At 62.1% G+C, this 114,585-nt stretch carries 105 protein-coding genes, 1 tRNA gene, 1 other RNA gene and 1 pseudogene (2 of these 108 only partly in view); 55 read left to right on the top strand and 53 right to left on the bottom strand.

The window, feature by feature from the left end; all coding sequences use genetic code 11:
* The 8 genes from WYH_RS05630 to WYH_RS05600 all read right to left on the bottom strand — a co-directional run.
* A protein-coding gene (locus WYH_RS05630; protein ID WP_046903063.1) for a 2-hydroxyacid dehydrogenase crosses the window boundary here: on the bottom strand, positions 1–346 show its beginning. Its footprint begins 623 nt before the window's first position; 346 of the gene's 969 nt are visible here — the first part of the coding sequence; the start codon lies at positions 344–346; its stop codon lies off the left edge, out of view.
* A gap of 4 nt (positions 347–350) precedes the next feature.
* Complete coding sequence (locus WYH_RS05625) at positions 351–1,193, bottom strand: beta-etherase (protein WP_046903062.1); 843 nt, start codon at positions 1,191–1,193, stop codon at positions 351–353.
* Positions 1,194–1,354: 161 nt separating this feature from the next.
* Positions 1,355–2,278 (bottom strand): ketopantoate reductase family protein, encoded by a 924-nt coding sequence (locus WYH_RS05620; protein WP_046903061.1) that lies wholly within the window; start codon positions 2,276–2,278, stop codon positions 1,355–1,357.
* Positions 2,275–2,757: an NUDIX hydrolase gene (locus tag WYH_RS05615; RefSeq protein WP_082348070.1), complete on the bottom strand. Its 483-nt coding sequence runs from the start codon at positions 2,755–2,757 to the stop codon at positions 2,275–2,277. The genes WYH_RS05620 and WYH_RS05615 overlap by 4 nt, the downstream gene beginning before the upstream one ends.
* A 108-nt stretch (positions 2,758–2,865) precedes the next feature.
* Positions 2,866–3,093: a TPM domain-containing protein gene (locus WYH_RS17330; RefSeq protein WP_342341749.1), complete on the bottom strand. Its 228-nt coding sequence runs from the start codon at positions 3,091–3,093 to the stop codon at positions 2,866–2,868.
* A gap of 11 nt (positions 3,094–3,104) precedes the next feature.
* Positions 3,105–3,539, bottom strand: coding sequence for a hypothetical protein (locus WYH_RS17325; RefSeq protein ID WP_342341748.1), 435 nt, complete (start codon positions 3,537–3,539; stop codon positions 3,105–3,107).
* Entirely contained in the window at positions 3,539–4,396 is an 858-nt protein-coding gene (locus WYH_RS05605; protein ID WP_244877970.1) for a TPM domain-containing protein, read from the bottom strand. Before WYH_RS05605 ends, WYH_RS17325 begins: the two co-directional genes overlap by 1 nt.
* A complete protein-coding gene (locus WYH_RS05600; protein ID WP_046903059.1) occupies positions 4,393–5,064 on the bottom strand; it encodes a LemA family protein in 672 nt (223 codons plus the stop codon). Before WYH_RS05600 ends, WYH_RS05605 begins: the two co-directional genes overlap by 4 nt.
* A gap of 137 nt (positions 5,065–5,201) precedes the next feature.
* Here WYH_RS05600 and mscL point away from each other — a divergent pair, with 137 nt between their 5' ends.
* Both mscL and ssrA read left to right on the top strand, forming a co-directional pair.
* On the top strand, positions 5,202–5,639 hold the full coding sequence (mscL, locus tag WYH_RS05595; protein ID WP_046903058.1) for a large conductance mechanosensitive channel protein MscL: 438 nt from the start codon (positions 5,202–5,204) through the stop codon (positions 5,637–5,639).
* A gap of 99 nt (positions 5,640–5,738) precedes the next feature.
* Positions 5,739–6,080: a transfer-messenger RNA gene (gene ssrA, locus WYH_RS16465) on the top strand.
* A 96-nt stretch (positions 6,081–6,176) separates the two neighbouring features.
* Here ssrA and WYH_RS05590 read toward each other — a convergent pair.
* The 4 genes from WYH_RS05590 to WYH_RS05575 form a co-directional block, all read right to left on the bottom strand.
* Positions 6,177–6,446, bottom strand: coding sequence for a hypothetical protein (locus WYH_RS05590; RefSeq protein ID WP_046903057.1), 270 nt, complete (start codon positions 6,444–6,446; stop codon positions 6,177–6,179).
* A 110-nt stretch (positions 6,447–6,556) separates the two neighbouring features.
* Positions 6,557–7,807, bottom strand: coding sequence for an N-succinylarginine dihydrolase (locus WYH_RS05585; protein WP_046903056.1), 1,251 nt, complete (start codon positions 7,805–7,807; stop codon positions 6,557–6,559).
* Positions 7,804–8,817 (bottom strand): arginine N-succinyltransferase, encoded by a 1,014-nt coding sequence (locus WYH_RS05580; protein WP_046903055.1) that lies wholly within the window; start codon positions 8,815–8,817, stop codon positions 7,804–7,806. The genes WYH_RS05585 and WYH_RS05580 overlap by 4 nt, the downstream gene beginning before the upstream one ends.
* On the bottom strand, positions 8,814–10,025 hold the full coding sequence (locus WYH_RS05575) for a hydrolase (protein ID WP_046903054.1): 1,212 nt from the start codon (positions 10,023–10,025) through the stop codon (positions 8,814–8,816). The genes WYH_RS05580 and WYH_RS05575 overlap by 4 nt, the downstream gene beginning before the upstream one ends.
* Before the next feature lie 82 nt (positions 10,026–10,107).
* On the opposite strand from WYH_RS05575, the gene WYH_RS05570 reads away from it, so the two are divergent.
* Entirely contained in the window at positions 10,108–12,210 is a 2,103-nt protein-coding gene (locus tag WYH_RS05570) for a malate synthase G (protein ID WP_046903053.1), read from the top strand.
* Positions 12,211–12,225: 15 nt separating this feature from the next.
* On the opposite strand, the gene WYH_RS05565 is transcribed toward WYH_RS05570, so the two are convergent.
* The 5 genes from WYH_RS05565 to WYH_RS05545 all read right to left on the bottom strand — a co-directional run bounded on the left by WYH_RS05565 (position 12,226) and on the right by WYH_RS05545 (position 18,989).
* Positions 12,226–13,014 carry a universal stress protein gene (locus WYH_RS05565; RefSeq protein WP_046903052.1) on the bottom strand — a complete coding sequence of 263 codons (789 nt, stop codon included), beginning with the start codon at positions 13,012–13,014 and terminating at the stop codon, positions 12,226–12,228.
* Positions 13,015–13,258: 244 nt separating this feature from the next.
* Positions 13,259–14,083 carry a 16S rRNA (adenine(1518)-N(6)/adenine(1519)-N(6))-dimethyltransferase RsmA gene (gene rsmA, locus WYH_RS05560; RefSeq protein WP_046903051.1) on the bottom strand — a complete coding sequence of 275 codons (825 nt, stop codon included), beginning with the start codon at positions 14,081–14,083 and terminating at the stop codon, positions 13,259–13,261.
* Positions 14,084–14,153: 70 nt separating this feature from the next.
* On the bottom strand, positions 14,154–15,170 hold the full coding sequence (gene pdxA / locus WYH_RS05555) for a 4-hydroxythreonine-4-phosphate dehydrogenase PdxA (RefSeq protein WP_046903050.1): 1,017 nt from the start codon (positions 15,168–15,170) through the stop codon (positions 14,154–14,156).
* 35 nt (positions 15,171–15,205) lie between these two features.
* Positions 15,206–16,564: a peptidylprolyl isomerase gene (locus tag WYH_RS05550; RefSeq protein WP_244877969.1), complete on the bottom strand. Its 1,359-nt coding sequence runs from the start codon at positions 16,562–16,564 to the stop codon at positions 15,206–15,208.
* Positions 16,565–16,697: 133 nt separating this feature from the next.
* On the bottom strand, positions 16,698–18,989 hold the full coding sequence (locus tag WYH_RS05545) for an LPS-assembly protein LptD (RefSeq protein ID WP_046903048.1): 2,292 nt from the start codon (positions 18,987–18,989) through the stop codon (positions 16,698–16,700).
* A gap of 97 nt (positions 18,990–19,086) precedes the next feature.
* Here WYH_RS05545 and WYH_RS05540 point away from each other — a divergent pair, with 97 nt between their 5' ends.
* The 5 genes from WYH_RS05540 (at position 19,087) to WYH_RS05520 (ending at position 22,491) form a co-directional block, all read left to right on the top strand.
* A complete protein-coding gene (locus tag WYH_RS05540; protein ID WP_046903047.1) occupies positions 19,087–20,550 on the top strand; it encodes a leucyl aminopeptidase in 1,464 nt (487 codons plus the stop codon).
* Positions 20,551–21,015, top strand: coding sequence for a DNA polymerase III subunit chi (locus WYH_RS05535; RefSeq protein WP_235980209.1), 465 nt, complete (start codon positions 20,551–20,553; stop codon positions 21,013–21,015).
* Positions 21,016–21,069: 54 nt separating this feature from the next.
* Positions 21,070–21,570, top strand: a complete 501-nt coding sequence (locus tag WYH_RS05530) for a hypothetical protein (protein ID WP_046903045.1) — start codon at positions 21,070–21,072, stop codon at positions 21,568–21,570.
* A gap of 114 nt (positions 21,571–21,684) precedes the next feature.
* Positions 21,685–22,107, top strand: coding sequence for a nucleoside-diphosphate kinase (gene ndk / locus WYH_RS05525; protein WP_046903044.1), 423 nt, complete (start codon positions 21,685–21,687; stop codon positions 22,105–22,107).
* Between the two features lie 132 nt (positions 22,108–22,239).
* A complete protein-coding gene (locus WYH_RS05520) occupies positions 22,240–22,491 on the top strand; it encodes an HP1242/YdcH family protein (protein WP_046903043.1) in 252 nt (83 codons plus the stop codon).
* A 36-nt stretch (positions 22,492–22,527) separates the two neighbouring features.
* Here WYH_RS05520 and purN read toward each other — a convergent pair whose 3' ends face one another.
* Complete coding sequence (purN, locus tag WYH_RS05515) at positions 22,528–23,490, bottom strand: phosphoribosylglycinamide formyltransferase (RefSeq protein ID WP_046903042.1); 963 nt, start codon at positions 23,488–23,490, stop codon at positions 22,528–22,530.
* Entirely contained in the window at positions 23,483–24,580 is a 1,098-nt protein-coding gene (gene purM, locus WYH_RS05510) for a phosphoribosylformylglycinamidine cyclo-ligase (protein ID WP_046903041.1), read from the bottom strand. The genes purN and purM overlap by 8 nt, the downstream gene beginning before the upstream one ends.
* A 70-nt stretch (positions 24,581–24,650) precedes the next feature.
* Here purM and WYH_RS05505 point away from each other — a divergent pair, with 70 nt between their 5' ends.
* The 4 genes from WYH_RS05505 to WYH_RS05490 are packed head-to-tail and all read left to right on the top strand — an operon-like array spanning position 24,651 to position 27,651.
* On the top strand, positions 24,651–25,937 hold the full coding sequence (locus WYH_RS05505) for a hypothetical protein (RefSeq protein ID WP_046903040.1): 1,287 nt from the start codon (positions 24,651–24,653) through the stop codon (positions 25,935–25,937).
* A gap of 21 nt (positions 25,938–25,958) precedes the next feature.
* Entirely contained in the window at positions 25,959–26,570 is a 612-nt protein-coding gene (locus tag WYH_RS05500) for a P-loop NTPase family protein (protein ID WP_046903039.1), read from the top strand.
* 29 nt (positions 26,571–26,599) lie between these two features.
* Positions 26,600–27,292, top strand: coding sequence for a serine O-acetyltransferase EpsC (epsC, locus tag WYH_RS05495; RefSeq protein ID WP_046903038.1), 693 nt, complete (start codon positions 26,600–26,602; stop codon positions 27,290–27,292).
* Positions 27,292–27,651: a DUF2794 domain-containing protein gene (locus tag WYH_RS05490; protein ID WP_046903037.1), complete on the top strand. Its 360-nt coding sequence runs from the start codon at positions 27,292–27,294 to the stop codon at positions 27,649–27,651. The genes epsC and WYH_RS05490 overlap by 1 nt, the downstream gene beginning before the upstream one ends.
* Positions 27,652–27,655: 4 nt before the next feature.
* Here WYH_RS05490 and WYH_RS05485 read toward each other — a convergent pair whose 3' ends face one another.
* On the bottom strand, positions 27,656–28,336 hold the full coding sequence (locus WYH_RS05485; RefSeq protein ID WP_046904848.1) for an HAD-IA family hydrolase: 681 nt from the start codon (positions 28,334–28,336) through the stop codon (positions 27,656–27,658).
* 61 nt (positions 28,337–28,397) lie between these two features.
* Here WYH_RS05485 and glmU point away from each other — a divergent pair, with 61 nt between their 5' ends.
* Both glmU and glmS read left to right on the top strand, forming a co-directional pair.
* Positions 28,398–29,762, top strand: a complete 1,365-nt coding sequence (gene glmU / locus WYH_RS05480) for a bifunctional UDP-N-acetylglucosamine diphosphorylase/glucosamine-1-phosphate N-acetyltransferase GlmU (protein WP_046904847.1) — start codon at positions 28,398–28,400, stop codon at positions 29,760–29,762.
* 153 nt (positions 29,763–29,915) lie between these two features.
* A complete protein-coding gene (gene glmS, locus WYH_RS05475; protein WP_046903036.1) occupies positions 29,916–31,739 on the top strand; it encodes a glutamine--fructose-6-phosphate transaminase (isomerizing) in 1,824 nt (607 codons plus the stop codon).
* 610 nt (positions 31,740–32,349) lie between these two features.
* Here glmS and WYH_RS05470 read toward each other — a convergent pair.
* Positions 32,350–32,634, bottom strand: coding sequence for a metal-sensitive transcriptional regulator (locus WYH_RS05470; RefSeq protein WP_179945433.1), 285 nt, complete (start codon positions 32,632–32,634; stop codon positions 32,350–32,352).
* Positions 32,635–32,687: 53 nt separating this feature from the next.
* Here WYH_RS05470 and WYH_RS05465 point away from each other — a divergent pair, with 53 nt between their 5' ends.
* The 6 genes and pseudogenes from WYH_RS05465 (at position 32,688) to WYH_RS05440 (ending at position 39,286) form a co-directional block, all read left to right on the top strand.
* A complete protein-coding gene (locus WYH_RS05465; protein ID WP_046903035.1) occupies positions 32,688–34,478 on the top strand; it encodes a copper resistance system multicopper oxidase in 1,791 nt (596 codons plus the stop codon).
* Positions 34,478–35,512, top strand: coding sequence for a copper resistance protein B (locus WYH_RS05460; protein WP_046903034.1), 1,035 nt, complete (start codon positions 34,478–34,480; stop codon positions 35,510–35,512). The genes WYH_RS05465 and WYH_RS05460 overlap by 1 nt, the downstream gene beginning before the upstream one ends.
* The gene (locus WYH_RS05455; RefSeq protein ID WP_046903033.1) at positions 35,512–37,866 is read left to right on the top strand and encodes a heavy metal translocating P-type ATPase; all 2,355 of its coding nucleotides are present in this window, start codon (positions 35,512–35,514) and stop codon (positions 37,864–37,866) included. Before WYH_RS05460 ends, WYH_RS05455 begins: the two co-directional genes overlap by 1 nt.
* Positions 37,867–37,999: 133 nt before the next feature.
* Positions 38,000–38,478: pseudogene (locus WYH_RS05450) on the top strand (DUF305 domain-containing protein).
* The gene (locus WYH_RS05445; protein ID WP_046903032.1) at positions 38,475–38,984 is read left to right on the top strand and encodes a DUF6692 family protein; all 510 of its coding nucleotides are present in this window, start codon (positions 38,475–38,477) and stop codon (positions 38,982–38,984) included. Before WYH_RS05450 ends, WYH_RS05445 begins: the two are co-directional and overlap by 4 nt.
* Positions 38,981–39,286 (top strand): hypothetical protein, encoded by a 306-nt coding sequence (locus tag WYH_RS05440; protein ID WP_053833412.1) that lies wholly within the window; start codon positions 38,981–38,983, stop codon positions 39,284–39,286. The genes WYH_RS05445 and WYH_RS05440 overlap by 4 nt, the downstream gene beginning before the upstream one ends.
* Before the next feature lie 214 nt (positions 39,287–39,500).
* On the opposite strand, the gene WYH_RS05435 is transcribed toward WYH_RS05440, so the two are convergent.
* The 6 genes from WYH_RS05435 to WYH_RS05410 form a co-directional block, all read right to left on the bottom strand.
* Positions 39,501–40,052: a MarR family winged helix-turn-helix transcriptional regulator gene (locus WYH_RS05435; protein WP_053833411.1), complete on the bottom strand. Its 552-nt coding sequence runs from the start codon at positions 40,050–40,052 to the stop codon at positions 39,501–39,503.
* Positions 40,053–40,127: 75 nt separating this feature from the next.
* Entirely contained in the window at positions 40,128–40,934 is an 807-nt protein-coding gene (locus tag WYH_RS05430; RefSeq protein ID WP_053833410.1) for a hypothetical protein, read from the bottom strand.
* Between the two features lie 25 nt (positions 40,935–40,959).
* Positions 40,960–41,340, bottom strand: coding sequence for a DUF6152 family protein (locus WYH_RS05425; protein WP_046903031.1), 381 nt, complete (start codon positions 41,338–41,340; stop codon positions 40,960–40,962).
* Between the two features lie 18 nt (positions 41,341–41,358).
* Positions 41,359–41,763, bottom strand: coding sequence for a DUF6152 family protein (locus WYH_RS05420; protein ID WP_046903030.1), 405 nt, complete (start codon positions 41,761–41,763; stop codon positions 41,359–41,361).
* On the bottom strand, positions 41,753–42,634 hold the full coding sequence (locus tag WYH_RS05415) for a hypothetical protein (protein WP_156320072.1): 882 nt from the start codon (positions 42,632–42,634) through the stop codon (positions 41,753–41,755). The genes WYH_RS05420 and WYH_RS05415 overlap by 11 nt, the downstream gene beginning before the upstream one ends.
* A 131-nt stretch (positions 42,635–42,765) precedes the next feature.
* Positions 42,766–45,234: a TonB-dependent receptor gene (locus tag WYH_RS05410; RefSeq protein WP_082347855.1), complete on the bottom strand. Its 2,469-nt coding sequence runs from the start codon at positions 45,232–45,234 to the stop codon at positions 42,766–42,768.
* A 425-nt stretch (positions 45,235–45,659) separates the two neighbouring features.
* Here WYH_RS05410 and WYH_RS05405 point away from each other — a divergent pair, with 425 nt between their 5' ends.
* The 5 genes from WYH_RS05405 (at position 45,660) to WYH_RS05385 (ending at position 53,530) form a co-directional block, all read left to right on the top strand.
* Positions 45,660–46,658, top strand: coding sequence for an ABC transporter substrate-binding protein (locus tag WYH_RS05405; protein WP_244877968.1), 999 nt, complete (start codon positions 45,660–45,662; stop codon positions 46,656–46,658).
* On the top strand, positions 46,655–48,544 hold the full coding sequence (locus WYH_RS05400) for a nuclear transport factor 2 family protein (protein ID WP_046903027.1): 1,890 nt from the start codon (positions 46,655–46,657) through the stop codon (positions 48,542–48,544). Before WYH_RS05405 ends, WYH_RS05400 begins: the two co-directional genes overlap by 4 nt.
* Before the next feature lie 15 nt (positions 48,545–48,559).
* On the top strand, positions 48,560–49,468 hold the full coding sequence (locus WYH_RS05395; RefSeq protein ID WP_046903026.1) for a cupin domain-containing protein: 909 nt from the start codon (positions 48,560–48,562) through the stop codon (positions 49,466–49,468).
* Positions 49,469–49,491: 23 nt separating this feature from the next.
* Positions 49,492–50,355, top strand: a complete 864-nt coding sequence (locus WYH_RS05390) for an amidohydrolase family protein (RefSeq protein ID WP_046904841.1) — start codon at positions 49,492–49,494, stop codon at positions 50,353–50,355.
* Positions 50,356–50,551: 196 nt separating this feature from the next.
* On the top strand, positions 50,552–53,530 hold the full coding sequence (locus tag WYH_RS05385) for a TonB-dependent receptor plug domain-containing protein (protein ID WP_046903025.1): 2,979 nt from the start codon (positions 50,552–50,554) through the stop codon (positions 53,528–53,530).
* A gap of 114 nt (positions 53,531–53,644) precedes the next feature.
* On the opposite strand, the gene kce is transcribed toward WYH_RS05385, so the two are convergent.
* The 7 genes from kce to WYH_RS05350 all read right to left on the bottom strand — a co-directional run bounded on the left by kce (position 53,645) and on the right by WYH_RS05350 (position 60,828).
* Positions 53,645–54,580, bottom strand: coding sequence for a 3,5-dioxohexanoate:acetyl-CoA acetone transferase (gene kce / locus WYH_RS05380; protein WP_046903024.1), 936 nt, complete (start codon positions 54,578–54,580; stop codon positions 53,645–53,647).
* Positions 54,581–54,591: 11 nt separating this feature from the next.
* Complete coding sequence (locus tag WYH_RS05375; RefSeq protein ID WP_046903023.1) at positions 54,592–56,049, bottom strand: NAD-dependent succinate-semialdehyde dehydrogenase; 1,458 nt, start codon at positions 56,047–56,049, stop codon at positions 54,592–54,594.
* The gene (locus WYH_RS05370; protein WP_046903022.1) at positions 56,046–56,507 is read right to left on the bottom strand and encodes a hypothetical protein; all 462 of its coding nucleotides are present in this window, start codon (positions 56,505–56,507) and stop codon (positions 56,046–56,048) included. Before WYH_RS05370 ends, WYH_RS05375 begins: the two co-directional genes overlap by 4 nt.
* Before the next feature lie 96 nt (positions 56,508–56,603).
* Positions 56,604–57,512, bottom strand: a complete 909-nt coding sequence (locus tag WYH_RS05365) for a helix-turn-helix domain-containing protein (RefSeq protein WP_169780717.1) — start codon at positions 57,510–57,512, stop codon at positions 56,604–56,606.
* A gap of 135 nt (positions 57,513–57,647) precedes the next feature.
* Positions 57,648–58,385, bottom strand: coding sequence for an SDR family oxidoreductase (locus tag WYH_RS05360; protein WP_046903020.1), 738 nt, complete (start codon positions 58,383–58,385; stop codon positions 57,648–57,650).
* Positions 58,382–59,683 (bottom strand): MFS transporter, encoded by a 1,302-nt coding sequence (locus tag WYH_RS05355; protein ID WP_244877967.1) that lies wholly within the window; start codon positions 59,681–59,683, stop codon positions 58,382–58,384. The genes WYH_RS05360 and WYH_RS05355 overlap by 4 nt, the downstream gene beginning before the upstream one ends.
* Positions 59,680–60,828 (bottom strand): iron-containing alcohol dehydrogenase family protein, encoded by a 1,149-nt coding sequence (locus tag WYH_RS05350; RefSeq protein WP_280513195.1) that lies wholly within the window; start codon positions 60,826–60,828, stop codon positions 59,680–59,682. The genes WYH_RS05355 and WYH_RS05350 overlap by 4 nt, the downstream gene beginning before the upstream one ends.
* A 205-nt stretch (positions 60,829–61,033) precedes the next feature.
* Here WYH_RS05350 and WYH_RS05345 point away from each other — a divergent pair, with 205 nt between their 5' ends.
* The 7 genes from WYH_RS05345 (at position 61,034) to WYH_RS05310 (ending at position 69,903) form a co-directional block, all read left to right on the top strand.
* Positions 61,034–61,597 (top strand): gamma carbonic anhydrase family protein, encoded by a 564-nt coding sequence (locus WYH_RS05345; protein WP_046904840.1) that lies wholly within the window; start codon positions 61,034–61,036, stop codon positions 61,595–61,597.
* A 12-nt stretch (positions 61,598–61,609) separates the two neighbouring features.
* Positions 61,610–62,365, top strand: coding sequence for an HpcH/HpaI aldolase family protein (locus WYH_RS05340; RefSeq protein ID WP_169780715.1), 756 nt, complete (start codon positions 61,610–61,612; stop codon positions 62,363–62,365).
* 162 nt (positions 62,366–62,527) lie between these two features.
* Positions 62,528–64,246, top strand: coding sequence for a diguanylate cyclase domain-containing protein (locus WYH_RS05335; protein ID WP_053833407.1), 1,719 nt, complete (start codon positions 62,528–62,530; stop codon positions 64,244–64,246).
* Positions 64,150–64,824, top strand: a complete 675-nt coding sequence (locus WYH_RS05330; RefSeq protein ID WP_244877983.1) for a putative bifunctional diguanylate cyclase/phosphodiesterase — start codon at positions 64,150–64,152, stop codon at positions 64,822–64,824. The genes WYH_RS05335 and WYH_RS05330 overlap by 97 nt, the downstream gene beginning before the upstream one ends.
* 326 nt (positions 64,825–65,150) lie before the next feature.
* The gene (locus WYH_RS05325) at positions 65,151–67,526 is read left to right on the top strand and encodes a TonB-dependent receptor domain-containing protein (RefSeq protein WP_053833405.1); all 2,376 of its coding nucleotides are present in this window, start codon (positions 65,151–65,153) and stop codon (positions 67,524–67,526) included.
* Between the two features lie 581 nt (positions 67,527–68,107).
* Positions 68,108–68,407 (top strand): hypothetical protein, encoded by a 300-nt coding sequence (locus WYH_RS05315; RefSeq protein WP_046903015.1) that lies wholly within the window; start codon positions 68,108–68,110, stop codon positions 68,405–68,407.
* Between the two features lie 272 nt (positions 68,408–68,679).
* A complete protein-coding gene (locus WYH_RS05310) occupies positions 68,680–69,903 on the top strand; it encodes a potassium/proton antiporter (protein ID WP_046904838.1) in 1,224 nt (407 codons plus the stop codon).
* Positions 69,904–69,956: 53 nt separating this feature from the next.
* Here the strand turns inward: WYH_RS05310 and WYH_RS16980 are convergent, their stop codons facing one another.
* A complete protein-coding gene (locus WYH_RS16980; protein WP_169780713.1) occupies positions 69,957–70,127 on the bottom strand; it encodes a hypothetical protein in 171 nt (56 codons plus the stop codon).
* 136 nt (positions 70,128–70,263) lie between these two features.
* Here WYH_RS16980 and WYH_RS05305 point away from each other — a divergent pair, with 136 nt between their 5' ends.
* The 4 genes from WYH_RS05305 to WYH_RS05290 all read left to right on the top strand — a co-directional run bounded on the left by WYH_RS05305 (position 70,264) and on the right by WYH_RS05290 (position 73,556).
* Complete coding sequence (locus tag WYH_RS05305) at positions 70,264–71,601, top strand: erythromycin esterase family protein (RefSeq protein WP_046903014.1); 1,338 nt, start codon at positions 70,264–70,266, stop codon at positions 71,599–71,601.
* Between the two features lie 3 nt (positions 71,602–71,604).
* Positions 71,605–72,267 (top strand): dienelactone hydrolase family protein, encoded by a 663-nt coding sequence (locus WYH_RS05300; protein WP_046903013.1) that lies wholly within the window; start codon positions 71,605–71,607, stop codon positions 72,265–72,267.
* Positions 72,267–72,947, top strand: coding sequence for a phosphoribosyltransferase (locus tag WYH_RS05295; protein ID WP_046903012.1), 681 nt, complete (start codon positions 72,267–72,269; stop codon positions 72,945–72,947). The genes WYH_RS05300 and WYH_RS05295 overlap by 1 nt, the downstream gene beginning before the upstream one ends.
* A 162-nt stretch (positions 72,948–73,109) precedes the next feature.
* Entirely contained in the window at positions 73,110–73,556 is a 447-nt protein-coding gene (locus WYH_RS05290; RefSeq protein ID WP_046903011.1) for a baeRF12 domain-containing protein, read from the top strand.
* A gap of 114 nt (positions 73,557–73,670) precedes the next feature.
* Here the strand turns inward: WYH_RS05290 and WYH_RS05285 are convergent, their stop codons facing one another.
* Entirely contained in the window at positions 73,671–74,162 is a 492-nt protein-coding gene (locus WYH_RS05285; protein WP_046903010.1) for an Hsp20/alpha crystallin family protein, read from the bottom strand.
* A gap of 258 nt (positions 74,163–74,420) precedes the next feature.
* Here WYH_RS05285 and WYH_RS05280 point away from each other — a divergent pair, with 258 nt between their 5' ends.
* The 3 genes from WYH_RS05280 to WYH_RS05270 are packed head-to-tail and all read left to right on the top strand — an operon-like array spanning position 74,421 to position 78,672.
* Complete coding sequence (locus tag WYH_RS05280; protein ID WP_046903009.1) at positions 74,421–75,158, top strand: ABC transporter ATP-binding protein; 738 nt, start codon at positions 74,421–74,423, stop codon at positions 75,156–75,158.
* On the top strand, positions 75,155–77,518 hold the full coding sequence (locus tag WYH_RS05275; RefSeq protein WP_046903008.1) for an ABC transporter permease: 2,364 nt from the start codon (positions 75,155–75,157) through the stop codon (positions 77,516–77,518). The genes WYH_RS05280 and WYH_RS05275 overlap by 4 nt, the downstream gene beginning before the upstream one ends.
* The gene (locus WYH_RS05270; protein ID WP_046903007.1) at positions 77,515–78,672 is read left to right on the top strand and encodes an efflux RND transporter periplasmic adaptor subunit; all 1,158 of its coding nucleotides are present in this window, start codon (positions 77,515–77,517) and stop codon (positions 78,670–78,672) included. Before WYH_RS05275 ends, WYH_RS05270 begins: the two co-directional genes overlap by 4 nt.
* 27 nt (positions 78,673–78,699) lie before the next feature.
* On the opposite strand, the gene WYH_RS05265 is transcribed toward WYH_RS05270, so the two are convergent.
* Positions 78,700–79,827: a L,D-transpeptidase family protein gene (locus WYH_RS05265; RefSeq protein WP_046903006.1), complete on the bottom strand. Its 1,128-nt coding sequence runs from the start codon at positions 79,825–79,827 to the stop codon at positions 78,700–78,702.
* Between the two features lie 95 nt (positions 79,828–79,922).
* On the opposite strand from WYH_RS05265, the gene WYH_RS05260 reads away from it, so the two are divergent.
* Positions 79,923–80,525 carry a murein L,D-transpeptidase catalytic domain family protein gene (locus tag WYH_RS05260; RefSeq protein WP_046903005.1) on the top strand — a complete coding sequence of 201 codons (603 nt, stop codon included), beginning with the start codon at positions 79,923–79,925 and terminating at the stop codon, positions 80,523–80,525.
* A gap of 37 nt (positions 80,526–80,562) precedes the next feature.
* Here WYH_RS05260 and WYH_RS05255 read toward each other — a convergent pair whose 3' ends face one another.
* The gene (locus WYH_RS05255) at positions 80,563–82,101 is read right to left on the bottom strand and encodes an MBL fold metallo-hydrolase (RefSeq protein ID WP_235979890.1); all 1,539 of its coding nucleotides are present in this window, start codon (positions 82,099–82,101) and stop codon (positions 80,563–80,565) included.
* Positions 82,102–82,346: 245 nt separating this feature from the next.
* On the opposite strand from WYH_RS05255, the gene WYH_RS05250 reads away from it, so the two are divergent.
* The 8 genes from WYH_RS05250 (at position 82,347) to WYH_RS05215 (ending at position 91,289) form a co-directional block, all read left to right on the top strand.
* Positions 82,347–82,718 (top strand): hypothetical protein, encoded by a 372-nt coding sequence (locus WYH_RS05250; RefSeq protein WP_046903003.1) that lies wholly within the window; start codon positions 82,347–82,349, stop codon positions 82,716–82,718.
* A gap of 150 nt (positions 82,719–82,868) precedes the next feature.
* Positions 82,869–85,718 (top strand): monovalent cation/H+ antiporter subunit A, encoded by a 2,850-nt coding sequence (locus tag WYH_RS05245; RefSeq protein ID WP_046903002.1) that lies wholly within the window; start codon positions 82,869–82,871, stop codon positions 85,716–85,718.
* A complete protein-coding gene (locus WYH_RS05240) occupies positions 85,715–86,098 on the top strand; it encodes a Na+/H+ antiporter subunit C (protein WP_046903001.1) in 384 nt (127 codons plus the stop codon). The genes WYH_RS05245 and WYH_RS05240 overlap by 4 nt, the downstream gene beginning before the upstream one ends.
* Positions 86,095–87,612: a monovalent cation/H+ antiporter subunit D gene (locus WYH_RS05235; RefSeq protein ID WP_046903000.1), complete on the top strand. Its 1,518-nt coding sequence runs from the start codon at positions 86,095–86,097 to the stop codon at positions 87,610–87,612. Before WYH_RS05240 ends, WYH_RS05235 begins: the two co-directional genes overlap by 4 nt.
* Positions 87,609–88,100 (top strand): Na+/H+ antiporter subunit E, encoded by a 492-nt coding sequence (locus tag WYH_RS05230; RefSeq protein ID WP_046902999.1) that lies wholly within the window; start codon positions 87,609–87,611, stop codon positions 88,098–88,100. Before WYH_RS05235 ends, WYH_RS05230 begins: the two co-directional genes overlap by 4 nt.
* Entirely contained in the window at positions 88,097–88,366 is a 270-nt protein-coding gene (locus tag WYH_RS05225) for a K+/H+ antiporter subunit F (RefSeq protein ID WP_046902998.1), read from the top strand. Before WYH_RS05230 ends, WYH_RS05225 begins: the two co-directional genes overlap by 4 nt.
* Before the next feature lie 4 nt (positions 88,367–88,370).
* Positions 88,371–88,754 (top strand): Na+/H+ antiporter subunit G, encoded by a 384-nt coding sequence (locus WYH_RS05220; RefSeq protein WP_235979901.1) that lies wholly within the window; start codon positions 88,371–88,373, stop codon positions 88,752–88,754.
* A 183-nt stretch (positions 88,755–88,937) separates the two neighbouring features.
* Positions 88,938–91,289, top strand: a complete 2,352-nt coding sequence (locus tag WYH_RS05215) for a putative bifunctional diguanylate cyclase/phosphodiesterase (RefSeq protein ID WP_046902997.1) — start codon at positions 88,938–88,940, stop codon at positions 91,287–91,289.
* Positions 91,290–91,304: 15 nt separating this feature from the next.
* Here WYH_RS05215 and purQ read toward each other — a convergent pair whose 3' ends face one another.
* The 4 genes from purQ to purC all read right to left on the bottom strand — a co-directional run bounded on the left by purQ (position 91,305) and on the right by purC (position 96,128).
* Positions 91,305–91,985: a phosphoribosylformylglycinamidine synthase subunit PurQ gene (gene purQ, locus WYH_RS05210; protein WP_046902996.1), complete on the bottom strand. Its 681-nt coding sequence runs from the start codon at positions 91,983–91,985 to the stop codon at positions 91,305–91,307.
* Positions 91,985–92,224, bottom strand: coding sequence for a phosphoribosylformylglycinamidine synthase subunit PurS (gene purS / locus WYH_RS05205; protein WP_046902995.1), 240 nt, complete (start codon positions 92,222–92,224; stop codon positions 91,985–91,987). Before purS ends, purQ begins: the two co-directional genes overlap by 1 nt.
* 92 nt (positions 92,225–92,316) lie before the next feature.
* The gene (locus WYH_RS05200) at positions 92,317–95,181 is read right to left on the bottom strand and encodes a M16 family metallopeptidase (protein ID WP_053833658.1); all 2,865 of its coding nucleotides are present in this window, start codon (positions 95,179–95,181) and stop codon (positions 92,317–92,319) included.
* A 143-nt stretch (positions 95,182–95,324) separates the two neighbouring features.
* Positions 95,325–96,128, bottom strand: coding sequence for a phosphoribosylaminoimidazolesuccinocarboxamide synthase (gene purC, locus WYH_RS05195; RefSeq protein WP_046902994.1), 804 nt, complete (start codon positions 96,126–96,128; stop codon positions 95,325–95,327).
* 192 nt (positions 96,129–96,320) lie between these two features.
* Here purC and WYH_RS05190 point away from each other — a divergent pair, with 192 nt between their 5' ends.
* Together WYH_RS05190 and WYH_RS05185 are read left to right on the top strand one after the other, a co-directional pair.
* Complete coding sequence (locus tag WYH_RS05190; protein WP_046902993.1) at positions 96,321–96,914, top strand: GNAT family N-acetyltransferase; 594 nt, start codon at positions 96,321–96,323, stop codon at positions 96,912–96,914.
* Between the two features lie 72 nt (positions 96,915–96,986).
* Positions 96,987–99,986, top strand: coding sequence for a TonB-dependent receptor plug domain-containing protein (locus WYH_RS05185; RefSeq protein ID WP_053833403.1), 3,000 nt, complete (start codon positions 96,987–96,989; stop codon positions 99,984–99,986).
* Positions 99,987–100,033: 47 nt separating this feature from the next.
* Here WYH_RS05185 and WYH_RS05180 read toward each other — a convergent pair whose 3' ends face one another.
* From WYH_RS05180 to WYH_RS05170, 3 genes are all read right to left on the bottom strand, one after another.
* Positions 100,034–100,858: an undecaprenyl-diphosphate phosphatase gene (locus tag WYH_RS05180; protein WP_046902992.1), complete on the bottom strand. Its 825-nt coding sequence runs from the start codon at positions 100,856–100,858 to the stop codon at positions 100,034–100,036.
* Between the two features lie 148 nt (positions 100,859–101,006).
* Entirely contained in the window at positions 101,007–101,840 is an 834-nt protein-coding gene (locus tag WYH_RS05175) for an NAD(P)-dependent oxidoreductase (protein ID WP_046902991.1), read from the bottom strand.
* Positions 101,841–101,843: 3 nt separating this feature from the next.
* Positions 101,844–103,163, bottom strand: coding sequence for a spinster family MFS transporter (locus tag WYH_RS05170; protein WP_046902990.1), 1,320 nt, complete (start codon positions 103,161–103,163; stop codon positions 101,844–101,846).
* 129 nt (positions 103,164–103,292) lie between these two features.
* Here WYH_RS05170 and WYH_RS05160 point away from each other — a divergent pair, with 129 nt between their 5' ends.
* From WYH_RS05160 to WYH_RS05150, 3 genes are all read left to right on the top strand, one after another.
* Positions 103,293–103,679 (top strand): protocatechuate 4,5-dioxygenase subunit alpha, encoded by a 387-nt coding sequence (locus WYH_RS05160; RefSeq protein WP_046904834.1) that lies wholly within the window; start codon positions 103,293–103,295, stop codon positions 103,677–103,679.
* Complete coding sequence (locus WYH_RS05155) at positions 103,676–104,530, top strand: class III extradiol dioxygenase family protein (RefSeq protein WP_046902989.1); 855 nt, start codon at positions 103,676–103,678, stop codon at positions 104,528–104,530. The genes WYH_RS05160 and WYH_RS05155 overlap by 4 nt, the downstream gene beginning before the upstream one ends.
* Before the next feature lie 116 nt (positions 104,531–104,646).
* On the top strand, positions 104,647–106,104 hold the full coding sequence (locus WYH_RS05150) for a lignostilbene-alpha,beta-dioxygenase (protein WP_046902988.1): 1,458 nt from the start codon (positions 104,647–104,649) through the stop codon (positions 106,102–106,104).
* Between the two features lie 148 nt (positions 106,105–106,252).
* Here WYH_RS05150 and hemN read toward each other — a convergent pair whose 3' ends face one another.
* Complete coding sequence (gene hemN, locus WYH_RS05145) at positions 106,253–107,566, bottom strand: oxygen-independent coproporphyrinogen III oxidase (RefSeq protein WP_046902987.1); 1,314 nt, start codon at positions 107,564–107,566, stop codon at positions 106,253–106,255.
* A gap of 226 nt (positions 107,567–107,792) precedes the next feature.
* Between hemN and WYH_RS05140 the strand changes: the two genes are divergently transcribed.
* A complete protein-coding gene (locus tag WYH_RS05140; RefSeq protein ID WP_046902986.1) occupies positions 107,793–108,455 on the top strand; it encodes an OmpW/AlkL family protein in 663 nt (220 codons plus the stop codon).
* A 1-nt stretch (position 108,456) separates the two neighbouring features.
* On the opposite strand, the gene WYH_RS05135 is transcribed toward WYH_RS05140, so the two are convergent.
* From WYH_RS05135 to infA, 6 genes are all read right to left on the bottom strand, one after another.
* Positions 108,457–109,152, bottom strand: a complete 696-nt coding sequence (locus tag WYH_RS05135) for a Crp/Fnr family transcriptional regulator (protein WP_046902985.1) — start codon at positions 109,150–109,152, stop codon at positions 108,457–108,459.
* Between the two features lie 114 nt (positions 109,153–109,266).
* Positions 109,267–109,342: transfer RNA gene (locus WYH_RS05130), tRNA-Phe, on the bottom strand.
* A gap of 98 nt (positions 109,343–109,440) precedes the next feature.
* Entirely contained in the window at positions 109,441–109,605 is a 165-nt protein-coding gene (locus WYH_RS05125; protein WP_046902984.1) for a DNA gyrase inhibitor YacG, read from the bottom strand.
* Complete coding sequence (locus tag WYH_RS05120; protein ID WP_046902983.1) at positions 109,602–110,576, bottom strand: hypothetical protein; 975 nt, start codon at positions 110,574–110,576, stop codon at positions 109,602–109,604. The genes WYH_RS05125 and WYH_RS05120 overlap by 4 nt, the downstream gene beginning before the upstream one ends.
* Entirely contained in the window at positions 110,569–111,153 is a 585-nt protein-coding gene (locus tag WYH_RS05115; protein ID WP_046902982.1) for a Maf family protein, read from the bottom strand. Before WYH_RS05115 ends, WYH_RS05120 begins: the two co-directional genes overlap by 8 nt.
* Before the next feature lie 22 nt (positions 111,154–111,175).
* Positions 111,176–111,421 carry a translation initiation factor IF-1 gene (gene infA / locus WYH_RS05110; protein ID WP_046902981.1) on the bottom strand — a complete coding sequence of 82 codons (246 nt, stop codon included), beginning with the start codon at positions 111,419–111,421 and terminating at the stop codon, positions 111,176–111,178.
* 216 nt (positions 111,422–111,637) lie between these two features.
* Between infA and WYH_RS05105 the strand changes: the two genes are divergently transcribed.
* Positions 111,638–114,415, top strand: a complete 2,778-nt coding sequence (locus WYH_RS05105) for a porin family protein (RefSeq protein ID WP_046902980.1) — start codon at positions 111,638–111,640, stop codon at positions 114,413–114,415.
* A 19-nt stretch (positions 114,416–114,434) separates the two neighbouring features.
* Here WYH_RS05105 and WYH_RS05100 read toward each other — a convergent pair whose 3' ends face one another.
* Positions 114,435–114,585, bottom strand: the final stretch of a protein-coding gene (locus tag WYH_RS05100; RefSeq protein WP_046902979.1) for a BaiN/RdsA family NAD(P)/FAD-dependent oxidoreductase. It continues 1,022 nt past the right edge of the window; 151 of the gene's 1,173 nt are visible here — the last part of the coding sequence; its start codon lies beyond the right edge, outside the window — the gene reads right to left on this strand; the stop codon is at positions 114,435–114,437.

Below are 114,585 nucleotides of genomic sequence, written 5' to 3'. Positions count from 1 at the left end.
CCATCAGCAGCAGGGTCATGGCGATATCGGCCGTGGCATCGGTCAGCACGCCCGGCGTATTGGTGACAGCGATATTTTTCGCCCTGGCCGCTTCCAGATCGATATGATCGAAGCCGACGCCGTAATTGGCGATCAGGCGCACGCGGTCCCCGCCGCCGATTACATCGGCGTCGATCCGGTCGAACACGGTGGGGCAGAGAATGTCGAATTCGTCCATCGCCGCGGCAAGGCGTTGCTGGCTGAGCGGTTCGTCCGTCTCGTTCAATGTGACATCGAAACGGTCGGCAAGTGCCCGCTCGACCTCTTCCGGCCAGCGCCGGGTAACAAGGACCCTCAACCGTTCCACCGGCTCAGTCCTTCGACATGCCCTGGGTGATCTTTTCGCTTTCCGCGCGCGTCGAATCCACGCCCGTATTGCGTTTGTGAATGCCGCCCTGTCCCTGCGGGGCGAAAAGTTCCTGCCCGTTTTCCGGATGGGGCAGGCCAAACAGCGGGAACAGGCCCGGATGACGGCCAAGCCCGCCGAACAGGTCCAGGCAGCGTTCGATCCAGTCGCGCAGCGGATCGTCATCGGCCAGCACCGGGCTGGTCTTGCAGACGGAGGCGGTGAACAGGATCGAACCCATGATCCGGTAATCGGCATAGTTCGGCCCGTCGCCGCCCAGCCATTCCACTTCGCGCAGGGCAATGCGCAGAGGTTCAAGATCCGCGGATATGCCGGGCAGGCGTTCTTCATAGCCGGCCTGCATGTCTTCCAGCTTCTTGCCGAGCATGATTTCCCGCGAATGGGTGATGTATTCGTGATCTTCCTTATTGGCGAGATCACGATAATTCGCGCAGAAGCACCGCATCCACGGGCCGGTGGCCACCTTCCAGAACCAGGCATCCATTGCCCGCGTCAGCGCGGCAACGCTGGGATGCGGGATCAGGGCCGGGCGGTCGGGATAGGTTTCGTCCAGATATTCGACGATGCCCCAGCTATCGAGCACCCATTTCCCGTCATCGACGATGGCGGGCAGGCGTTCGGTCTTGCCGCCCGTGCGTTCGGGAATGCCGGTGAAACCGCCGGGCACCACGTCCAGATCGAAGCCCTTGTGCTTCAGCGCATATTTCGTGGCCCATACGAAGGGGCTGATCGTGGCGCCTGTGGAGAGGGCGAGATCGTAGAAAGTGATCGTGTTGTTCTTGGCCATCCGCGCCTCTCCTCATTTTTCCCTGTGTGGGAATTTGGGCGCGTAACTATGTGGTGAAGTGGCAAAAGGGAAGTGGGTGGCTGCAGATAATGCAGCCTGCCGAGCGGCTCCGGGCGAGATATGGAAGATTGTTGCCTGCGGTTGAACAATCATTTGCTTGCTCAGCTTTCCGTGAGCTTGGCATCCTCCAGCCGCACGAGGTTGCAAAGCGTTTGTGTTACCGGAACCGGCACGCCCGCCTTCCGCGCCGCCGCCACGATCGCGCCGTTGATCGCGTCGATTTCCGTACGCCGATGGGCTTTCACATCCTGCAGCATGGAGGCTTCATGATTGGCGTGATCGGTCATTGAAATCTGCGTCAGATCGTGGATCGGCTTGCTTTCGATATTCACGCCGCTGGCCCTTGCCGTGGCCACGCCTTCTTCCACCACGGCATGGATCATGCTGCGGCTTTCCTCATGCGCGCCAAGGAAGCCGGGTGTTCGCAGGGTGAGCGCGCAGAGCGGGTTCATCGCCGCGTTGAATATCGCCTTGGACCAGATTGCCGAATGGATTTCGGGATCGAGCGCGGCGGGCAATCCGCCATCGGTCAGCAATTGCGCCACGCGTCCGGCAAAGGCGGGATCGCCGCCAAATGCGGGATAGAGTTTCGATCCGCCTTCACCATGGCTACGCACGCGGCCCGGTCCGACCAGGTCGGAAGGCAGCGTGCTGGCGCCGACAAGAACGCGGCTTTCATCCGCGTGGGCGGCCAATCGTGCATCATTGCCCAGGCCGTTCTGTAGGCTCAGCAGCCAGGTTTCCGGGCCGATACCCGCGGCGATCCCGGCCAGCGCGCCATCCGTGTGGAACGTCTTGGTGAATACCACGATCAGATCCGCCGGTTCGCGCACATCCTCCGGGCGCAGGGCGGGAATCGGCAGATATTCGGTGCCAGCGCGGGTTTCCAGTTCCAGGCCGCGTTGATTGATCGCGTCGATATGCGGCTGGTTCACGTCTACGAAGGCGACTTCAGCGCCCGCCCGGTGCAGGGCCGCGCCGTAAAGACAGCCCATGGCCCCGGCGCCGAGAATCAGGATCTTCATTGATTTTCTCCCAGAAATTGCGGGCCCAGCAGCATCAGCAGCTTCACATCGATTGCTCCGCCAGATGCTCGGAAATCCGCCACTTTCCGGCCGATCCCATCCAGCGGGACTTCGTGCACCACGATATTCTCACCCGCGACCCCTCCGCCGGCCCCGGTCCGGGTAAGCCCGGTGGCCTTCAACAGGCGGAAACTTTCGGACACCATGCCGGGGGAGGAGAAATATTCGCCCAGATCTTCCCAGCGGTCCGCGCGATAGCCGGTTTCCTCTTCCAGTTCCCGGGCGGCGGCGGCGTGCGGGGCTTCATCTTCGCTGCCTTCATCGTCGCCAACCAGCCCTGCTGGCAGTTCCAGGCAGCGTTTGCCCAGCGGCACACGATATTGTTCGACCAGCAGGACGCGGCCTTCCTCCACCGCCAGGATCACTGCCGCACGAATGCCACGGGCCCGGCTGACAAATTCCCAGCGGCCGCGCGTCATGGCGGTGATATATTGGCCGGCCCACTGCACTTCCTCTGGCGCATCGGCATCAGGCGGCAGGGGCAGGTCGGGCGAGGTGGAGGGGGCGTATTCAGTCACGCCCGCGGCTTATAGTTCGATCAGCCTGTCGGGCAATTCGTTCCGGTCATCTTCTGCCCGCGGGAAATGTTCGGACAATACGCCGCCCACTTTCTGCACGGCCGCAATCATGCCATCCGCCGTCCTGCCCTGTTTGAGCTGCGCCAGCATCGCGGCCATCGCATCGCCCCAGACATCGGGGGATACCTTGTCGGCAATCGCTTCATCGGCGACGATTTCCGCGCGGTGTTCCCGCATGGAAAGATAGATCAGGATGCCGGTGCGGCCGTGGGTGCGGCGCTCCGCCCCACCTTGAACAGGGCGATGGCGCGGTTTTCGGCCCGGTCGGTCTTGATCCGGTTGGGGATCAGCCTGAACTTGATCGGTTCCCACAGCTGGAGGGCCAGCATCAGCAGGAAGCTGACAATGCCCAAAGCCGCCGCCGCGACAAGGATGCCGCTGGCCTCCCATTCGACATTCCACCCGCCATGGAACACGGCCAGCGGTTCCAGCAGGAGATGGGGTGCCAGCGGAACCAGCGACAGCAGAAGGAAGGATACCAGAGCCGACCAGGCCAGCGCCACATCGGCATAGCCGTCCGACCTGTCGGCGATGATGGTCACGATCTCGCCGGAGGTCGTCAGCTCGGCTTCGGCAACGGCTGCGCTCACGCGCTCATGTTCTGCTTCGGTCAGATAGGCCATTACCAGCTCCCGGATGCGCCGCCGCCGCCGGACATGCCGCCGCCGAAACCGCCAAAGCCGCCGCCTCCGGAGAAGCCGCCTCCGCCGCCGCCCCATCCGGAATCGTGCGAACGTCCGCCCATGGCGCTGCCGATGGCGCTCCACAACAACACGTCACCCACGGCACTGCCAACGCCATAGCGCCGGTGCTTGCGGCCGCCGCGGCCGAAAATGGAAATGAACACCACGATCATCACGATCCAGAAAATCACCCCGCCGATGGATGCGCCTTCCCTGTCGGAACCGCGATCCGCCTGCGCGGCCGCCTCCGCCTCGGCAATCGCCTTGGCATCGGCCGGGTCCATGCTGAGGGTTTCCAGAATGCCGTCCACGCCGGCCAGCACGCCGCCGGCCATGTTTCCGGCCTTGAACTGGGGAACGATCTCGTTGCGGATGATGCGGCCGGACATCACATCGGTCAGATACGGCGTCAGGCCATAGCCTACCTCGATCCGCACTTTCCGTTCTTCCGGGGCAACCAGCAACAGTGCGCCCATATCGGTTTCCGCGCCGCCAATGCCCCATTTTTCATAGAGTTCGACGGCGTAATTCTCGATCGTGTCACCTTCCAGGCTGGGCACGGTGGCGACGATGATCGCGCGGCCGGTTTCCTGGTTATAGGCGCGCAGCCGCTGGTCCAGCGCCGCTTCTTCCGCATCGGGCAGGATGTTCGCGGCATCCAGGATCGGGCCGTCCGGCCTTTCCGGCAGGTCCTGGGCCGCTGCCGGCAGGGCGAGGAACGCCGCCAGCAGGGCCATGATCGAAGCTATGATCCGCAATGGGGGAAACATCGGCTGAAAGGCTTTCCGGGAGATCAATTGTTCGTCCCGGTGGCCGCCTGGTCATCACCCATATTGTCGTTGGCGGCCGGGGCTGCCGGGGCTGCGCCCATATCGCCGAAATCAACGTCCGGCGCGGTCTGGGCATCCGGTTCCGCGCTGAAAGGTTCCATCGGCTTGGCGCCGTGGATGATCTTGGCGCCGATGATGTCCGGGAAGGTGCGGATCGTCGTGTTATATTCCTGCACCGCTTCATTATAGCGGTTGCGAGCCACTTCGATGCGGTTTTCCGTGCCTTCCAGCTGGTCCATCAGATCCGCGAAGCGGCCCTGGCTCTGCAATTGCGGATAGTTTTCCACCACGGTGCGGAGCTGGCCCAGCGCCTGCGTCAGCTGGTTCTGCGCATCCTGGAATTTCTGGAATTCCTCCGGATTGGAAAGATCGTCCGTCGTTATGTTGATGGATGTCGCGCGGGCGCGGGCATCGGTCACATTGGTCAGGATCTGGGTTTCGGACTGTGCGGCGGCGCGCACCGTGGCCACCAGATTGGGCACCAGGTCGGCGCGGCGCTGATACGCGCTCTGCACATCGGCCCATTTCGCCTTCGCATTCTCTTCGGCCGTGGGCACGGAATTGATGCCGCAGGCGCTGAGCGAAATCGCCGCGAGGACGATGACGGCGCTGCGAATCGAAGACATTACGGACATGGATAACTTCCCCGGACTATTCGGACTGTGTTGGGTAGTTAGCACACCCGTCCAAGCTTTCAAGCGAAGCGAAGGCTTGCCGCTTCGCAGGGGCTTTGGCAGGAGGGCCCGATATTTGATTGGCCGGGGGTTAGCATATGTGGTCGGATTTCAAGGCATTCATCGCCAAGGGTAACGTGATGGATCTGGCCGTTGCCGTCATTATCGGCGGCGCATTCAGTTCCATCGTCAAATCGCTGACTGACGAGATCATCATGCCGCTGGTCGGCGCGATCTTCGGCGGCACGGATTTTTCCAACAACTTCATCCTGCTCAGCACGCCCGAAGGCTATGACGGCGCGATGGACGATTATCTGGCCCTGAAAGAGGCCGGGGCGGCCATGATCGGCTATGGATCGTTCGCGACGGCAGTGATCAATTTCCTGATCCTGGCCTTCATCATCTTCCTGATGGTCCGCTATCTGAAGAAGATCATGGCGGAGTTCGACAAGAAGGAAGAGGCACCGCCGGCACCGCAAGGCCCGACGGAGATCGACCTGCTCAAGGAAATCCGCGACGAATTGCAGAAGAAGTAGGTTTTTCCCGTTTTTCCCTTCATCGCGAGGGGCGCAGATACCATGTCTGCCCCCTCGTGGTGAGGAATTGCCTACATAGGTGCAGGATAGCTAACTCGCTCACTTCACATTCATCACGCAAACCCTATATAGGGCCTGCCGGTTTCGGCCGGCTATGGCGATAAAATGCGGTGTGCAATAGGCACAGCGGACCCGGGGGCAGTACCCGGCGGCTCCACCAAAAACCCGGTATTCCGGGCTTTCTGACGGGGCCGAACCAGGATCGACGTGTGTTGAAAGACACTGTTTTCGCCCGGGCTGAGTAACCCGTTTAAGGCTCAAAACACACAAGTGCCAACGATAACGAAGCACTCGCAATCGCTGCGTAATTTTACGTCCTAACGGACTGAATTTACAAAGCTAAAGCGCGGTTGGACCCACCGGGCAACAGAAGGGATTCCAGGGGTCCGGGGCGTACCTTGCAACAGAAACGCCCCACTCAGCACCAGTGGAAATGAACGGGATCACCCCGTCGCAACGGTCCTCATATCGGGCCGCTTATCGCTGTTCGGCCTGCGAATCCGGCTGGGCTGCCAGTTTCTGTGCTGCTTCCCGTTCCCGCTCATAACGCAGGGCGTCGAGAATCTTGGCACCGGCCATGAACACGGCGGCGGTGCAGGCGAGGAACAGCAGATCGCCGCCATAGCCGGGGAATTGGTCGAGATAGGTGGCGCCCCGCGCCGTGGCGCCAAGAGCGAGGGCGTAAATGACCAGATAGGCTTCCACGCGCGTCTTGATCTTGAATAGCCGACCAATCTTTCGAACCATAAGCCCCTTCCTTAACACCTGCACCAGCAATCATCGTGCCAGCCGCGGCAGACTGCGCGATACGGTGGTTAATGGATCGGGGGTTGTAAAGAGCGCCGACAGGTCTGGCCTCAGGCCAGTTCGGAAAGGTCCAGCGTTTCAAGCAATTTGACCCGCGCGGATTCCACATTCAGCGCCAGGCTGGTCCGCCCGATATCGGCCGGATCGATCTGTTCAGGCCAGTATTCACCCAGCACATCTTCGATTCTTTCCGCTTTCTCTTCGTCCAGCAGGAAGCGCGGATCGATATGGGCCGGATCGGCCACCACGCGCAGCCGCAGGCAGGCGGGGCCGCCGCCATTGGCCATGGACTGGCGCACATCGACCGGCAGGATCCGCCGGATCGGGCCATTGCCTGCCACCATCTCGTCCAGATAGGCACGGACCGGCGGATTCTCCCAGGCCTCGCTCGGGATCACCAGCGCCATCTCGCCACTGGGCAGGGTGAGCAATTGGGCGTTGAAGAGATAGGACGCGATCGCTTGTTCCAGGCTGACCTTCGCGGCAGGCACTTCGACAATTTCCGCCTCCGGCAAGCGCGCCCTGATATCGGCATAGGCGGTTTGCGGATCGGCGAATGCCTGTTCATGCGCGAACAGCACTGTCTCATTGGCGACGGCGACGACGTCATTGTGGAACGCGCCGGCGGCAATCGCTTCGGGGCTTTGTTCGATGAACAGCACACGCGCTGGATCGAGGCCATGACGCCGCGCGATGAGGCGGCCTGCCTGTTCATTCTGCCGCGCAGGGAAGCGTCCGCCGGTGCGGCCATATACGAAGATTTCCAGCCCATTTTCACCATGCGCGCCGGCCATCCGCATATGATTGGCCGCGCCTTCATCGCCGAAACAGGGTGGCACCGGGCCATGAACGGCAAAATGCGCCTTGTCGGCAAAACCCAGCTGCAATTGGCGCAGGGTATCGGGCCATTCCTGCGCGCGGTGGGGCATGGTGACCAGATTGGCCACGCTCAAATGGCAGCGTCCGTCCGCAGTATCGGGGGCGGGGGAGACAGTGGCGGCATTGGCCGTCCACATGGAAGATGCAGACCATGCGCCGCATAGCAGCGCCCGGTCCATGCTTTCATCCGCGGCCAGCCCGTCCAGCCAGGCATGGTTCGGACGGGGCAGGGGCAGGAAGAAACCTTGCGGCAGGCCCAGCGCCATATTGTGGCGCATCTTGGCCAGGCCCTGCAAAGCCGCCGCGCGTGGGAAGGAGGGATCGCCCGCATGGGCGGTTGCGGCCAGATTGCCGAGGCTGAGCCCGGCATAATTGTGGCTCGGCCCCACGATACCGTCGAAATTGATCTCGGCCAGGCTCATCGCGGAATGCTCCAGACAATGTCGCCCTTGCCGATCTGGAGAATGTCCGCCGCGCGGGCATCCACTGCAATGCCGTCTCCGCGGAATTCCCGCGCGCCATAGCAGCAGCGGAAATTGCGCAGATTGCCGGTGGCGATCAGCGACTTCTCGCCCTTGTCCAACTGGTCGTCATGCACTTCGGCCTGCCTGGCCCCGGCGATGCTGGAGACATTATCCGTGCGGGCCACCATGGTCGGCCCGCCGTCGAAAATGTCGACATAGCCATCATAGTGGAAGCCTTCATTCTCCAGCATCCGCATGGCCGCGCGGCCCGATGGGTGGGGCAGGCCGATCACCTTGCGCGCGCTTTCTTCCAGCATGGCGATATAGACCGGGTGCTTGGGCATCAGGTCGGCGATGAACTGGTTGCCGTGGATGGCGTTGAAATAATCGGCTTCCTGGAAGCTCATGCCGAAGAACTTGCCGCCGATCGCATCCCAGAAGGGGGAACCGCCGCGTTCGTCGATAATGCCGCGCAGTTCCGCCAATATCCGGTCGCCAAAGCGGGCGCGGTGCATGGCGATGAACAGATAGCGGCTGCGCGCCAGCAACAGGCCCAATCCGCCGGCGCGTTCATTCGGGTGGAGGAACAATCCGCCCACTTCGCTGGCGCCTTCCAGATCGGTGGTCAGGCTCAGCAATTCGGCCCGCACTGTACGTTCCAGTTCCCGCGAATGCTGGGTCAGCGTGGTCATGCGATAGGAATAGAACGGCCAGCTCTGCCCGACCTGGGTGAAAAGCTGGCTGGTGCCGCGCACTTCCCCGGTTTCGACATTTTCCAGCACCAGTACGAACAATTCGTCCGCCAGTTCGCCTTCCATCCGGGCATAGGCCGCATCGGATTTTTCCAGCTTGGCCGTCAGCGACGGGCGGTCGGGCGGGAGATTGGTGAAGCCGCCGCCGGTCAGCTTGGCCATTTCGTAAAGCGGCTGAAGATCCTTCTTCGCGGCGGCACGGATCACGAAACTCACAACGCTACTCCCTTGGCGAGACGGTGCAGGACGACTGCGCTCAACATGGCACGTTCGGAGAGCGAGGAGGCAATCAGATATTCCTCCGGCGAATGAATGTTCCCGCCGCGCACGCCCATCGTATCCACCACGGGCACGCCGCAGGCGGCGATATTATTGCCGTCGCACACGCCGCCAGTCGGTTTCCAGCCGATCTTTCGGCCCAGTGCCTCGCTGGTATCGCAGACCAGGTCGAACAGCCTCTGCGCCTTTGCATCCACTGGCTTGGGCGGGCGAGATATGCCGCCATGCACCCTGGTGCCGACTTCGTGCGTCTCCGCAATATCGCGCAGCAAGGCATGGAAAGACTGGTTGAATTCCTGCGCGGCCTGTTCGCTTTTCGGGCGGATGTTGAAACGCAGAATGGCATGGTCGGGCACGACATTATTGGCGCTGCCGCCTTCGATCTTCGCCGGGTTCACGCTCAACCCGTCATGCTGCAAATCCTTCAGCGCCACCGCCAGGGCAGCGGCGGCGACTATCGCATTGCGGCCATCCTGCGGATTGCGCCCGGCATGGGCGGACTGGCCAGTGATGACGACCGAGAAATTGCCGCTGCCGCCCCGCGCATGGGCCAGCGTGCCATCGGGCAGGGTGGAAGGTTCGTAAGTCAGCGCGGCATGTTTGCCCCGCGCCAGTTCCGCGATCAGGCTGGAAGAGGATAGCGATCCCGTTTCCTCGTCCGAATTGATCATCACGTCATAGCCGACCGCACCGGCCGCATCGCTTGCCTCGAACGCCCGTAGCGCCGCCAGGATGACTGACAATCCGCCTTTCATATCCGCCGCGCCGGGGGCGTTCAGCGTGTCTTCGTCCAGCCATACACCCTGCTGAAAGGGGTGATCCACCGGATAGACCGTGTCCATATGCCCGGTCAGCAGCAGGCGCCGCGGCGCATCGGGCCGCACGCGCAGGATCAGGTGCCGGCCATGTTCCAGCTCCTCCTCATGCCCTTCTGCATTCATTGCGGTGACGGGGGCGGGGTGGCGCAGTTCGATCTCCCCCGGCAGGACGGAAAAGGCATCCGCCAGTTCCTGTGCCTGCATGGCGAGACCGGCCAGATGGCGGGTGCCGCTGTTGATTGCGCTCCAGCGCTCGGTCTGGGCCAGCATGGATGCCTGGTCGATCCTCTCGCCCAGCGAGCGCTCTTCGGTGGTTAGCTGTTTCATCTGTAACCGCATCTAGCGACTTGCCCGCGTCTTTCAAAGTGCGGCCCCTCTCCCTAAGGGTGGAGAGGAAGGAGAATGCCGGGTGAGCGAACGGGTTGAGCGGGGCGTGCTGAAAGTCGATGCGGCTTTGGCGGAATTTGTCGAACAGGAAGTGCTGGCACCGCTGGGGCGTGATGCGGACGCGTTCTGGGAAGGTTTTGCCGGGATCATACGGACCTTCAGCCCGCGCAATCTCGCCCTGCTGGACAAGCGCGATGATCTTCAGAAAAAGATCGACCGCTGGCATGCGGAGCAGCGCGGCAAGCCGCATGACGCCGCCGCCTATCGCGCCTTCCTGGAAGAGATCGGCTATCTGGTGCCCGAACCGGCGCCATTCACCATCGGCACTGCCAATGTCGATCCGGAAATCGCCACCATGGCCGGGCCGCAACTGGTGGTGCCCGTGCTCAATGCCCGTTTCCTGCTGAATGCGGCCAATGCCCGCTGGGGCAGCCTGTATGATGCCTATTACGGGACGGATGCGCTGGAAGTGCCGCCGCCTGCGGGGCCGGAATATGATCCGCGGCGGGGTGCGGCGGTGGTTGCCGCCGGCCGGTCCTTCCTGGACCAGGTGGTGCCGCTGAAGGATGCCAGCTGGCTGGACCTGGAAGCAGGGCAGGAAATCGCCCTGGCCGACCCGGCGCAATATGTCGGCGGGACGGCCAAGGGCCGCGTCTTCCGCAATAATGGCCTGCATATCGAAGTGGTGTTCGACCGCGATCATCCCATCGGATCGCAGGACAAGGCCGGCATATCCGATATCCGACTGGAAGCCGCGCTGACCACCATCGTCGATCTGGAAGATTCCGTCGCCGCCGTGGATGGCGAGGACAAGCTGGAAGCCTATCGCAACTGGCTGGGCGTGATCCGCGGCGATCTGGAAGCGAGCTTCGAAAAGGGTGGCAAGACGCTGACGCGCAGGCTGGAAGACGATCTGGCCGTCACCGGGCTGGACGGCGAAACCGTCAATCTTCCGGGGCGCAGCCTGCTCTTCGTCCGCAATGTGGGCCATCTGATGACCAATCCGGCAATCCTGATGCCAGGCAATGCGCCGGTTCCGGAAGGGATCATGGACGCCGTGATCACCTCCGCCATTTCCACGTTGGACGTGGAAGGTCATGCAAACTGGCCCAACAGCAAGGCGGGCAGCATCTATATCGTGAAGCCCAAGATGCACGGGCCGGAAGAATGTGCCTTCACCAATGATCTGTTCGATGCGGTGGAGGATCTGCTCGACCTGCCGCGCCATACGATCAAGGTCGGCGTGATGGACGAAGAGAGGCGCACCAGCGCCAATCTTTCCGCCTGCATCCATGCGGTGAAGGACCGGATCGTGTTCATCAACACCGGCTTTCTCGACCGTACGGGGGACGAGATTCACACGTCGATGCGCGCCGGGCCGATGGTTCGCAAGGGCGCGATGAAGAACTCGGTCTGGCTGGATGCCTATGAAAAGCGCAATGTCGCCATCGGCCTGCAACATGGCCTTTCCGGCAAGGCGCAGATCGGCAAGGGCATGTGGGCCGCGCCTGACCGGATGCGCGCCATGCTGGCGGAAAAGGGCGGCCATTTGCGCGCCGGGGCCAACACCGCCTGGGTGCCGTCACCCACCGCGGCCGTGCTCCATGCGCTGCATTATCACCAGCTGGACGTGTTCGCCGTGCAGAAAGACCTGCCGCCCGCGCCAGGGCTGGACGCGCTGCTGACCATTCCGCTGGCCGAAGGAACGAATTGGAGCGAGGATGAGATTGCCGAGGAGCTGGACAATAATTGCCAGGGCCTGCTCGGCTATGTCGTGCGCTGGGTCGATGCCGGGGTCGGCTGTTCCAAGGTGCCGGACATCAACGATGTGGGCCTGATGGAAGACCGCGCGACTTTGCGCATTTCCAGTCAGCATCTGGCCAATTGGCTGCTGCATGGCGTCTGTTCGCAGGAACAGGTGATGGATGCGCTGCGGCGCATGGCGGCCAAGGTCGATGCGCAGAATGCGGGTGATCCATCCTATCGCCCGATGGCCGATCAGTGGCAGACCCACCCGGCATTCCGCGCCGCCTGCGAACTTGTGTTCGAAGGCGTGGTGCAGCCCAATGGCTATACCGAGCCGCTGCTCCATGCCTGGCGCGCGAAGGTGAAGGCGGGCGCCTGACGCGGGGCGGGCGCCCTATTCGGCGGGCACGGCCAGGATCGGGCAGGCAGCTTCATGCAGCACGAGCTCTGTCGTGCTGCCGCGGATCATGTCCATGAAGCCGTGCCGCCCGGCCGTGGGCATTACCAGCAGATCGACACGGGCGCTTTCGGCCAGGATGGCGTCCACCGCGTCACCCCCGACGAGGCGGACGGGGATGGCATCGCCCAGTTCCGGCCCGGGCCGTCCGGCATGAAGGGCAGATATATCCACCTGGAAGCCGCGAAAAAACTCCTGCAAAATCTGCAATGCGCGAATTGGCGAGGGTTCATGATCGACCGGGATCGTCGCCGTGGAAAGGCCAATCGCGCCCGTGTCTGCATCCACGAAGCCTCGCGCCTCCGGGCCGAACAGCAGGGTTGGTATGTCGGTGGCCATGGCGACCTCGGCTGAAACGGAACCGGCCAGCCACCGATTGAGGCCGACGCGGCCATGCGATGCCATGACCAGCAATTCCGGCCGGTGTTCGGCAAGATATTTCGTCAGCCCATCCGCCGCGTCCGCATCGTTGATTTCGACCTTGCGGACGGTGACGCCCAGACTTCCGGCAATCTGCGATACTGATGCGCCCGGCGGCAACATGCCCCATGCTTGCAGGGTTTCGCGGACATGGGGGAACTTGTCCCAATCCGCCCGATCATGCGGATCGCGGACATGGATCAGGTCCAGGCGGGCTTTGAATTCCACCGCGAGGCGGAGAGCATGGATGAAGGCAATTCTGCCTGCGTCTGAAAAATCCGTCGAAAGCGCGATGGATCTGATCACATCCTGTCCCCTTTGCCATGTTCTTGAAAGTTAGGATGAAGCTGCCCCAGATCATTGGCCAAGATCAATAAAGGAATGGGCAATAGTCCGCAGCCTTTCCTACTCTGCGGGGAAAGGACAAGGGCAAGCGGCTCTTTCAGATCGTCAGCTTCCGCGCGTCATGAACACGCGCAGCATTGGCTTGTCCTGAGGCAGAGGTTTTTCCGCTTCAGGACAGTGTTCCAACTGTTCCAGAATGTTGGATTCAGCGGGTTAACCGTTTGGCCAGGGCCACGAATTCCGCGACGCTCAATGTTTCGGCGCGGCGTTGCGGATCTATGCCGAGCGCTTCCAGCGCCTCGACCGCGCCAGGCATGGCCTTCAGGCTTTGCCGCAGCATCTTGCGGCGCTGGCCGAAGGCGGCCTCGGTCACTCTGGAAAGCACTTTGGCGGAAACGCCTTCGGGTGCTTCGCCGGGCACGACATGGACGATGGCGCTCATCACCTTGGGCGGCGGGGTGAAGGCGCTGCGATGGACTTTCATCGCCATTTTCGCCTGCGTGCGCCACTGGGCCAGCACGGCCAGCCTGCCATAAGCGCCGGTTCCGGGCTGGGCGACGATGCGCTGGGCCACTTCCTGCTGGAACATCAGCGTCAGGCTGGTCCAGCGCGGCGGCCAGCTTTCCCCGCTGAGCCAGCCGGTGAAAAGGGCGGTGCCGACATTGTAGGGCAGGTTGGACAATATGGCGTAGGGCTCGCCCATCAATTCGTCATGGTCCATCGCCATGGCATCGCCCTGCAATATGCGCAGCTGGCCGGGGAAGGCTTCCTCCAGTTCGGCAAGAGCGGGCAGGCAGCGGCGATCCATTTCAATGGCCGTCACCCGCGCGCCGGCGCGCAGCAGGGCGCGCGTCAATCCGCCGGGGCCGGGGCCAACTTCCAGCACGGCCTTGCCTTCCAGCGATCCGGGAATGGCGGCAATGCGATCCAGCAATTGTTCGTCAAACAGGAAGTTCTGACCCAGCGCCTTGGACGCGCTGAGCCCGTGCCGGGCGATGACTTCGCGCAGGGGCGGAAGATCGGGCTTCATGCGCGGTGTGGAGCGGGGGGAAGGCCCGTTCCCGCTCGTGCTGAGCCTGTCGAAGGACGCGGACAGTGGATCACGCTTTCGCCCGCCGCGCGGCTGCTTCCGCCGCCATGCGGATCGCGGCCAGGGTTGCGCCGGGATGGGCTGCGCCAGTGCCGGCAATGCCGAAAGCGGTGCCGTGATCGGCCGATGTGCGCACAATGGGCAGGCCCAGCGTCATGTTCACGCCGGAATCGAAATCCAGCGCCTTCATCGGGACCAGGGCCTGATCGTGATACATGGCGATGGCGACATCGAAATTGCCGCGCGAATGCGGGGCGAACAGCGAATCCGCCGGGTGCGGCCCGGTGGCGCCGATGCCTTCCGCCTGCAGCATGGCGATGGCCGGGGCGATGGTTTCGATCTCTTCCCGGCCCATGCGCCCATTCTCCCCCGCATGGGGATTGAGCCCGCACACGGCGATGCGGGGCGCCGGCAGGCCAAAATCGCGGCGCATGGCAGCATCCACCACGCGCGCGCGGCGCAGGATCAGCTCTTTCGTAATGCGCCCGGGCACATCGGCAATGGCGCAATGCACGGTCAGCGGCACGGTGCGCAATTGCGGCCCGGCCAGCATCATCACGGCATCTTCCGCAGCCATGCCGCAGGCGGCGGCCAGAAATTCGGTCTGTCCGGGAAAGGTGAAGCCGATCTTCGCCAGTTCCGCCTTGGCTATCGGGCCAGTGACCAGTGCCGAAGCCTTGCCTTGCACGGCAAGGGCGGTGGCCGTTTCCAGCGATGCCAGCGCCAGTTCAGCACCGTGTTCATCCGGCTTGCCGGGGCGATAGGTGCCATCCTGCGTGCCGAGCACGGGAAGCGCATCGCCAAAGACGGTGGCAGCCTCCGCCGGATCGCCAATGATTGCGACGGGCACATCCAGCCCGCGCCGTTCCGCGGCGGCGCGCAGGATTCCGGCGCCGCCGACTGCGAAAAAGGGCGGAAAACCCTCGCTGATACGTCGGGACCATGCCTCGCAGATCAGTTCCGGCCCGATTCCCGCCGGATCGCCCAGCGAAAGGGCCAGAGGTGCTTCGGGAACCGGATTCTTCATGTCGTTGCCCCGGGCCGGAGAGCGCCGGCCGCCTGTCACTTATATTCGATCACCGCATCGCGCCGCAGGTCGCGCAGGTAACGCTGGGCGCGCTTGTTCACCCGGTCGTCTTCCAGCTGCGCCATCAGCTCGTCGAAATTCGGCCCGGCATCGGCCTGCGCGGCTTCGCGGCCGCACAGCAGCAGAACGCGCACCCCTTCGTCCAGAGAACCGAAGGGCGGCGTTGTCCTGCCGACATCGAGATCGAGCAGCATGGTCTGCAAGGCTTCGGGCAGGGCGCGAATGGCCAGCCCTTCATTGCTCACCACATCGGCATTGAACGGCTGGGCGGCGCTTTCGGCCTGGCCGCAGCTGGTGATCTGTTCCATCGCCGCAGCAAATTCATTGGCCCGTTCCGAGGCTGCCTGCTGCGTCGTACCCTTGGGGAATTCGATGGAAATCTGCTTCAGGCTGACAATGGCATCGCGCGGATCGGCCATGCCGATCTGGCGCTTGTCGATCAGGTAGAGGATATCGAACCCTCCGGGAATCTCGATCGGTCCGGCAAGCTGGCCGGGCTGGAGGCCCCGAACCACTGATTCGAGCTGGGGATTCTGCAATTGCTCAAGCCGGATCCAGCCAAGATCGCCGCCCGCAGACGCGGTCGAGCTTTCGGAATATTGGCGGGCATAGGCCACGAAGCTGCCGCCCTGCTTCAGCTGGTCGACGATCTGCTGGGCATTGGCCGAAACCTGCGCCCGCGTGGTCGGCGTGGCGGACAGATAGATTTCGCCGATGCGGTATTCGGCCGTGCCCTTTGAAGCTTTCAGCCGCTCCATCAATTCGTTCACCTCTTCGGTGGAGACATTGACGAAGGGCGCGACATTGCGGCTCAGCAGCCGGTTCCAGGCCAGTTCGCCTTCGATCTGGCGCTTGAGCGATTGCGGGGCGGACCCGATCGATTGGAGATAAGTGGCCATTTCTTCGGGCGTGCGGCCGAAACGCTGCGTGGCAAGGCGGTTATAGGTCTGGTCCACCTCGTCACGGGAAACGGGCATTTCCTGCGCCGCGGCTTCCTGGATCTGGATGGTTTCGTCGATCAGGTTGCGGAACACCTGCATGCGCAGGCGGTTGAGTTCGTCCTCCGGCACGCTTTCGGTTTCATTCGCGGCAAGGATCAGGGCCACGCGCTGTTCCACATCGGTGCGGGTGATGATCTGGCCATTCACCGTCGCGGTCGCGCTGCGCGAATTGGGATCGCCGGGTTGCAGCAGGGATATGTCTTCGGGGATGTTCAGCGCGTCGCTGGCCATGATCTGGCCGGCTTCCTGCTGGCCGAATGCCGCCGATGCGCAGAGACCGGCAAGGGCCGTTGCGGTGGCGAATTTTCCAATGGTCTTGGCTAGATCGATCACGAAGTAAGTCCTGTCCCCGGCGCGATGGGCGCCATGCAATTACAGTTCCGCGCTTTCCCGATAGCGGCTGAACCGAAGCTGAGCATCGGGCCGATAGCGTTTTTGGCCATGACTGCCAACGAAGATGCCGAAATCAGCGCCCGCCAATATTCTTCAGCGCGAAATGAAGGCGGAAACTGTTGCCGCTGCGGGCATCCGCCAGTTCGATATAATCTCGCCGCCAGGTCAGGCCGAATTCCAGGCAATCATCCGAATAGGCAATGCCCACGCGGGTCCGCAATGGCTTGAACCCGTCGGCTTCCAGCCCGGGATCTTCTTCCTTGTCGGTGAGATTGACCACGGCCGATCCGAACACGGACCAGTACCGCGCGAAGGAGATGCGCCCGGCGGCGCGCAATTCCTCGCGGTCCTGCAAATCCTCGAAATCGAGATCGATATCGCGGTTGAGCCGCAGATAGCCGAGTTCGACATAGGTCCGGTCATTGCCGATCGTGGCGTCCACTTCGTTGCGGCGGACCGCGAAATTATCCTTGTCCACGCGATAACGGTGGGTGAATTTCAGGAAATCGCGATAGCGCACTTCCGTCCGGCCGACGAAATCGGACCATTGTTCGGTCAGGCCCGTGCCTTCGGGGAAGAGAGTGGGCTTGTCGGACAGGCGATAGGACTGGCCGATATTGGCCTTGATCCGCCAGCCGGGGAATTCCAGCTGCCAGTCCGCGCCATAGGTGATGCGCGTGCCGTCCTCTATCCGGTCATATCCGGGGAAGCGGTTCAGCGCGAAGAGATTGCTGTCTTCCAGATCGATTGCCCGCGCATCCTCGTTCGGGATGGCGAGGTTCTTGATCGAGGGGCTGGCGACGAGTTGCACGCGCGGTGTCAGAACCTGCGTGCCGCCAAGGAACGTGCCGACCAGTGGCCATTTCACGTCGATCGCGCCGGTGGCCACGCCGCGTCCTTCCCAGCCGCTGTTCCCGCGATAGGATTCGGTTTCGGACAGCAGGTTTTCGTCCGAGTGATAGACATCGCCCCGTGCCAGCGCGGTAAAGGTCACTTCCTGACCCCAGGCGGTAAGGCGGCGCATGTTCCATTCGGCCTTGGCAAAGGCGCGCTGCGTATCCTGGCCGGAAGTGCGGGTGATGGCCAGCGTATTGGCTTGCAGTTCGAACTTGCCCCCGAACAGGGGATCATCGATCCGGTGGCGATAATCGAGAATGGGCAGGGCGATCGGGACCAGGCCCTGTTCCTGCTGCACGAACAGGGCCTGCGTGGCCCAGCCGGCGACAGAGAAATAGCTGTCATCGTCGATGCGTTCCGCCTGCACCGTCGATCGGAGCCGGTCATCGCGGCTGATGTCGTAACGGCGCAGGAAGGTGCGGTCCGTGGCATAGCGGACCGATCCGGACACGCTCCAGTACGGGTCCAGCTGGAACCGGCCATTGGTGAACAGATAGCCGCGAATATCCTCCTCGCTCGTCGGCGTGTCCGAATTCAGCGGGATGCGCGTGCTATAGGTGAAATAGCCGGTCGCCTGATAGGCGCCATTGGCTGTCAGGTGCCGGTATTCGACAGAGGCCATGGGCGCGGCCTCGGTATAGATATAGGCGGAGGCCAGCAGGTCACGATTATCGGCCAGGCGCCAGTAATGGCTGCCGACCAGTTCCAGCCCGTTGGAAGCGGAAAGCCCGATATCGGGCACCAGGAAACCTGAATTCGCATCGCCATCCGCCCGGACAACAAGGCCGGGAAGGGGCAGGACGCGCCGCCCGAACATTTCCAGATAGGCGCCTTCGAAGCGGACCTGCTGCGTATCCTCGTCATAATGGACACGGCGCGCGGTGACGCGCCAGCTTGGCCGCTTGGGGCAGCCCTTGCTGTCTTCCACCGAACAGGTGGAATAAACCGCCCGGTCCAGCTGGATATTGCCGTCTTCGGTCCGGCGGGCTTCGGCAGCGGCCATGCGGCCCCCGGCGCGGAAGGCCAGGAGCATGTTTTCCATCGCCCCGGCCTTCAGTTCATCGGTCAGTTCCAGCCTTTCGGTCAGGATCTGATTGCCGTCCTGGTCCACGAAACGGATATTGCCGGAAGCCACGATCTGGCCGGTTGTCCGGTCCCAGGTGACATTGTCGGCCCGCACCGACTGGTCCCCGCTGCGCAGAATCACATTGCCGGCAACGGCAACCGTTTCATTTTCGCTGTCATAGCGGATCTCGTCCGCCTCGAAATCTATATCGCGCCCGGCGATCGGCGAATCCGTTTCGCCATTTTCCACAGTTTCCGTGGTTTCGGGCGTCTGCCCGGCGGCCTGCGCAAAGGCGGGCACGGGGGCTACGCACAGCAAGGCCACAGCCGCTGCGGAGCCCGAACATAGGGGCTGCAAGCGGCTGTCTCGTGCTTGCAGCCAGGACAGCGAACGTGGGCGCATGACTTGCCTATCGCACTGGTCGTCCCTAACTGCAACGCCAGCATTCCGACTGGCGACACGCGCCGTCGAACTCCTAACACTGCCCACCGGAGAAGGCATGCAAATCACCTTTCGCGACGAACTCGATCCCTCCGCTGCGCGCCTCATTGCGCAGGTTGTCGAACAGGACAAGATGCCGGCCGATCTGGAGCGGACATTGATAGAAGGTGCGCGTGCCGCACGCTTCACCGGCAAGACCGGCCAGTTTTTCGAAGGCTTTGTGGAACGGGACGGCCAGATCGTCCGCATCGCGCTGGTCGGTGGCGGTAATGGCGAAGGCAATGGCCGGTCGGCCGCGCTCGAACGGGCAGGTGCCGCGCTGGCCGCGCGCTATCTTACCAGTGGCGAAACGATGCTGACGCTGGATGTCGGCGGCACCGGGCTGGGCTCGAATGAAGTCGTATCGGTGCTGACCGGCCTGACCCTGCGCAGCTGGCGGCACGATGCCTATCGCACCAAGCTGAAGGAAGAGCAGAAGATTTCGCTCTCCAGCGTGGAAGTGGCACGGGCCCCGGACGGCACCGAAGCGGTGTGGGAAACGGAACAGGCGCTGGTGCGCGGCGTGGAGTTCACGCGCGAGCTGGTGGCCGAACCGGCCAATGTCATCTACCCGGAAAGCTTCGTCGCCCGCTGCCGCGAGCGGCTGGCCGGCACCGGCGCTGAAATCGTCGTCCTGGAAGAGGACGAAATGCGCGAACTGGGCATGGGCGCGCTGCTGGGCGTGGCGCAGGGTTCTGTTCGCAAGCCGCAAATGCTGGCCATCAAGTGGATGGGCGGCAAGGCCGATGAAAGACCGACGGTCTTCGTGGGCAAGGGCGTGACTTTCGACACGGGCGGTATCTCGCTGAAACCGCCTGCGGGCATGGAAGACATGAAATGGGACATGGGCGGCGCGGGCGCCGTTGCAGGAACCATGCTGGCCCTGGCGGGCCGCAAGGCGCGGGCCAATGTCATCGGCGTGTGCGGGCTGGTGGAAAACATGCCGGATGGCAATGCACAGCGTCCGGGTGACGTGGTCACTTCCATGTCGGGCCAGACGGTGGAAGTGATCAACACCGATGCCGAAGGGCGGCTGGTGCTGTGCGATGCGCTGACCTGGGTTCAGCGTGAATTCGAACCGGCGGCGATTGTCGATCTGGCCACGCTTACCGGTGCGATGATCATCGCGCTTGGCCATGAACATGGCGGCCTGTTTTCCAATAATGACAAGCTGGCTGACGGCTTGCTGGCTGCCGGCAAGGCGAGTGGCGACAAGATGTGGCGCTTCCCGCTTTCGCCCGCTTATGACAAGCTGCTGGACAGCCCGATCGCCGATATGAAGAATGTCGGTCCGCGCTGGGCCGGATCGATTACGGCGGCGCAATATCTCCAGCGTTTCATCGAAGACGGCACGCCCTGGGCGCATTGCGACATCGCCGGCATGGTCTGGGCGGACAAGCCTGGCGCCACCTGGGACAAAGGGGCGACGGGTTTTGGCGTTCGCCTGCTCGACCGCTATGTCAGGGACAATCTCGAAGGCTGATTGGTCGCCAGGGCGGAGCGGTACGCGTTGCGGGTCGATTTCTATCAGCTGGCCGGTGAGAGCGCCGAAAACCTGCTGCCGCTGCTCGCCCGCAAGGTGAGGGCGGATGGCGAACGCTTGCTGATCGTCTCCGAAGATGCCGAACAATTGCAGCGGATCGGCCGCAATCTGTGGGAACGGTTCCCCGAAGCGTTTCTGGCGCATGGGCATTCCGGCGCCCGACATGCTGAACGTCAGCCGATTCTGCTTTCCGCCGATTGCGAGGCACCGAATGCTGCCCCCCATGTGGTCTTTGCGGATGGCAGATGGCGGGATGGCGCCAGTAATTTTGCGCGGGTGTTTCTCCTGTTCGGGGAAGAACAGTTGCAAGGCGCCCGCGATTGCTGGCGAATGCTGGGGCAACACGCTGATGCGGAACGACATTTCTGGAAACAGGAAGGCGGCCGCTGGCGCGAAGGCCCTTGACGAAGGCACGAGGCGGGATGAAATTCCGGTTGGGCGATAGGGAAGGGGATTATCATGCGTAAACTGGTTGTTGCAGGCACTGCCGCAATGCTTCTTTCGGCCTGCGGATCGGGTGAATCCGGAACGGTCCAGACCGAAGACGGTGAAGTGAGTTACGAATCGAGCGAGAGCGACGGCCAGACCTCGATGCAGATTACCGGTCCGGACGGCGAAGAGGTGAATATCTCCAGCGGCCAGGGCGGCGAGGCCGACATGCCGGCGGGGTTTGAACTTTATCCCGGCGCCAGGGTGGTTTCGAACACCAAGATCAACCAGGGGCCGGCACAGGGCACCATGGTCATGATGCAAAGTTCCGATGCGCCCGCCGAACTGGTGAAGTTCTATCGCGAACAGGCCGAAAATGCCGGGATCGAGATCGAGATGGAACTGAAAACCGGCGACGGCCAGATGATCAGCGGCAAGGATCAAACGGGCACGGCTTTCAGCTTCAACGCCAATCCGGCGGGTGAAGGCACGAATGGGCAATTGATCGTCGGCTCCGGCATGGGTTCCTGACCGGGGCGCCCGCACTACCAGACTACCAGTTTGCCTCAGCGCTTGCCCGCATCGCCGGGCGGCGCTAGGTGCGCGCGCGAAATCCAAAAAACATTTCGCGAAGGAATACCTCCAATGGCGGTCACCCGCACATTCTCGATCATCAAGCCCGATGCCACGCGCCGCAACCTGACCGGCGCCGTCACCAAGATGCTGGAAGAAGCCGGCCTGCGCGTCGTTGCTTCCAAGCGTATCCAGATGACCAAGGAACAGGCCGAAGGCTTCTACGCGGTCCACAAGGAACGCCCTTTCTTCGGTGAACTGGTGGCTTTCATGACCAGCGGCCCGGTGGTGGTGCAGGTCCTGGAAGGCGAAGATGCCGTGAAGCGCAATCGCGATGTGATGGGCGCCACCAATCCGGCGGACGCAGCCGAAGGCACGATCCGCAAGACCTATGCGGAAAGCATCGAAGCGAACTCGGTCCATGGTTCGGACAGCGAAGAGAACGCCAGGATCGAAATCGAATTCTTCTTCAAGCCGGAAGAAATCGTCGGCTGATCCTGATGCTGATCTGATATTGAAAAGCCCCGTCGGATCGATCCGGCGGGGCTTTTTGTTTGATCCGGAACAAGACTGCCTGCCGCCGAAAATGGTAGCAGTGCTGCCGAAGCACGACAGAAGGAGTCATGAATGTCCCACACACAGCACGAATTGTCCGCCGAATTTCCGCAGGACGTGGAAATCCTCCACAAGCTCAAGACCGGCAATTCCCATTTCGTGACCCTGGCCGACCGCTATCATGACGTGAATAACGAGATTCACCGGATCGAAATCGAAGCCGAAGCCGCTTCTGACGAACGCGCCGAGGCGCTGAAGAAGCAGCGCCTGACCCTGCTGGACGAAATCGGCCAGTTGATCAGCGCGGAAAAATCCGCTGCCTAGACAGCATCTGGCGGCGGAGCGATCCGCCGCCAATGCTCAGAACTGATCGGCATTGTCCATCAGGCTGGTCAGCCGCCTTGGCGCGACAGAGCGCCAGCTGCGTTCCAGCCATTGCGCTATATGGTTCCAGTCGACGCCGGGGCGATTGAGGATCAGGCCAACCCATCCGCTGGCGCCGTAATAGGCGGGGCGGAAATAGGTATCGGGATCGCGCTCTATCAGGGCGGCCATTTCGTCCGGCCCATCCGTTTTTACCAGCAGCGCGATATGGTCGCTGCCATGGTGCCGGTCGGCAAAATGGGCGAAATATTTCCCGCTCTTGCCGCCTGTCCGCCAGCCCGGCGAACCGTGGCTTTCGCGGTCTTCCACTTCGGGCAGGGCGAGGGCGAGTTCGCGCACCTTCTCCACCAGCCATTCCGCACGATAGGGGCGGGATACATAATCGGCCAGCATTCGCGGATAGAGCTGATATTCGGCCAGCAGCACCCGCCGGGCCAGCGTTTCCGCATTGTCATCGGGCAGGATGGCCACCGGAACCTGGCCCAGCAGCGGCCCGCCATCCAGCTCTGCCGTAACCACATGGACCGAACAGCCGCCATGGCTGTCCCCCGCGGCGATGGCGCGGCCATGCGTGTCCAGCCCCTTGTATTTGGGGAGCAGGGATGGATGGGTGTTGACCATGCGGCCGGCCCAGCCTTCCACGAAGCCAGCAGTCAGGATCCGCATATAGCCGCACAGGGCGAGGTAATCGGCGCCCGAATCCCGCAGCGCTGCATCCATTGCCGCTTCATGTTCTTCCCGCTGCATTCCGCGATGGTCGAGCGCGAATGTGGCGATCCCTTCCGCCGCCGCGATCTTCAGCCCCGGCGCATCGGGAACATTGCTGGCGACAAGCACCAGCTCATAGGGGCAATCCGGAATCTTCGATGCGTAGAGCAGCGAGGACATGGTCGTGCCCGTGCCGGAAAGCAGGGCGGCGACTTTGGCCTTTTCAGGCATTGTGCGTCGCGTCCCAATCTGCCTTCGCGCTCCACGTGCCGGCCGAACCGCGCACGGTGCAGCCTTTGCTGCCTTCAACGATTTCGCCGATATGCATGACCTGTTCGCCCGCTGCCTCGATCTCGGCCGCGACTTCGCGCGCCAGTTCGGGCTGCACGGCCAGAACCATGCCCACGCCGCAATTGAAGGTGCGGGCCATTTCGCCCGGTTCGATATTTCCCTGCGCTTGCAGGAATGCCATCAGCCGAGGTTGCTCCCAACTATCGGCATCGATGACGGCATGGGCCCCTTCGGGCAGGACGCGCGGGATATTTTCCAGCAATCCGCCGCCCGTGATATGCGCCAGCGCATCCACTTTTCCCGCACGGATGGTGGGAAGAAGGCTCTTCACATAAATACGGGTCGGTTCGATCAGCGCATCGATCAGCAGCTTTTCCTGGTCGAACAGGGCCGGGCGGTCGAGCTTCCAGCCCTTGTCCGCCGCCAGCCTGCGTACCAGCGAATAGCCGTTGGAATGAACGCCTGAACTGGCAAGCCCCAGCAGGACATGGCCCGGCGCGACCTTTTCGCCGGTCAATTGTTCCCCGCGTTCCACCGCGCCGACGCAGAAACCGGCCAGATCGTAATCGCCGGCGGCATACATGCCCGGCATTTCCGCGGTTTCGCCGCCGATCAACGCGCAACCGGCCTGTTTGCAACCTTCGGCAATGCCCGCGATCACACGCTCCGCAATGCCGGTCTCCAGCTTGCCGGTGGCGAAATAGTCCAGGAAGAACAGCGGTTCCGCACCCTGAACGATCAGATCGTTCACGCACATGGCGACCAGATCCACGCCGACCGTGTCATGCCGGTTTGAATCGATGGCCAGTTTCAGCTTGGTGCCTACACCGTCATTCGCGGCGACCAGCAGCGGATCGGAATATCCGGCGGCCTTCGGATCGAAGAATCCGCCGAATCCGCCGATCTCGCCATCGGCGCCCGGACGGCGTGTTGCCTTGACCAGGGGGCCGATCGCCTTGACCAGCGCATTGCCGGCGTCAATCGAAACCCCGGCCTGTTCGTATGTGTATGATGGCGGTTTGGAGGTCATGAGGATGCCTCTGGCTCAATTGCGCTTGGATTTCCACTCGCCATTGGGCAAAAGGCACTCGATTTCCCCGATGCCGAGCTTTTCTCTTCCTCTCTCCCGCTCCGCCAACAGACTGCGGCAGCCCATCCTGATTGCGGCAGCGCTGCTGGCCGTGGGGCTGGCTGGTGCCCTGTGGGCGCAGGTTTCCGGCGAACGAGGAATCGCGCCGGTCGCCACCAGTGCCGATATCGAAGTGCACGGAATCGAAGTGAACGTGACCGGCAAATCGCCCGAAGATGCGCGCGAAAATGGCTGGCGCGAAGCGCAGCGCAAGGCGTGGGAACAGATGGAAGGCCCGCCGATCACCGATTCCCGACTCGAATCGCTGGTTTCGGCAATCGTGGTCGAAAAGGAAGAACTGGGGCCGCGCCGTTATATCGCGACGTTGGGCGTGATTTTCGACCGGACGCGGGCCGGTGAATTGCTGGGCGCGGGCGGGCGGCGTGCGCGTTCGGCCCCGATGCTGACCCTTCCGGTCACGATATCCGGCGGCACGCAGACGCTTTATCAGATGCGCACGCCGTGGCAGCGGGCCTGGGCGGAATTCCAGACTGGCGGCAGCGCCATCGATTATGTTCGGCCCACCGGCGCAGGCGGCGAATCGCTGCTGCTGACTTATGGCCAGACCGGCCGGCGCAGCCGCGCATGGTGGAACGATATACTGGATGAATTCGGCGCGGCGGACGTGCTGATGCCCATCGCCCATCTGGAACGGCTGTGGCCGGGCGGGCCGGTGGAAGGGCATTTCATCGCCCGTTACGGCCCCGATAGCCGCGTGCTCGGCACGTTCGACATGCGGGCCGAGAATGAGGATGATCTGCCGCGCATGCTGTCGCAGGCGGTGCGCCGTTTTGATGCCATGTTCACCGAAGCGCTGGCCGCGGGCACGCTGACCCCTGACCCGACCCTGTCGCTGGAAGCGGTCGATCTGCGCCCCGAAGTGCGCGCCTTGATCGATGCCGCCCGCAGGGCCGAAGCCGCGGAAGCGGCGGCGCGTGCGGCTGCGGCGGAGGGCGAGCTTCCCCTCGAAACCGGGCCCGTGGTGGAAGACACCGCTGAAACCACTGAAACCACGCCCAATGTTGCCAGTTTCGTAGTGCAGGTCGTCACCCCGGACGCGGCTTCCATCGACAGCGCGCTGGCGTCGGTCCGCAGCGCTCCTGGTGTGCGCGGTGTTTCCACCAGCAGCATCGCCATAGGCGGTACATCCGTGCTGCGCGTGACCTTTGCCGGGGATTTGCCGGCTCTGGCGGGTTCCCTGCGGAGCCGCGGCTGGAATGTCACGCAGGGCGAAAACGCGCTCGCCATCAGTCGCTGATTCTTGAAGGGGGAGGCGTCGATGCCGTCGCAAATCGCGCTGCCGCTTGTCGCCGGATCCGGTGGGCCTTCGCGCATCGTGATCGGCGAAGCCAACGCCCAGGTGGCGGATGCCCTGTCCGATCCATCGCGCTGGCCGTTCCGGACCGCCGTTCTCACCGGCCCGCCGCGATCGGGGAAATCGCTGTTCGCACGCTGGTTCGCGCAGAGCGGGCGTGGCGAGTTTCTGGACGATGCGCACAAGCTGGAAGAAGATGCCGTATTCCATCGCTGGAACCGGGCGCAGGAAGACGGCACGCCCTTGCTGATCGTTGCAGGAGAGCCACCCTGGGAAATCCGGCTGCCGGATCTCAGGTCGCGGCTCGGGGCGGCTTTGCAGCTGGAAATCGGGCAGGCTGACGATCTGATGGCGGGCGATCTGCTGCTGTCCATGGCGGAACAGCGCGGCCTGCCATTGGGCACCGATGCAGTGGATTATCTTGTCCCGCGCGCCGGCCGGTCCTTTGCCGAACTGGAACAACTTGTGGCGGTGATCGACAGGCTCGCCCTTGAACGCAAGGTGCCCGCTACCCAATCTATCTGGCGTGCCGCGCTGGAAGCGGTCCATGGACCGGATGAGCCTCGCTTGCTTTAGGCCGGTTTTGGTGGGAAACTGAACGGATCATGTTTGACCGTCTTATCGCCTATCTGGACTCCGTCCATGCGCGAGACCCGGCGCCCCGTTCGCGCTGGGAAATCATGCTGTATCCCGGCGTCTGGGCGTTGGGCTTCCACCGGCTGGCCCATTGGCTATTCGTGGGGGAATTGTTCTTCCTCGCCCGCGTGGTGAACCATGTTTCTCGCTTCCTGACAGCTATCGATATCCACCCGGGCGCAAGAATCGGGCGTAATTTCTTCATCGACCACGGCTTCACCGTAATTGGTGAGACGGCCGAGATTGGCGATAATGTCACCATCTATCAGTGCGTTACGCTGGGTGGCACTAATCCGACCAGCGGGGAGCCGGGCAAGCGCCACCCCACGCTGGAAGATAATGTGATCATCGGCTCTGGCGCGCAGATCATCGGTCCGATCACGGTGGGCGCACGCGCCCGTGTCGGCGCCAATGCGGTGGTGACGGACGATGTGCCCGAAGGGGCAACGATGATCGGCCTCAAGGCGCGATCCACCCTGGTGCCCGCCGAAACCTGGCTGCGGGAATTCATCCCCTATGGCACGCCCTGTGACGAACCTTGCGAACCCAGCACTGACCGTGTCGATGCGCTGGAGCGCGAGCTTGCGCAATTGCGCGAAGAGATTGCCGGCCTGAAGGCCGGCGCGGCCGAGCCGGTCCGCAAAAGCGGCACGGACGACTGATGCGGCAAACGCCCGGCGCTGCGAATATTGTTGCATTTCCCGGTCCCGGCAAGCCGAGCCAGGTGGGGTTCGAGCGCAGTGAACTGATGCGGATCCTCGACCTTTATGGCCGCATGGTCGCCGCCGGCGAATGGCGCGACTATGCGATGGATTTCAGCCGCGACTGTGCCAGCTTTGCGGCCTTCCGCCGCACGGCCGAAGTGCCGCAGATGCGGGTGGAAAAGCGCCCGGCCTTGCGCAACCGGCAGGGCATGTGGGCGCTGTTTGGCGAACAGGGCCAGATCCTGAAGCGCGGCCATGAACTGGCCGGCGTTCTCGCCCCGGTCGAAAGGCGTCTGGTGAAACTGGTCGAAGGCTGACCTGTCAGGCGCGAAGTCGGGCCAGGGCGGGCACCAGCTCGTCAAAATGATCGATCATCACGTCGCAATCGAGTTCCGGCACCGGAATATCGTTATAGCCGAAGCTGACGGCGACAACCGGAACAGCGGCCGCGCGGGCGGCGCGCGTATCGAAGGATGAATCGCCCACCATCGCGAAACGGCCCGAACCGCCGCATTGGCGAATTGCCGCCTGGATCATGTCTGGTGCCGGTTTGGCCCGGCCCGGACCAAGCGTGTCGCCGCCCAATATGCAGGTGAAGCGGTCGCTCATGCCCAGCGCGTCGAGCAGCTTGATTGCATTTCTCTCCACCTTGTTGGTCACCACGGCGAGCTTGCAGCCATGTTCCGCCAATTGGTCCAGCGCGGCCAGGCAGCCGTCATAAGGGACGGTGTTATCGGCAATATGCGCTTCGTAATGATCCATCAGATCGTCATGCATGGCGTGCAATTCGGTGTCGCTGGCAGGGACGCCGGACTGTTCCACCGCACGTTCCAGCATACGCAGGGCGCCGCCGCCGATCAGGTGCCGCACCTGTTCGTCCGGCACGACATCCCGCCCGGCTTTCGACAAGGCGTGGTTGATGGCGGGGGCAAGGTCGCGATTGGAATCGACAAGCGTTCCGTCGAGATCGAAACCGACGATGGAAAAAGGAAATTGCGTCATCGCGGGAGCCATTGGCGGAGCTGTATGGAAACCGCAACCGAATGGTGGCATGCCCGCCGGCATGACGGACACCACGAACCCAATTGCCGCCATCGTCCTTGCCGCCGGCAAGGGAACCCGCATGAAGTCTGCCCGCCACAAGGTGCTGCACGAAATTGCCGGGCGGGCGATGCTGGATCACCTGCTGGCCAGCCTGGCGGAGATCGCGCCGGAACGGACGGTCTTCATCGTCGGCGATGGCCGTGACCAGTTACAGGCGCATCTGGGTGAGGGCGCGCAGTTGGTTGTGCAGGAGCCGCAGCTCGGCACCGGCCATGCCGTGCAGCAGGCGGAAGCGGCCCTGGCAGGCTTTGAAGGCGATGTGCTGGTGCTTTATGGCGATGTGCCTTTCGTCAGCCCTGACACGATGCGCGCCATGATTGCCCGGCTGCATGAAGATGACGCGCCGGAAGCAGTGGTGCTGGGGTTCGAACCGGAAGATCCGCTGCAATATGGCCGTGTGGTCGCGCATGGCGGCCGGATCGAAAAAATGGTCGAATTCAAGGACGCAAGCGAGGAGGAACGGACCACGAGGCTGTGCAATTCCGGCCTGCTCGCCGCGCGCGGCCCTGCATTGTTCGAACTCTTGGGCAAGGTCGGTAACGACAATGCGCAGGGCGAATATTACCTGCCCGATATCGTCAACATCGCCATTGCCGAAGGCCGCAATTGCGCAGTGATCGTGACAGACGATGCGGATGAGGTTGCCGGTATCAATTCCCGTTCCGAACTGGCCATGGCGGAAGCCCGCTGGCAATCTGCACGGCGGGAACAGGCGATGGCCGATGGTGTCACGCTGATTGCGCCGGATACTGTCCATTTCAGCTTCGATACGAAGCTCGGCCGCGATGTGACCGTGGAACCGAATGTAATCTTCGGCCCTGGCGTGACCGTGGCCGATAATGTGACCATTCGCGCCTTCAGCCATCTGGAAGGTGCCACACTGGCGGAAAATGTCGTGATCGGCCCCTATGCGCGTCTGCGGCCAGGCTCCGTTCTGGAGCAGGGTTCGCGCGTTGGCAATTTCGTGGAAATGAAGAAGGCGGTGCTTGGGGAAGGCGCCAAGGCCAACCACCTGACCTATCTGGGCGATGCCACGGTGGGTGCCGGTGCCAATATCGGAGCGGGCACGATCACCTGTAATTATGATGGATATTTCAAGCATTTGACGGAAATCGGCCCGCGCGCTTTCATCGGTTCCAACAGTGCGCTGATCGCGCCGGTAAAGATCGGGGCGGATGCGATCGTGGCGGCAGGCAGCGCCGTCAGCCGCGATGTGGCCGATGGCGAATTGCGCATGGTTCGGGCAGAGCAATTGGTGAAGCCGGGCTGGGCGGACCGTTTTCACGATGCCATGAAAAAGAAAAAGGCCGGCAGCAAGGAATAGCCCTGCCGCATCCCCTATCCGGGCGATGACGCACGCGGATTAACACTTATATGCACGGCGGCAGTTCTTGCGCGACTGTGCTTTACACGAAATACCAAGGGTTTCCCGGCATCCCAGCCGGGTAATCAGAGATAGGGCAGGGACAGGCCACGCATGTGCGGAATTATCGGAATTGTCGGCAAGGGTAACGTCGCAGACAGGCTGGTGGATGGCCTGAAGCGTATGGAATATCGCGGCTATGACAGTGCCGGCGTCTGCACCCTGCATGATGGCCAGCTTGTTCGCCGCCGCGCGGAAGGCAAGCTGGGCAATCTGGTGGAAGAGCTTGCCGCCAATCCGGCGCCCGGCGATATCGGCATCGCCCATACACGCTGGGCAACCCATGGCGCGCCGACCACCAATAATGCGCACCCCCATGCGACGGAAGAAGTCGCTCTCGTGCATAATGGCATTATCGAGAATTTTCGCCCGCTGCGGGAAGAGCTGGCGGAAAAGGGCCGCCGGTTCGAGAGTGAGACCGACACCGAAGTCGTCGCTCACCTCGTTTCCGAAGGGGTCGAGGCGGGCAAGAGCCCGGCCGAGGCTGTGCGCGATGTTCTGCCGCGGCTGCGGGGCGCCTTTGCCCTGGCCATCGCCTTTCGCCAGCACCCCGATCTGCTGATAGGCGCCCGTCTCGGTTCCCCGCTGGTGGTGGGCTATGGCGAGGGAGAAATGTTCCTCGGTTCCGATGCGCTGGCACTGGCTCCGCTCACCCAGAGGATCAGCTATCTCGAAGAAGGCGACTGGGTCGTTATCACGCGTGAAGGCGCGACCATATTTGACCGGGATAACAAGCAGGTAGAACGGGAAATTGTCACTTCCGGTGCGTCGGTTTCGGCGATCGAGAAGGGCAATTACCGCCACTTCATGCAGAAGGAAATCTTCGAACAGCCGGTGGTCGTGGCGCAGACCTTGCGCAGTTACATCCGCCAGCTGGAACGGCGGATTTCCTTGCCGCAGATCGATTTTGACCTGTCGGAAGTGAAACGCGTGACGATCGTTGCCTGCGGAACCTCCTATTACGCGGGCATGGTGGCGAAATACTGGTTCGAACAATTTGCCCGCGTTCCCGTGGACGTGGATGTGGCGAGCGAATTTCGGTACCGCGAACCCGTGCTGGAGAAAGGCGGGCTGTCGCTCTTCATCTCCCAGTCCGGCGAAACAGCGGACACGCTGGCTGCGCTGCGCCATTGCAGGGCGGAAGGTCAGACCATCGCCGTCGTGGTGAATGTGCCGACCAGCACCATGGCGCGCGAGGCGGATTTGCTGCTGCCCACCCATGCAGGCCCGGAAGTGGGCGTTGCCTCCACCAAGGCCTTCACCTGCCAGCTCGCCGTCCTCGCCGCTCTTGCCGCCAGGCTGGCGGTGGTGAAGGGGCTGATGGACCGGGACGAGGAGAACCAGGTCGTTCAGCATTTGCTGGAATCGCCGGCGGCGCTCAATGCCGCGCTCGGCCATGATGACGATATCGCGGCCATGGCGCATCTGATCGCCCCGGCGCGGGACGTGCTCTATCTCGGCCGCGGCCCGGACTATCCGCTGGCGATGGAGGGGGCGCTCAAGCTCAAGGAAATCAGCTATATCCACGCAGAAGGATATGCATCGGGCGAAATGAAGCACGGCCCGATCGCGCTGATCGACGAAGCAGTGCCGGTGATCGTGCTGGCTCCGTCAGGCCCGCTATTCGAAAAGACTGTTTCGAACATGCAGGAAGTGCGGGCGCGCGGCGGCAAGATCGTGCTGATCTCCGACGCGGAAGGCCTGGCCGAAGCGGGGGAGGGGTGCATGGCGACCCTGGAAATGCCCAAGGTCCACCCCCTGATCGCGCCTCTGGTCTATGCAGTTCCGGTCCAGTTGCTGGCCTATCACACCGCCTGCGCCAAGGGCACGGACGTGGATCAGCCCCGCAATCTGGCGAAATCCGTTACGGTGGAGTGAGGGGGGCGCTCCGCATTTCGGGTGTAGGAAGACAAAAGAGTTTTTCCGCTTACGAAATAGATGTTCCAGTTTTGTGGGTAAGCGGAATAAACTTTTTCCATATTTAAAGGCTGTTTTTGGCAGAAATTCAGGGGTTTCATCAGAAATCCGCATTGCGAGTGATTTGCAATTAGGGTGTGGAGCACCATGGAATGGTGGTTGTGCCTGCGAAGCTCCTCTCATCTCGCCCGCTGGGTTCTCGCTCCTTCGGTCAAACCAACGCACCCAGCTAGTGTCGCGAACATCCGCATGTTCTTGGGATACTGTCTAGATAAGGCAGGGCTGGCTGCTGCCGCCTGATTAGCGGTCATCCACTTGCTCGGAAGAGGACGTCGAAAGCTGCCCTTTGTTCATACCAGCCAAAGGCTGTAACTGGGCCGGCAGGAGACTGTCGGGTTTGCAACGACAGAAGGCGGAAAGCTGCCGAACGGCCGGCCAGGTGCGATCGCGTCTCCGCTAGTGCCCCGATGCGGCCGTCAGGGCTTGATGCGAAACTGCATTTCGTTCAGCGTCGATGAGCCCGCTGCGGCCCGCTCCGCACGTCTGACAGCGTTCTCTTCGAGATGAAGCGTCAGCGACGCTGGCGCTCCATCAATTCGATCAGCTCGTGGAACTTCGTCCGCTGCTCGGCCTCGTCGCCAGAGGCGATCGCCTCAGCCACGCAGGTCGCGGCGTGATCCTTGAGAACTTCGCTCTCGACCTTGGCCAGCGCGGATTTCACCGCCTGGATCTGCGTCAGCACGTCAATGCAGTAGCGGCCGTCCTCGATCATCTGCGCGACGCCGCGCACCTGGCCGGCGATGCGGTTGAGCCGGTTGACCTTGGCCCTTGTACCCTCACAGCCCATCGCGATCATCCTTGATATACCCCTATAGGGTATCTACAACAGTCGCAGGAGATTGCAAGACCATGGCCGATTCCCTCGTTCTTTCGCGTCGGCGGCTGATCACCGGCTCAGCTGCAATGGCTGCTGCCGCCACTCTGCCGATGCCCGGCTGGGCCCGTGGCGATGATATCGCAGCCGCCCGAAAGGGCTTTGGAACGCTCGACGGCGAAGACATCCGCCTGACCATCGCTCGCAGCCACTTCATGGCCGACGGCAGGGCGGGGCACGCGGTGACCGTAAACGGCACGATCCCCGGTCCGATGCTCCGCCTCCGTGAAGGACGCACCGTGCGCCTCCACGTTACCAACCTGCTGGACGAAGACAGCTCGATCCACTGGCATGGTCTGCTCGTGCCCTTCCAGTATGACGGCGTTCCGGGTGTCAGCTTCCCCGGCATTCGCCCGGGGGAGACCTTCACCTACGAGATCCCCGTGCGGCAGGCTGGCACTTACTGGTGGCACAGCCACTCGGGCTTGCAGGAGCAGATCGGCCACTACGGCCCACTGATCATCGACCCGGCGAACGGGCCAGACACCCGCTTCGACCGCGAATACGTGCTGCTGCTGAGCGAGTTCACGCCGATGCACCCGCACCAGATCATGCGGAAGCTGAAGGTCTCTGAAGGCTACTTCAACTATAATCGGCAGACCGCAAGCGAGGGCGAGATGTCCATCGCCGAACGGATGCGCTGGGGCGCCATGCGGATGGACCCGCGCGACGTTTCCGACGTCACGGGCTCCACCTACACCTTCCTCGTCAACGGCCATGCACCCGCAGACAATCTTGAGTTCCTGTTCCGCCGCGGCGAGCGGGTGCGGCTGCGTGTGATCAACGGCAGCGCCATGACCTTCTTCAACCTGCGCATCCCTGGAGTGCCGCTGACGGTGATCCAGGCCGACGGGCAGGACGTGCGCGACGTGACCGTTGATGAGCTGCAGATCGGCGTCGCCGAGACCTATGACCTCGTGGTGCAGCCGGGCGAGGGAGCGCATGCGATCGTTGCCGAGGCGATGGACCGCTCCGGCATGGGGGTCGCCATGCTGACCTCCACGCCCGGCCACCGCGCTGCCGTACCGCCGCTGCGCGGACCGGTTACGCTGACGATGGCTGATATGGGCATGGGCGGCATGGACGGCATGGACGGCATGGGTGGCGCGATGCGGCACGATGCGATGCCGGGCACGGACCGCGCGGCGATGGATCACGGCGCCATGGCGGGGATGGACCACGGATCGGGTGGCGGGACGATGGATCATTCCATGCGCGATCTCTCCAAGCTGCCGCCGGGCGTGAACGGCGCCGGTGTCGACATGGTCGCGCCGATGCCGGTGGATCGGATGGACTACCCCGGCCTGGGACTCGACACCGTCTCGCACCGGGTGCTGCGCTACATCGACCTCGTTGCCGTCCGCCCCAACCCGGTGCGCCCGCCGGAGCGCAGCCTGGAGATCCACCTGACGGGTAATATGGAGCGCTACATGTGGTCGTTCGACGGGCAGAAGTTCTCCGCCGTCACCGACGATCCGATCCGCTTCGCGCATGACGAGCGGGTGCGCGTGACGCTGGTGAACGACACGATGATGGCGCACCCGATCCACCTGCACGGCCATTTCTTCGAGCTGGTCAACGGTGCGGACGAAGCGCACCAGCCATTGAAGCACACGCTGATCGTCCAGCCCGGCAGCAAGGCGACCTTTGACCTGACCGCCAACGAGCCCGGCGACTGGGCATTCCACTGCCACCTGCTCTACCACATGCATGCCGGCATGATGCAGGTGGTGACGGTGCGGCCCTTCCCCGAGGAGGCTTCCTGATGCGCGCCCTGCTTCTCGCCACGGCTGCGCTCATCGCCCACCCGGCGGCGGCGCAGGACCATTCCGGCCATGCGCAGCATGTCGAGCCCGCTGAGCCGCAGGAGGAGCCCCAGGCAACTGAGCAGGGCTCGATGGAGCACATGGATCATCAGGCAACGGAGCATGCGCAGGCCGAGAGTGGTGCCGTGGACCATAATCAAATGGATCATGCCCGGATGAACCACGGCGCGATGGACCACTCGACCATGGGCCACGCGCAAATGAACCACGGCGCCCCCGCACAACCTCCGCCTTCCTCCGGCCCGCCGCCGCGCGCCCTGGAGGGGCCGGAGCACGCCGCCGACGCGATCTACGGCACCGCCGTCATGGCTCCCGCCCGGCAGGACCTCGCGCGCGGGCACGGCGAGTTCACCGGCGGTACCGTCATGCTCGACCGGCTGGAGGCGCGGCTCGGAGACGGCGGGGACCTGTACCTGTGGGATGTGCAGGGCTGGTACGGCGGCGACATTGACCGGCTGTGGGTCAAGGGCGAGGGCGAGAGCGCGTTCGGCGGGAATGTCGAAGCGGCCGAGGTGCAGGCGCTATGGAGTCACGCGATCGGCCCCTGGTTCGACGTGCAGGCCGGCATTCGCTACGATCTCGAGCCCGACAGCCGCGCCCATGCGGTGCTAGGGCTGCAGGGTCTCGCGCCCTACATGTTCGAAGTGGACGCAGCCGCCTTCCTTTCCGATCGAGGCGATCTCACCGCGCGGATCGAGGCGGAATACGACCAACGCATCACCCAGCGGCTGATCCTCCAGCCCCGTGCGGAACTCTCGCTGGCGGCGCAGGACATCGCCGAGCGCGGCATCGGCGCCGGCATCAGCTCGGTCGAGGCGGGCCTGCGCCTGCGCTACGAAATCGTCCGCGAGTTCGCTCCATACATCGGCATCGGCTATGAGGCGAAGCTGGGCGAGACGGCCGACCGCGCGCGCGCCGCCGGCGAAGACTCTGACCGCCTCGCCCTGCTGCTCGGCGTGAAGGCGTGGTTCTGATGGGCCAAGATCACCACCACTGCAGCCACGCCGCACCCGACGCGGTTCAAGGCGACATCGCGACCGATCCGGTCTGCGGGATGAGCGTGACCATCGCGGGTGCCAAACACACAGCCGAGCATCGCGGCGAACCGTATTATTTCTGCTCCGCCGGATGCCGTGAGAAGTTCGTCGCCGATCCCTCCCACTACCTCACAGGCGTGCATAGAAAGGCGCAGGCGGATGTGCCCGAAGGCACCATCTACACCTGCCCGATGCACCCGGAGGTGCGCCAGATCGGCCCCGGCAGCTGCCCGATCTGCGGCATGGCCCTGGAGCCGGAGACCGTCTCGCTCCGTGATGGTCCGGATCCCGAGCTGACCGACATGCGCCGGCGCTTCTGGTGGAGCGCGCTCTTCACCGTCCCGCTGTTCCTCTACGCAATGGGCGACATGGTGCCGGGGCTCAGTCTCAACGCGCTGGTCGAGCCGGCCTGGGCCCAGTGGCTGCAGGCCGGGCTGGCAACGCCGGTCGTGCTGTGGGGCGGCTGGCCGTTCTTCGTGCGCGCCGCGCAATCGCTCCTGACGCGCAACCTCAACATGTTCACGCTGATCGGCTTCGGCGTCGCTACCGCCTATCTGTTCAGCCTCGCCGCGACCATCGCGCCCGGCCTGTTCCCGCCGGCCTTCCGCGACCATTCGGGTCGCGTCGGCGTCTATTTCGAGGCCGCGGCGGTCATCACCACGCTCGTCCTGCTCGGGCAGGTGCTGGAGCTGCGCGCGCGGGGCGCCACCTCCAGCGCGCTCCGCTCGCTGCTGGAGCTCGTCCCGCCCGCCGCGCTCAAGATCTTCGGCTCGGGGGAGGAGCGCGAGGTGCCACTCGACCAGTTGGCCGAAGGCGATCGCCTGCGCGTGCGGCCCGGCGATAAGGTGCCGGTCGATGGCGTGGTCGAGGAAGGCTCCAGCCATATCGATGAATCGATGATCAGCGGCGAACCGCTGCCCGTCGCCAAGAATGCCGGCGACCGGGTGATCGGCGGCACCGTCAACCAGGCCGGCGGCTTCGTCATGCGCGCGGACGCGATCGGCAAGGACACGATGCTCGCCAAGATCGTGCAGATGGTGGCAGAGGCGCAGCGCAGCCGCGCGCCGATCCAGCGCCTCGCCGACAGAGTGGCGGGCTGGTTCGTGCCGCTCGTCATCGCCGTCGCCCTCATTACCTTCGCCGCCTGGGCGGTCTGGGGGCCGCCACCCGCGCTCGCCTATGCGCTGGTCAACGCCATCGCGGTGCTCATCATCGCCTGCCCCTGCGCGCTCGGCCTCGCTACGCCGATGTCGATCATGATCGGCACTGGCAAGGGCGCGCATCATGGCATTCTCATCCGCAATGCCGAGGCGCTCGAGACGCTGGAAAGCATCGACACCCTGGTGGTGGACAAGACGGGCACGCTGACGCTTGGCAAGCCGGAGCTGGTGGCGGTCTCTTCGATGGGCGATGCAGCGGAGGACGAGCTCCTTGCCCTCGCCGCTGCGGTGGAGCGGGGCAGCGAGCATCCGCTCGGCGCCGCCATCGTGGACGGGGCAGAGGCGCGGGCCCTCTCTGTGGAAGCAGCGACGAACTTTGCCTCCACCACCGGCGAGGGCATCGAGGCCGATGTGGCCGGCCGCCGTGTCGCTATCGGCAACGAGAAGATGATGCGCCGCATCGGCATCGCAGACGAGGCATGGCTCGCTTCTGCCGAGGACGGGCGCCGCCAGGGGCAGACGGTGATGTTCGCCGCCATCGACGGCCAGCCCGCCGGGTTGCTCGCCGTCGCCGATCCCATCAAGTCGACCACTCCGCAGGCGATCGAAGCGCTGCACCGGCGCGGCATCCGCATCGTCATGCTCACCGGCGACAGCCTGGCGACCGCCCGGGCCGTCGCAGGCCAGCTCGGCATCGACGAGATCGAGGCCAACGTCTCGCCAGAGGACAAGCACCGCAAGATAGAGGCGCTGAAGGCGGAAGGACGCAAAGTCGCCATGGCGGGTGACGGTATCAACGACGCACCCGCACTCGCCGCCGCCGATGTCGGCATCGCCATGGGCACCGGCACCGACGTGGCGATGGAAAGCGCCGGCGTCACGCTGCTGCGCGGCGACCTTCTCGGTGTCGCGCAAGCGATCACGCTCTCTCGCGCGACGATGCGCAACATCCGGCAGAACCTCGTCTTTGCCTTCGGCTACAACACGCTCGGCATCCCGCTCGCCGCCGGCGCGCTGTTCCCGGCCCTGGGCCTACTGCTGAACCCGATGATCGCGGCAGCCGCGATGAGCCTCAGCTCGGTGTCCGTCATCGTGAATGCCTTGCGTCTGCGGCGGGTCGCACTCGGCTGATCCTGGTCAAGTTCGGAAACCTCGGCGGGCTCACGCATTCGCGAAGTAAAGTAGGGAAGATCGCAGCATGCCGGAAGGTGACCAGAGGCAGCACGATCACGGCGGAGGTGGCATGTAATGGCGCGTCCTGGCGATGATCGCGACCGCCACGGTCGTGATGTTCGTGCTGATGTACCTCACACCTATTCGATCGATCATGTGTTCTGGAGCGAAACCCGCTTCTCGATGGCCTTCGTCATGGGCGCGGCGATGATGGTGATAATGCTACTGTTTATGTGGGGCATGTACCGCAACGTCACCAAGAACATCATCATCCTCGCCGCCGCGAGCTTCATGTTCGCGATGGCGCTGTGGTTGGTGCGTAGCCAGACCACGGTCACCGACTCCGAGTACATCAAGGCGATGATCCCGCATCATTCGATCGCCATCATGACCAGCGAGCGTGCCCACATCCGCGCCCCGCGCGTGCGGGAGCTGGCGCACGACATCATCCTCGCCCAGCGGCGGGAAATCGCCGAGATGGAATACCTGATCGCCGATATCGAGGCGAACGGTGTGCGCACGGCGGAGCGAAAGCCACGACCGGCAGATGCGCAGGAGGATGTGGAATGAGGCGCCTGTCTCCCCTCGCTTGCGCACTCCTTGCAATCGCAATACTCACCGCATGCAATTCGAACAGCGCGCCGGGCAATGATCGCGAGGCGCAGATCGATCCCGCACCCACGCCGGCCCCGCGCATGGGCGCGGCGGAAGCGCTGTCCGGGATCGTCGTGGAGGCGGTGCAGCCCGAGACGATGACCGATGCCGACATCGCCGCTGTGCGCGGGCTGGAGGGACGCTGCTCGATCCGCCTGACTCAGGTGAGCGAGCCATCCTTCCTCTACCGCCCCGGCGGGCCGGCCACGATCAAGCTAAACGGCAAGCTGATCGAACTGTCCGCCGCGGGTGAGCAGCGGTTCGCCGCTGGCGGCCTCACCGTTCAGCTGCGGCCCGTAGAAGGCGAAGGGAACGCCGGCTTGCCCGAGCACGACATGATCGTGATGCTCCCCGGCGTGAAGGACGAGCTCGGCTTCCGCGGCTATCGCCAGTGTGTCGGCACCGGAGAGGATGACGGGTGACGATCGATTGGAAGAGCCTTCTGCTGGGAGCGCTCGCCATGCTCGTGCTGCTCATTCTGATTGCGCTACTGGTGATCCTGACGGGCGGCTACAATGTCGCCGCAACCGAGCGGCACAGCCCGATCACCGCCTGGCGCTCGACACCACGTTCCGCAACTCGGTGCAGGGGGCGCGGGAACGACATCGCCGCACCCGAGCTCACCCCGGCGATGGTCGCGGCCGGCGCGGGCGAGTACAAGACGATGTGCGCCCATTGCCACGACGGCGTCGGCGAGAGAGCCATCGGTGGGCCACACGAATAATGAAAAACTTTATTGTCTCGGAAATGCAGGACTTCGATTGATGTTCTCTATATGATCTGATGGTGAGTGTGAAATGGAAGAACTATTTTGTTATTGTGAGGGCCGACGTCCGCGGAAAGTTCGTGTGAAAACGGAATAACTCTTTTGTCTCACAACAGGGTCAGTTGCCTGCAGGCGCCGGATCTCCGTGCGGGGCATATGGCGGAGGAACGCCTCATTTAGCCGGTGGGTGCGCGCCTTCCCCCGTTTCGCTGTTTTCTTCGAGCATCTTTTCGGCGTGCAGGATCATTTGCTCCACCACGCGCATGGCTGCCGCCAGATCATCGGGATCGATATTCTCGGTCAGGCGGCGGTCCCGTTCTATTGCAAGTTCGGTCATGTCATCGAACAGCGTCTTGCCTTTGTCAGTCAGACCCAATTCGATCTCTGGCCCGCCGGGTTTGCGCCGCCGCGTAACCAGATCGCGCTGGACAAGCGATTTGACAGACCGGCTAAGCTGGCCGCGGTCCTTTGCAAGCAGTTCGGCCAATCCGTTCAGTGAAAGCGGTGCGAAGGGGCCCAATTGCGACAGGATACGCCATTCGGTTTCCGAAATATCGAACAGATGCTGCCGTGTCCGCACACCGGAACGGCGCATGAAGCCGAACAGCACGACCATTCGCATGCTGAGCAGGCGGGCAAGGGGACCTGTTCTCTGCCCGGAACGCAAAGGGTCGGGAATGCGCGGATCATCCCCTGCTTCTGTGTCGCCGCGATTGTTCATCATGTCACTCGGCTTTCGTCATTCGCCGATGACCGGCCTCCAATTCCTGGGTCCACTAACTCCGTAGAGGTTGGCTGGCTAGAGGAAGAGCGTCTCCCCGTGTTCGTTGACGGGATTGCGGTCGTTTTCGGAGCACTGGAATTCGATCAGCGAGCCGTGGCGATCCCGGCGGTAGCGGGCTTCGACCTTGTATGGTTCGGCCAGCGCCAGCGGATCGGTCATGGTCATTTCATTGACCAGCACGTCCGGATCGTCGGGTGACAGGTGGATCCGTTCCACCAGGCGGAACTGGTCGGAATGCACCCCGCCTTCGCCGAACTCCAGCTCGTCCGAGATGCCGATTGTATCGACGACCAGCGTATCGCCTTCCCAATGGCCGATCGAATGGCCGTGAAATGTCGGGTCGATCTCCTCGATCGGGGGATGTTCGCGCCCGTCGGTCCAGATCGTGCGCGTCTGCATCCAGGCTTCCTGGTTGATGGTGACGCGGCCCGGAGTGAACAGGAATTCATAAGGATATTGGGCCAGGCGCATGATGCGCGGCAGGCCGGGGGGGCTGCAATTGGATCGGCTGCGCCTTTCCACCCCGCCATTGGCCAGCACTTCGGCCCGCCAGCGTTCACGCTCTGCCGCGTAATCATCCTTCAGCACCGGCTGCGTTTGCGGCCCGGCGGAGCGGACCAGGAACCAGATGCCGCCCCAGTCGGGCAGCGCGTCCAGCGCGGCATATTTGCCCTTGGCGAAGCCGGCGCTGTCCTGTGCATCGATCCCCTGCGGCACCGGGCTCTGGATCGGCGCTGCCAATTGCGCATGACCTGCGCTTGCCAGCACGAAGGCCAGCAAGCCCGCACCGGCCAGACAGGCCGCCCGCTTGAAAATCATCATCCGTCCCCCTTCGCCGCTCAGGCGATCAATCTACCTCGCCCAGCGTGCTGCCATCGGCCAGCTTCACCCCGGCATAGCTGGCGCCCAATGCGCCATTGCGCAGCGGGTGGACGTAAAGCTGCACCCGGTCGCCGGTCTTGAGCGTGCGCCGCGTCCAGCCTTCCTGGATCAGATTATTGGGGCTGGTCATCTCGATGGACCACAGCTCCGTCCCCTGATCGGTCGGCACCCGCACCCGGATGAAGGCATGGGGATTGGACCAGCGGAATTGCTCCACCGTCGCGTCCAGCACCACGGTCTTTTTCATGTCGAACATCGAATAGCTGTGATGGGCCAGCGCCGTACCCCCGGCGAGCGGCATCAGGCCAAGCGCCGCACCGGCTATCAGAACTCCCAAGCGGGTCATCTCGCGCACTCCAGTCTGTCAGATTTGGGGGACGTTCACGGGCTGCCCGTTCTTGGGCAGGCCGGAATCGAGCACAGTGCCGTCAGCCTTGCGCAGATCGAGGAACAGGCCGCCCGGCTTGCCGTTGCGCAACGGGTTCATGCGCAGGCTTATGTGTTCCCCGCTGCGCAGCGAAACCCGGTTCCAGCCTTGCCGCTTGAGATTGTTTGGGCTGTTCAGTTCGATGCTCCAGTGCCGGCCATCGCCTGCTTCCAGTTCGATGAAGGCGTGCGGATTGGTCCACTGGAATTCGATGACATCGCCTTCGATCGTCATGATCTGGCGCTGGTCGAACATGGCGAAGCTGTGATGGGCGGCAATGGGCGATGCAATCGCCAGCATCAGCACAGGCGCGGCCAGGCGCCGCAGGATCTTACTGTTCATCGCCGGCAACCCCTTCGATATTGCTGGTGCCGCGCTTCTCGGCCTCCTCGCTGCCGAGATCGGTCCCCGGCAGGTTGGCGTTGTAGGCGAGAATGCAGTTCGCCTCGTTGATGTCGGTATAATCCTGGCGGTTGAAGCGCTTGGTCGATCGCCATTCGCCTTCCCACATGACGGGATCGGTCATGATATATTCGACCTCCATCACCGTGCCATCGGACAGGAGGCGGATCCGCTCCTCGATCTCGAATTCGTCGGAAATGGGTATGCCGCGGTCGATCCAGTGATTGTCGGTCTGGAAATATTTGGATTCGACGACCAGCGTATCGCCTTCGAAATGGCCGATACTCTCGCCATTATAGCTGGGCACGACGAGATCGGGATCGGAGAATTCCCGCCCGTCCAGGAAGATCGTGCGGACGGAATTGTTGAAGCCCGAGATCATGTAGATCGCAGTGGGCACCTGGATGAAGGCATGGGGCCACACCCGCGTCATGATCATGGGCATGCCGGGCGGATAACATTGGCCAATGGAATCGCGGTAGGTTTCCCCCCGTTCCTGCGCCGCGGCGGAATCGATCAGCGCACGGGTGCCTTCCTCCCCGAACCGGGGGTAGGGCGGGCCGAACATGAAGTGGCTGAAGCCTTCGGACAAATCGACGAACCACGTCCCCGTGAGGTCGATCGGCGCCGGCGGCCGGTCCGCGTTCAGATTGGCCGGCGCCAGCGCCCCGAGATATCCCGGATGTTTCGGCACCATCTGATCGAGCCGTTCCTGGCTCAGCGGCGCGTCCTCGCGCACGATCTCCGGCTGTTCCAGCCCGCCGGTGGAGGGTGGCCCCTCGTCCTGGGCCAGCGCTGGAGCACAAATCACCAACCCGGCCACAGCGCACGCAGTGCGTGCGATTCGCCTGTAATTACTCATGCCCTCTCCATACCTTATTTTGCATCTATCAAAAAGGTCGCGTCCAGCGGAGCCAAGGCCCGCTGGCAAGCGCCTGTCCCCTAGAAATCATATTGCAGTGTCAGCCCGACTTCCCGCGGCTTGCCGCGCACCACGAACAGCGCCGTCCGCTCCGGCCGGGATTCCGGAATCTGGATGGCAAGTGGCCCACCTCGATCCCAGTAGCCCCCGCCGAAACGGGTGGCGTAGCTCGCATAGGTATTATCGAGCAGATTGTTGGCAAACAGGCTGATCGAGACGGGTGCATTGTCCGGCTCGAACCGGATCCGGGCATTGACGAGGTCGATCGCCGGCAGGCGATATGCCGAATCTCCGGTTTCAGTCGGATGAGTGGGCTGGTCGCTGGTATAGGCATAGTTCGCGTTGAAGGTCAGTTCGCCGAAGCCCAGATCGGCGATGTAAGTCGCGCCCACATTGAAGCTGAATTCGGGCGGTCCGGGGAAGAGGTTGGGCCCGCTATTGGCCACGGGGTCTTTCAGATCGTAGCCGGTGTAGCCGGCCGATCCGTCCAGCCAGAAATCATTGGTCAGGAAGACCTGTGCTTCCAGTTCCACCCCATAGATATCGACATCGCCCGTGTTCTGAATTTCGATCTGGAAGCCCGGCGGTTCGGGGCATCCGACCTGACCGGAGCACTGTGCCTGACGCGCGGCCTGGCGATTGGTCCAGAGCATGTAGAATGCCGTGGGGTTGAAGCGCAGGCGGCGATCGAAGGCTTCGATGCGCATACCCGTCTCGAAATTGACGACCTTCTCCGGGGCGATCGGCAGCAGGAATTCACCGCTCTGATCCTCTCCACGAATGTTGTCGACGATTTCCAGGCCGCCATAGGAACCCGCCTTGTAGGCCTTGGAGGCAGTGACGTACCACATCCAGGTGTCGGTCAGGTGGTAATCGACCGATGCGCGCCAGTCGACCTGGTCCCAATTATGATCGCTGTTGACCGTGGTTCGGTCGGTGCCTGGCGCCGGCGTGAACGTCTCATGGGCGAACTCTGTGGATTCATAGGATTTGTAATCATGGGCGTATCGCAATCCGCCGGTGAAATTCAGGTCTGGCGTGATGTGCCAGGTCGCGCTGGCAAACAGGCCGTAGGAATCGGAGGTCTGGGTGGTTTCTGTATCGCTGCGATGAAACAGGCCCAGATCGGCGTTTCCGTTGGGCTGAGGTATGTTGGCGTTCGGGCCGCCGCGCGGCGTATCGCTGGTGCCGCGGCGGTTTACGACTTCCTGATCGTTGAACGACTTCTCATGAAAATAGCTGCCCCCCACGACCAGGTCGACCGCGCCCGCGAAGAGCGAGGCGTTCAGCTGCAGTTCCTGATAGAAGACCTCTGAAGTGATCTCGTTCAACCGCCTTTCGGTGCCGAGATACTGCCAGTCGAGATTGCTGTTGTTATCGAGCCTGGAAATTCCCGAAATACTCGAGACGCTCACATTGTCAGACAGATCGTAAGCCAGGTTGAGCGAGGCCTGCCAGTATTCGGTGTTATCGAACTGCTCGCATTGTTCGTCGAAATCCGGATCGAAATCGTCGATCAGGCAGAAGCCCGGTGCGGTAAAATCGTCGATCACGATGCGCGGGTCGTTGTAGGCTGCGATCGGGGCCTGACCGTCGAGCTTGAGCGCATCGTTCAGCCAGTCGCCGTAATTCCCTTCCCAGAACCCTTCCAGCCCCGGCCGCATGTCGAATTCCTCGAAGACATGCGGCGTGCCGTTGCTGCGCGAGTCCGAGTAAAGGAAGCCGAGATCAACGGTGAGATCGCTTGTCGGTTCGAAGCGCAGATCGGCACGGCCGATATAGTCTGTCGTCTTCCCCAGTTCCTGTGTGCCGCGAGTGACCCAGCCGCCCTGATTGAGATAGGCCCCCTGGACACGCAGCGCAGCGTCATCCCCGACGGGAACATTGAGCGCCCCGACCAGATCGTGCCGGTCCATATTGGCAATGGTGGCGCGCACATAGCCTTCGGTGACGCCCGGTTCCGGCCTCTTGGTGAAATAACGGATCGCGCCGCCGGTGGAATTGCGGCCGAACAGCGTCCCTTGCGGGCCGCGCAGAACCTCCACCCGATCGATGTCGAGCACGCGCAGGACAGATCCATTGGTGCGCGGAATGTAAATGCCGTCGAGATAAAGGCCTACGCCGCGTTCGCCAGTCGCGCCGCCGCCTCCCGAAACACCGCGGATGGAAAATTGCGGGTTGGAGCCGCCGCTGCCCCGGCCGCCGGTGATGTTCAGATTGGGCGTGAAGGTGGCCAGATCGTCGAGATCCTCGATGCCTTTTGACTCGATCGTCTCCTGCGTCACGGCCACGATGGATAGTGGTGTATCCTGCAAATCGGTCGCGCGGCGTTCTGCAGTGACGATGATTCTTGCCGGACCGGCGCTTTCTTCGGCAATCGGTTCACCGGCATCCGCCGTCACTTCCTGCGCTGAAATCAGCCCCGGCATGGCAATATATGCGCATCCGGCCAGCAACGACGCACAGCGCCGGGATAAGGCCCCCCTCATAATTCCCTCCCCTCAAGTGCCGTCTCTTGGCGACAGCTTATTGACCGGCACAAATGCATCTTTTTTTGATAGAGTCAAACGAGTGATGGTGTCGGGTGCCAATGCGGCAGAAGCAGTCAATGCGAACTGGTACAGGCCGCACGGGGCGGCAGCGTCGCGCATGAGGAAAGCGTCCGGGAAACTGCCGGACCGGACCCGCAGCGGCTGTGCCCTGACGCAATAATCAAGGCTCCGCAAAGTTCTGACCAACGGGGGGCGGGGCCCTGCAAAGGCGGAAAATTGCCTTTTGCGGTAGCGAAACCTGACCATCCCGGCACTGATCCCTGTTGGAATTGCGGTCCGCGGTCCGGCGTGTTTACTGGATTGCGGTGCCTTTGCCGGGTTCCGGAACGATAAGAAAACCGATCGGGATGAGGAGAAGCTTTTTGTCTGTCCGCCGGAAATCATTCCTTGCAGGCATCGCCTGTCTCTGCGCGCTTGCCGCCTGTTCGACCGAACCGGAAGGGGTGCCTGATCCGGGCCCCATCGCGATATATGGGAACACGCAGACTTTCGAGATCGCTCCCGTCCTGCTCGCAGCGGAAAAATATTATCCCGGTGAGGCGAGTGTCCGGATGGGCTCGGTCGCGAACCTGGTGGGGGAGCCCCCGGTGCCGGGCTTCGGCGAGGAGGGCGAGGCCGATGTCGCCACAAATGCCGAAACGCAGGCGCTGCGCTATTCGGTTGAACATCCCGACTTGCGGATTCTGATGACCGTGACCGAAGGGCTGTATCGCGTGGTGGCCCGCCGGTCGGCCGGGATCGAAAGCGTGGCGGATCTCAAGGGGAAGAGCGTTGCGACGATCCCCCAGACATCGTCCGGCTATTTCTTCAAATTGATGCTTGAGCGGGAAGGGCTGAGTTTCGACGATATCGACGCCAAGCCTATCGTTCCGCTTTCCGGCATGACCAGGGCGCTGGAGAATGGCGAAGTCGAAGCCGTGGTCATCTGGGAACCGGAAAGCGAGAATGCGGCGCAGGTCCTCGGCGATGATCTGATCGAGTTTTCGGGCGAGGGCGTATATCGGGAATTGTTCAATCTCAACTCCACCGCCGGCAAGCTGGAAAATCCCGAGAGCCGCGAAAGGATCGTGCGGTTTATTCGCGCGATCCTCGACGCTTCGGAGGAGATCCGGCGCGATCCCTCACATGCTCGTGAACTGATCACGGCTTCCGGTGAATTCGACCCGCAGGATGTGGAAGACAGCTGGGTCCATCACAATTGGCTCGCAGCCGTCCCGGAAGACATGCTCGACGTGCTGGTGAAGCAGGAACAATGGCTGGCAGAGCGCGATGACCGCGAACCGCGCAGCCGGGAGGAACTGGCGACGCTGATCGACACAAGCGCGTATGAAGAGGCATTGGCCCTGGGAAGCGCAGAATGAGTTTGCGGACTATCCTTCTGCCACTTGCGCTCGCGCTGGTTCCGGCTGGCGTTGCGGCACAGGAAACCAGCCTCGCCGTGGAGACCGCGAAGGTGGACGATCTGATCTCCATTCGCGAGATCAAGCTGCTGCAGGCGCGCTGGGGCCACATGGCCATGGCTGGCGACTGGGGCGGAATGGCCGGCTTGGCGACGGAGGACGCGAAATGGCGCGTCCGCCGGGGAGAGGTGCAGGGGCGCGGTGGGATCGAGGCATTGCTGCGCGCATCGCAGGGCCATGGCGAGGATGGAATGCCTGCCGGAAGGATGAACCTGCGGCTGTATATCAGCCCGGTCATCACTCTGGGCAAAGATGGCCAGACGGCAACGGGCCGCTGGCACGAAGTGGCGATGACTGCGCAGGCCGGGACTTCGGCGGGCTGGCAGGGTGCAACCCATGTGATCGATTACCGCAAGGATGCAGCCGGATGGCGTATTTCCTCGATCCGGACCTATGATCATTTCAAGGGCAGTTACGCGGATGGCTGGGCGCATGATCCGTCCACGCTTGAACGTGCGCCCTACCATTATACTCCCGACGAAGCCGGCGAGCTGTTGCCCGGGCGCGCCTCTGCTTCTCCGCGGTCAAGGGACGTGCTCGAAAGACAGGCAACGCTGCTGCTGCTGCAAGGACGTGCGCAGAACCTGGTAAACGCATACGGCTATTACCTGGACCGCGGCATGTATGATGACATGGTCGACCTGCTGGCCGATGATGTCGTTATCGAGATAGCCGGGCAGGGCAGCTGGCGTGGGACCCAGGAAGCGCGCGCTTTCCTTTCCCGTTTCGGCGCCCCCGGCCTCGACACTGGCGAGCTCAATGACCGGCCGCTGCTGATGCCGATGGTCAATATCGCAGAGGATGGTTCCACTGCCCTGATCCGCAATGTCGAGATCGGGATGACCGGGCATCATGGGGACGAAGGCTATTGGCAGGCCGCCATGCAGACTTTCCTGCTGCGTCGGGACGATGACGGGAAATGGCGCATCGCGATGATCCATCGCAACCCGATCATGCGATCCGAATATGAGGCAGGGTGGTCCGATCCTCTGCCGGCGGCGCTGCCGGTGGATTCCGCAGGGCAGGCGACCGGGCAGACAAGCCTTGCAAGTGTCGATTTCCGGACTGCGGGATATGCGGTGCCGCCGCTTGAAGGCACGCTCGTCATCCCTCCACGGTCGGATGCGCGGGCACTCGAACCGATCCCCGGCGCCCTTGCCATGGCGGAGGCGTTCGACGGGGCTGAAAACGTCTCCAACGCCTATGGTTATTATATCGATCAGTTCGCATGGCGCGATACCGCCGCGCTGTTCTCCCGCGATGGGTGGAAGGAACTGAGCTATATCGGAACCTTTATCGGCAAGGACCGCGTTCTCGGCTCGCTCATCCAGCGATATGGCGAGGGTGGACCGAATGATGCTTTCCAGGCGATCCACCAGAAAACACAGCCTTTCGTGACCGTGTTCGACGAGGGGCAGCGGGCATTCGTTCGCACGCGCCTGTTCCAGTTCAACAGTTCGGCGGATGGCCCGGGAAGCTGGATTTCCGGCATCTATGAAAACCAGGTCATCAAGGAAGATGGCATCTGGCGGATCCACGGCATGGATCTCGATTACGTGTGGCTGGGCGATTATGAAGGGGGCTGGACGGAGATCGACCCAGCTGCGTCCTCTCGCTTCGGGCCGTCCGAGGAAACCATTGCCGATTTCGGCCCCGATGCGCCGCTGCGCGGCGAAACATTCGCCCCCTATCCGCGCATCGCCCCGATGGGTTTCCATTTCGACAACCCCGTCACCGGGCGCAAACCGGCAACGCGCCTGACATGGTCCGACGGGCACCGAGACTGATTTCGGAGCAGAACAATGTATGAATCCGACGATCCGAGATCCCGCCTCGCTTCTGCGAAGAGCGGGGCGGGGCCCGCCGCCAATGCAGCAGCGGCTTTCGGCAACAGCACCTATGCCCGTTACTACGCAAGCGCACCGCAGGAAGAACTGGCGAATTCGCGCAACTGGTACACGCGCGGGCAGAATTTCGTGGTCTGCTATTCCGAGGTGGATGATGGCGCAGTCTTCGAAAGGAGGGAACAGGTCGATGAATATGTTCTTCTCCTGCCCGAAGGCGGGCCTGCCGCCACTGTGGAGGCCAATGGCGAGAGGGTGGAGGTCGCGCCATATTCGATCACCATGGTGCCGCCAGGCGACAGCAGGATAATGGTGCATGGGGCCGGTTCGATCGTCCGACTGATTACGAGCCGTTCGCAGGACATTCTGGCGAAGGCGCAAAATGCCGATAGCTATTCCGGGCCGCATCCGCATGTCCCCGAATTCGAGCCCTGGCCCGAACCGGCAGATGGCTACCGAATCCGGTCCTACAGTCTGGACGTGCCGGAAGAGGAAGGCCGCTTCGGCAAGATATTCCGCTGCACCACCTTCATGGTCAATGTCTTCCCGTCACAGGGGCCGCGCGATGTCACCAGGCTTTCGCCGCATCATCATGACGATTTTGAACAATGTTCGCTCGCGCTGGACGGTTTCTACATGCACCATCTGCGCTGGCCGTGGACAGCAAACCAGCATGACTGGCGCGAGGATGAACATGAATTGTGCCTCGCCCCTTCCGTTTGCGTGATCCCGCCGCGCGTGATCCATACCTCGGCGCCGAGCCACGCGGAAGCGAACGTCCTCGTCGATATCTTTTCCCCGCCAAGGGAGGATTTCTCGGACATGCCCGGCTGGGTGCTCAATGCCGACGATTATCCGCGTAAATGATGACGCCTGATCGGGAGGGGGCCATGGCTTCGGCAAATGAGCATGACAAGGAGATCTCGGGAAACCCGGTGATCGATTGCCATGCACATATCTTCACGTCCGACATGCCGGCCTGCGTCGGCGCCTGGACCGTGCCTGACTATGCTTTTACCGGCGATGACCTGCTGGCCCGGATGGATGCGCATGGTATCCATTTCGCGATCCTGTCCGGTCTTTCCATATCCGGCGAATATAATGATTACATGATCCGCGCATTGCGCCGTCACAATCGGCTGCGGGGCACGGCAATCGTCAACCCGCAGGCCGATCTCTACGCGCTGGAACATATGCAGGCTGACGGGATCACGGGCATTCGCCTGCAACTTGCCCGCCGCTCCACCCTGCCGGATTTCAGCTCGGACGAATATCGGCTGCTGCTGCGGCGCCTGCGGGATCTGGACTGGCACGTGCAGCTGGCGATCGAAGGGCCGCAATTGCGCCCCGTTCTCGAACCGCTGATGGAGGCGGGCGTAAAGGTGGTGATCGATCATTTCGGGCATCCCGATCCGGAGGGGCCGCTGGCCTGCGATGGCTTTGCCTGCATGCTCGAAGCGATCGATACGGGACGTTGCTGGGTGAAGATGTCTGCGGGCTTCCGCCTGCCGGGAACCACCGCCTGGCAAGACGATCCCGACGGCAATCTGGATGATATCGCCGATCTCGTTGCGGCAGAATTGCTGCGCCGGGTCGGAACAGACCGGCTGCTCTGGGGCAGTGACGCACCGTTCGTGGGTTATGAAAACCGGGTGACGTTCGAGAGCGTTCTCGCCAGCTATCGGCGCTGGCTACCCGATCCGGCCAAGCGTGCCGAGATTTGCCGCACCGGGCTCAAGCTCTATTTCTCCTGAAGCACTGGCCTTCGCGGGGCCAGTGCCGATTGGGGCATAACAGCGTACCCCTACAGGAAAGCGCAATTGCCGCTTCACTGCGAAGTCCACCCTCGAAGCATCAGCCGTTTGTCCGCCCCGGCGGTCCGCAACGAGAGCGTGATGCGAGACGTGGGAGGATATTGTGCGACTGAACTCCATCGATTTGCGAAGGTTAATGACAGGTGCGGCGCTGGTGCCGCTATCCGCAGGATTGCTGGCCGGAACGCCTGCACTTGCGCAGGACACGGGGCAGGGCGCCGAAGAGGCCGCCCCGATCATCGTCACCGGCACGCGCATCAAGCGCGATGGTTTCAGCGAACCCACTCCGGCGACAGTGTTCGATGCGGAAACCACGCAGGATCTCGGCATCGTCAATGCCGGTGACATCGTCGAACTCATCCCCCAGAACACCGCTTTCCAGTCCGATGCAACGGCTGGCATAACCGCAGGCGCGGATGTTGGCGCCAGCTTCGCGAACCTGCGCGGCCTCAATCCCGATGGCGGCACGCGTACGCTGACGCTGATCAATTCCCGCCGTTTCGTGCCGACATCGAATGGCGGCTCCGTGGATCTCAACATGATCCCGACGGCCATGATCGAGCGGGTGGAGACAGTCACCGGCGGCGCTTCGGCCGCATATGGTTCGGATGCCATTGCCGGTGTGGTCAACATCATCCTCGACACCGATCTCGAGGGATTGCGGCTGCAGGCAGACTTTGGCCAGACCTTCCGCGGTGACGGCAAGGATTATCATGCCTCAGCTGTTTACGGCACGTCCCTGGGGGATCGCGGCCATGTGGTGATTGGCGGCGAATATCAGAGGGTGAAGGGGATCGGGGACTGTTCTGATGTGCGCCTGTGGTGCGCGGAAGGCTGGGACCTGTTCACCAATGAAGGGGACATCCTGCCCGATGGCAGTGTCACGGGCTATAACACGCCCGGTTCGCCCACATACGGATTGCCGAACTACATCATCGGGCCGGATTCCAAGCAGGCATTCAACGATGCCCATGGCGTGGTGCGGAACCGCGGCCCTGCCGATCCTGCCGCACGGAACCTGCGCTTCAATGATGACGGGACTGCGGTGCTCGATTTCGATCCCGGTATCTATGTCAATTCCAACACTTTCGGTCCCCGCAGCGGGGGCGACGGTGAATCCACTTATGCCGATTCCGACCTGCAGACGCCGCAGGAACGGTATGTCGGCTATCTCTATGCCGATTATGAGCTCAGCGATGCTCTCACGGCCTATACCGAACTGACATATGCGCACCGCACCGCATCCAATTCGGGCGTGACGGCGGGGCCGCGTTCGACATTCTTCGTCAAGCCCGACAACGCCTACCTGCCGGATGATCTCGTCGAATTGCTGGATGGCACGTCCTTCAGCCTCGGCAAGGATGTGGACCGGCAAATTCCCGCTCTCAACGAAGTGGAAGCTGATGTCTTTCGCGGCGTTCTGGGCCTGGGCGGCGAAATCGGTGAGAACTGGGACTGGGACATCTACTACCAGTATGGCAGCAACAAGCAGCACCGGGACGGACGATATTCGCGCGTGAATACCGAATTCCAGTACGCGCTGGATGCCGTGGACGAAGGCGAATTCCTGAACGGCACCGCCAATGGCAATATCGTGTGCCGCGAAACACTGGCCAGCAATCCGGACCCGCGTTCACAGGGCTGCGAACCGTTGAATCTGTTCGGCCTCAACAATCTGTCGCAGGCTGCGATAGATTACGCATATCGGCCGGTCGTGCAGGATTTCGATTACACGCAGCATGTCATTGCGGGCGTCATCAGTGGCAATCTGTTCGACGGGATCGGTGCCGGTCCGGTGGGTGCGGCAGCCGGCGCGGAATATCGCAGCGAGGATGGCGACGTCACCCATGGCGATACTCCCAATTACAATGATTATGCCTTCACTTTCGGCACGGATTACGGCGGGACGATCGAGGTTTTCGAAGCCTTTGGCGAATTGAACGTGCCGCTGCTTGCCTATGTGCCGTTCGCCGAAATGCTTGAAGTGAACGGCGCGGTTCGCTGGACCCAGAACACCGCCCAGAATGCCAGCACGGGGGAGGAAAAGACCACCGATGCTGTCAGCTACAAGCTTTCCGCCATCTGGGAAATCGGGGCAGGTTTCCGCCTGCGCGGTTCGCGTTCGCGCGATATCCGTTCGCCCGGCTTCCAGGAATTGTTTGACCAGCAGGTTCCCACAGAGGCCGGATCGTCGCAGGGCGTGGTCGACAATTTCAACATTCCCGGCTCGCCAGGTCTGGGTGATGACGACACGCCGATACTCAATGGCGGCAGTTTTGCGCTGAAACCGGAAAGTGCGGACACGACCACGCTGGGCGTGGTGTTCCGGCCCGATTTCGCGCCGGGGCTGCGCATGTCGGCCGATTGGTATCAGATCGAAGTCACCGATACGGTCACCACGCTGCCGGGCCAGCGGATCGTGGATTTCTGCGGAGAGTTCGATCTCTTCTGCGACCGGATCACCTTCGCTGCGCCGACGGACATCACCTTTGTCGATGCCCGGCAGGTCAATCTGGGCAGTCTCGACGTTCGTGGTTTCGATTTCGAACTGTCTTACAGGCTGCCGCTTTACGACGTGTTCGATGGGGGCGATGGCGCGGTAAGCCTGCGTTTGCTGGCCAATCATCAATATGACTTCAAGGTCCAGGCCGATCCGACCACGCCTGTCATAGACTATGCCGGGCAGACCGGCCCCGTGCTGAATGGCGGGGACTTCAATCCCGCCCCGGACTGGATCTGGAACGCCTTCCTGTCCTACGACAATGGCGGCTTCAACACGACGCTGTCCTTCCGCCACATTCCGGAAGGGATTTATGATGTCGAGAAGATCGGGCCGCAGGATGCGGGCTTCGATCCCTCTCTGCCCGACAGCATCAACGATAACCGCGTGGACGGCGCCACCTATCTGGGTCTTGCAATGTCCTATCAGATTCCGATCGACAGCGCCGGCAATCGCTATGTCGAGCTGTTCGGCGCCATCCAGAATCTGTTTGACGAGAAACCCCCGGTCGCGCCGGGCGGTGGCGGACTGGGCGGATCGAACTATCCGACCAATCCGGTTTACTTCGACACTTTCGGATCGCGTTTCAGGACCGGTGTCAGGCTACGCTATTGAGCGGGAAGGCCGGAACCAGAATGGGCCGGGTCGCATGATGCGATCCGGCCCTTTTCTTGATGTACAATCTGCGAAGATATCCGGCCCGGCTGGTATGGGCACGCCGGGCTTTTGTCAGAAAGCGACCTTGTCGCCGCCTTTCAGGCCCAGCATTGCGCGCGCTTCATCAGGGCTTGCCACCTCGCGGCCCAGCGCTTCGATCACGCTGCGCAGTTTGACGACTTGCTGGGCGTTGCTCTGCGCCAGCTCGCCAGGCGCGATATAGAGACTGTCCTCCAGGCCGACGCGGGCATTTCCGCCAAGCAGGATGGACTGCGTGCAGAAATCCATCTGGTGCCGGCCAGCGGCGAAAGCGGAAAAGACATAATCCTCTCCGAACAGGCTGTCAGCGATAGTTACCATATGCGCCACATTGCGCGTGTCGGGCCCGATGCCGCCCAATATGCCAAATACGCCCTGTATCAGGAACGGCGGATCGATCAGGCCGCGATCGGCGAAATGCGCCAGCGTGTAGAGGTGGCCGATATCGTAGCATTCGAATTCGAAACGCGTTCCGAATTCACGCCCGATTTCCAGCATGATCCGCTTGATATAGGCATTGTCATTATACATGATCCGCCCGCGTGAGCCTTCGACATATTCGCGTTCCCACCCGTGCTGCCACTCTTCCACCCGCCTTCCGGCTGCGGAAAAATCGAAGATGAGCGGCCCCATATTGAGCGAGCACAGCTCCGGCTGGGCTGCTCTTGCACCATCGAGCCTGTCATCCAGGCTCATCATGGCGCTGCCGCCGGTGGAGATGTTGATAATTGCGTCGGTGGCCTGCCTGACACGCGGCAGGAACCGCATGAAATCCTCTGCTTTGGGGCTCGGGCTGCCATCCGCATCGGAACGCGCATGAAGATGCAGGATGGCGGCACCCGCCTGCGCCGCACCTGTCGCTGCGTCGGCGATCTGGCTCGCTGTCACCGGAAGGTGGGGCGACATGGATGGTGTATGGATCGAACCCGTAGGGGCGCAGGTGATGATGACCTTCTTGTTCTTGCGCATCGCGAGCGTCCCTAGAGGCCTGCCTGACAGATATATTTGGTGCTGAGATATTCCTCGATGCCCTGGTGCGATCCTTCACGGCCGACCCCGGACATCTTTACCCCGCCGAAGGGCGCATGCGCGCTGGAGATCAGGCCGGTATTGATGCCGACCATCCCGGTTTCGAGGGCGCGGGATACATGCGCGATCTTTGCCGGATCTTGCGAACAGAGATAGGCGGCCAGGCCAAAAGGCGTGTCATTGGCCAGCCCGATGGCCCGTTCGACGGTGTCGAAACCGATCACGCCTGCCAATGGGCCAAAGGTTTCCTCCTGCGCGAGCATGGCCTGTTCGGGCACGTTGGCAAGCAGGGTGGGCAGGGCGATCCGCCCGCCGGGGGATGCGCCGCCGGCAAGCAGTCTGCCGCCACGGGTCAGCGCATCTTCGCGATGTTCTTCCACCTTGGCGATCGCCGCCTCGTCGATCAGCGGCCCGATATCATTTTGCTCGTCGAAACCGTCGCCTGCCGACATCTGCGAAACACGGCCGGCAAAGGCCGACAGGAAACGATCGCGAATGCCATCCTGCACATAAATGCGGTTGGCGGCGATGCAGCTCTGGCCGCTATTGCGGAACTTGGCGACTATCGCCGTTTCCACGGCAGTGTCCAGATCGGCATCGTCAAATATCAGCAGCGGGGCGTTACCGCCCAGTTCCATGCTGACGCGCTTCATCGTCGGGGCGCAGGCTGCCATCAGCATCGTGCCCACGGGGGTCGATCCGGTGAATGTCAGCTTGCGCACCGCCGGGCTCTGCGTCACCACCTCGCCGATAGGGCCGGCCCGGCCCGTAACGACGCTGAAAACGCCCGGCGGAATGCCTGCTTCCTGGCCCAGAAAGGCGAAGGCGAGGGCGGAGAGCGGCGTCTGACCGGCCGGCTTTGCCACCATCGTGCAGCCGGCGGCCATTGCCGGGGCGGCCTTCCGCGTCAGCATGGCGAGGGGGAAATTCCAGGGCGTTATCGCCGCGCAGACGCCCACGGGCTCCCGCTCCGCCAGCATCCTGCGGCCCGGCTCTGCAGCGGGAATAATCTCGCCCAGCACGCGGGTTGCCTCGTCCGCGTAAAATTCCATGAACTGGTTTGCGTAATCGACCTCGCCCCGCGCTTCTCGCATGGGCTTGCCATTCTCCCTTGTGATGAGGCGGGCGAGGTCTTCACGATGTTGCACGATCAGTTCGAACCAGCGGCGCACGATCGCGCCGCGTTCCTTTGCGGGGCGCGCGGCCCAGGCGGGCAGGGCGCCGGCCGCGGCATTGACGGCCTGCTGTGCTGTCGAAGCGTTTACCGATGCGACTTCGGCGATGGTTTCCAGCGTGAAAGGATCCTCCACCCGAATGGGCGTGTCATCCCCCTCCAGCCATTCGCCTGCCACATAAGCCCTGCTGATCAGCAGATCGGCTTCGTCCAGCTTGCCACGGGCCTGGTTCATTGCTTTTCACCGTCGAGATCGGGGTTCGTGATCGGGGTGTCGCTTTCGAACAGATGTTCGAAGCGGCGGAAGCTGCACAGCCAACGGCCATCGACCCTGCGATAGCGGTCCGTTGCAAGCGAGATCGTGACCGGCACGTGGCTGGTCAGTGGCCGTTCGCCATTGGCAGCATAGAGAAACAGGAAGTTGGTGGCTTCGGCACTATCCTCGCCAATCTGCCAGGCGCGAAAATTCGTGAAGCTGTGGACCGAAAGCCGGGGGCCCTGGCTGCGCCGCCAATCGTAGAATTCCTGGATTTTCGTGCGGCCGATATAGGATGCGAACTGGCCGTGGAACTCGGCATCGGGCGTGTAATATTCGCTTGCCGCGCTGCCGCCGTTGAAATCGATCTCGTGCCAATAGTCGGCGAGTTGCAGCGCAAGCTCCTGCGTCAATCCTGCCCGATCATGCTGCGTCATTCCGCTCTCCAGCCACTTTTCCGATAGCGAGCGCTGGCAGACTTGCCGCATCCGGGCTTGCCTGCCGGGGCATGGCCTCTTGCCCAGGGCGGCGCGCTATCCGATCATGCGGCGCCGATATTCGCGCGGGGCCATGCCGTGATGTTCGTGGAAGGTGCGCGTGAAATGCGCCGCACTGTTGAACCCCCAGGCGAAGGCGATCTCTGTCAGCGTGTGGCCTGCCCAGCTGGGATCGCGGATCTGCTTGGCGCATTCTTCCAGCCTGCGCCGGATGATATAGGTGGAGACTTTCTCCCCGGTGCTGGCGAAAATCGTCCGCAGATAGCGCGGCGAAATACGCAGCCCTTCGGCGATGGTTGCGGGTGAAAGCTGCGGATCGCGCAAATGATCCTCTATATAGCGCACCACCTCGGCATGGCGGCCGCGCAATACGGCCGAAACGTCGCCACCCATGTCGAAGCCCATGGAATATGACATCGAAAGCATTTCCAGCAGGCTCTGCGCGAAGCGTTCCCCATAGATGGAGGTGAAACCCTTCGCGAGCTGGGCATCGAGGCGTTCCACCATGGCGGACATCGCGCCCGTCAGCCCGACCTCGTTCCTGAGATGCAGGCCGCAGAACCGTTCGGGCGTGGGCAGGTGCTGCCTGAGGGTTTTCGCATCTATGCGCAGCATGATGACGACGCTGCCGTCATCCACCGTGAAACTGTGCGGTGCGGCACTGTCGCAAAGCGCGAAATCACCGGGCGTCAGTTCCGCCTCGTGCCCGCAATGCGAAAGCTGACTGCTTCCCCCGGCCTGAAGCAGGAAGGAATAGAGCCGCTGCTGGCTCGGCAGGATATGCTTCCGCGAACGGAGGATATTCGTGCGATTGGTGCACATGCGTGCGAACTGGATCGGACCGAGCTGGCCGAGGCTGAGGCGGGCGGCAAAATCCTGGCTGCTTGCGGGCGTGAAATCGACATTGTTGAGCTGGCGCGAATACAGCGCATTCCACGCAGCCATTCTGGTTTCCGCGGGCAGGGCGTCGGAATTGTAAGATTGCATCATTCTCTCCCCGGCCGGGCTTCTTTGACGAGCCTCGTGACCGTTCATTCCACACTCCATCATCAATTGATCCGTGGCAAGGCTCGGCTGAAATCACGCTCCTCCGGCTACGGCCAGATTGGCGCCCGTGACATAGGAAGCCTGGTCTGACGCCATGTAGAGCACGGCTTCGGCGATTTCCGCCGGATCGGCCACCCGGCCCATGGCGACCGCCGCGGCCCCCTTTGCCTGCCGTTCCGGACTTAGCATCTCTGTCGCCACGGGGCCCGGGGATACGCAGTTCACGCGGATGCCTTCGCCCGCAACTTCGCGCGCCAGCCCCAGCGAAAGACTGTTCACGCCGCCTTTGCTTGCGGCATACCAGACATATTCACCCGCGGAACCGCGGTCTGCCGCACGGGAGGAGACGAAGGTGATCGAACCGCCCTGGCCGCCCCGTCCCGTGGACATATGCCGGGCAGCTTCGCGTGCGCAGAGCATGGCCCCCGTCAGGTTCACTGCCACCACGTCGCGCAAGGTCCGGGCTCTCGCATCGGCAAGCGGGGAGGCATCGCCTGTAATGCCGCTGGAATAGACCATGGCTGAAAGCTGGCCGAGCACCGCCGCATCCTCGAACAGGCGCAGTATATCTTCCTCTTCGGCGACATCGCAGCGAAAGGCCGCCGCTGTTCCGCCCGCTTCTTCTATTGCTGCCACCACGTCTTCGGCCGGGGCGGCGTTGCTGGCATAGGTGATTGCCACGGCATAGCCCCGGCTGGCGGCGAGCCGGGCAATGGCCGCACCGATCCCCCGATTTCCGCCGATGACAAGCATGACGCGCGTTGGTCTCATGGTCTGTTCCCTGCCTTGTTCTGTTCGCCCACGGCCGACAATGCCCGGCCGGCAGTTTCCGGCAGGATAAGTGTCGGGATCAAGGCGCAGATGATGCCCACGATCCCCAGCGTGGCCATTGCCGCGCTGAGCGGCATGAACTGCGCCACCAGCGGCACGCCCAGGATGAACAGCGCCGCGCCCGCCCGGCCGGAATTATAGGCAAATGCCTGGCCGGAACCGCGCATTTCCGTGGGGAAAAGCTCGGTAAAATAGGGGCCGAAACTCGCATACATGCCGAATTGGAAGAAGCCGTAGATCATCCCGATCGGAACCAGGAACCATAGATTTCCCCCCCATGGGCCGAAGAGATAGATCGAGGCCATGACGAGAAAGCCGAAGCCGAAGATGCGAAAAACCGTCCGCCGCCCGGCAAGATCGCTGATATAGGAATTGGTGATGCAGCCGAAGAAACCGCCAATCGAATTGATGAGCACGAGATAGCCCGCGACGCCCTGTGTCAGCCCTCTCTCCGCCGTCATGAAGGAGGTCAGGTAATTGGCCACTGAATAGGCCGCCCCCTGAACGCCGAGCGAGAGCATCGAGGCGAGCATCGTCACGCCGATCATTCCAGGGCCGAAGATGGCGCCAAGGCTGACAGTGCGATTTTCGGCGCGCTGCTGTGCGCGGGCCAGTTTGTACACTTCGGCATCGTCCGAACCGCGGCGGATGAAGAAGATGAGCAGGGCAGGCGCCAGGCCGATCCAGAAAGCCACCCGCCATCCAAGGTCCGGATCGAAGCTGGCGGCAACCGGCCCGGCCAGCAAAGCCGCGATCCCCGAGCCGATCGGCGCGCCCGCCTGAACCGCGCCCAATGCCTTGCCCCGGTGCCTGGGGTTGATCATTTCACCCAGCAGCACCGCGCCGACAGCCCATTCCGCACCAAAGCCGATGCCGTGCAGCACGCGGATGACCAGCATCTGTTCATAGGTTTCGGCAAATCCGGAAAGGAAGGAAAAGACCGAAAACCACAGGATCGTGATCTGCAATATGCGTGCACGCCCGAAGCGATCGCAGAGCCAGCCGCCAAGCCAGCCGCCCACAGCCGCCGCGAAATAGCTGGCGCTGGCAATGGAACCCGCCTCGGTCAGCGTAATGCCGAGCGAGGTTATCAGAAGCGGGATCAGATATTGATAGACCTGCGCGTCGGCAGCATCCATCACCCAGCCTGCCCCGCAGGTCCAGAAGACCCGCCGGGTTTTGCGGTCTGCCTCCCGATACCAGCCGAACAGGCTGCGGTCCGGCTTTTCCGGGGTCACAATGCGGCCTCGTAGATTGCCAGCGCATCGGCTTCCGAAACAGTTCGTGGATTGTTTTTCAAAAGCCGCTGAACACTCATGGCCGCAGCCGCCATCTTGGGCAGGGCATTTGCACCGATGCCGAGATCGCTCAGCCGCCGGTCAATCCCGACGGCCGCGGATAATCGTTCGATTTCCGCTACGCCCGCCATTGCGTCGCCATGCGGATCGCCGCCGGGAATTACGCCAAGAGCAGTCGCCACTGCGGCATAGCGCCCGGCTTCGTGTTGCGCGTTGAAGCGGATGACATGAGGCAGAAGCAAGGAATTGGCGACGCCATGCGCTATGTGAAACTCTCCGCCGAGCGGATAGGCGAGCGCGTGCACGGCAGCGGTGTTGACCGGGCCCAGGCACATTCCGCCCAGATGGCTGGCGATCAGCATGGCTTCGCGTGCAGCAAGATCGTCAGGCTGTTCGCAGGCCCGTTCCAGATTTGCGGCGATAAGCCGGATTCCTTCCAGGGCCCAGCAATCGACCAACGGGTGCGAATGCCGGTTGGCGTATGCTTCGATACAATGGGTGAGAGCATCCAGCCCGGTCGAGGCAGTGACCCCGCGCGGCATGGAACAGGTCAATTGTGCATCGAGATAGGCAAAATCGGGCACCAGATGGCGGCTGACCACACCTTTCTTGAGTTCGGCTTCCTCGTCCTCGATCACGGCGATGGGCGTCACCTCGCTGCCGGTTCCGGCTGTCGTCGGGATGCAGGCGAGGGGGAGGCCGCGTGTCAGAAGAAGGGCGTTGCCCGCGATCTCGTCAAAATCATGCGCTGATCCGTGCAGGGCGGCGACCAGCTTGGCGACGTCCATCGCGCTGCCGCCGCCAAGGCCGATAACGAAATCCACCTGGGAATTTGCCGCCACGGCCAGCGCGTTGGCCAGATCGCGGCGGGTCGGTTCGCCATCCACCTCCGCATGGATGACTGGCTCGACGCCGGCTTCACGCAAGGCGCCGGCCAGCCTTTCGGCTAGCTGAGCTATCGGAGTGGAGGTCAGGATCAGGGCGCGGCGTGCGCCAGTGGCCGCGCAGTCTGTTGCGCATTGCATCAGGACGCCGGCACCGACTCTGACGCAGGGGACCTGGTACAGGTCGAGTGATCTTTGCAATGCCAACTCCGAAGCTCCTCCCCGCCACCCGGTTGTTCTGCTCTTTCGCTTCCGGGCGCGCGCTGTTCGTTATCGCCGTCTTGGGCCGGACTTTCCAGCATCTGCGGGGCGCCTGACTTGACTCAGACGGCACCATATCGCGGCAAAAACGGCTCGGGCCGCGCTGGCGGCTTTCGCAGGGGAGGAGCCTGTGCAGGATGGAATCATGCATGAACATCCCGGCGCACTCATCCTTGCCCATGGTGGCAGATCTCCCAGGATCCCTCCGGGCGCCTTCATCGCACCCGGTGCCAGGATCATCGGGGATGTCACGATCGGCGAAGGCGCAAGTATCTGGTACAATTGCGTTCTGCGCGGCGATCTGGCCCCGATAGAAGTGGGGGCGCGCAGCAATGTGCAAGACGGCAGCGTGATCCATGTCGAAGGACCGCGAAAGGGCGGCGGGGGCGCGATTCAACCGGTAATCATCGGTGAAGACGTACTGATCGGCCACATGGCGTTGCTGCATGGATGCCGGATAGAGAGCCGTGGCTTTGTCGGCATGGGCGCGATCGTGATGGACGGCGCCTGCGTGCAATCCACCGGAATGCTGGGGGCGGGCGCGCTCCTGCCGCCAGGAAAGACAGTGCCGGAAGGCGAATTATGGACTGGTCGCCCGGCGCGGCCCCGCCGCGCGCTTGGGCCGCAGGAAATCGCGGCAATGGCCGATCAGTGCGACCATTATCTCGAAATGGCGGAGCACCATCGCGGCCTTGCCGCAGAAAGCTGAAGGATGCCGACAATGCAGGACTTCGTCGAATTCGCACATGGTTCAGCCGGTGGGCTGCTTGGCACCTGGGTGAAGCTGCCTTCGCTGGAGACGGTCGAATTGCTGGGCCTCGCGGGTTTCGATTTCGTCGTCATCGACATGGAACACGCCCCGCACAGCCTGGAGACTGCCTATCGCCTTGTTCATGCAGCACAGGCCGCTGGAATGGCGGCGCTTGTCCGGCTTCCCGATTGCAGCGGGGCAAGCGTTCAACCATTGCTGGATGCGGGGGCAGACGGGCTGCTGGTGCCGCGAGTAACAACACTGGCGCAAGCCAGCGCGATAACGCGCAAGATGGTGTTCAGTCCGCGTGGTGAACGGGGGTTGGGTACGACCTCCCGCGCCGGACGGTGGGGGCTGGGCGACATGTCCGCCTATCTCGAACGGGGTGACAAACAATGTCTGCGCATGATCCAGCTGGAAGACTGGCAAAGTCTTGATAGCAGCGCCGATTTTGCGGCTCTTGAACATGTGAACGGGATCTTCATCGGCCATGGGGACCTGATGCTATCCAGCGGCAAACGGCCCGATTCCGCGGACGTTCGCGAACTGACGAGGCGCGTGCTCGATACCACGCGGGAAGCAGGGATCCTGTCTGGCGCGGCGGCCGGCAATGCGGCCGATGCACGGCTTTACCGCCATATGGGCTTCTCGCTCGTAATGGTCAGCAATGATGCCACATTGTTCGGCGCGGCAGCGAAAGACCTTGTATCCGAAGCGCGAAGTTGATCGCGCGCTGCCGCACTGACGCTCTCCGAATGTTTTTTGGGCTGCTCAGGCAAAACCCATAACCGTATCTTTACGATTGATAGGCAAGCCGCTTGCCATTGTGGTCGCGGATTGTCTGACATGATTATGAGAGCGGGAGGCGGCTTTGAAAGGCGCTTCCGCATGCGAGTTCTGTTACCGGGCGGGCTGGTTCTGCTGGCCACTTCCGTGTTGTGCGGTGCCGCATTGATAGCCGCCGGCCGGAGTGCCGATTCACTTTCGGCAATGGCGCAGCAGGCTGAAGTCTGGAAAGCGACGAGCGAAGCCATGGATGAACTGGCGCTGGCCCAGGAATCCGTCGGCATGTGCGAAGAGTGCATCGAGGAAGCCGCCTCTGCGGATCCGGATGGCGCCTGGCTGGACAAGAATATCGGCGAACCCCTGTTCGATCTCTATGATGCGCACGCAACCTATATTCTCGATCCCGATGACAGGCCGGTTTATGCCTCTGTCCAGCGCCAGCGTCTGGCCCCTGCGGCATTCGATCAGGTAGCCCCTGCTTTGCAGCGTTTTGTCCAACTGGCGCGGGGCGAGATCCAACGCCCAAGCGGACAGAGCAACCTCAGTGAGCGCCTGCCCGGATCGCCGCCTGCGCCGTTGGTACTTGCTCCGATGCCTGGCCTTTGGGACGAGCCGGTTACCGCCTACCCATCGGTCCGTACGACGCCGAACGTGGTTCATTCGACCGATCTTGTCCGAATTGGCGATCGAATCGCTGTTGTCAGCGTCATGCAGATGGCCCGTTCTTCCCAGGGGGAGCCGCAGGCGGCCGAACAGCCACCGGTGCTGGTCAACTTGCGGTATCTCGACGACGAATTTCTCCGTGAAGCGGCGCAGCGTAACTATCTGCTCGACGCACGTATTTCGGATTCGCCGACGCCTCTCGACGGAGAAAGCTCGGCCGCATTGACGAACAGCGACAGTGTCCGGCTCGCCTATTTCTTCTGGAAGCCGCAGCCTTCCGGAGCCCTTGTGATCAAGGGTCTGCTTCTTCCGGCTGCCGGGGCATTTGCGGTCATAGCAACGCTGGTCCTGCTGATGGCTCTTGGCATGCGCATCCTGATGAAACGGGATGACGAGCATTTGTCACAGCTCGAGGAAGCCCATGTCGAGCTGCGCGCCAAGGAAGCGCAAGCGCACCATCTGGCATATCACGATGCATTGACGGGTTTGCCAAACCGGGCCTTGTTCAATGATCGCGTCGAACAGGCTCTTATCAAGTCGCGCCACGGTGACGCGGTGGCCATACTCCTGCTCGATCTCGATCGGTTCAAGCATGTCAACGACCGCTTCGGGCATCTTGTGGGTGACGAACTCATCCGGGAAGTCGGCATGCGCCTGTTGCGCGTCTTTCCGGCTTCAAAATCGGTGGCGCGGCTCGGCGGGGATGAATTTGCCATCCTGATCGAGAAAGATGATCTCTCGCATGGCATTGAAGACACGCTCGAGCGCATTGTTGAAGATGTGCAGCGCCCTTACGAAGTTCTGGGCAATCAGGTACATGTGGGGGTAAGCATCGGTATTGTCATTGCCCCGGAATATGGCAGCGACCGCACCGAACTGATGCGCAAGGCCGACATTGCCCTTTACCGGGCGAAAGCGGAGGGGCGAAACTGTTATCGCTTCTTCGACCAGTCAATGGACGAAACGGTCCAGTTGCGCGCAACGATCGAGAGTGATCTGCGCAACGCAATATGTTCTGGAACCGAACTCAGCATACATTACCAACCCCTGGTGGATTCCATATCCGGCGAGGTGAGGCGCTTCTCCGCTGGCGCCACCCGGAACTGGGGTGGGTACCGCCGCAGCAATTCGTACCGGTGGCGGAAGAGACGGGCCTGATTTCCGCATTGGGCGATCATGTCCTGAGTGAAGCCTGCGAAGTCGCGCGCGAATGGCCGCACCTGACGATCGCCATAAATCTCTCGCCGGTGCAGTTCTGTGACGAGGATTTTGCGGAGCGGGCGTGCCGGCTTGTGCGCGAAGCTGGAATTGATCCTTCCCAGATCGAATTCGAAGTGACCGAAGGCGTGGTGCTCGATCAGAACGAACTGGTCAGAGGCGCTTTGCGCCGCTTCCGGAAAGCCGGTTTCCGTATAGCGCTTGACGATTTCGGCACGGGTTATTCGTCGCTCAGCTGTCTGCGCAATTTTGACGTCGACCGGATAAAGATCGACAAGAGTTTCACTCAGGGGCTCGGGCAAAGCCTCGAATCCAGCGCGATCATTACGGCTGTCATCACGCTGGGCCACGCGATGGGGCTTCAGGTCACTGCCGAGGGCGTGGAAACGTCCGGGCAGCACGAATATCTGCGGTCCGCAGGCTGCAATATGTTGCAGGGCTATTTGTTCTCCAAGGCGGTGCCGGCAAGCGAACTTCGCCAGTCGATCGAGCGTTACAAGCAGGGTAGAGCAGCCTAGATCCTCGATCCTCGCATTGGGCAGGCCGGTTTCCGGTCCCGGACAGGCGAGTGAGTGTTCCGAAACAGGACAACTCCTTCCATGCTGCGCCGGGCTGGATGCCGGGCGGGGCGGATTTTTCTTTCGCTGTGACTGTGCCGCGCAGCGCGAAGTCTCGCGCCTGCTGGGTAAAAGCCTGACGCCCCCCTCGTGGCGGGGGCAATCTTCACATGGCCCACACTTTTTCAGCGAAAACGCGATTTCGCTGACCAGCCCGATTGACGGGCGCTTCCGTTTCGACCATTGGCGCAATCAATAATGCGAACAATTAGCAAGAATGGACGAAAATGACTGATCGATTGAGGCGGGCAAGTTGGTTGGTTGCCGGTACGGTTCTGGGTGCCGCAGGATTGGGAGCGACTGCGCCGGCCATGGCGCAGGGGCAGGGGGATACGGAAGTTTCGTCGGAAGACGCGATCGTGGTGACAGCCGCTGGCTTTGCGCAGAAGATCACCGATGCTCCTGCCAGCATCAGCGTCATCCCGGCGGAAATCCTCGCCGAACGTCCTTATATGACGCTGATCGACGCAGTGCGTGACCTGGAAGGCGTCGATGTCGGGGAAACTGCCGACAAGACCGGCCAGCGCACGATCAGCATTCGCGGCATGGGCGCCGACTATACGCTGCTGCTGATCAACGGGAAGCGGCAGAACAATCATGGCGATATCTACCCGAACAATTTTGGCGGCAATGGGTTCAATCACATTCCGCCGCTCGATACGGTCCAGCGGATAGAGGTTATCCGCGGTCCCGCCTCGACGCTTTATGGTGCGGATGCGATGGGCGGCGTCATCAACATCATCACGCGGCCCGTCAGCCGCCGCTGGTCGGGTTCCGCCACGGTCGGGCGCAGCTTCCAGGAAGATAGCCGCTTCGGCGATGACATCACTTTCGATGCGGGCTTGAGCGGACCGATCCTGGGCGATGCGCTGGGCATTTCGCTGCGCGGCTCGATCTATGAACGGATGGCTTCCAATCCGGAATTCCGCCCTGTCACCGATCCCGCGGGTGTCACGCATGTCCGCGCGCTCGGCTTCGGCGGTGGTGGCCGAACCGTGGACAACACCAATTACAGCGTGGGCGGCACGCTCGCCTGGACGCCGTCAGACAAGCACACCATCGAATTCGATTACGACATCTCTCGGCAGAAATATGACAACACGCCGATTACCGATCCCGATACGGGGGAGGTCAGTTTTCCGCTCGGCACGCTCGATAGTATCGACACCATCTGGCAGACCCGCGGCGGTATCGTGGCACCGCGTGTCGGCTACAAGGACGAACAGCGCTTCAACCGCACCAACTGGTCGGTCACGCATAATGGCGAATGGTCGTTTGGCCGCAGCTTCGTCTCGCTCGCCTATGTCGATACCGTCAATCGTGGCCGCACGCGGCCCTTCTCCGTGGCGGAGCGGCTGCTGCTGCAGGAAATCTATGATGGCACGGGCGACTATGCGGGGCTGAGCGAGGACGAGCGCCGCGAGATTGCGGCGGAAACATTCCTGCCGCGTCCTGACCGCGACCTGAAATCCAGCCAGTTCACCGCCGATGCGCGCATGGTGATCCCGCTGGCGGACCTTGCGGGCGATCATGAAGTGGTCGTTGGCGGCCAGTATATCGACGGGGAACTGTTCGATGCGGTCTTCGGCCTGGAACAGAGCGAAGAAGGCATTTCTGCCGTGCAGAAGCAGAAACAATGGTCGATCTTCGTGGAAGACAATTGGTCGCCCCTGGACCTTTTCACCCTGACCGCAGGTGTGCGTTATGACGAGCACGACCTGTTTGGCGGGCAGTTCTCGCCGCGGGTCTATGGTGTGTTCAATGCAACCAGCACTCTGGTTGTGAAGGGCGGTGTCAGCACTGGCTACAAGACGCCCAAGACCACCGATCTTTACGATGGCATTCGCGGTTTCGGCGGGCAGGGGACCTCCCCCTTTGTCGGCAACCCCTTCCTGACGCCTGAAACCAGCGTGAATACCGAAGTGGCGATTTACTGGGATCCGCTTCCCGGCACCGGGATCAATGTCACCTATTTCCACAACAAGTTCGATGACAAGATCGCCAGCGAAACGGTGCAGCCTTGCGAAGTGACCGGCGGGGAACGACCCTGCGCCAATCTGGGCGATTATTACACCATCCTCGGCCTGGGTGGCACGGTCAATCAGCCGGTCAATATCGATGAGGCGAAAGTGGAAGGGGTCGAAGTTGCCGGCCGCATCCGTTTCCTGCAGAAATTCAACCTGCGCGCCAATTACACTTATACGGACAGCAAGCAGCTCAGCGGATCGGATGAGGGGCTGCCGCTCACCAACACGGCACGGCATATGGCCAATGCCACGCTGGACTGGTCACCCACTGACCGGATCAGCGCGCAGCTCAATGCAGAGCATCGATCCCGCAGATATCGCGGAGTGGACGCGGGCACGGGCGAACGGCTTTATTTCAAGAGCTACACCGTGCTGAATCTGGGCGGGCAGTTCCAGTTGAACGAGCACATCACCGTGGGCGGTCGCATCAACAATCTGCTCGACACGGACTTCACCAGCTATCGCACGAGCTTCATCGATAATGGAGATGGCAGTTTCGAGCCGGTTTTCGTGGATGATTACAACAACAAGGACAAGGCACGAAGCTACTGGGTCAATCTCAGGGCGCAGTTCTAAGTCTGTGTTTGGGGGCGCCGGGAGAGCTGGCGCCCCCTGGCCATAGGGCTGGGCAGCCCGGCCGCCATGCCATTCGCCATATTGTGTGATCGGGGCGCAAAAACCTGCTTTTCCCCCTGGCTCACCATCTTGTTTAGACCCATCGCGCGTCATACTTTCCAGGGCGTGAAGCTCGGTTCCGCTCTTCCTGCCTCTTTCAGGCTTCTCGTGCTCGCGATGCTGGGCATTATTGCCTTGCAAGCGCTGCCGACTAAGCCGCTGTCGGCCGAGACGAGATATGGTTCCGCCTTCAGCGCCGATACGGCGGAGGTATCGCTTTCGACGCGCCATGAGGTGAACTCGCGAGCGTCGCTCGTGCAGCTGCCTTCGACATTGTTTGCCCACATTGCGCCGCCCGTCCGCCTGTCGGGCGCCGAAGCGAAAGGGCCATCCCACATATGGCCGGGGCGGCGCCAGACGGCACCGCCTGTTCCATGGCCGCATTCGCCCGCAGAAGGGCCGCGCGCTCCTCCCCTGAAATCCTGATCAAGCGCGCCTCGACGGAGGCGATAATGCCAATTTGCATATAATCAGGATCAATAATGACCAACGAACAGTCCGAGGCATCCAGCCCGGCCGACCGCTACGACCAGGTCGCAGCGCTCCTTCAGGCATATCCGCATATCGACGAACAGCAGTTGCAGGATTTGAAGCAATGGTTCCGCAAGGCCAGCGCATTCGATGTGGCAAGCCTGGCCAGCAATGAAACGATTGTCGCCGGCTATACGCAATTCCGGCGGGAGCATATCGATCGGATATCACTGAAAGAAGCGATCTATGCCATCATCGGCGTGTCGATCTGCTTCTCCTTGTTCGCCCTGGTGGGCTTGTTCGCGCCATGAGGGGGCGGCCTGCTGCCAGCAAGGCGGAATTCACCGCCAGGCAGGAAACAGCAGGCCGGAATATATGCAGGAACAGGCGGGATTACTGATATGCGCTGTTGTTCCTGCAATCATCCGTTACCGTCCGAACCAAGGGCGGTAAGAACGACGTAATCTTGCAGAACGGCAAGATTGGACGGTCAGAAAACGTAGAGGATAATGAAACCGACGATGAAAGCGCTGGTGAACAGCTTCCTGGCCCGTATGGGTGCCAGGCCGGATCGGGGTTGATCATGCCAATCATCAGCCCCGAAGTCGCGCTGTTATCCGTCGGTATTCTGCTGCTTCTGACCGTCCTTGCCGGCACGCTTTCAAGCCGTTTCGGCCTGCCGGCGCTTATTGGCTTTCTCGCGCTTGGCATGTTGGCGGGTGTCGATGGACCGGGCGGCATATCCTTTGAAGATTATCTTCTGACGCAAGGCATCAGCGTCGCCTGCCTGATTTTCATCCTCTTTTCGGGCGGTCTGGATACAGAGTGGCGGGATGTGCGCCGCGTTGCCGCGCCTGCGCTGCTGCTGGCCACGGTCGGCGTATTGCTGAGCGCGGCGATAGTGGGCGGCGCGGCCATGTTGATCCTGGGCTTCGGACCGTTCCAGGGCTTTCTGCTGGGCGCCGTGGTCGCTTCCACCGATGCCGCGGCGGTGTTCGCCATATTGCGTTCAAGCGATATGAAACTGAATGCGGATGCCCGCGCTCTCATAGAAGTGGAATCCGGTTCCAACGATCCGATGGCGATCTTCCTGGTGGGGGCTGCGCTCCTGTTCCTTGCCACTCCGGGAACCTCCGCGCTCTCGCTCGGCGCTGATTTCGTCCTGCAGATGGCCGCTGGCGGCATCATCGGGGCCGTGGCAGGCTGGTTGATGGCAGAGATACTCAAGCGATCTCCCTATGTGCATGGAGGGCTGGCCTTCGTGATATCGGTGGCCAGCGTGCTGATCGCCTATGGCTGCGCGCAGATTGTCGGCGGAAACGGCTTCCTCGCTGCCTATGTGGCGGGCCTGATGGCGGGCAATCGCGATTATACGGCCAGACCCATTGTGGCGACCTTTCAGGATGGCCTGGCTTGGCTTGCCCAGGTTGCGATGTTCCTTACGCTCGGCCTGCTTATCACACCTTCCAACCTTACCCATGTAATCGGGCCGGGCCTTGCGATCACCTTCATCCTGATGCTGGTTGCCCGCCCGCTCAGCGTGTTCCTGTGCCTCTGGCCATTTCGCCAGTTCGGCTGGCGGGCAAAGCTCTTCATTTCCTGGGCGGGATTGCGCGGCGCGGTTCCCATCGTCCTGGCGACCTTCCCGATCGTGGCGGGCGTGCCAGGGGCCTTCGCCATCTTCAATATCGTGTTCTTCGTGGTCCTGTTGTCCAGCCTGATACAGGGGCCGACGATGAACTGGCTCGCCAGAAGGCTGGGCATGGTGCCTGCGGAGGATCCGCAAACTGTGCCGGCGCCACAATAACCAGCATCCACCGGCTGGCGGGCAGAACCCCGTCAGCCGGGCACCGAACCTGATTACGGGGGCGAGGGCCATTCGTCCGGGCTTACATCCGGCTCGTCGAAATCCGGCATATCGGGCTCGGTTTCGGGTGGGGGTTCGGGCGCCGGGTCCGGTGGGGGCGGAGGCGTTTCAGGCGGCCCTGAAGGATCGATCCGGTTGGGCGGTTCGGGCGGTACGGTTGCCATGGCTGCCTTCTGTCAGTCGGCACGAAAAGATTCGCGCTGCGTATTGAAGGCAAAGGTCAGTATAGAAGCGATCCGTAGATTTACGAACAGCGCCCGCGCCGGTGAAGCATCACTATTCACCGGAGGAGCAGGGAAGATGACTTTCCAGACGAGATCGACTCGCAAGGTTGCTTCGGAAGATCTGGTGCAGGCTCTCCATAAAGCGGCGGAGCCTCTGCCTGATCCGGCCAATGCCGACCTGTTCGGCGAAAGTTTTGACCGTTTTGGCAATGCGCAAATCGTTCTTCTTGGCGAGGCCACGCATGGTTCGAGCGAATTCTACCGCGCCCGGGCCGCGATCACGCGCAGGCTCATCGAACATCACGGCTTCAATATCGTGGCGGTGGAAGCGGATTGGCCGGACGCCGCCAGGATAGATGATTACTCCCGCCACAGGGCCCCCCGGCCGAGGAGGGGCGATGTCTTTGCGCGCTTTCCCACCTGGATGTGGCGCAATCTGGAAGTGCTGGAATTCGCCGATTGGCTGAGAACCCGTAACGAGGCACTGCTCGAGGCCGAGCGCACGTCCTTCCACGGACTGGATGTTTACAGCCTGGGGGAATCCATCCACGCAGTGCTGACATATCTTGACCGGGTGGACCCGGAAGAGGCTGCTCGTGCCCGGGCGCGCTATGGCTGTCTCACCCCCTGGCAGGATGATCCGGCGCGATATGGCCACATGGTGGAACGCGGTGGGCGCACCGGCTGCGAAGATGCGGCGGTAAGCCAGTTGCAGGAACTGCTCGACCGCCGCCTGTCATATCTGGCGCAGGATGGTGAAAGCTGGTTCGATGCCGTGCAGAACGCGCGGATCGTTCTCGCCGCGGAACGTTATTACCGGGCCATGTATCGCGGATCTGCGGAAAGCTGGAATTTGCGCGACCGGCACATGTTCGCAACGCTGCAGGCATTGCTGGCTCATCGCGGCGATGGTGCCAGGGCTGTCGTCTGGGCTCATAATTCTCACATCGGAAATGCCTCCGCCACTGCGATGGGATGGCGGGGAGAATTCAATATCGGGGAACTCTGCCGCATGGCGCATGGCCATGAAGCGGTGCTGATCGGCTTCGGTACCGATCGCGGCACGGTTGCGGCTGCGGATGACTGGGGCGCGGATATGCGTGTCAAAACGGTGCGCGAGGCGCGCCCCGACAGTTGGGAACATGCATTCCGCCGGTCGGGTTATGCCCGATCGCTGACAGATTGGCGCGGCCCGGAAAAATCCGGGCTGGCGACGAAGCTGCGCACCTCCTTGCTCGAAAGGGCAATCGGGGTCGTCTATCGGCCGGAAACGGAATTGCTGAGCCATTATTTCGAAGCGGTTCTGGCCGACCAGTTCGACGCCTATGTCTGGTTCGAGGAAACGCAGGCGGTGACGCCGCTCGGGCCGGAACATCCCCATGGCGCACCCGAAACCTATCCGTTCGGACTATAGCCTATGACACGTCCTCCGCCCGAAACCGTGGAAGTCCGGATCGAGCCGCGCGGAATGGCTGCCATTCTCGGCATTCCCGCGGATGCGGGCGGGCTGGTCGTCTTCGCCCATGGCAGCGGGAGCGGCAGGCTGAGCCCGCGCAACAATCACGTGGCTGCCGGGTTGCGGGAAGCCGGACTGGGAACGCTTCTGCTCGATCTGCTGACACCGGAAGAGGAGATGGACCGGGCGAATGTTTTCGATATCGATCCGCTTGCCTCCAGATTGGTTGAGGCTGTCGAATGGTGCGACAGCGAAAAGCAGCTCGCCAATTTGCCGCTGGGCTTTTTCGGGGCGAGCACCGGGGCGGGCGCCGCCCTGATGGCTGCCGCCCGGATACCGGACCGAATTGGCGCCGTCGTTTCGCGAGGAGGGCGTCCCGACCTTGCCGGTTCGACCGCTCTCGCCCGGGTAGAAGCCCCGACACAGCTGATCGTGGGTGGCCGCGATACACAAGTTATCGAATTGAACCGGCAGGCGGCACGGCATCTACGATGCCCGCACGAAATCGTTATCGTGCCCGGTGCGGGGCATCTCTTTGAAGAACCGGGAACGCTGGATCAGGTCATTGGCCATGCAAAGCGCTGGCTGCGCGATCATCTGGTTTTCGGAAATGGGAGCAAGTGATGGATGGACCGCGCAAATTCGCCGATCGCAGGAGCGCTGGACGCCGCCTCGCGGCGGAGCTTGCGCATTTGAAATCCCGCAACCCACTGATCCTGGCTCTCCCCCGCGGGGGCGTGCCCGTCGCCTACGAAGTCGCCCTGGCGCTCGATGCGGAAATGGATCTCATCTTCGTGCGCAAACTTGGCGCTCCCGGCCATGAGGAGTTTGGCATCGGTGCAGTGGTTGACGGGGCGGAACCGCAGCTCGTGCTCAACGAGGATGTCATTCGGCAGATCGCGCCGACCTCGCAATATATCCACCAGGAATTGCAGCGTCAGCTGGCTGAGATCGAACGCCGCCGGGATGCCTATATGGCGGGGCGGAAACCCATTTCCCCGAAGGGGCGCTGCGTCATCGTGGTGGATGACGGGATCGCCACGGGCGGCACGGTGAAAGCGGCCCTGCAAGGCGTGAAGCGCAACGAGCCGGCCCATCTCGTGCTGGCCGTGCCGGTCGCGCCGCGACAAGTGCTGGACGATCTGCGGAAGGAATGTGACGAGGTCGTGGTGCTCGAGACACCCGAACCCTTTCATGCCGTTGGCCTGCATTATACCGATTTCACGCAGACCCCTGACAGCGAGGTGATCGATATCATGGCCCGCTCCTACCGGGGGCACCAAGTAGTCTCTCACGGAGACTGATGGCGGCGGTGCCGTTGAGGGATCCGGAGCGGCAGGGATCCCGGTACCGGGCGCCATATCCGGAATTCTACGGACTGACCGCTCCCGGTTTTCACACGACATTTCGGTGGTCGTATCCGCTCGCCAGGCACAGGCTGGCGCACGGGATTACCGGAGGTGTTCATGAAGATAGAAAATGGCGCGCTTGTCCTTGTCGCGGATGGCCAGAAACTCTTGCTCTTTCGCAACGAAGGCGACGAGAAATATCCGGTTCTCACCACTCTGGTGCATGACGAAGCGCAAAATCCGGCTTCTCGAATGCAAGGCGACGATACGCCCGGCCGCACACGGTCCAGTTCAGGAGAAATGCGGAGCAGTTATCAGGAAACCAACTGGCACGACGAGGGCGAGGAGGCATTTTCGCGCAAGGCGGCAGAAAGCCTGGAAAAATGTGCCGAGGCCAATCCTGAAGGAGAAATTGTCGTGATCGCCGATCCGCACAGTCTTGGCCAATTGCGCCAGCATTACGGCAATGCGACCCGTGCCCGTTTGTGCGGAGAAATCGCCAAGGATCTGGTCCGTCATACGACCGATGACATTGTAAACGCGATAGAGTCCTTCCACCCGTAACCGGCCTCTGAAATCTGCCGGCCGCCGATGCCGGGGAGGAATATTGCCGCCCCGGCAATCGTCACGTCGAGGAATGGTTTTCCCCGTGCCTCTCGCAGCCTTCAGATGTTCGGGTCAGGCCTTGATCTTGATCTTCCGTTTGCGTTTCTGGACTTCCTGGTCCTTCTTGATTTCCAGCTTGAGCACACCTTGGCGGACCTTCGCCTCGATGCTGTCGGGGTCGATGTCGGGCGGAAGCGAAATCCGCCGGTTGAACGAACCATATCTTCGCTCGCTCATCAGATAGCCGGCTTCCTTCTTTTCGCTTTGTTCGCGTTTTTCGCCGGAGATCGACAGAACACCCTCGGAAACTTCGATATCGATGTCTTTTTCTTCCATTCCCGGCAGTTCGACAGCCAGTTCGTAATGATCGCCCTTATCGGCAAGATCGACTGCCGGCATCAATTCGGTGCGTCCTGGAAAAGCGAAGATGCCGCGCCCTGGCATACCAATACCGAAATCGTCGAACAGCCTGTCAATCTCATCGCGCAATCGGCCAATTGGAGTATCCAGAAGCGAGCCGGCGCTGCGTTTCGTCGTTGCCGGGACAGAAGACTGGTCGTTCATGATTGGCCTCCATAATACGGGATCGAAATCGAGAGCCTCCAGCACAGGCATGGCGGTGCTGAAGGTCCGGTGCCGACAATAGAAGCGGGTATTTTTGGCTCGACATTGGGTAAGTTACGTAATTCTTTTCGATTGGGCTGGTGCTTGCTGGCCGGAATACATCATCGGAGGCAATATTCCGTCCGTTCATGCTCCAAGGAGAAGCTTCTCCCATCCGGACCGTAGGGTCTGCCACCGGCAATGTGAGGTCTTTCGGTGATGTCGGCGCGGCCAGAAGCGGCTGATCAATCAAGGGGGTCTGCCTTCCGGGGTGAGGGGCTGCGCAAGATCTACCGCACGGGCGAAACCGAGGTGGAGGCCCTGCGCGGAGTGGACCTTGATGTGGCCCAGGGGGAAATGCTGGTCCTGCTTGGCCCGTCGGGCAGCGGAAAATCCACTCTTCTCAATATTGTGGGCGGGCTGGATCGTCCGACCGAGGGCAGGCTTTTCTATCGCGAGACGGAACTGACCGGGATGAAGGAGGATGAAATGACCCGGTTTCGCCGCCAGAACGTCGGCTTCATCTTCCAGTTCTACAATCTCATCCCCAGCCTGACGGCCGAAGAGAATGTGCAACTGGTGACGGACATCGCCGCCGATCCGATGGATGCAAGAGAAGCGCTCGAAATGGTGGGTCTCGGGGACCGGGCGCATCATTATCCCGCACAATTATCAGGCGGGGAACAGCAACGCGTCGCCGTGGCTCGTGCGGTCGCGAAACGGCCCGGCGTCCTGCTTTGCGACGAACCCACCGGGGCATTGGACAGCCAGACCGGAATCCGTGTTCTGGAAACCCTTGTTCGTGCCAATCGCGAACTGGGCACGACCGTGATCATCATCACGCATAATGTCGGTATCGGGGCCGTTGCTGACCGCGTATTCCATTTCCTCGACGGGCAGATCGCCCGGATCGAGAAGAACGATCACCCGATCCAGCCCGTTGAGATCACCTGGTGAAGGCGCTTGATCGCAAGCTTTTGCGCGATCTGTGGCGCATGCGCGGGCAGGTTCTGGCAATTGCGCTGGTGCTGGGCGCAGCAACCGCAACTTTTGTCCTGTCGGTCGGGGTTTATCGCTCGCTCACGGAAACGCGGGATGTCTATTACGAGCGCAATCACTTTGCGGATGTCTTCGCCAACCTGACGCGGGCACCCCGTTCCGTTGTCGCCCGGATCGCCGCCTTGCCCGGCGTTCAGCGCGCGGAGGGATCGATCCAGCAATATGCGACGCTGGAATTCCCCGGCCGCAACGTGCCTGTGCGCGCGCTTGTCAATTCCGTGGACGAATATGGGCGCGATCGGCTGAACCTCGTCACCTTGCGGGAAGGGCGGATGCCTCGGCCCGGCCAGCCCGGGGAAGTGGTCGTGGATGAAGCCTTTGCGGAGGCCAACAATCTCGTTCCCGGAAGCAGTGTGGCAGCCCTGATCTATGGCAACCGGCAACGCCTGGATATCGTCGGCATCGGGCTTGCCCCCAATTACATCTATTCGATCGCGCCGGGTGACCTCATCCCCGATAATGAGAGATATGGCATCTTCTGGATGGGGCGGGATGCGCTGGAGGCGGCGACCGATCGAAGGGAAGCCATAAATTCACTGGCTCTGACCTTGCGGCGGGGTGTCAGCCGGGCGGATGTGATCCGGCAGGTCGACCGCATTCTGGAACCATATGGCGGCACGGGCGCCTATGGCCGGGAAGATCATATCAGCCACGCCTTCCTTGACAGCGACCTGCAGCAGCTCGACGCGATGACCCGGCTGATCCCGCCGATCTTCCTGCTCGTTTCGACCTTTCTGGTCTATATCGTCCTTGGCCGGATGATCCGCACCGAACGGACCCAGATCGGGCTGATCAAGGCATTCGGTTATTCCAGCCGCCAGGTCGCCTGGCATTATTTCAAATTCGCCCTGGCGATTGCCCTTGCCGGCGCGCTGCCGGGATCAGCGGCCGGCATCTGGATGGGGCAGGAAATGACGCGGCTATATGCCGAATATTACCGCTTTCCCTTCCTTTCCTATCACGTATCGCCCCCGGTCCTGCTTGCCGCCGCTTCCCTGTCTCTCCTGTCGGCGACGCTTGGCGCGCTGGGCGGCATGAGAAGCGCCGTCAGCCTGGCACCGGCGGTGGCCATGTCGCCCCCTCCACCGCCTGTTTACCGGAGCGGCGCGGTAGAGAATCTGGGGCGCTTGGCAGGGTTCAGCGCGATCGGCCACATGATCGTGCGCCACATTGCACGCTGGCCGGGGCGTTCTGCCATCACCGCGCTGGGTGTGGCCCTGTCGCTCGGCCTGCTGTTCACGACCATGCAGTTCATGGATTCCACGAATTACATGCTCGAATCCTATTTCTCGCGGGCGCAGCGCCAGGATCTGACCGTGAGTTTTACCGAAGCGCGCAATGAAGATGTCCTGTATGAAATTGCGCAGATTCCCGGTGTGATGCGCGTGGAAGGCAGAAGGGATATCCCGGTACGGCTGTCCAACGGAAACCGGACGGAGCGCACCGCAATACAGGGCGCTCCTGCGCAGGCATGGCTGACGGCCCGCATCGATAGTGGCGGCGGGGAGATTGCGATGCCAGTATCCGGGCTGATGCTAAGCCGGCAGCTTGCCGACCAGCTTGCCGTCGATACGGGAGACAGGCTGTATGTCGAAGTCTTGGGTGGTCACCGGACCGAGATGAGCTTGCCCGTTGCAAGCGTGGTGGATGAATTCATCGGCGCCAACGCCTATGCCGCCGAGCGCACTCTGCTCGCCCTTGCACGCGATGCGGCGCCGGTCGGGTCGGCCCTTCTGCTGATCGATCCGGCCGCGCGCGACAATATCCTTGCCGAACTCAGGCAGATGCCGGTTGTGCTGGGCGTGACCGAACGGAGCGCGGCGATGGATCTTTTCGAGGAGATGATTGACGAAAACATCTTCACGATGATGTCCTTCTACATTGCCTTCGCTTCGGCGATTGCGGTGGGGGTGGTGTATAACAGCGCCAGGATCCTGTTTTCCGAGCGTTCGCACGAACTCGCCACTCTGCGCGTCCTCGGCTATCAGCGTAGTGAGGTGGGGCTGATCCTGATCGGTGAACTGGCAATTCTGGTCCTTGCGTCCGTGCCGCTAGGCGGGGTTATCGGTTACTGGCTGGCGCAATTGACCATCGCGATGTTCAGTTCCGAATTGTTCCGCCTTCCTTTTGCGCCCACATGGGCATCCTTTGGCTATGCAACTGTCGTCATATTGCTGGCGGCCCTGGCAACGGCGGCGCTGGTGGCGTTGCGCGTGATGCGGCTGGACATGGTGCGCGTTCTGAAGGCGCGGGAATGATGCTTCACTTCCTCAAACGCTGGCGCTGGGCCATTTCGATTGCGGCAATCATGCTGGCCGGGTTTGTCTATGCGTTCTGGCCTACCTCCCTTTCCGTCGATGTTGCCACTGTCTCGCGCGGAGCGATGCATGTCGGCGTGACGGATGACGGGGTGACGCGGGCCGAGGAATATTATGTCGTTTCAGCCCCGGTGACGGGCTATCTCGACCGAATAGAGCTGGAAGCGGGCGACCGGGTGGAGCCCGGAGCGCTTATCACCACCATGCGCGGGCGCCCGGCAACGCCGCTCGATCGGCGTAGCGCGGAAGAGCTTCGGGGCGCGCTGGCAGCGGCGCGGGCCTCTGTCAGTTCGGCAGAGGCCACGCTTGGCCAGGCGAGGCGCGACCTGGCCCGGGCGGAGGAGCTGGCAAGGCGCGGCTTCCTGCCCCGCGCGCAACTTGAGGCAACGCGAACGCGCGTGGCGACTGCGGAGGGCGCGCTGGCCCAGGGCCGGGCAGAAGCAGCGCGGATAAGGGCCGCCATGGGGCAGCCATCCGCCGCGGGCGCAGTGCAGGTTCCGGTTTATTCGCCCGCGGGCGGCTCTGTCATGTCGGTCATCAATGAGAGCGAAGGCGTGATACTGGAAGGCACGCAGCTGATGACGATTGGCGATCCCGATCGGATAGAGGCCGTTGTCGATCTGCTATCCCGTGAAGCCGTGCGCATTTCGCCGGGTGATCCGGTGCGGATATCGCAATGGGGCGGGGCTGAACCATTGATGGGGCGGGTGGAACGGATCGAACCGTTCGGCCGGCTGAAGATCTCGGCACTCGGTATTGAAGAGCAGCGGGTGAATGTCATCATCAGCTTCACCGAAGCATCGCGTTCAGCTGCCGCGCGTCTGGGGCATGGCTATCAGATCGACGCCACGATCATATTGTGGAGCAGCGATGACGCATTGCGCCTGCCAATAGGGGCCATGTTTCGCGGCGGAGATGGCGAATGGCGGGTATTCGTCGATGATGGTGGCCGGGCGCGCGAACGGGAAATAGTCATTGGCCATCTCAATGACGAATTCGCCGAAGTCCTTTCCGGCCTGGATGAAGGCGAGACGGTGATCCTAAATCCCGGAAATGCGCTGGAAGATGGGGATCCGATTTCCATACGCAGGTGATCGGCGGTTGCAGTCGGGCGCGGATATTCATTCCTGCCCGCATCCGGTGACCGGCGGCGGAACGGAGATGCGGCGGTCCCGGTTATAGAGATCACGCAGTGTTTCCACGCCGCCTTGCCCATCGGCCACAGCGGTAAAATAGACGACATAGATTGGCAGCGGGCGCGCAAGATCCAGCGTCGTGGTTACGCCCGATTCCACGATCGCGTCGACTTCCTCGCGCGATTTTACGCCCTGCAGCAATGTCGCGGCATAGCCGATGGCGTCTCCCGTGCGGATGCAGCCATGGCTGAAGGCGCGAACATCCTCTGCGAAGAGATTCTTGTTCGGCGTATCGTGCATATAGATGCTGTAAGGATTGGGCATGACGAGCTTCATCTGACCGAGGGCATTGTTGGGCCCCGGCTTCTGGCGATAGCGGCCATCGTTCCAGACATAGCCCCGCGACCGGGCGAGGGCGGGATTGCGCCGGACCAGGCTGCCGATGCTTTCCCGCACGATGCTGGCCGGGATTTCCCACCACGGGTTGAGCGTCACTCCGGTAATCGTGGTGTCGAAAACGACGCTGGGCGTGCTGGTCTTGCCCACGATGACCGGCCAGGCTCCGGCCTTCATGCCATCGCGCCAGAGATAGGCTTCGAATTTGGGCAGATTGACCATCACGTAATTGCCGCCCAGCGATCGGGGTAGCCAGCGCCAGCGCTCCATATTGCGGCCGATCGTGGTGCGCTTCGCCTCGTCCGGTTCTTTCGCATAGGCCGATTTCAGTGCGGAATATTCCTGGTGGCGCGGACGCAAAGTGGCGAAGAACGCATCCAGCGTGCCATTCTCCACCGCGGCGGCCAGGAGCGGCTCCAGATCCATTTCCTTGTCGGTATCATTAATGTTCCAGCCGCTACGTTCGGCGACGCTGGCGGAGCCGAGAAGATGCATCCGGGCCAACCGCAGGGCGAGTGAAGTGGCCTGTGTTTCCATGGCGTCGGCATCCCCCGCGGTGGTGGCTGCATCGAGACGATCGGTGGGTAATACCGGCAGGGCATCCAGCGGTGCGGCCGATATCCAGCGTTTCAGCGTGGCAATTTCCCCGTGGCCCCAGGCGGGGGCGCTGGCTTGCAGCGGTGCCGCCAGAAGGGCAAGAGTCATGGCGACAGTCATCAATATACTTTTTTTCACGAGAATGATGCCTACCTTGGTAACGTTGGGTTATCTGCTCAATACTTATAAAAAACACTAAGTATCGGGATCGTGTTATGACTTTTGACCGTCGGCGCTTTATCGGTGCGTCGCTTGCTGCGGGTGTTTCCCTTGTTGCTGCGCCGCGCGCCTTTGCCGCGCCCAGACTTGCCAATCGCCCCCCTCATCTGTCGCAGGCAATGGCTGCTCTTGATCGGCATGGCTCCCGCATCAAGCATCGCGATACTTTCGGTATCGTGGATTTTGCCGCGAAGTCGGGGGAAATGCGCTTTCACATCGTGGATGCCGGCAATGGCCGCATCGTGGAATCCCTGTTCGTCGCCCATGGCCGCGGATCCGATCCGGCCAATACCGGGATGGTGCAGCGCTTTTCCAACCGCCCCGGATCCAATGCATCGTCCGAAGGGGCATTCCTCACCGGAGCGGCCTATTACGGCAAGCATGGGCGTTCGCGCCGCCTGCACGGGCTGGAACCGCAGAACGATGCCGCTTTCGATCGTGCGATCGTGATCCATGGCGCGGACTATGTGGACCGCACAATGGCGGACCGGCACGGCCGGGTGGGGCGCAGCCTTGGCTGTTTCACCGTGGAACAGCGGACGATCGGCACGGTTCTTGACCGGCTGGGAAGCGGGCGGCTGCTTTTCGCGGCGAAATAGCTGCATCCCTGTTCCGGGGTCGGGAAGCGGCCTGGCTTCAATCCTGCTTGCCCTTCCTTGCCCGGTGTTCGGCATAGGAATCCAGCACGCCGCGCATCTGTTTCAGCGCGGCCATCCGGCGTTCCTCGTCGCGGATTTCAGAAAGCCTTGTCTTCAGCGAAGTGGCGAATTCGGCATAGGCATTCTGCCAGTCCCTGCCGACTACGTCCTGGATATCGCTGCGGCCGGTGGCCAGGCGCTTTGCCGGTTCGCCGGCGGGCAGCGAATAGACTTCCCCGATTTGCGGCACGCGCACGGACTGTTCCCGGTGCCGTTTCTGCAATTCGCGGCGCATCCCTTCCAGCGCGCCGGGCTCGCCATGGCAGAGGAACAGGCTCCCGCTCACCGGCTGGCGTTCTTCCATCCATGTCAGCAATTCGCCCTTGTCGGCATGGGCGGAATAGGAATCGATGCGGCGGATTTGTGCCCGCACGCGGACATCCGCCCCGGAAATGCGCACGGTTTGCGCCCCTTCCAGAATGACCCGCCCAAGCGTTCCCTCTGCCTGATATCCGACGAATAGAACGGTCGATTCCCGCCGGTGCAGATTGTGTTTCAGGTGGTGGCGTATGCGCCCGGCCTCGCACATTCCCGAAGCAGCGATGATGACTGCGCCGGATACGGAATTGAGCTTGATCGATTCGCTCACATCCGTGGTGAAGTGGAAGGACGGATGTTCAAAGATGTTCCTGCCGCCAGTGTCCTCAAGCTCGTGGGCATAGCGGCCGAATACGCCAGTGACCCTGTTCGCCAGCGGTGAATCCAGGAATATCCGCACCTTGGGAATGGCACCCTCCTGCAACAGGAAGGCCAGGTCGAGCAGTAGTTCCTGCGCTCGTTCAAGGGCGAAGGCTGGGATGACGAGATTGCCGCCACGGGCAATCGCCGCATTGACTTCCACCTCCAGCAATTTGCGCCTCTGCTCGAGCGAAATCCGTTCCCTCTCCCGGTCGCCATATGTGGTTTCGCAGATCACGTGATCGAAACCCGATGGTCCTTCGGGATCGGGCTGGAAGGCCTTGTTTTCCGGGCCCAGATCGCCCGAACACATCACCCTTGTCCCTTCGCATTCCAGTTCGACCGAGGCGGAGCCGAGAATATGTCCGGCATTCCACAGGCGGGCGCGAACGCCCGGTGCCGGTTCGAACCATTCTTCCAGCGGTACGGGTTTGCACTGTTCCCAGGCCGCCAGCGCATCCTGTTCGGTATAGATCGGTTCGAACGGATCTTCCCCCGCGCGGTCGCGCCGCCGATTGCGCCGTTCGGTTTCCGATTCCTGGATGCGCCCGGCATCGGCGAGCATGAATTCGAGCAGGTCACGTGTCGGGCCCGTGCACCAGATCGGCCCCTTGTACCCCTCGGCCACCAGCTTTGGCAGAAGCCCGCTGTGATCGATATGGGCATGGCTGAGGATGACGGCATCCAGCTTGCCCGGCGCGAAGGCAAAATCCTCCATATTGAGGTTTTCCAGCGAGCGACTTCCCTGGAACATGCCGCAATCGACGAGGATGGACTTACCCCGATGCGAAAACTCCATGCATGATCCTGTCACCGTTCGCGCGGCGCCGTGAAAAGCAACTGTGAGGGGGGAACTGGAGCTCATGACAATCCATTCTCGAACATTGTCTTACCATGCGCATCAGCAGGATAAGTAGTAGGGCGGACCAGCGATCCGGGGGAAAGCACCCTCGACACGGTTTTACTAGATGACGGCTGTGATATTCCAATGCAATACATCCCGAAATGCGGCCGCAGCGGCCATTCAGATGGGGGAATTTGCAAATGACCTGGAAGATTGTCCGACTGACCCTGGCCCGCACCCCGGAATATCCGGAAGGATCGGCGCAACATGCCTATGAACTGGTTCTGCCACTTGGCGAAGACGGGCTGATCGACCGTGAAGCTTTTGAACAGAACCGCGGCCGGGCGACAGTCCAGCGCATCTGGCCAGGGGAAGGGGTGCAGCGCGGTGCAATCCTGCACAAGCGCGATGGCTGGGCATTTTCATACCGGCCCGGAGATGCCGATGACGAGGATTTGTTTCATCTCGAACATCATCCCCTGGTGGCGGGCAATTATGTAACCCTGACCGAACCGGACGGCGACCGTCTTCCCTACAGGGTCGTGACGGTCAGATCCGCAGAGCCGGAATAAGCCCCGCAGCGGCCATATGGTGTGGCAGGCTGGCCACGCAGCCGACCGGGAATCCAAACTTCACTTTGACGCTCGCACGCTGATGCGCAAGACAGGCCAAAGAGAATAAGTCGGCCGGCATTCGCACGGCCAGATACCCGGAGCCGCATTTTGGATTTGGTTACAATATCACTCCTCCCGTTCCTGGGGGCCGTGGCGGTTGGATTTGCATCCCGGGCGGGGCGCAAGATTCAGGCCGCAATCGCGGCCGCCTTTTCGAGCGCGGCGCTCATCATGGTTCTCATGCGGGCGCCCGCTGTCCTGGCGGGAGAGGTCATTGCCCATCGGTTCCCATGGGTGCCGGCGCTGGGCCTGGATGCCAGCTATTTCCTCGATCCGCTGGGGCTGCTGTTCGCAGGGCTGATTCTTGGTATCGGCCTGTTGGTAATCATCTACGCTGCCTTCTACCTCTCCGCGGCGGAGGCTTCGGGGCGCTTCTTCAGTTTCCTGATGCTGTTCCAGGGCGCGATGCTGGGCATCGTGATTTCGGACAATATCCTGTTGCTGCTGGTGTTCTGGGAACTGACCAGCCTGTCTTCCTTCCTGCTGATCGGTTTCTGGCGGCATCTGCCCGAAGGGCGCCAGGGCGCGCGCATGGCGCTGGCAGTTACCGGAGGCGGGGGGCTGGCATTGATTGCCGGCATGGTGCTGCTGGGCAATATCGCGGGATCGTATAATCTTACCGAGATACTCTCCTCGCGCGAGATCGTGCAGGCATCGCCGCTCTATCCCGTGGCGCTGGTGCTGATCCTGCTGGGCTGTTTCACCAAGTCGGCGCAGTTTCCGTTTCATTTCTGGTTGCCGCACGCCATGGCCGCGCCGACGCCGGTCAGCGCCTATCTCCACAGCGCGACAATGGTGAAGGCCGGCGTCTTCCTGATGGCCCGGCTTTGGCCCGTGCTTTCGGGGACGGATCTGTGGTTCTATCTGGTGGCGACGACCGGGCTCATCACCATGCTGATCGGTGCCGCGATTGCATTGTTCAGGAATGATCTGAAGGGGCTGCTTGCCTATTCCACGGTCAGCCATCTCGGCCTGCTGACCATGCTGTTCGGTTTCGGAACGCCGATGGCGGCGGTTGTGGGCGTGTTCCACATCATCAATCATGCCACCTTCAAGGCTGCCCTGTTCATGAATGCGGGCATTGTCGATCACGAGGTTGGCACGCGGGATGCGCGGCGCCTGGGCGGGCTTGCGGGCCTGATGCCGATTGCCGCCACGCTGGGCACTATCGCGGCCCTTTCCATGGCGGGCCTTCCTCCGTTCAACGGCTTCATTTCAAAAGAGATGATGCTGGAAGAGGCTGCCCACACAAGCTGGGCGGGCATGGCGTGGCTGTTGCCGGTCATCGTGACCGTCGCCGCATTGCTGTCTGCGGCCTATTCCTTCCGTTATGTGATGCATGTCTATTTCGGGCCCCGGCGCGATGATTATCCGCGCAAGCCGCACGATCCGGGGATCGGCCTGTGGGGGCCGCCTGCCGTGCTGGTCGTGCTGGTGGTGCTGATCGGGCTTTTCCCGGCCGTGATGGCGGATGCGCTGGTCAGATCCGTCTCCGGCGCGGTCACCAGGCAGGAATTGCCCGATTATTATCTCAGCCTGTGGCATGGCTTCACCCCGGCTCTCCTGATGAGTGCGATCGCGGTGGCGGGCGGTATATTCCTGCTCTGGCGGTATGGCGTTGTCTCCCGCATCTGGCGCAGCCTGCCCCTGCCGGTGGCCAAGCGCCTGTTCGATAGCGGGATCTCCCTGCTGGTCGCGGCCAGCCGCAAGGTAACGGACATCGTCCATAACGGCTCCCTGCCGCGCACGCTGTTCGTCTTCTTTGCGGCCGCGCTGCTGCTCGGTATCGAGGGGATGAGCGTGGGCGGCTATATGCCGGGCACGCGTGACACGTTAGCGGCATCACCCGTGGCGATCATATCCTGGCTTGCGCTGCTCGCCGGTGCAGTCGCGGTCATCATGTCCGAAGGGCATCGCTTTCTCGCCCTGGTCTATATCAGCGTGATCGGGCTCGTGGTCTCGCTCTGCTTCGTCTATCTTTCGGCCCCCGACCTCGCATTGACGCAGATCTCGGTCGAGGTGGTGACGATCCTGCTGCTGCTGCTCGCGCTTAACCTGTTGCCGAAGGCGCCGCCTTCGACCTGTTCGGTGCCGCGCCGGGTTCGGGACGGCGTGCTTTCGGCGGCGGCGGGCACGGGGGTTGCCTGGCTCGCTTATGCAGTGATGACGCGCCAGCCGAACGATCCGATCTCCGCCTTCCATTGGGCAGAGGCAAAGCATGGCGGCGGGGGAACCAATGTCGTCAATGTGATCCTCGTCGATTTCCGCGGTTTCGATACGTTTGGCGAAATCATCGTGCTGGGTATCGCGGCGCTGGGCATCTACGCCCTGCTCAAGACGGCGGTATGGGGTGCTTCGGGACAGCGGCTGCTGGCCTGGATTCCCGATCTCATCCGTTCGCCGGAACGGCATCCGATGATGCTGGTCGTGGCCAGCCGCCTGATATTGCCGATGGCGATGGTGGTTGCGCTCTATATCTTCCTGCGCGGCCACAACATGCCGGGCGGGGGCTTCATCGCCGGGCTGGTCTTTTCCATCGCCATGCTGATCCAGTACATGGCATCCGGCTTTGAATGGGCGGAGAGGCGGCGCCGTACGGAACGGCACGCGCTGATTTCCTTCGGCGTGTTGATTGCCGCGGCCACGGGGCTGGGGGCGCTCGCCTTCGGCAAGCCCTTCCTGACCAGTGGCTTTGATTATTTCCACATACCGCTGATTGGCGAGATCGAACTGGCCACGGCGCTGCTGTTCGATATCGGCGTGGCGCTGACCGTGGTTGGCGCGGTCATGCTCGCACTGGCGCAGCTTTCCGGTGCTGCGCAAAGGGCGGAAAAGCTTGAAGGAACGGATTACCCCATGGACATCGACCCCTCACGACCGGGAGGAGCAGGCCGATGAGTGTCGAATTCCTTGTCGCCAGCGCTATCGGTGCGCTGACCGCGGCCGGCATTTATCTGACGCTGCGCGGACGGACCTTTCCGGTGGTGCTGGGCATCGCCATGTTGTCCTATGCGATCAACGCGTTCCTGTTTTCCATGGGGCGGCTCGTCGTCGATCAGCCGCCAATCTACGATCCTGAGGCGGCGGGCTATACCGATCCCTTGCCGCAGGCACTGGTCCTGACCGCAATCGTGATCTCCTTCGGCATGTCCGCGCTCGTGGTTGTGCTCGCCTTGCGCGCATATCTGGAAAGCGGATCCGACCATGTCGATGCAGAGCCGAAGGATCAGGCCATGCCCCGCGATGGACGGCACAAGGGCGAGGGCGACGCCCGATGAACCTGATGATTGTTCCGATTCTGGTTCCGGCGATTATCGCCGCCCTGTGCCTGTTCCGGCCGATCCGCCTGTCCCGCTGGGCACGCAGGCTGTCGCTCGGTTCCACGCTGGTCATCCTGATCAGCGCGCTATTGCTGTTCCTTTCGGCGCGCGACGGCACGATCAGCACCTATGAACTGGGGGACTGGCCGGCGCCCTTCGGCATCGTCATGGTGCTGGACCGTCTGTCGGCGATGATGGTCCTTCTGACGAGCCTGCTCGCGCTGGCTGTGCTCGGCCATGCGGTGATGACCGGGCTGGACCGGCGCGGCTGGCATTTCCACCCGCTGTTCCAGTTCCAGCTTCTCGGCCTCAACGGTGCTTTCCTGACGGGCGATCTGTTCAACCTCTTCGTATTCTTCGAAGTGCTGCTGATCGCTTCCTATGGGCTGATGCTGCACGGGCAGGGGGCGGAAAGGCTCCATGCGGGCGTTAAATATGTCGTGGTCAATCTTGTCGGCTCGACGCTTTTCCTCATCGCGGTGGGCATTCTCTACGGCGTTACCGGCACGCTCAACATGGCGGACATGGCCCAGCGCGTGGCGGAGGCCTCGCCCGGCGATCAACCGCTGATCCGGGCAGGCGCGCAATTGCTGATGGCTGTCTTCGCGCTCAAGGCGGCATTGCTGCCGCTGCATCTGTGGTTGCCGCAGACATATGCGCGCACCAGCGCACCTGTTGCCGCTCTCTTCGCCATTCTGACCAAGGTGGGGGTCTATTCCATATTGCGCGTTACCATCCTGATCTTCGGGGAGGATGCAGGCGCGGTGGCATGGGCGCCGGCAGGCTGGATGCTTCCCGCCTCGATCCTGAGCATTGCCGCAGGGTTCATCGGCGTGCTGGCCGCCCGCAGGATGCGCGTGCTTTCGGCCTTCGCGGTCATCGGATCAACGGGAACGCTGCTCGTCGCGGTAAGCGTCTTCGAACCTGCTGCCACCTCGGCGGCCCTCTATTACCTGCCGCATTCCACGCTCGCCGGGGCCATGCTGTTCCTGGTGACAGACCTCATCGTCCGCGGCCGGTCCGAGGGGGAGGATTGGCTGCGTCCGGGGGCGCCGTTCGCGGGGATGGCGCAGCTTTCGGCCCTGTTCCTGCTGGCCGCGATCGCGATGGCAGGCCTGCCACCGCTGTCGGGCTTCATCGGCAAGCTCCTCATCCTTGACGCCACGGCCGCCAACCATGCCGCGCCATGGATCTGGGGGGCAATATTGGGCGGGACGTTCCTCGCCATTCTGGGGCTGGCAAGGGCGGGCAGCACGCTGTTCTGGAAGAGCGCCGACGGGGAGATGATCCCGGGGGCAAAAGCCCTGCAGCCCCGCGTCTTCGTGCCTGCCTGGGGCTTGTTTGCCCTGCTTGCCGCCCTGACTGTTTTTGCCGGCCCGGCATCCGATTATGCCGAAGCCACGGTGCAGCAGATCTATGACCGGGGCGCCTATATCGATGCGGTGCTTGGCACGGACAGGAGCGGGTCATGATGAAGCGGCTTTTTCCCCATCCCGCACTGAGCGGATTGCTGGCGATTTTCTGGGTGCTTCTGGCCAATTCCCTGTCCTGGGGGGCCGTGATCATGGCGATCATCGTTGGCATAGTGGTGCCGCTGTTCACTTCATCCTACTGGCGCGACAAGCCCGTTCTCCGCTTCGGCTGGCCGATGCTGGAATATTTGCTGATTGTGCTGTGGGATATCGTGGTGGCCAATTTCCAGGTCGCCTGGATCATCCTGACCAAACGCAACAGGAATCTCCGCTCGGCCTGGCTGGTCATCCCTCTCGACGTGCGCCAGCCGGAGGCGATCACCGCGCTGGCGGGCACAATCAGCCTGACGCCGGGCACCGTTTCGGCCGATGTATCAGGTGATGGCAAGGCGCTGCTCGTCCATGCGCTGGACGTGGCAGACAAGGAGGCGGACATTGCCCGCATCAAATCCCGCTACGAAGCCCGATTGAAGAGAATCTACCGATGATCAATTTTGCGATAAGCGCCGGGGCCTTGATGATCGCATTGGCCATCGTACTCAATGCGCTGCGTCTTTTCCTCGGCCCGTCGAGGGGGGATCGAATCCTCGCTCTCGACACGATGTTGATCAACGCGATCGCATTGATCGTCCTGTTCGGCATCTATGAAAATACCGGCTTCTATTTCGAAGCAGCGCTGCTTCTTGCCATGGTCGGCTTCGTGGGGACGGTGGCTTACACCAAGTTCCTGCTGCGCGGCGATATTGTGGAGTAACGCCATGATGGAAACCATCGCCGAAATTCTTGTCGCCTTTCTGATCCTGCTGGGCGGGGCATTCGCCCTGATCGGTTCCTGGGGGCTGTTCCGCCTTCCATCGCTGATGACGCGGCTCCATGGGCCGACAAAGGCCACGACGCTTGGCGTGGGCGGTATCCTGCTTGCCTCGGTGGTCTATTTCCCTGTCTTCGGGGGGCGGTTTTCAGCCCATGAATTGCTGATAACCATTTTCCTGTTCATCGCGGCGCCGATAACGGCCAACATGGTCGCGAAGGCGCATCTGCACAGGCAGACCCATGACATTGATCCCAATCCCGCGGATGATATCCAGGAAGGGCTGCCGGAAAAGGATCGCTGGGCAACATTCTGGAAGGGTGACGCATAGGTCCGTGGCCGCCAGCCGATGTGGCAGGAAAGTGATGGGCCGCTGGTGACCGGGCAATAATCCTAATAATCGCCAGCGCCCCCGGTACTTTCGATTGATAGATACCGAACTACTTTGTTGTTTCAAAACAAAGTGCAGGCCGGATTTACTGGGTGCTAACCATTTTTCACTAGCGCCGATTCCGTGGCGGGAAATCATTCCGACTTGCCGAGCCTGCCTTTGCGGCTGACGCCGCTGCAGATTGTCGGCCTGCGGGACCCTGAAGAGGGCGGCTGGTCGCGCTTGCGCACCTTGCAATATGCCGGTCTGCACCAGATGGGCCTGACGCGGACCATTGCCCACTTGCTGGCTGCGGTCATCGCGCTGGGCCTTTTCATGGGCGATGTGCCCCTCTGGCAGATACTGATCTGGCTGGTCACCCTGGGTCTTGCACTGGCAAATGGCCATCGCATCGATCGAAGCCTAGCCGATATCGGCCGCCGATCCATGACCAGGGAAGATTTCCGGCGTCAGGCCCTGGGCGTTGCCGCCTGCGCATTTGTATGGGCCTTTGCCCTGACGCTGTTTGCACCACACGGGGATTCCGGCGAACAATTGGCGCTCTGGACGCTGATTGCCATGCTGATCGCCGGATCGACTGCAACCATGTCTGCCGCGCCGATCGGGGCCATCACTTTCGCCACGGTGGCGGGCGGTGCGGCTGCGCTCAACTTCCTCTTTCGCGGTCAGATTGAATTTGCCGCTGCGGTCATTGCTTTTCTTGCCGTGGCGATCGGCGGCACGCTGACGGCTGCCAGGACTTATCTTTCCGCGCGCATTGCCGAGGCCGGCGTTGCGGAAAAGGACGAAGTCGTATCGCTGCTGCTGCGTGAATTTCAGGAGAATGAAGCGGACTGGCTGTGGCAGGTCGATGTCAATCGCCGGGTTCGCTCAGCTTCGCCCCGCTTTGCCTATGCCCTGGGCAGCGAACCGGATACGATCAATGGGAAGTCCCTGATCGAATTGATTGCCGGCGAAAGCTGGGCAAGCGGCAAGTTCGCCCCCAGCCTGCACGAACTGACGCAAATGCTGACCCGGCGGGAGAACTTCTCCAACATGCTGGTGCAGGTAGATATCGCCGGCGGGCGTCGCTGGTGGGAATTGTCCGGCACGCCGATTACCGATTCCAAGGGCAATTTCGCAGGTTTTCGCGGGGTCGGGTCCGATGTCACCGAACAACGGGAATCGGACGAGAAGATTGCCTATCTTGCCCGTTACGACACGCTGACCGGACTGCCCAACCGCCTGATGCTGACCGAGGCGCTGGGAGAGGCCATGCGCTATGCCGATCAGTGGAAGACCAGTTGCGCCTTCCTGATGGTCGATCTCGATCGCTTCAAATCGGTCAATGATTCCCTTGGCCACCAGATTGGCGACCGGCTGCTTGCCCAGGTTTCCAAGCGGTTGCAGTCAGTGATGACCGAGAACGAGAAATGCGGCCGTCTGGGAGGGGACGAATTCGCGATCGTGATCCGTGACGCTGCGGACAAGGATCGCATCGAAAAGGTCGCGACCACGGTTATCAAGGCTCTTTCCCAGCCTTACGATGTCGATAATCACACGCTTTACATCGGCGCCAGTATCGGTTCCGCCGTGGGGCCGCGGGATGGCACGACGGTGGAAACGCTGATGCGCAATGCCGACCTCGCGCTCTACCGGGCGAAGGATGACGGCGGCGGCGAATACCGGACATATGAACCTTCGCTGCACGCTGATGCGGAGGAACGCCGTCGGCTTGAACTGGCTCTGCGTCACGCGGTGGGCCGCAATGAGCTATTGCTCAATTTCCAACCCGTGGTCAGCGCGAAGGACGAACAAGTCGTCAGCTTCGAAGCCTTGCTGCGCTGGAACAGTGCGGAACATGGCTTTGTCAGCCCGGGCAAGTTCATCCCACTTGCGGAAGACACGCGCCTGATCGTGCCGATTGGCGAATGGGTGCTGCACGAGGCATGCCGCCACGCCGTAAAATGGCCGAGCGACATGAAGGTCGCCGTGAATGTTTCGGGCGAGCAATTGCTGGAGCCGGGCTTTTCAGAAAGCGTGGTGCGGGCGCTGGCCGACAGCGGGTTGCCGGCAAACCGCCTAGAAGTGGAAGTGACGGAGAGCATCTTCCTGCGCGATGCGCGCACCGCACGGCAGGCGCTTGAAGAAATCATGGCGCTGGGTTGTTCCATCGCCCTGGATGATTTCGGAACCGGCTATTCCTCGCTCGGCTATCTGCGCAAGCTGCATTTTTCGACCATCAAGGTCGATCGCAGTTTCGTGCAAGGGGCCGCGCAGGGCAGCCGGGAAAGTCTGGCCATCATTCGGGCAGTCGTGGCCATGGCGCAAAGCCTGGATATGGCCACGACCGCCGAAGGCACGGAAACGAAGGAAGAAGTGGAACTGGTCCGCTCCCTCGGATGCGACAAGATACAGGGCTATTTCTTCGGTCGCCCAATCGGTGCGGAAGAGGCGCTGGAACTGGTGCGCAAGCGCAGGATCGTTGCCGCCTGATGGGCGGCGTGGCGATCAGGCTTCGACCAGCCCCTTGATCGCACTTTCAAACAATATCCTGCCATCGGTGCCACCCTGGGCAGGCTCGATCGCCCTTTCCGGATGCGGCATCATGCCCAGCACATTACCCGCTTCGTTCAGGATCCCGGCAATGTCGCGGCGCGAGCCATTGCAGTTTTCCGCATAGCGGAAAGCAACGCGGCTTTCGCCCTCAAGCCGGTCCAGCGTTTCTTCGTCAGCGAAATAATTGCCGTCGTGATGGGCAACGGGGATGCGGATGGACTGCCCGGCCTCATATCCGCCGGTAAACAGCGACTGGTTGTTTTCCACCGTCAGCGTGACAGTGCGGCAGATGAAGGTCTGCACCGAATTGCGCATCAGGGCGCCGGGCAGAAGGCGCGCTTCGGTCAGCACCTGGAAGCCGTTGCATACGCCCAGGACCGGCACGCCGCGTTCCGCCGCATTCACCACGGATCGCATGATGGGGCTGTTGGCCGCCATCGCGCCGGAACGCAGATAGTCCCCATAGGAAAAGCCGCCGGGCAGCGCGATGAAATCCAGCCGTTCCGGCAGATCCGCATCGCCATGCCAGACACGGATCGGCGCAGTGCCCGATACCTGTTCCAGCGCCATCGCCATGTCCCGATCGCAATTGGATCCGGGAAATGTGATCACCGCCGCGCGGAAACCGCTCATCAGGCCGTCTCCAGTTTCTCGATGCGGTAGTTTTCGATCACCATATTGGCGAGCAGCTTCCGGCACATATCGTCCAGCGTTTCATCGCTGGTGCCATCGGCAACTTCCAGTTCGATCAGCCTGCCGACGCGCACATCCTCGACGCCGGTAAAGCCGAGTCCTTCGAGCGAATGATGCACGGCGCGGCCCTGCGGATCGAGAACGCCGGGCTTGAGGCTGACATGAATGCGGACCTTCATCGGGCAGGCCTTTCAACGGAGTAAGCTTACGCCGCCGAGCCTATGGCGATTGCAGGCGCAGCGGACAAGGGGCAGGTGCAGTTCGGGCCGGTCTATTGCGCGGTCTTATCCCCGGCTTGACGAGGCAGCACAACGATCTCGACCCGCTCATGCGGTTGAAGATATTGTTCGGCCGCCGCGCGAATATCCTCTCCGGTGATGGAAGACAAAGTTTCCTTCCCGCTGAGGAATCGTTCCAGCCGTTCGGGTTCGGTCTGCGCACGATCGACCAGGCTCATCCAGCCGGCATTGGTCTTCAGCGCATTGTCATAGGTTTCCAGCAAGGGCTGGCGGGCGCGAAGAATGACATCTTCGTCCACTGGCGCAGCAATCATGTCCCCGATCGTTTCCAGGATCGCCTGCCGGGCAGCGTCCACATCGGCAACGTCCAGCGATGCGGCAATCGCGAAAGTGCCGTAACCGGGATAGGTGCGGGACTGGTCGGCAGCGACGCCGGGGGAATAGGTTTGCCCCAATTGTTCCCGCAATTTGTCGGTCAGTTCCAGACGGATAACCCGCTCCAGCAATTCGAGGCGCAGCAATTCGCGGAAATCACGGTCATCCGTGGTCGGCCATGTCATGCGCAGAACTGCCTGGTCGGCCTTGCCATCATGATACAGCACATATTCGCTGCGATCGGCGGTGAAGCTGCGTTGGCGCGCTTGGTCGTAGGTGCGGAATTCGCCTTCCCGCGGGGGCAGGGCGCCCAGCGTGCGGGCAACCATGCCGATCACCTCGTCCTCGTGGAAATCGCCGACAATGGCCAGTTCCATTGCGCCACTGGCCAACCGGTCAGTAATGACATCGCGCAGGCGGGCATAGCTGAGATCCTGATAGGCCTCCTGCGGTTGCAGGGTGAAGCGCGGATCGCCATCGGAAATGATTCGGCCCAGTTCATTGGACAGGGCGTTTTCCGGCGTGGCAGTGCGCCTGGCGAAGAAATTGGCGATATTGCGTTGATATTGCGCTTCGCCTTCCGGGCGATAGCCGGGATCGCTGATCGCCGCGGCGAACAATTCCAGCTGGAGATCGAGATCGCGCGGCGTTGTGGTGGCGGACAGCCGGAAACGATCCTCGTCCGCGATCATGGAAAAGCCAACGCTGCGGCCGGCCAGGATCGATTGCAGTTCGTCTATCGAATGTTTGGCAAGGCCTCCCAACGGCAGGACATTGACCATTGCCGTGGCCAGCGGGTCCTCCGCCGTGTTCAGCAATTCCCCGCCATCGATGTTCAATTGCACGGAAACCCGGTCATTCTGCAAATCGGTGGGCTTGAGGTTGAGTTTCAGCCCATTGGCGAAGACGATCTTCCGAATGCCGAGCAGGCCCTCCCGCTCGTCCGACAAAACCATTCCGGGAGGGCCGAATTCGCCATAGGCGAAATCCGCGAATTCGGCGGCATCTTCCGGCGCGAGTTCCGCCTTCATCCCTTCGTTCCAGGCCGCGCGCAACGCTTCTTCGCTCCCTTCCGGCGGGGTCCGGCCTTCAAAACGGATCATCGGATTATCGAGCGGGACCAGTTCTTCCTGCAGCGAGGCGAGCACATTTTCCGGCGTAATCTCCGGCAAATGCGCTTCGAACCGGGCGAGGGCGCTGGCCGGGGTGGTCGGCACCTGTTCGTCTTCCAGCAGGGTCAGTGCGGCGATGACAAAGCTGGCATTGTTGCGCGTGTCGGCGCCGGCGGCGTTGTTTTCCAGTGCGGTGCGCAGATTGGCCAATTGTTCGGCCACTTCCGCGTCGCTGAAGCCGAATTCCAGCGCCCGGCGATATTCTGCCTGTGCCGCGGCCAGGGCGCGGCGCCATTCCCCGTCCCCGGCATCAACCACCAGATTGGTCGTCCGCCCGGCCTCGAAGGCTTCGCCCGTAACGAGGCTGGCGCTGCGGAAGGGCGGATCTTCCATGCGCGTCAGGCGCTGAAGCCGCCGATTGATGATCTGGTAGCCCAGCTGACGGCGGACATTCTGCTTGCGGAAGGCAAGGGAATCGACCTTCTCCTGCCACGGTCCCATGCGCGACACGGTGATGCGTTCCGCCAGGGCGGGGTCGATATAGATCCGCGTCTGCCCCTGCAGGTCTGGATCGATCGGGCCGGCGGCGGGCTGGGGCACTTTGCGCAGGGGCTGCCAATCGGCAAAATGATCGCGGATCGCGGCTTCCACCTCATCCGCATCGAAATCGCCGATAACGATCACGGCGGTATTGTCCGGGCGGTAGATACGGCGCCAGAGGCTGCGCAGCCCCTCTGCCGTGGCATTTTCCAGTGTTTCCTGCGTGCCGATGGGCAGGCGGTTGGGGAAACGGGCATCGGGGTAAATGAACTTGAACGCATCCAGCGTGCTGCGCATCGAATAGGTATCGCGCACGCGCATTTCCGACAGGACCACGCCTTTTTCCCGTTCGACCGCTTCCGGATCGAAGGTCAGATTGCTGGCTGTTTCACGCATCAGCATCAGCGCCGTGTCCAGCAGGGCCGGATCATTGCGCGGCAGGTCCAGCTTGTAGAGCGTGGTGTCGAAACCCGTGGAGGCATTGGTATCGGCGCCAAAGGCCAGCCCTTCGCGTTCCAGCAGCCTGATCATCTCCCCTTCGGGGACATTGGCGGATCCGTTGAAGGCCATGTGTTCGATGAAATGGGCGAAGCCGAGTTCGTCCTCCTTTTCATCCAGCGAGCCGCCATGGACCCAGAACTGGACCATGCCCTGTCCGGCGGGCGTGCCATTCGGGCGGATGATGTAGCGCATCCCGTTGTCCAGCACGCCGAAGCGGTAGGCAGGATCCACCGGAAGATCGGTTTCGGGAAATGGCCAGCCGGTTTCCGGTGCCGGGGCGGTGGGCACGCTCGCCTGTTCGCGGGCCAGTATCGGCCCCTGAAGCGGAATGGCGATGGCAAGGAATGCGGCAAGCAGGAAACGGAACATATGTCCCATTCCTTGGCCCACATATTGTGAACGGGCAATGGTCTGTCGCGGAAACGTGCCGGAATCGGCCGTATCCATTGCGGCATGGATGAATTTGCGGCGCGGCAATTAAAATGCCGCGCCGCAACAAAGCAGAAAGAAGCCTATTTCTTCGGCTTGGTACTGGTGCGCAGCTTGCTGCGATGCGCAGTCAGATCGAGAACTTCGCCCGGACCGCCATCATCATTCTGCAACAGGCCCAGCCGCCTTGCGACTTCCTGATACGCCTCTTCCTCGCCGCCAAGATCACGGCGGAAACGGTCCTTGTCCAGCTTTTCGCCGGTCGACATGTCCCACAGGCGGCAATTGTCGGGGCTGATTTCGTCGGCCAGAATCACGCGGCTGTAATCGCCATCCCAGATGCGGCCGAATTCCAGCTTGAAATCGACCAGCCGGATATCGATCGCCGCAAACATGCCGCACATGAAATCATTGATGCGGATCGCCATGGCGGAGATGTCCTGCATCTCCTCGTTATTGGCCCATCCGAAACAGGCGATATGTTCTTCCGCCACCAGCGGATCGTTCAATTCATCCGCCTTGTAATAATATTCGATCAGCGTGTGCGGCAGCGGTTCGCCTTCTTCCAGGCCCAGCCGCTTGGAGATCGAACCGGCGGCCACATTGCGCACCACCACTTCCAGCGGAATGATTTCCACCTGGCGCACCAATTGTTCCCGCATGTTCAGCCGGCGGATGAAGTGAGTCGGGATGCCGATATGGGAAAGCCTGGTGAAGACATGTTCCGATATCCGGTTGTTGATCACGCCCTTGCCGTTGATCGTCCCGGTTTTCTGGGCGTTGAACGCGGTCGCATCATCCTTGAAATACTGGATAAGCGTGCCCGGTTCGGGGCCTTCGTAAAGGATCTTGGCCTTGCCTTCGTAGATCTGCCGGCGGCGTGACATGCGCATGCATCCTGCTTGAAAAAACTGCGCCCCGGCGGTGCGGATCCTTGCTCTATCAGAGCATGAAACGCGTGGCCGGGGCGTTGGTGCGATCATATAGGCGGAATTCACCCCGAAGGCAATTGCACCGCGAAAGGCTTGCGACTAGTCAGCCCGTTAACCATCGGGCCATCAGATCGGGGGCGGCCGGCAATGAATGTCACTATCGCCAGGTTGACCGGCGGAGATATTTTTCGGCGATTGCCGGATCTCGCCACATTGCGCATCACGGTGTTTGCCGATTTTCCCTATCTCTACGCTGGCACGCCCGAATATGAGATGGAATATCTGCGCGAATTCGCCGATGCGCCCGGCAGCGTGCTGATCGCGGCGATGGATGGGGAACGTGTGGTCGGCGCCGCCACTGCATCGCCCATGGCATTGCAGAAAGACGAATTCCGCGATCCCTTCGAACGGCACGGATACGATACGGCGCGGTTGTTCTATTTCGGGGAAAGCGTGTTGCTGCCGGAATATCGCGGGCAGGGCATCGGTCACGCCTTTTTCGATCAGCGGGAATCGGCCGCGCGGGAAGCCGGGGCAAGCCATGCCGCCTTTGCAGCCGTTGTCCGGCCGGAAGATCATCCGGCACGGCCGCGCAATTACAGTCCGCTGGACGGTTTCTGGCGCAAACGCGGTTATGTGAAAGTGCCGAACCTCACCACTGAACTCGCCTGGAAGGAATGGGGCGAGGAAGAGGAAACGGGCAAGATCATGCAGTACTGGATGTGCTCGCTCGGCAGTTGAGATGGCCGTTTGCACTACGGCGAAGTTGACCGCCTTGTCCGGTGGAGGCAATGGCCGGCACCGGGGAGAACCATGAAAAAGCACAGAATTATCTGCGCGGCAGGCGTCGCGGCTTCGGCTATTGCGGCTGCCGGTTACAGTCCGGCCGCTTCTGCCCAGGATGCAGTAGCGGACAAGGGCGATCCGATCGTGGTCACCGGCACGCTGATCCGGGGCGGGCCGCAGGATGCGATTGCCCCGGTCGATGTGATCGGCGCAGAGGATCTGGCACGGCAAGGCTCGCCCAGCATCCTCGATATCACCCGGCGGCTGGCAGTATCGGCCGGCGTGATTGGCGATTCCAGCCAGTTCGATCCGCGCAGCCAGTTCAATCAGGGTTCCGCCTCGGTCAATCTTCGCGGCTTTGGCCCGCAGCGCACGCTGGTTCTGCTGAATGGCCGGCGGATGGTGGCAAGCGGGGCGGGCAATATCCCGCTCGTCGATGTCAATCTGATGCCGTCATCGGCCATCGGGCGGGTGGAAATCCTCAAAGATGGCGCGGCGGCAACTTATGGCTCCGATGCGATCGCCGGTGTGGTCAATTTCATCACCCGGACCGACCAGCAGGGTTTCCTGGCCTCCGCCGATTATCGCCATATCGATGGGTCGGACGGAGACTGGACGGCGGCCTTGTCCTGGGGCGGCGATATTGGGCCGGCGCGGATTTTCCTGTCGGGCGGATATCAGCGGCGGAACGAGCTGCAGGCCGGGGACCGGGATCACGTGCTGCGCCGCTATGCCGAAAATCCGCAAGGCGGCTGGTCCGGTGGCGGCAATCCGGGCAATTTCGATTATGACGCGACGCAGAACGGCGTTGCCTTCACCGCCGATGAAGGATGCGCGGATGCCGGCGCTTTTCTCGCCGCGAATGATCTGTGCCTGTCCAATTATCTGGGTTTCACCAATCTGGTGGAGCCGGAAGACCGTTTCCAGCTTTTTGCCGATATGGAGCTGCCGCTGGGTGAACGGGTCGAACTGCGCGCCACCGCCCTTTATGGCCACACCAAAACCGTTCTCAGCACTTCTCCCAGCTTTCTTCCAACGATTGCGCCTTCATCCGATGCGGCTTTCGGCGGTAGCGGCCTGTTCGTCATCCCCGAATATGCGCCGGCCCTGATAGATTATTGCGCGCGTTATGCGGATGCGAGCTGTTCGACCGATGCGAGTGGGGCGCCGCAAGCCCCGGCGCTGGCCTATCCGGTGCGGTTCCGGCCAATGCTGCTTTCCGGCAACCCCCTGTTCGACAATGGTCGCAACACGGCGCGCCTGCCGCGCAATTCCGACGCATATCAGTTTACCGGGGAGGTGCGGGCAGATCTGGGGGGCAGCCTCGAACTGACAGGAGGCGTCACCTATAGCGAATATGATCGCTATTTCGTTGTCGGTGACAGTTTCGTCGATCTCCTGCAGAATGCCATGGCAGGCTTTGGCGGCGCGGATTGTGCCTATGCCACGGCCGCATCCCGTGCAGGTCTGACAGATCAGGAACTGGCGGCGCTGGCCGGCACCAATGGCTGCAGCTGGTTCAATCCCTTTTCCACCGCGATACCCGCCAACCAACTGACGGGGCAGGCAAACCCGAATTATGCGGGGAATGGCAGCCCGGTTGCCGGGCTCAGCACCCAGCCGGGCGAAGGGCTGGTGAATGACGTTTCCACCATTGGCGACTTCTACAATATGTGGGGCCGGGTGGCGAATACGCGGCAATGGGTCGGCGATCTGGTGCTGGCTGGCGGAACCGGCATCAGCCTGCCCGGCGGCGAGATCCACTTCGCCCTTGGCGGCCAGTATCGGCGGGACCGTTACGCCAGGGCGTATGAGGGCGGCAATAATCTCGACCTCTATCCCTGTCCGGCCTCCGTGCTTGATCCAGATGCCAGCTGCACGCCGGAAACGGGCGCGCTCGGTTTTATCGGTTCCAACCGCGATGTGCGCGTTTCAAGCGATGTGTGGGCTGGATTTGCGGAGTTGCAACTGCCGGTAACGGACCGGCTGGATGCGCAGCTTTCGGCCCGGTATGAAGATTATGGCGGTTCTGTCGGATCCACCTTCGATCCGCAATTGCGCATCCGTTACCGGGCGAATGACTGGCTGGCCCTGCGCGGCGGCGTGGGCACCACCTTCCGCGGGCCGCCGCCGGAAAATACCGCGGCCGATCTTGTCATCCTGACCTTTATCGGCGGCGCCTTCCGCGCGGTGGATGTGCTCGCCAATCCGAAGCTGGACCCGGAAAGCGCCACGACATGGAATGCGGGAATGGTGGCCGATAGCGGGCCCTTCCGGGCAAGCCTGGATTATTGGCGCTATGAATTTTCCGGCCCGATCGAAAGCGAACCCGTCAGCGGCATGGTTGCCGCCATGTTCGGTGCCAGCGGTTCAGCCAATTGCGGCGATCCGGCCTTTGCCGGGCTGGAGGCCCGCTTCACATTTTCCGGCGACATTTGTTCGGCCGCCAATGTCCAGAGGCTGTCCACCTATGCCTTCAATTCCGCCGATGTGAGGACCAGCGGGCTGGATGCCAGCGCCAGCTATGATTTCGCGCTGGGAGATGCGTGGATGCAGATCGGTGCATCCGGCAGCTATGTCTTCGAATATGAAGTGGGCGAAGTGACGGTGGAAGGCATCGCAGTGCAATCCGCCTTCGATGCTGCGGGCAAGCTCAATTACCAGACGACCGCCTATCCGATACCGCGCCTGAAGGGGCGGGCATGGCTGCAAGGCGAATGGGGCGATCATACGCTGCGCCTGCAGCTGAACCATGTGTCCGGCTATACCGATCAGCGCGAAAGCATTTTCGGGCCCGACGCGTCACTGGGCGGCGCGGCACTGACCAGGGGCAAGCATATCGGCGCTTTCGACAGCCTGGACCTGGCCTGGAACTGGTCGCCGGCGGAGCGCACGCATATCTCGCTCGCCCTGTTCAACCTGCTGGATGCGAAACCGCCATTTGCGCGGCTGGATCAGAATTTCGATCCGTTCACAGCCGACCCTATCGGTTTTACGGCCAAGCTGGGCGTCAGCCAGTCATTCTGACGGCGGAGCGATCCGGACGGTTATTCTCCGCCGGATCGCGTTCCGCATCAGAACGGCGCGATCCTGCCAGTGGCGAGCAGGGCCAGCAGGCCGCCGCCCAGCAGGACGCGGTACAGCACGAACAGCATGTAGCCGTGGCTGGATACGATCCGCAGGAACATCACGATCACGGCATAGCCCGTGAAGAAGGAAACCGCCGTCGCCACGATGGTCGGCATTGCCATATCGGCCGAGAAATCCCCCCAGTAACGGATCAGTTCGTAAAAGCCGGAGGCAAGGACGGCAGGAATTGCCAGCAGGAAGGAATAACGCGCTGCCGCCTCGCGCGTGAAGCCGAGGGCGAGCCCGGCCGTTATCGTACCGCCGGAGCGGGAGACGCCGGGCACCAATGCCATTGCCTGGGCGAAACCGAGAAGCAGGCCATCGCGCCAGCCAAGCTGATCCAGCGGACGCTTTTTCGGCCCGTACCTGTCCGCAATTCCCAGCAGGATACCGAAGCCGATCAGCGCTGCCGCGGTCAGATAGAGATTTCGCAGAACGCTTTCGATCGCATCCTTGAACAGCAGGCCCAGCACGGCGATCGGAATCGTGCCGATGATGATCAGCCAGCCCATGCGCACCGATGCGCGATCCGGGTTGGTGCCGGGTTTCAGCGCAATCAGCCAGTTGGAGGCGATGCGCCAGATATCCTTGCGGAAATAGAGCAGCACGGCCGCCTCCGTCCCGATCTGCACCACTGCCGTGAATGCGGCCCCCGGATCCCCCGACGCAAGGAATGGTCCAGCCAGCCGGAGATGCGCGCTGGAGGAGATGGGCAGAAATTCGGTGAGGCCCTGCAATAGTCCCAGCAGGATGGCTTCGAACAGACTCATACGAGGATATGTCTCCGGGAATTCTCGCGGACGCCAGGCAAGGCAAGCCGCATATCGCAGTTCAGCCAAGTTGCAACAACAGGGGGCATATTGTTCCTGAACGGAGAAGGCCCGCACGGATCGTTTGCACCCCGGCGGGGCCGGCCTGCTAGGCCAGCAACTTCTTCAGCGCCTCCAGTTCCTCGCCCGCTTCCTGCGCCCGGGCTCGGTCGGTGTAGAATTCGCCCAGTCCTTCCCAGATTTTGGCCGCCGCGGGATCTTCGCTGGACAGGAAATCGGAAATGCCGTGCATTTCGGAATCCCACCGATAGGCCTTGGGGTACATTTTCGGGATGGCCACACGCTGCCTTTCGATCAGCCAGCCGAGCATCCAGTCCATTTCCTTGCGCAATTCTTCCGCCGCGCCGTGCCGCTGGGCAGCCAGCAACATGGCCGTGGTCAGGCCGATAATTCCCTTGTTGATCGCGCCGAAACAGGTTTTCAGCGCTGCGGCGGTTCCAATCGGCCCCGGCAGGACGCGGGCATCGATGCCGTATCGGCACAGCATGTCCGCAACCTGTTCCGCCCCTTCTCCGCAAAGATGGAGATGCGGCCCGTCATAGCCATCGGCTGGCGGGCCGCCGATAATCCCGCCATCGACCATCTGGCCGCCGAGCCTTTCCACCCGTGACGCCAGATCCTTCTTTGCTTCGGGTGGCAGGGCATTGGCATCGCAGAAGATCGGCCCGTTTCCACCTGCAAAAACTGGCGCGAGAGCTTCCACCACTGCCACGGCCTGGGCCGGGGGGACGATGGACAGGATCAGTTCCGCGCTGGCGATCTGCTCCAGCGTTGCGTCCTGCATTCCGGCATGGGCGGCGCGTTCCCGTGTCGCGTTGCTGCGGCCGCCCAGCAGGGTGAGCACTTCGCATCCCTTGTCATGCAGCCGTTTGGCGACGCCCGAACCCATCGCCCCGGCGCCGATCACCGCGATTGATGCCATGCTTCAATCCCCCCTTGCTTCTGCTGCTATTATTGCGCGGCGATAGGGTTTCAGGGCCAGCCAGGCCATGATCAATCCGGTCGGCCCGGCAAAGCAGGCCAGCGCCGCCATGGAATAGCCCACGCCGCTTTCCCCGAACACATTGTCATTCAGCATCCCCACGATCAGCGGGCCGAGGCCGTATCCGATGACATTGTAGATCGCGATATAGAGCGCCGTCGTCGTGCCGCGCATCCGGCCCGGCGTGATCGCCTGGATGGCGGCATTGGCCGGGCCTGATCCCATCGAGCCGAGGAACAGGGACGCGCCGAAAAGGATGAAGGCGAAAGTCACGCTTTCCACCAGTGGATAGAAGATGGCGACCGGGATCAGCGGTATGGTGACCAGCCAGACCATGCGCATATTGGCATCCTTGTATCCGGCCTGAGCCATGCGATTGGCGATATATCCGCCCAGCAACAGGCCGATCGGGGATACGATCAGCGATATGATCCCCAGGATCGGGCCCGGTTCGCCCGGCGCGAAGCCGAATTTCCGTTCGAAGAAGACCGGGCTCCATATCGCGATCCCGAAGCTGAGCATGGCCTTGATGCCATTGGCCAGGAACATCGGCGCATAGGTCGTGCGCAGGCCCCAGAGATAACCGATCACCGATGTGAAGCCGGGCGTCTGCGTGCCGGCCAGTTCGCGGCGGGGCGGTTCAGGAACGGTGGCGAGCAGCAACAGCGCCCAGAACACGCCCGGCAGGCCAACGATGATGAAAGTCATCTGCCAGGGCTTCAGCGTGCCCACCAGCGGGAAGCTTTGCGGTCCGATCTCGGTCAGCCAGGTGATAAGCCAGCCGCCCACCAACAGTGCCATCCCGCTGCCTGCCACAACGCCGATGCCGATAACCGACATGGGCTGGGCCAGCCGGTCGCGCGGGAACATGTCCGATGTCATGGAATAAGTGGCCGGCGCGTTGCAGCTTTCACCGATGCCCACGCCCATGCGGGCCAGCGCAAGTTGCCAGAAACTGTGCGCCAGGCCGCAGACGGCGGTCATCAGGCTCCAGAAAAAGATGCCGAAGCCGACGATCCATTTGCGCGGCCCCCGATCGACAAGGCGCGCCACCGGAATGCCGGCAAGAACATAGAAAAGGACAAAGGCAAAACCGACCAGCAGGCTGATCTGCGTGTCGGAAACCTGCAGATCCGCCTTGATCGGCGTGACCAGCAGGGTCAGCAATTGCCGGTCCAGATAGTTGAACATCAGCGCGATCATGAAAACGAAGATCGCCCACCAGCTACGCGCCGGTGACAGTGCCGCCGTCGATCCAGTCATCTCTTTCCCCTCTCCGCCGGGCATTAGGCCCGAAACCGCGGCGCGCGGCAAGAGGCGGGCGGTTTTGACCTTGCTCAAGGACTTTGCGCTGCCTGCGGAGCATGTCAGCCTCGACAAATGGAGGCAATCATGACCGTTTTGGGCAGTGGGGCGCGCAGGCGTCTGATACCGGGGACCGACCCGTTCGATGGCGATCTCGCCATGCGCGGCTTTGCGCTGAACGACATGTGCTATTCGTTCAATCATGCCGAAAATCGCGAGGCTTTCCGACAGGATGAGGAAGCCTACATGGCCAGATACAATCTGACCGAAGAGCAGAAGGACGCCGTGCGCCAACGGGACGTGCTGGCCATGCTCGAAGCTGGCGGCAATGTTTATTACCTCGCCAAGCTGGCCGGCATTCTGGGCCTGAACGTGCAGGATCTCGGCGCATTGCAGACCGGCATGTCGGTCGATGAATTCAAGGCCATGCTGCTTTCGCATGGCGTCACCATTCGCGAAGGAGAATTCGCGTGAGCACTATCAGCGGCGGCATTTTTACCAGCCACGTTCCCGGCATCGGCAACGCAATTGCCAAGGGCCTGCAGCAGGATCCCTACTGGAAGCCCTTTTTCGATGGTTTTCAGCCGGTCCATCGCTGGCTGGATCGCGTGAAGCCGGACGTGGCCGTGGTGTTCTACAACGATCATGGCCTGAACTTCTTCCTCGACGCGATGCCGACTTTCGCCATTGGCGCGGCGCCGGAATATCGACACGAAGATGAAGGCTGGGGCATTGCCTTTCCCAAACCTTATCCGGGCATCCCCGAACTTTCATGGCAGATTATCGAAGAAGTGGTCGAATCAGAGTTTGATCCGGTGATGTGCCAGAAGATGCTGGTGGATCATGCCGTGGCCGTTCCCTTCGAACTGGCCTGGCCGGATGCGGAAGCCTTCCCGGTCAAGCTGGTGCCGATTGCCATCAATACCGTGCAGCATCCCTTGCCCAGCCCGAAACGCTGCCGCGATCTGGGTCTGGCCGTCGGCCGCGCCCTGCGCGCGTGGGAAGGCGATGAAAAGATCGTGGTGATGGGCACTGGCGGCCTGTCGCACCAGCTGGAAGGCAAGCGCGCCGGCCATCTGAATGTCGATTATGACAAGTTTTGCATGGATAATCTCGTGTCTGACCCGGATGCCCTGCTGAAGCATTCCACGCTGGAAATCGTCGAACTAGCGGGTAGCCAGGGCGTTGAAATCCTCAACTGGATCGCCGCACGCGCAGCGCTGGGCGATGATTGCCGCGAGATTTCACGCAATTATCACATTCCGATTTCCAATACGGCGGCGGCGACCATGCTGGTCGAAACGCGCGAAGCCGTCAGCGCGTGATGCGCATTGCCGGCGGGCCATGTGTCCGCCGGCAGTTTCCCGGTTCAATTGATCGGGGTCAAGGAATCTCACCTGTGCGACTCGTATCATAACGATCGTTACGAAGGAGAGGCTCCATGGTCCATTTTCCGCAAGAACCGCTATACAAGGATGTGCTCCGGCTCGTCCGTCTCGAAGGCGATATCGCCGATCTCGAGATTGAAGGCGAAGTGCCGCCAGAGCTGGACGGGGCCTTCTACCGCGTCCATCCCGATCCGCAGTTTCCGCCGAAATATGGCAATGACCAGTTCTTCAACGGCGATGGCATGGTTTCCATGTTTCGCATCAAGGACGGCAGGATCGCCTTCCGTCAGCGTTATGCGAAGACGGATAAGTGGAAACTGGAAAACGAGGCGGGCAAGAGCCTGTTCGGCCAGTATCGCAACCCGCTGACCGACGATCCCAGCGTGAAGGGCAAGATCCGCGGCACGGCGAACACCAATGTCCTGGTCCATGCCGGCAAGCTGTTCGCCATGAAGGAGGACAGTCCGTGCCTGCTGATGGACAAGAACGGTCTCGATACCGAAGGCTATACCGATTTCGGCGGCGTGCTGGGGGACAAGCCGTTCACCGCCCATCCCAAGATCGACCATGAAACCGGCAATTTCTGCGGCTTCGGCTATGCGATTGACGGGCCGCTGACGGAAGCCTGCCACTATTTTGAAATTGATTCGGCCGGCAAGGTGGTGCGCAAGGCGGAATTCTCCGTGCCGTATTACACCATGCTGCACGATTTCTGCATCGCGGGCGATTATGCGGTGTTCAATGTCTCCCCCTATCATTCGGACTGGCAGACGCTGGAAGAACACCGGCCGCATTTCTATTACGACCGCGAACTGCCCTTCTATCTCGGCGTGCTGCGCCGTGACGGGGATGGCAGCGACATCCGCTGGTTCAAGCTGGAGCCGAGCGTTTGCGGCTGCCACGTGATGAATGCCTATCAGGACGGCACGAAGATCCATTTCGACCTGCCGATCAGCAAGACCGGCAGCCTGCCGTTCTTCCCGGAAAAGGATGGCCGCCCGTTCAATCCGGAGGAAGCCGTCACTATCCTGACGCGCTTCACCGTGGACCTTGCCGCCAATAGCGACGAGATCACCAGCGCCGAACCGATCGGCCGGATGCCGGGCGAATTCCCTCGTATCGACGATCGCTTTGCCGGGAAGAAATATCGCCACGGCTGGATGATCACTTATGATTTCGACAAGCCCTACAACGGCCCTCCGGGACCCTTTGCCGGGGTGATAAATTCGCTGACGCATTACGACCACGAAACGGGTGAAGAAAAGACCTGGTGGTGCGGCCCCGATGGCGCGATACAGGAACCATGTTTCATTCCGCGCAGCGCGGATGCGCCGGAAGGCGATGGCTATCTGATCGCCTTGGTGGACAATCACGTCACCAATTATTCGGACCTGTGCATCTTCGATGCGCTGGATGTCGCGAAAGGGCCGATTGCACGGGCCAAGCTGCCCATCCGTCTGCGCCAAGGCCTGCACGGCAATTGGGCGGCCGGAGACAAGCTGGCCGCCTGACAGACAAGCTTCCCTCCCTCCGGCGGTGCGTCACAAGGCGCGCCGCCATTCTTTTTGCCCGGATTGTGCGGGCCTGTGCGCGATTGTGCGCAAGCAAAAACCCCGCTGCGCCAGCGGGGTTTTCTTATCCCTGGTTGGGGCGAGGTGCCTAGACCGCCGAGCTGAACCGGCGCAGTGAGTGCTGGCGATAGGGATCGAATGAAGCGGCGATGCTGCGCGCATAAGGCAGGCCGCGCGGCACGATTTCGAGCGTGCCATCGCTGGCCACGCAAAGCCCGGCATCAAGATAGGGCTGAAGCCGGTCCAGCGCCGAATTCAGCATCGCCGGCTCCACATCCGACTTGCCGGAGCAGAGCAGCGCCTCGATTATTGCCCCGCGCCGCTGGTCATCTGCCGAGCGGACCTTGCCGACGGAGGTCGGCAAACGGTTCTGCGACAGGGACATGCGATAGCGGCCGGAATTCTTGTCATTCTGGACGAGTAGTTCGGGAAAACTGCTGATCGCGGATGCGCCCAGACCGATCAGAACCTTGGCCGGATCTTCGGTGAAGCCCTGGAAATTGCGATGCAGCCGGCCGGCTATCGCGGCCTGGGCCAGTGGGTCGCCGGGCAGGGCGAAGTGATCGAAACCGACGGCGACATAGCCTTCATCGACAAGCTGATCATGCCCGCTTTCAGCCATGTGGAATCGCTCGTCCGGCCCGGGCAGGGCGCTCGCATCGATCTTGCGCTGGCGCGGCAGGAGATGGGGCACATGGGCATAACCGAACAGGGCAATGCGATCCGCCTCGAAGCCGGCCGCGCGTTCCAGCGAGTCGCGCAGATCCTCGTCACTCTGGCCCGGAAGGCCGTACATCAGATCGAAATTCATTGAATTCACGCCGCCAGCGCGCAGGATTTCCACGCTCTGTTCGATCATCTGCAGTGGCTGGACCCGGCCGATTGCCTCCTGAAGATGCGGGGCGAAGGTCTGCACGCCCAGGCTGGCATGCGTGGCGCCCACGGCGCGCAATACGGCAGTCCATTCGCGTGTCAGCGTTCGCGGATCCAGCTCTATGGAAACGGTCGGATTGTCGAGCGGGAGTTGCAGCAGCAATTCATCGAACAGCCGCGCGAAATCGGTCGGGGCGATCGCATTGGGGCTACCCCCGCCAAAGGCGATCCTGCGAATCCGGGCATCGCGTGGCAGCATGTCGGAAACCAGCGCAATTTCCGTGTGCAGCGAATCGAGATAGCTGGCCAGCCTCTGCTTGCGATTGGCCGCGCCGGTATTGCAGCCGCAATACCAGCAGATCTTCTCGCAGAAGGGGATGTGGAGATAGAGCGATATGTCGCCATGTGCATTGGCGAGCGCCCGCGCATGATCTTCAGGCGTGATGCCGGGTCCGAACTCGGCAGCAGTCGGGAAGCTGGTGTAACGCGGAACGGGCGTTGCAAGCAGTTCTGGATGATATGGCCACATGAGAGCGAATTTGCAGGGCTGGGCGGAAGACTCATTGCGCTCGATCAATCCGGCGCAGACGCGCGCCCCGAGACCGACAAATTATTAATTTACGGCATTAAATCATGATGCCCGGACTTTGCGCCGGATCAATGTGCGATGGCGCTTCCCGGCGCATTTGCCGTCCAGCCGCACAGGAATAAGGGTCTGCAGAGGGCAGTCCTCGCGGCACGAGAAGGATAGAAAAATGCGCAAAGCCATCGCTCTTGCCGCCATCGCCGCGGCGACTTGCCTTACTTCCCCCGCTCTGGCGCAGGACGGCAAGGTGCAGGTCAAGGTTCTCGCCACCGCGGTTCTGCCTGATGGTGAAATCGACAAGGTGAAGATCGATGAGATCGGCCTTCCGTCCACGTTGCAGACCGAAGCGAACGACAATGTCGTTCCGACCGTCGCAATCGAATATTTCTTCACCCCGGAAATCTCGCTGGAAACGATCTGCTGTGTCACGCAGCATGATGTGGATGCCACCGCCGGCGTGCCCGGTGCGGAACTGGTTTCCGATGCGAAGCTGATTCCGGCGACCTTCACGCTGAAATATCACCTGAATGCAGGCGGGATCTCGCCCTATATCGGCGCCGGCCCGGCCTATTTCATCTGGGTCGATGAAAAGCCCGGCGCCGCAGCCGTGGATCTTGGCGCCGATCGCCTGAAAATGTCGGACGAGCTGGGCCTGGCGCTTCAGGCCGGCATCGACGTTCCGGTGAATGACAGCTTTATCGTCAGCCTGGACGCCAAGCGTTATTTCATCGGCACGACGGCCACATGGTATGCTGCGGGTACGAAAGTGATCGAAACCGACCACAATGTGGACCCGTGGGTTCTCAGTGCCGGTGTCGGTTTCCGCTTCTGAGCTAGCCGGCCAGAGCTTCCAGCGTCGCGCGGTCACGTATCACGACCGCGCGGCGTGACGGAAGTTCGACAATTCCATCACGCTTGAGCTGGGTGAACTGCCGGCTTACCGTTTCGATCGTCAGCCCGAGAAGATCCGCGACCTGCTGGCGCGAAAAGGGCAATTCAAACGATTCCAGGGCACCGCTCTCACTCTCGCAGCCCGGCTGGACGAGCCGTTCGGACATGTCGAGCAGGAAGGTCGCCAGCTTTTCCGTCGCGCTCTTGCGGCCGAGAAGCAGCATCCAGTGGCGCGTGCGATCCAGTTCGGAAAGGGTGCGTTGCAGCAGCTTGTGCTCAAGCGCAGGATGTTCGCTCGCAAACCCGTCGAAATCCGCGCGTGAGAATACGCAGACATTCGCATCAGTCAGTGCCGTCACCGAATGGCGCGTGGTTGCGCCAAAAGGCCGGCCGATGAAATCGGAAGGATAGACGACGCCGACGATCTGTTCGCGGCCATCTTCCGTGCCGGTCGACAGTTTGAGCACGCCTTCGATCACATTGGCGACCAGAACCGAATCGTCGCCTTCCCAGATCAGGGGTTCGCCGGCTTCCAGCTTGCGCCGGCGACCGATCGCGCTCAACGCCGCGATCTCCTTGTTGTCGAGGGCGGCGCAGATTGCCCGGTTGCGGACAACGCATGTATCGCAAGAGCTCATGAAATGTCCGCTAGCAGAGCCGGGCGCTTACGACAATCGCGGCTGACGCGCGGATATTGTGCAGCGCAATATATCAGGCCGTCTGCCTGATCTGGATTGTCATGATCTTGGGAGTGGTGCCCAGGGGCGGAATCGAACCACCGACACTGCGATTTTCAGTCGCATGCTCTACCAACTGAGCTACCTGGGCGTCGCTTCGGTCATTGCCCCGGAAGGGCTACGATGCGGTTGGAGGGGCGCCTATGGCGAAGCGGAGAGCGCTTTGCAAGCCCGATTTGGCAGGAGTGTTTACTCATCCCTCACGATCTCTTCCGGATCGGCGGGCGGGCCCGGCACGGAGTAACCTTCATTGAACCACTGCGCGAGATCGCGGTCGCGGCAGCGGGCGGAACAGAATGGGGCGAATTCTTCGCTGCGGGGCTTCTTGCAGATCGGGCAGGGACGTTTGCTCATGGCGTTACAAGCTGGGAATGGGGCGCTTCGATGGCAAGCCCCGGATCGGCGTGCCAGCGGATCTCCCGCCCTGTGCGCCGGGCAAGTTCTTGCAGCCATTCCGGCTTGAGATAAGCTTCCAGAGCCGGATGGCCGCGCAATTCAACAAGGCCTGCACCTTCCAGCCTTTCGGCGCGGCGCAACAATTGGCGCACGGCAAGGGATTTTCGCCGGAAACGGGCCAATTGCAGGATGGATGGCCGCTCCAGCCGGGCGACAAGCTGGACGAAGCCGAAACCGTTCATGGCGGTGCGTTCATGCGGCCAGTCGGCCAGGGCGCTGCCAAGTTCAGCATCGACAGCGCGGCGATCTTCCTTGGCGGAGAGAGTCGGAAAATCCACGCCGACCGATCCCCCCACATCGAAACGCCGCAGGCTGCGGGCGAGGGGCGCGATGGCGGCAATCGCCAGCTCGCGCGGTGGAAGGTGGCCGTCAATATCGACCAGAAGCATGGCCGGGGTGGGGCTGAACAGCAGCGATCCGCCCGGGAAAGCCACTTCTCCTGCCAATGCTTCGCCCACGAGTTCATCCCAATCATTGCCGGGGAACTGGCGCACGGTGCGGACCGGCAGATCCTGCCGCCGCAATTGCTCCGCCAGTGACGGGGCAGGGCTGGGGTCGAGCGTGGTCGGGCGCGCCTGGGCGAGTTTGAATCGCCCGCTCTCCCCGATTGCCGCACGAGTGACTTCCAGACGGATTGGCGCGCCTTCGCGGGCGGAGCCCGGCAGGCGGCTGACCAGCGCCTCCTCGCCATTGGCGAAACGGGCGGTGCCGCGAGAGGATTGGGCACGCCGGGATAGCAGAACGGCATCTTCCACCTGGCCTGCTTTCAGGCAGCCGGGCCATTCTATCCGGGCCGCGAGAATCTCGTCATTGTGGAGCAGGATCGCGCGTTCTTCGGCAATCCCGTCCTCGACAAGCCATTCAGCCAATGGGAAAACCCGCGGATCGGAGCAAGGCACGGGTTTCGAACAGAGGCAGGCCGACCACGCCCGAATGGCTGCCGGAAATCCACGCGATCAGGCCTTCAGCACGGCCCTGGATCGCATATCCGCCGGCTTTGCCATGCCATTCACCGCTCTCGATATAGGCCGCGATTTCCTCGTCAGAGAGGCGTTTGAAGCGCACCTGCGTCTCGCTCAATCTTTCGCGCAGGGTCCCGTCAGGGGCGAGCAGGGCGATGGAAGAGAACACGCGGTGGCGGCGGCCGGACATCAGCCGCAGGCATTGCCTCGCCGTTTCCTCGTCCTCCGCCTTGGGCAGGATCCGGCGCCCTACGGCCACTGCCGTGTCTCCGGCGAGTACATGGGCTGAAGGGTCGGCGGCGGCCAACGCCTTTTCCCGCGCCATGCGCTGGGCATAGACGCGCGGCAATTCAGCCTTGTGCGGCGTCTCGTCAATATCGGCAGGTGCTATGCGCGCGGGTTCGATCCCGATCCGGGCGAGCAATTCACGCCGCCGTGGACTGGCCGAAGCGAGGGTGAGCGCCTGCTGCGCACCGTTTTCCATGGGCGCTGTCACGCCCGCTTGATCAGGATGGCCCCGGGCCGCCCCGGCCGGGCATGAAGCGATAGGTGATGCGCGCCTTGGTCAGATCGTAAGGAGTGAGTTCGCAGAGAACTTCGTCTCCTACCAGCACGCGGATGCGGTTCTTGCGCATACGCCCGGCAGTGTGGCCGAGCACTTCATGGCCATTTTCGAGCTCCACCCGGAACATCGCGTTCGGCAGCAATTCCACCACCTTGCCGCGCATCTCGAGGAGTTCTTCTTTAGCCATTAAGTCCCTGTATCCGTATTTTGCAGTTGCTGTTGGCCGCGCGCCATAGCCCCCGACTCGGAAAAAGGGAAGCCTGCCCGGCAACCCCGGCAATTGAATCTGCGCAGCGTTACAATTGCGACACTTTATTACCCGAGAAGCCTTGCGAGAATTCCGCACCGCAGCAATAGGCGCCGTTGCGGGGGCTGGATCGAATACCATCAAGGAAACATAGATTTGCGTCTGACCCCGTGTACGAGCCTGACCGCACTTTCGCTCGCCATCTTTTTCGCTGCCAGCCCCGCCGCCGCTGCCGAGGATACCGCGCAGCAGGAAACGGTCACGCCCGATAGCGCCACGCCCGCCGAGCCGGAAACCACCGGTGACGAGATTCTGGTCATTGCCGAACGGCTGACCGGCACGGTTGATGCGCCGCAACCCCCGCTTCTGGAGCTGGGGGAAGAAGATATTGCCGCCTATGGCGCCGGTTCGATCCAGGAATTGCTGGAAGCGCTCGGTCCGCAGGTCGGTTCCTCACGCGGCCGGGGCAGCGGCGGCCGTCCGGTAATCCTGGTAAACGGGATGCGCGTCTCCTCTTTCCGCGAGATGCGCAGCTATCCGCCGGAAGCGATCCAGAAGGTCGAGGTCTTTCCCGAGGAAGTGGCCCAGCGTTACGGCTATTCTCCCGATCAGCGCGTCGTTAATTTCATTCTGAAAGACAGCTTCTCCAGCCGCGAGATCGAGGCTGAATATGGCCAGCCCTGGGAAGGCGGCTATTCCACGCAGGAGGTGGAAGGCACCTATCTTCGGATCGACGGGCCGTCGCGGCTGAACCTGAATCTCTCCTGGGAAAATTCCAGCCTGCTGACCGAGGCGGAGCGTGACCTGGTGCAGGCCAATGCGCCCACTCTGCCGGGCGATCCCGATCCGGCCCGCTATCGCAGCCTCGTTGGCGATTCCGCCGGCTTTGAAGCGACGCTTAACTGGACGACCAAGCTCAACGATGTCGGCGATTCGCTGAGCGTCAACGGCAGTTTCGAACGCAGCGACAACCTCACTCTGCAAGGGCTGGATTCGGTTGTTCTGACTGACCCTGGCGGCGCTTCCGTCTTCCGCACGGTCAATGCTGCCGATCCGCTCACGGTGGACAGTCGCAGCGAGACATATTCAATCGGCAGCACGCTCAACATGAACCTGGGCGACTGGCAGGTGACGGGCACGCTGGATGGCAGCCATTCCACTTCGCGCAGCCTGATCTCGCGCCGGCTCGACCTGACTTCACTACAGGACGATGCGGCAGCCGGTACGCTGCCTCTCGATGCCGATCTCGGCCCGTTTGCCGAAGCGGGCGTTGAACGCGCGCTGACCAAGACGGACACGGCCGCGGCGCTGATTACCGCCACCGGCATGCCGATTTACCTGCCTGCGGGCGATGTCAGCGTAACGCTGGATGCAGGGTTCGACTGGAACCGCATCACCAGCGATGACACGCGCAATCCGGGCCTTTCCACCCAGCTTACCCGCGGTGATCTGACGACGGGCATCAATGTCGGCATCCCGATTACCAGCCGGCGCGACGATGTTCTGGGCGCGGTGGGCGATATCAGCCTGAACGCGGCCGCCGGGATGGATCACCTGTCCGATTTCGGCACCTTGTATGACTGGTCTCTGGGCGTCACCTGGGGGCTGACAGACACGCTGACGGTCAACGCAACCTATATCAATCGCGACAGCGCACCCAGCCTGGCGCAATTGGGCAATCCGGAAATCGAAACGCCCAATGTCTCTGTCTTCGACCTTTCGTGGAACGAGACAGTGCAGGCGACGGTGATTACCGGGGGCAATCCCTTCCTGCCTGCCCAGAACCAGAGCGACTGGAAAATCGGCGCGGTCTGGGAACTGCCGATCCTCGACCGGGCGAACTTCTCCGTCGATTATATTCGCAACCATTCGACCGATGTCGCCACCGGCTTCCCGGTCCTGACGCCGGCGATCGAAGCGGCCTTTCCCGATCGCGTGACGCGTGACGCCAGCGGCCGCCTGATCCAGCTCGATCAGCGTCCGGTCACATTCGCGGAACAGGATGTTGAACGGCTGCAATTCGGCCTGAACCTCTCCGGTCAGATCGGCTCGGCGGACGAGCCACGGGGCGGCCCGTCGGGCGGTTTCGGCGGACGTCCTGGTGGCGATCGCGGCGGCCCACCGGCCGGCGGTGCCCGGGGCGGCGGCGATTTCGATCCCGCGCGTTTCCAGGCGATGCGGCAATTGCTGTGTGGGGATAACGGGCAGGATGTGGCGCTCCGCCTTGCTCGCGGGGAAAGCGTTACCGGGCCTGACGGGCAGGAAATCACCCTGCCGCCGATGATGCTTCAGCGGATGCAGCAGAATGGGGAGGTCACACCTGAACAGGCGGAGCAGATGCGCCAGCGGATCTGTTCTTCCGATGGCCCTCCGGCTGGCGGCCCGCAGGGCCGTTCTGGCGGCAATGGTGGCGGCGCGCCGGGCTTTGGCCCTCCGGGTGGACCGGGCGGCGCGGGGCGCTGGTTCCTCAACCTGCAATATACGCGCGAGTTGAAGAACCGGACGCTGGTGGCCGATGGCGGCCCCGTGATCGATCTGCTTGATGGCGGCGCCTTGTCGGGCGGCGGTCAGCCGCGCGATACCGCCAGCATGCGTCTCGGCATGTTCTACCGCGGATATGGCACTTTCATCAGCGGCCAATATACCGGCTCTTCACGCATAGATGGCAGCGGGCAGGCGGGAAGCACCAACCTGTTCTTCGATGATTATGCGACGCTGGATATCCGTTTCTTCGTGGATCTCAGCCAGCGTGAAAAGCTGGTGAGCAAGGTTCCGTTCCTGGACAATGTCCGCATCAGCTTCGATGTCGAAAATATCTTCGACGCGCGGCAGACGGTCACCGATGCCAGCGGCGCAACGCCGATCCGTTATCAACCCTATCTGGTCGATCCGATCGGGCGCAGTTTCGAGATCGAATTCCGCAAGCTGTTCTGATCCAGCGCGCGGCCGCCGGTCAGATGGCTGACCCGGCGGCCGCGCCGCTCGCCCAGGCCCACTGGAAATTATATCCGCCCAGCCAGCCGGTGACGTCCACCGCCTCGCCAATGGCGTAAAGACCCGGGATCTTGCGGGCTTCCATCGTTTTGGAAGAGAGTTCCGCGGTG

The sequence above is a fragment of the Croceibacterium atlanticum genome (genome assembly GCF_001008165.2).
GTDB classification, from domain to species: Bacteria; Pseudomonadota; Alphaproteobacteria; order Sphingomonadales; family Sphingomonadaceae; genus Croceibacterium_C; species Croceibacterium_C atlanticum.
Note: the sequence above shows the minus strand (reverse complement) of the source record. Positions and strands in the feature narration are given on the sequence as shown.

Excerpts from the sequence above, each read along its gene's own strand:
- WYH_RS05625 (WP_046903062.1), bottom strand. The coding sequence starts at position 1,193 with ATGGCCAAGAACAACACGATCACTTTCTACGATCTCGCCCTCTCCACA.
- WYH_RS05620 (WP_046903061.1), bottom strand. The coding sequence starts at position 2,278 with ATGAAGATCCTGATTCTCGGCGCCGGGGCCATGGGCTGTCTTTACGGC.
- WYH_RS05615 (WP_082348070.1), bottom strand. The coding sequence starts at position 2,757 with ATGACGCGCGGCCGCTGGGAATTTGTCAGCCGGGCCCGTGGCATTCGT.
- WYH_RS17330 (WP_342341749.1), bottom strand. The coding sequence starts at position 3,093 with ATGCGGGAACACCGCGCGGAAATCGTCGCCGATGAAGCGATTGCCGAC.
- WYH_RS17325 (WP_342341748.1), bottom strand. The coding sequence starts at position 3,539 with ATGGCCTATCTGACCGAAGCAGAACATGAGCGCGTGAGCGCAGCCGTT.
- WYH_RS05600 (WP_046903059.1), bottom strand. The coding sequence starts at position 5,064 with ATGTCCGTAATGTCTTCGATTCGCAGCGCCGTCATCGTCCTCGCGGCG.
- mscL (WP_046903058.1), top strand. The coding sequence starts at position 5,202 with ATGTGGTCGGATTTCAAGGCATTCATCGCCAAGGGTAACGTGATGGAT.
- WYH_RS05590 (WP_046903057.1), bottom strand. The coding sequence starts at position 6,446 with ATGGTTCGAAAGATTGGTCGGCTATTCAAGATCAAGACGCGCGTGGAA.
- WYH_RS05585 (WP_046903056.1), bottom strand. The coding sequence starts at position 7,807 with ATGAGCCTGGCCGAGATCAATTTCGACGGTATCGTGGGGCCGAGCCAC.
- WYH_RS05575 (WP_046903054.1), bottom strand. The coding sequence starts at position 10,025 with ATGAAACAGCTAACCACCGAAGAGCGCTCGCTGGGCGAGAGGATCGAC.
- rsmA (WP_046903051.1), bottom strand. The coding sequence starts at position 14,083 with ATGAAGCCCGATCTTCCGCCCCTGCGCGAAGTCATCGCCCGGCACGGG.
- pdxA (WP_046903050.1), bottom strand. The coding sequence starts at position 15,170 with ATGAAGAATCCGGTTCCCGAAGCACCTCTGGCCCTTTCGCTGGGCGAT.
- WYH_RS05545 (WP_046903048.1), bottom strand. The coding sequence starts at position 18,989 with ATGCGCCCACGTTCGCTGTCCTGGCTGCAAGCACGAGACAGCCGCTTG.
- WYH_RS05540 (WP_046903047.1), top strand. The coding sequence starts at position 19,087 with ATGCAAATCACCTTTCGCGACGAACTCGATCCCTCCGCTGCGCGCCTC.
- WYH_RS05530 (WP_046903045.1), top strand. The coding sequence starts at position 21,070 with ATGCGTAAACTGGTTGTTGCAGGCACTGCCGCAATGCTTCTTTCGGCC.
- ndk (WP_046903044.1), top strand. The coding sequence starts at position 21,685 with ATGGCGGTCACCCGCACATTCTCGATCATCAAGCCCGATGCCACGCGC.
- WYH_RS05520 (WP_046903043.1), top strand. The coding sequence starts at position 22,240 with ATGTCCCACACACAGCACGAATTGTCCGCCGAATTTCCGCAGGACGTG.
- purN (WP_046903042.1), bottom strand. The coding sequence starts at position 23,490 with ATGCCTGAAAAGGCCAAAGTCGCCGCCCTGCTTTCCGGCACGGGCACG.
- purM (WP_046903041.1), bottom strand. The coding sequence starts at position 24,580 with ATGACCTCCAAACCGCCATCATACACATACGAACAGGCCGGGGTTTCG.
- WYH_RS05505 (WP_046903040.1), top strand. The coding sequence starts at position 24,651 with ATGCCGAGCTTTTCTCTTCCTCTCTCCCGCTCCGCCAACAGACTGCGG.
- WYH_RS05500 (WP_046903039.1), top strand. The coding sequence starts at position 25,959 with ATGCCGTCGCAAATCGCGCTGCCGCTTGTCGCCGGATCCGGTGGGCCT.
- epsC (WP_046903038.1), top strand. The coding sequence starts at position 26,600 with ATGTTTGACCGTCTTATCGCCTATCTGGACTCCGTCCATGCGCGAGAC.
- WYH_RS05490 (WP_046903037.1), top strand. The coding sequence starts at position 27,292 with ATGCGGCAAACGCCCGGCGCTGCGAATATTGTTGCATTTCCCGGTCCC.
- WYH_RS05485 (WP_046904848.1), bottom strand. The coding sequence starts at position 28,336 with ATGACGCAATTTCCTTTTTCCATCGTCGGTTTCGATCTCGACGGAACG.
- glmU (WP_046904847.1), top strand. The coding sequence starts at position 28,398 with ATGACGGACACCACGAACCCAATTGCCGCCATCGTCCTTGCCGCCGGC.
- glmS (WP_046903036.1), top strand. The coding sequence starts at position 29,916 with ATGTGCGGAATTATCGGAATTGTCGGCAAGGGTAACGTCGCAGACAGG.
- WYH_RS05470 (WP_179945433.1), bottom strand. The coding sequence starts at position 32,634 with ATGATCGCGATGGGCTGTGAGGGTACAAGGGCCAAGGTCAACCGGCTC.
- WYH_RS05465 (WP_046903035.1), top strand. The coding sequence starts at position 32,688 with ATGGCCGATTCCCTCGTTCTTTCGCGTCGGCGGCTGATCACCGGCTCA.
- WYH_RS05460 (WP_046903034.1), top strand. The coding sequence starts at position 34,478 with ATGCGCGCCCTGCTTCTCGCCACGGCTGCGCTCATCGCCCACCCGGCG.
- WYH_RS05455 (WP_046903033.1), top strand. The coding sequence starts at position 35,512 with ATGGGCCAAGATCACCACCACTGCAGCCACGCCGCACCCGACGCGGTT.
- WYH_RS05445 (WP_046903032.1), top strand. The coding sequence starts at position 38,475 with ATGAGGCGCCTGTCTCCCCTCGCTTGCGCACTCCTTGCAATCGCAATA.
- WYH_RS05435 (WP_053833411.1), bottom strand. The coding sequence starts at position 40,052 with ATGATGAACAATCGCGGCGACACAGAAGCAGGGGATGATCCGCGCATT.
- WYH_RS05430 (WP_053833410.1), bottom strand. The coding sequence starts at position 40,934 with ATGATGATTTTCAAGCGGGCGGCCTGTCTGGCCGGTGCGGGCTTGCTG.
- WYH_RS05425 (WP_046903031.1), bottom strand. The coding sequence starts at position 41,340 with ATGACCCGCTTGGGAGTTCTGATAGCCGGTGCGGCGCTTGGCCTGATG.
- WYH_RS05420 (WP_046903030.1), bottom strand. The coding sequence starts at position 41,763 with ATGAACAGTAAGATCCTGCGGCGCCTGGCCGCGCCTGTGCTGATGCTG.
- WYH_RS05410 (WP_082347855.1), bottom strand. The coding sequence starts at position 45,234 with ATGAGGGGGGCCTTATCCCGGCGCTGTGCGTCGTTGCTGGCCGGATGC.
- WYH_RS05400 (WP_046903027.1), top strand. The coding sequence starts at position 46,655 with ATGAGTTTGCGGACTATCCTTCTGCCACTTGCGCTCGCGCTGGTTCCG.
- WYH_RS05395 (WP_046903026.1), top strand. The coding sequence starts at position 48,560 with ATGTATGAATCCGACGATCCGAGATCCCGCCTCGCTTCTGCGAAGAGC.
- WYH_RS05390 (WP_046904841.1), top strand. The coding sequence starts at position 49,492 with ATGGCTTCGGCAAATGAGCATGACAAGGAGATCTCGGGAAACCCGGTG.
- WYH_RS05385 (WP_046903025.1), top strand. The coding sequence starts at position 50,552 with ATGACAGGTGCGGCGCTGGTGCCGCTATCCGCAGGATTGCTGGCCGGA.
- kce (WP_046903024.1), bottom strand. The coding sequence starts at position 54,580 with ATGCGCAAGAACAAGAAGGTCATCATCACCTGCGCCCCTACGGGTTCG.
- WYH_RS05375 (WP_046903023.1), bottom strand. The coding sequence starts at position 56,049 with ATGAACCAGGCCCGTGGCAAGCTGGACGAAGCCGATCTGCTGATCAGC.
- WYH_RS05370 (WP_046903022.1), bottom strand. The coding sequence starts at position 56,507 with ATGACGCAGCATGATCGGGCAGGATTGACGCAGGAGCTTGCGCTGCAA.
- WYH_RS05365 (WP_169780717.1), bottom strand. The coding sequence starts at position 57,512 with ATGGCTGCGTGGAATGCGCTGTATTCGCGCCAGCTCAACAATGTCGAT.
- WYH_RS05360 (WP_046903020.1), bottom strand. The coding sequence starts at position 58,385 with ATGAGACCAACGCGCGTCATGCTTGTCATCGGCGGAAATCGGGGGATC.
- WYH_RS05345 (WP_046904840.1), top strand. The coding sequence starts at position 61,034 with ATGCATGAACATCCCGGCGCACTCATCCTTGCCCATGGTGGCAGATCT.
- WYH_RS05340 (WP_169780715.1), top strand. The coding sequence starts at position 61,610 with ATGCAGGACTTCGTCGAATTCGCACATGGTTCAGCCGGTGGGCTGCTT.
- WYH_RS05335 (WP_053833407.1), top strand. The coding sequence starts at position 62,528 with ATGCGAGTTCTGTTACCGGGCGGGCTGGTTCTGCTGGCCACTTCCGTG.
- WYH_RS05325 (WP_053833405.1), top strand. The coding sequence starts at position 65,151 with ATGACTGATCGATTGAGGCGGGCAAGTTGGTTGGTTGCCGGTACGGTT.
- WYH_RS05315 (WP_046903015.1), top strand. The coding sequence starts at position 68,108 with ATGACCAACGAACAGTCCGAGGCATCCAGCCCGGCCGACCGCTACGAC.
- WYH_RS05310 (WP_046904838.1), top strand. The coding sequence starts at position 68,680 with ATGCCAATCATCAGCCCCGAAGTCGCGCTGTTATCCGTCGGTATTCTG.
- WYH_RS16980 (WP_169780713.1), bottom strand. The coding sequence starts at position 70,127 with ATGGCAACCGTACCGCCCGAACCGCCCAACCGGATCGATCCTTCAGGG.
- WYH_RS05305 (WP_046903014.1), top strand. The coding sequence starts at position 70,264 with ATGACTTTCCAGACGAGATCGACTCGCAAGGTTGCTTCGGAAGATCTG.
- WYH_RS05300 (WP_046903013.1), top strand. The coding sequence starts at position 71,605 with ATGACACGTCCTCCGCCCGAAACCGTGGAAGTCCGGATCGAGCCGCGC.
- WYH_RS05295 (WP_046903012.1), top strand. The coding sequence starts at position 72,267 with ATGGATGGACCGCGCAAATTCGCCGATCGCAGGAGCGCTGGACGCCGC.
- WYH_RS05290 (WP_046903011.1), top strand. The coding sequence starts at position 73,110 with ATGAAGATAGAAAATGGCGCGCTTGTCCTTGTCGCGGATGGCCAGAAA.
- WYH_RS05285 (WP_046903010.1), bottom strand. The coding sequence starts at position 74,162 with ATGAACGACCAGTCTTCTGTCCCGGCAACGACGAAACGCAGCGCCGGC.
- WYH_RS05280 (WP_046903009.1), top strand. The coding sequence starts at position 74,421 with ATGTCGGCGCGGCCAGAAGCGGCTGATCAATCAAGGGGGTCTGCCTTC.
- WYH_RS05270 (WP_046903007.1), top strand. The coding sequence starts at position 77,515 with ATGATGCTTCACTTCCTCAAACGCTGGCGCTGGGCCATTTCGATTGCG.
- WYH_RS05265 (WP_046903006.1), bottom strand. The coding sequence starts at position 79,827 with ATGACTGTCGCCATGACTCTTGCCCTTCTGGCGGCACCGCTGCAAGCC.
- WYH_RS05260 (WP_046903005.1), top strand. The coding sequence starts at position 79,923 with ATGACTTTTGACCGTCGGCGCTTTATCGGTGCGTCGCTTGCTGCGGGT.
- WYH_RS05255 (WP_235979890.1), bottom strand. The coding sequence starts at position 82,101 with ATGGAGTTTTCGCATCGGGGTAAGTCCATCCTCGTCGATTGCGGCATG.
- WYH_RS05250 (WP_046903003.1), top strand. The coding sequence starts at position 82,347 with ATGACCTGGAAGATTGTCCGACTGACCCTGGCCCGCACCCCGGAATAT.
- WYH_RS05240 (WP_046903001.1), top strand. The coding sequence starts at position 85,715 with ATGAGTGTCGAATTCCTTGTCGCCAGCGCTATCGGTGCGCTGACCGCG.
- WYH_RS05235 (WP_046903000.1), top strand. The coding sequence starts at position 86,095 with ATGAACCTGATGATTGTTCCGATTCTGGTTCCGGCGATTATCGCCGCC.
- WYH_RS05230 (WP_046902999.1), top strand. The coding sequence starts at position 87,609 with ATGATGAAGCGGCTTTTTCCCCATCCCGCACTGAGCGGATTGCTGGCG.
- WYH_RS05225 (WP_046902998.1), top strand. The coding sequence starts at position 88,097 with ATGATCAATTTTGCGATAAGCGCCGGGGCCTTGATGATCGCATTGGCC.
- WYH_RS05220 (WP_235979901.1), top strand. The coding sequence starts at position 88,371 with ATGATGGAAACCATCGCCGAAATTCTTGTCGCCTTTCTGATCCTGCTG.
- purQ (WP_046902996.1), bottom strand. The coding sequence starts at position 91,985 with ATGAGCGGTTTCCGCGCGGCGGTGATCACATTTCCCGGATCCAATTGC.
- purS (WP_046902995.1), bottom strand. The coding sequence starts at position 92,224 with ATGAAGGTCCGCATTCATGTCAGCCTCAAGCCCGGCGTTCTCGATCCG.
- WYH_RS05200 (WP_053833658.1), bottom strand. The coding sequence starts at position 95,181 with ATGTTCCGTTTCCTGCTTGCCGCATTCCTTGCCATCGCCATTCCGCTT.
- purC (WP_046902994.1), bottom strand. The coding sequence starts at position 96,128 with ATGTCACGCCGCCGGCAGATCTACGAAGGCAAGGCCAAGATCCTTTAC.
- WYH_RS05190 (WP_046902993.1), top strand. The coding sequence starts at position 96,321 with ATGAATGTCACTATCGCCAGGTTGACCGGCGGAGATATTTTTCGGCGA.
- WYH_RS05185 (WP_053833403.1), top strand. The coding sequence starts at position 96,987 with ATGAAAAAGCACAGAATTATCTGCGCGGCAGGCGTCGCGGCTTCGGCT.
- WYH_RS05180 (WP_046902992.1), bottom strand. The coding sequence starts at position 100,858 with ATGAGTCTGTTCGAAGCCATCCTGCTGGGACTATTGCAGGGCCTCACC.
- WYH_RS05175 (WP_046902991.1), bottom strand. The coding sequence starts at position 101,840 with ATGGCATCAATCGCGGTGATCGGCGCCGGGGCGATGGGTTCGGGCGTC.
- WYH_RS05170 (WP_046902990.1), bottom strand. The coding sequence starts at position 103,163 with ATGACTGGATCGACGGCGGCACTGTCACCGGCGCGTAGCTGGTGGGCG.
- WYH_RS05160 (WP_046904834.1), top strand. The coding sequence starts at position 103,293 with ATGACCGTTTTGGGCAGTGGGGCGCGCAGGCGTCTGATACCGGGGACC.
- WYH_RS05150 (WP_046902988.1), top strand. The coding sequence starts at position 104,647 with ATGGTCCATTTTCCGCAAGAACCGCTATACAAGGATGTGCTCCGGCTC.
- hemN (WP_046902987.1), bottom strand. The coding sequence starts at position 107,566 with ATGTGGCCATATCATCCAGAACTGCTTGCAACGCCCGTTCCGCGTTAC.
- WYH_RS05140 (WP_046902986.1), top strand. The coding sequence starts at position 107,793 with ATGCGCAAAGCCATCGCTCTTGCCGCCATCGCCGCGGCGACTTGCCTT.
- WYH_RS05135 (WP_046902985.1), bottom strand. The coding sequence starts at position 109,152 with ATGAGCTCTTGCGATACATGCGTTGTCCGCAACCGGGCAATCTGCGCC.
- WYH_RS05125 (WP_046902984.1), bottom strand. The coding sequence starts at position 109,605 with ATGAGCAAACGTCCCTGCCCGATCTGCAAGAAGCCCCGCAGCGAAGAA.
- WYH_RS05115 (WP_046902982.1), bottom strand. The coding sequence starts at position 111,153 with ATGGAAAACGGTGCGCAGCAGGCGCTCACCCTCGCTTCGGCCAGTCCA.
- infA (WP_046902981.1), bottom strand. The coding sequence starts at position 111,421 with ATGGCTAAAGAAGAACTCCTCGAGATGCGCGGCAAGGTGGTGGAATTG.